The organism is Hymenobacter qilianensis (assembly GCF_014638675.1).
GTDB classification, from domain to species: Bacteria; Bacteroidota; Bacteroidia; order Cytophagales; family Hymenobacteraceae; genus Hymenobacter; species Hymenobacter qilianensis.
In genome coordinates this window covers 1267751-1383093 of the sequence record NZ_BMFN01000002.1, presented here as the reverse complement: position 1 = coordinate 1383093, position 115343 = coordinate 1267751, and the positions used below count along the sequence as shown (strand labels likewise).

Annotated in this window: 95 protein-coding genes, 1 tRNA gene and 1 pseudogene (1 of these 97 cut by a window edge); 53 read left to right on the top strand and 44 right to left on the bottom strand. The window is 55.1% G+C overall.

From position 1 onward, the window contains the following. The first annotated feature begins 16 nt into the window (after window positions 1-16). The 8 genes from IEW06_RS13560 to IEW06_RS13525 all read left to right on the top strand — a co-directional run bounded on the left by IEW06_RS13560 (window position 17) and on the right by IEW06_RS13525 (window position 5307). A complete protein-coding gene (locus IEW06_RS13560) occupies window positions 17-178 on the top strand; it encodes a hypothetical protein (protein WP_187733002.1) in 162 nt (53 codons plus the stop codon). Between the two features lie 11 nt (window positions 179-189). Continuing rightward, a complete protein-coding gene (locus tag IEW06_RS13555; protein ID WP_187733001.1) occupies window positions 190-861 on the top strand; it encodes a hypothetical protein in 672 nt (223 codons plus the stop codon). Window positions 862-967: 106 nt separating this feature from the next. Further along, window positions 968-1363 carry a hypothetical protein gene (locus IEW06_RS13550; RefSeq protein ID WP_187733000.1) on the top strand — a complete coding sequence of 132 codons (396 nt, stop codon included), beginning with the start codon at window positions 968-970 and terminating at the stop codon, window positions 1361-1363. A gap of 120 nt (window positions 1364-1483) precedes the next feature. Further along, window positions 1484-1900, top strand: coding sequence for a hypothetical protein (locus IEW06_RS13545; RefSeq protein WP_187732999.1), 417 nt, complete (start codon window positions 1484-1486; stop codon window positions 1898-1900). Beyond that, window positions 1897-2643: a (d)CMP kinase gene (gene cmk, locus IEW06_RS13540; protein WP_187732998.1), complete on the top strand. Its 747-nt coding sequence runs from the start codon at window positions 1897-1899 to the stop codon at window positions 2641-2643. The genes IEW06_RS13545 and cmk overlap by 4 nt, the downstream gene beginning before the upstream one ends. Window positions 2644-2852: 209 nt before the next feature. After that, the gene (locus IEW06_RS13535) at window positions 2853-3737 is read left to right on the top strand and encodes a 4-hydroxy-3-methylbut-2-enyl diphosphate reductase (RefSeq protein ID WP_187732997.1); all 885 of its coding nucleotides are present in this window, start codon (window positions 2853-2855) and stop codon (window positions 3735-3737) included. 83 nt (window positions 3738-3820) lie between these two features. Beyond that, window positions 3821-4369, top strand: a complete 549-nt coding sequence (locus tag IEW06_RS13530; protein WP_187732996.1) for a DUF502 domain-containing protein — start codon at window positions 3821-3823, stop codon at window positions 4367-4369. A 137-nt stretch (window positions 4370-4506) separates the two neighbouring features. Then, window positions 4507-5307: an alpha/beta fold hydrolase gene (locus IEW06_RS13525; RefSeq protein WP_187732995.1), complete on the top strand. Its 801-nt coding sequence runs from the start codon at window positions 4507-4509 to the stop codon at window positions 5305-5307. Here IEW06_RS13525 and IEW06_RS13520 read toward each other — a convergent pair. Next, window positions 5288-5875: pseudogene (locus tag IEW06_RS13520) on the bottom strand (O-acetyl-ADP-ribose deacetylase). The gene IEW06_RS13525 and the pseudogene IEW06_RS13520 overlap by 20 nt on opposite strands. A gap of 246 nt (window positions 5876-6121) precedes the next feature. Here IEW06_RS13520 and IEW06_RS13515 point away from each other — a divergent pair. The 5 genes from IEW06_RS13515 to IEW06_RS13495 all read left to right on the top strand — a co-directional run bounded on the left by IEW06_RS13515 (window position 6122) and on the right by IEW06_RS13495 (window position 10142). Further along, on the top strand, window positions 6122-6598 hold the full coding sequence (locus IEW06_RS13515) for an ATP-dependent zinc protease family protein (RefSeq protein WP_187732994.1): 477 nt from the start codon (window positions 6122-6124) through the stop codon (window positions 6596-6598). Between the two features lie 65 nt (window positions 6599-6663). After that, window positions 6664-7614, top strand: a complete 951-nt coding sequence (rimK, locus tag IEW06_RS13510; protein ID WP_188548415.1) for a 30S ribosomal protein S6--L-glutamate ligase — start codon at window positions 6664-6666, stop codon at window positions 7612-7614. 48 nt (window positions 7615-7662) lie between these two features. After that, complete coding sequence (locus tag IEW06_RS13505; RefSeq protein WP_308422019.1) at window positions 7663-8712, top strand: succinylglutamate desuccinylase/aspartoacylase family protein; 1050 nt, start codon at window positions 7663-7665, stop codon at window positions 8710-8712. 132 nt (window positions 8713-8844) lie between these two features. Continuing rightward, window positions 8845-9513, top strand: coding sequence for an OmpH/Skp family outer membrane protein (locus tag IEW06_RS13500; RefSeq protein WP_187732992.1), 669 nt, complete (start codon window positions 8845-8847; stop codon window positions 9511-9513). 293 nt (window positions 9514-9806) lie between these two features. Then, window positions 9807-10142, top strand: a complete 336-nt coding sequence (locus IEW06_RS13495) for a hypothetical protein (RefSeq protein ID WP_187732991.1) — start codon at window positions 9807-9809, stop codon at window positions 10140-10142. Between the two features lie 76 nt (window positions 10143-10218). On the opposite strand, the gene IEW06_RS13490 is transcribed toward IEW06_RS13495, so the two are convergent. From IEW06_RS13490 to IEW06_RS13475, 4 genes are all read right to left on the bottom strand, one after another. Continuing rightward, window positions 10219-10758: a hypothetical protein gene (locus IEW06_RS13490; protein WP_187732990.1), complete on the bottom strand. Its 540-nt coding sequence runs from the start codon at window positions 10756-10758 to the stop codon at window positions 10219-10221. 79 nt (window positions 10759-10837) lie between these two features. Beyond that, window positions 10838-11500 carry an NAD-dependent epimerase/dehydratase family protein gene (locus IEW06_RS13485; RefSeq protein ID WP_187732989.1) on the bottom strand — a complete coding sequence of 221 codons (663 nt, stop codon included), beginning with the start codon at window positions 11498-11500 and terminating at the stop codon, window positions 10838-10840. 164 nt (window positions 11501-11664) lie between these two features. Beyond that, entirely contained in the window at window positions 11665-12501 is an 837-nt protein-coding gene (locus IEW06_RS13480; protein WP_187732988.1) for a CvfB family protein, read from the bottom strand. A gap of 252 nt (window positions 12502-12753) precedes the next feature. Continuing rightward, the gene (locus IEW06_RS13475; RefSeq protein WP_188548414.1) at window positions 12754-14673 is read right to left on the bottom strand and encodes a BamA/TamA family outer membrane protein; all 1920 of its coding nucleotides are present in this window, start codon (window positions 14671-14673) and stop codon (window positions 12754-12756) included. Between the two features lie 306 nt (window positions 14674-14979). On the opposite strand from IEW06_RS13475, the gene IEW06_RS13470 reads away from it, so the two are divergent. The 5 genes from IEW06_RS13470 to IEW06_RS13450 all read left to right on the top strand — a co-directional run bounded on the left by IEW06_RS13470 (window position 14980) and on the right by IEW06_RS13450 (window position 19000). After that, a complete protein-coding gene (locus IEW06_RS13470) occupies window positions 14980-16245 on the top strand; it encodes a putative DNA modification/repair radical SAM protein (RefSeq protein WP_187310564.1) in 1266 nt (421 codons plus the stop codon). 237 nt (window positions 16246-16482) lie between these two features. Next, a complete protein-coding gene (locus IEW06_RS13465; RefSeq protein ID WP_187732986.1) occupies window positions 16483-16665 on the top strand; it encodes a hypothetical protein in 183 nt (60 codons plus the stop codon). Window positions 16666-16727: 62 nt separating this feature from the next. Then, on the top strand, window positions 16728-17612 hold the full coding sequence (locus IEW06_RS13460; protein ID WP_187732985.1) for an alpha/beta fold hydrolase: 885 nt from the start codon (window positions 16728-16730) through the stop codon (window positions 17610-17612). A gap of 94 nt (window positions 17613-17706) precedes the next feature. Continuing rightward, on the top strand, window positions 17707-18057 hold the full coding sequence (locus IEW06_RS13455) for a hypothetical protein (protein ID WP_187732984.1): 351 nt from the start codon (window positions 17707-17709) through the stop codon (window positions 18055-18057). 109 nt (window positions 18058-18166) lie between these two features. Further along, a complete protein-coding gene (locus IEW06_RS13450) occupies window positions 18167-19000 on the top strand; it encodes a TIGR03915 family putative DNA repair protein (protein ID WP_187732983.1) in 834 nt (277 codons plus the stop codon). A 174-nt stretch (window positions 19001-19174) separates the two neighbouring features. Here IEW06_RS13450 and IEW06_RS13445 read toward each other — a convergent pair whose 3' ends face one another. Then, window positions 19175-20098: a helix-turn-helix transcriptional regulator gene (locus IEW06_RS13445; protein WP_187732982.1), complete on the bottom strand. Its 924-nt coding sequence runs from the start codon at window positions 20096-20098 to the stop codon at window positions 19175-19177. A gap of 124 nt (window positions 20099-20222) precedes the next feature. Here IEW06_RS13445 and IEW06_RS13440 point away from each other — a divergent pair, with 124 nt between their 5' ends. Both IEW06_RS13440 and IEW06_RS13435 read left to right on the top strand, forming a co-directional pair. After that, the gene (locus IEW06_RS13440) at window positions 20223-21749 is read left to right on the top strand and encodes an aldehyde dehydrogenase family protein (RefSeq protein WP_187732981.1); all 1527 of its coding nucleotides are present in this window, start codon (window positions 20223-20225) and stop codon (window positions 21747-21749) included. Between the two features lie 122 nt (window positions 21750-21871). Continuing rightward, window positions 21872-22273, top strand: a complete 402-nt coding sequence (locus IEW06_RS13435) for a DUF779 domain-containing protein (RefSeq protein ID WP_187732980.1) — start codon at window positions 21872-21874, stop codon at window positions 22271-22273. Between the two features lie 82 nt (window positions 22274-22355). Here IEW06_RS13435 and IEW06_RS13430 read toward each other — a convergent pair whose 3' ends face one another. The 3 genes from IEW06_RS13430 to pbpC all read right to left on the bottom strand — a co-directional run bounded on the left by IEW06_RS13430 (window position 22356) and on the right by pbpC (window position 26149). Beyond that, entirely contained in the window at window positions 22356-22820 is a 465-nt protein-coding gene (locus IEW06_RS13430) for a YybH family protein (RefSeq protein WP_187732979.1), read from the bottom strand. An 89-nt stretch (window positions 22821-22909) separates the two neighbouring features. Further along, window positions 22910-23467 (bottom strand): YMGG-like glycine zipper-containing protein, encoded by a 558-nt coding sequence (locus tag IEW06_RS13425; RefSeq protein WP_187732978.1) that lies wholly within the window; start codon window positions 23465-23467, stop codon window positions 22910-22912. 255 nt (window positions 23468-23722) lie between these two features. Further along, on the bottom strand, window positions 23723-26149 hold the full coding sequence (pbpC, locus tag IEW06_RS13420) for a penicillin-binding protein 1C (RefSeq protein WP_188548413.1): 2427 nt from the start codon (window positions 26147-26149) through the stop codon (window positions 23723-23725). An 817-nt stretch (window positions 26150-26966) separates the two neighbouring features. Between pbpC and IEW06_RS13415 the strand changes: the two genes are divergently transcribed. Beyond that, complete coding sequence (locus tag IEW06_RS13415) at window positions 26967-29699, top strand: S8/S53 family peptidase (RefSeq protein ID WP_187732975.1); 2733 nt, start codon at window positions 26967-26969, stop codon at window positions 29697-29699. 101 nt (window positions 29700-29800) lie between these two features. Here IEW06_RS13415 and IEW06_RS13410 read toward each other — a convergent pair whose 3' ends face one another. The 3 genes from IEW06_RS13410 to IEW06_RS13400 all read right to left on the bottom strand — a co-directional run bounded on the left by IEW06_RS13410 (window position 29801) and on the right by IEW06_RS13400 (window position 36964). Next, entirely contained in the window at window positions 29801-30565 is a 765-nt protein-coding gene (locus tag IEW06_RS13410; protein ID WP_187732974.1) for a protease inhibitor I42 family protein, read from the bottom strand. 160 nt (window positions 30566-30725) lie between these two features. After that, window positions 30726-31022: a hypothetical protein gene (locus IEW06_RS13405; protein ID WP_187732973.1), complete on the bottom strand. Its 297-nt coding sequence runs from the start codon at window positions 31020-31022 to the stop codon at window positions 30726-30728. Window positions 31023-31387: 365 nt separating this feature from the next. Beyond that, window positions 31388-36964, bottom strand: a complete 5577-nt coding sequence (locus IEW06_RS13400) for an alpha-2-macroglobulin family protein (protein ID WP_188548412.1) — start codon at window positions 36962-36964, stop codon at window positions 31388-31390. Window positions 36965-37302: 338 nt separating this feature from the next. On the opposite strand from IEW06_RS13400, the gene blaOXA reads away from it, so the two are divergent. The 5 genes from blaOXA (at window position 37303) to IEW06_RS13375 (ending at window position 43270) form a co-directional block, all read left to right on the top strand. Continuing rightward, a complete protein-coding gene (gene blaOXA, locus IEW06_RS13395) occupies window positions 37303-38112 on the top strand; it encodes a class D beta-lactamase (RefSeq protein ID WP_188548411.1) in 810 nt (269 codons plus the stop codon). A gap of 157 nt (window positions 38113-38269) precedes the next feature. Beyond that, window positions 38270-39175, top strand: a complete 906-nt coding sequence (locus tag IEW06_RS13390; protein WP_188548410.1) for a LysR family transcriptional regulator — start codon at window positions 38270-38272, stop codon at window positions 39173-39175. Between the two features lie 72 nt (window positions 39176-39247). Further along, window positions 39248-40447, top strand: coding sequence for a threonine synthase (locus IEW06_RS13385; RefSeq protein WP_187732966.1), 1200 nt, complete (start codon window positions 39248-39250; stop codon window positions 40445-40447). 278 nt (window positions 40448-40725) lie between these two features. Then, window positions 40726-41607 carry a M28 family peptidase gene (locus tag IEW06_RS13380; RefSeq protein ID WP_229743123.1) on the top strand — a complete coding sequence of 294 codons (882 nt, stop codon included), beginning with the start codon at window positions 40726-40728 and terminating at the stop codon, window positions 41605-41607. Between the two features lie 295 nt (window positions 41608-41902). After that, on the top strand, window positions 41903-43270 hold the full coding sequence (locus tag IEW06_RS13375) for an ammonium transporter (protein ID WP_188548500.1): 1368 nt from the start codon (window positions 41903-41905) through the stop codon (window positions 43268-43270). Between the two features lie 4 nt (window positions 43271-43274). Here the strand turns inward: IEW06_RS13375 and IEW06_RS13370 are convergent, their stop codons facing one another. After that, complete coding sequence (locus tag IEW06_RS13370) at window positions 43275-44072, bottom strand: ZIP family metal transporter (protein WP_187732964.1); 798 nt, start codon at window positions 44070-44072, stop codon at window positions 43275-43277. Between the two features lie 326 nt (window positions 44073-44398). After that, complete coding sequence (locus tag IEW06_RS13365) at window positions 44399-44674, bottom strand: DUF167 domain-containing protein (RefSeq protein ID WP_187732963.1); 276 nt, start codon at window positions 44672-44674, stop codon at window positions 44399-44401. 97 nt (window positions 44675-44771) lie between these two features. Here IEW06_RS13365 and IEW06_RS13360 point away from each other — a divergent pair, with 97 nt between their 5' ends. Next, window positions 44772-46262 carry a patatin-like phospholipase family protein gene (locus tag IEW06_RS13360; RefSeq protein ID WP_188548409.1) on the top strand — a complete coding sequence of 497 codons (1491 nt, stop codon included), beginning with the start codon at window positions 44772-44774 and terminating at the stop codon, window positions 46260-46262. Between the two features lie 43 nt (window positions 46263-46305). Here IEW06_RS13360 and IEW06_RS13355 read toward each other — a convergent pair whose 3' ends face one another. From IEW06_RS13355 to IEW06_RS13335, 5 genes are all read right to left on the bottom strand, one after another. Next, window positions 46306-46506 carry a hypothetical protein gene (locus IEW06_RS13355; RefSeq protein WP_187732960.1) on the bottom strand — a complete coding sequence of 67 codons (201 nt, stop codon included), beginning with the start codon at window positions 46504-46506 and terminating at the stop codon, window positions 46306-46308. A gap of 41 nt (window positions 46507-46547) precedes the next feature. Further along, window positions 46548-47306 (bottom strand): endonuclease III domain-containing protein, encoded by a 759-nt coding sequence (locus IEW06_RS13350; protein WP_187732959.1) that lies wholly within the window; start codon window positions 47304-47306, stop codon window positions 46548-46550. Between the two features lie 43 nt (window positions 47307-47349). Beyond that, entirely contained in the window at window positions 47350-48267 is a 918-nt protein-coding gene (locus IEW06_RS13345; RefSeq protein ID WP_187732958.1) for a hypothetical protein, read from the bottom strand. 303 nt (window positions 48268-48570) lie between these two features. Next, window positions 48571-48981 (bottom strand): response regulator, encoded by a 411-nt coding sequence (locus tag IEW06_RS13340; protein WP_187732957.1) that lies wholly within the window; start codon window positions 48979-48981, stop codon window positions 48571-48573. Window positions 48982-49001: 20 nt separating this feature from the next. Next, a complete protein-coding gene (locus tag IEW06_RS13335) occupies window positions 49002-50534 on the bottom strand; it encodes a sensor histidine kinase (RefSeq protein ID WP_188548408.1) in 1533 nt (510 codons plus the stop codon). A 178-nt stretch (window positions 50535-50712) separates the two neighbouring features. Between IEW06_RS13335 and IEW06_RS13330 the strand changes: the two genes are divergently transcribed. After that, window positions 50713-51522, top strand: a complete 810-nt coding sequence (locus IEW06_RS13330; RefSeq protein WP_188548407.1) for a TrmH family RNA methyltransferase — start codon at window positions 50713-50715, stop codon at window positions 51520-51522. Between the two features lie 14 nt (window positions 51523-51536). Here the strand turns inward: IEW06_RS13330 and IEW06_RS13325 are convergent, their stop codons facing one another. Together IEW06_RS13325 and IEW06_RS13320 are read right to left on the bottom strand one after the other, a co-directional pair. Further along, the gene (locus IEW06_RS13325; RefSeq protein ID WP_187732955.1) at window positions 51537-54914 is read right to left on the bottom strand and encodes a DUF7948 domain-containing protein; all 3378 of its coding nucleotides are present in this window, start codon (window positions 54912-54914) and stop codon (window positions 51537-51539) included. A 249-nt stretch (window positions 54915-55163) separates the two neighbouring features. Further along, window positions 55164-55649 carry a hypothetical protein gene (locus tag IEW06_RS13320; RefSeq protein WP_188548406.1) on the bottom strand — a complete coding sequence of 162 codons (486 nt, stop codon included), beginning with the start codon at window positions 55647-55649 and terminating at the stop codon, window positions 55164-55166. 589 nt (window positions 55650-56238) lie between these two features. On the opposite strand from IEW06_RS13320, the gene IEW06_RS13315 reads away from it, so the two are divergent. Continuing rightward, entirely contained in the window at window positions 56239-57471 is a 1233-nt protein-coding gene (locus IEW06_RS13315) for a DUF5046 domain-containing protein (protein ID WP_187732953.1), read from the top strand. Window positions 57472-57591: 120 nt separating this feature from the next. Here IEW06_RS13315 and IEW06_RS13310 read toward each other — a convergent pair whose 3' ends face one another. Both IEW06_RS13310 and typA read right to left on the bottom strand, forming a co-directional pair. Continuing rightward, window positions 57592-58350 carry a YqjF family protein gene (locus IEW06_RS13310; RefSeq protein WP_188548405.1) on the bottom strand — a complete coding sequence of 253 codons (759 nt, stop codon included), beginning with the start codon at window positions 58348-58350 and terminating at the stop codon, window positions 57592-57594. A gap of 121 nt (window positions 58351-58471) precedes the next feature. Further along, window positions 58472-60280 carry a translational GTPase TypA gene (typA, locus tag IEW06_RS13305; protein ID WP_187732951.1) on the bottom strand — a complete coding sequence of 603 codons (1809 nt, stop codon included), beginning with the start codon at window positions 60278-60280 and terminating at the stop codon, window positions 58472-58474. Window positions 60281-60479: 199 nt separating this feature from the next. Between typA and msrB the strand changes: the two genes are divergently transcribed. Together msrB and IEW06_RS13295 are read left to right on the top strand one after the other, a co-directional pair. Continuing rightward, the gene (gene msrB, locus IEW06_RS13300) at window positions 60480-61037 is read left to right on the top strand and encodes a peptide-methionine (R)-S-oxide reductase MsrB (protein WP_187732950.1); all 558 of its coding nucleotides are present in this window, start codon (window positions 60480-60482) and stop codon (window positions 61035-61037) included. Window positions 61038-61172: 135 nt separating this feature from the next. Further along, window positions 61173-61535 carry a hypothetical protein gene (locus tag IEW06_RS13295; RefSeq protein ID WP_187732949.1) on the top strand — a complete coding sequence of 121 codons (363 nt, stop codon included), beginning with the start codon at window positions 61173-61175 and terminating at the stop codon, window positions 61533-61535. An 89-nt stretch (window positions 61536-61624) separates the two neighbouring features. Here the strand turns inward: IEW06_RS13295 and IEW06_RS13290 are convergent, their stop codons facing one another. Continuing rightward, a complete protein-coding gene (locus IEW06_RS13290) occupies window positions 61625-62260 on the bottom strand; it encodes a hypothetical protein (protein ID WP_187732948.1) in 636 nt (211 codons plus the stop codon). 219 nt (window positions 62261-62479) lie between these two features. On the opposite strand from IEW06_RS13290, the gene metG reads away from it, so the two are divergent. Then, the gene (gene metG, locus IEW06_RS13285; RefSeq protein WP_188548404.1) at window positions 62480-64522 is read left to right on the top strand and encodes a methionine--tRNA ligase; all 2043 of its coding nucleotides are present in this window, start codon (window positions 62480-62482) and stop codon (window positions 64520-64522) included. 132 nt (window positions 64523-64654) lie between these two features. Here metG and pth read toward each other — a convergent pair whose 3' ends face one another. The 4 genes from pth to IEW06_RS13265 all read right to left on the bottom strand — a co-directional run bounded on the left by pth (window position 64655) and on the right by IEW06_RS13265 (window position 67290). Further along, a complete protein-coding gene (pth, locus tag IEW06_RS13280) occupies window positions 64655-65218 on the bottom strand; it encodes an aminoacyl-tRNA hydrolase (protein ID WP_187732947.1) in 564 nt (187 codons plus the stop codon). 148 nt (window positions 65219-65366) lie between these two features. Beyond that, window positions 65367-65942 (bottom strand): 50S ribosomal protein L25/general stress protein Ctc, encoded by a 576-nt coding sequence (locus IEW06_RS13275; RefSeq protein ID WP_187732946.1) that lies wholly within the window; start codon window positions 65940-65942, stop codon window positions 65367-65369. A gap of 151 nt (window positions 65943-66093) precedes the next feature. Next, a complete protein-coding gene (locus tag IEW06_RS13270; protein ID WP_187310601.1) occupies window positions 66094-67023 on the bottom strand; it encodes a ribose-phosphate pyrophosphokinase in 930 nt (309 codons plus the stop codon). A 194-nt stretch (window positions 67024-67217) separates the two neighbouring features. Next, window positions 67218-67290 (bottom strand) — tRNA-Gln (locus IEW06_RS13265). Window positions 67291-67546: 256 nt separating this feature from the next. On the opposite strand from IEW06_RS13265, the gene atpD reads away from it, so the two are divergent. The 3 genes from atpD (at window position 67547) to IEW06_RS13250 (ending at window position 70686) form a co-directional block, all read left to right on the top strand. Next, window positions 67547-69052, top strand: a complete 1506-nt coding sequence (gene atpD / locus IEW06_RS13260) for a F0F1 ATP synthase subunit beta (RefSeq protein WP_187732945.1) — start codon at window positions 67547-67549, stop codon at window positions 69050-69052. A 91-nt stretch (window positions 69053-69143) separates the two neighbouring features. Continuing rightward, entirely contained in the window at window positions 69144-69389 is a 246-nt protein-coding gene (atpC, locus tag IEW06_RS13255; protein WP_084444313.1) for an ATP synthase F1 subunit epsilon, read from the top strand. A gap of 169 nt (window positions 69390-69558) precedes the next feature. After that, window positions 69559-70686: a trans-sulfuration enzyme family protein gene (locus IEW06_RS13250; protein ID WP_187732944.1), complete on the top strand. Its 1128-nt coding sequence runs from the start codon at window positions 69559-69561 to the stop codon at window positions 70684-70686. Window positions 70687-70965: 279 nt separating this feature from the next. Here IEW06_RS13250 and IEW06_RS13245 read toward each other — a convergent pair whose 3' ends face one another. Next, window positions 70966-72591, bottom strand: a complete 1626-nt coding sequence (locus tag IEW06_RS13245) for a transposase (RefSeq protein ID WP_188548403.1) — start codon at window positions 72589-72591, stop codon at window positions 70966-70968. A gap of 281 nt (window positions 72592-72872) precedes the next feature. Here IEW06_RS13245 and IEW06_RS13240 point away from each other — a divergent pair, with 281 nt between their 5' ends. The 3 genes from IEW06_RS13240 (at window position 72873) to IEW06_RS13230 (ending at window position 78465) form a co-directional block, all read left to right on the top strand. After that, entirely contained in the window at window positions 72873-73196 is a 324-nt protein-coding gene (locus IEW06_RS13240; RefSeq protein WP_187732941.1) for a hypothetical protein, read from the top strand. A 610-nt stretch (window positions 73197-73806) separates the two neighbouring features. Continuing rightward, complete coding sequence (locus IEW06_RS13235; RefSeq protein WP_188548402.1) at window positions 73807-76914, top strand: SusC/RagA family TonB-linked outer membrane protein; 3108 nt, start codon at window positions 73807-73809, stop codon at window positions 76912-76914. Between the two features lie 30 nt (window positions 76915-76944). Continuing rightward, window positions 76945-78465, top strand: a complete 1521-nt coding sequence (locus IEW06_RS13230) for a SusD/RagB family nutrient-binding outer membrane lipoprotein (protein WP_188548401.1) — start codon at window positions 76945-76947, stop codon at window positions 78463-78465. Window positions 78466-78469: 4 nt separating this feature from the next. Here IEW06_RS13230 and IEW06_RS13225 read toward each other — a convergent pair whose 3' ends face one another. Then, window positions 78470-78736, bottom strand: a complete 267-nt coding sequence (locus IEW06_RS13225) for a hypothetical protein (RefSeq protein WP_188548400.1) — start codon at window positions 78734-78736, stop codon at window positions 78470-78472. Window positions 78737-78837: 101 nt separating this feature from the next. Here IEW06_RS13225 and IEW06_RS13220 point away from each other — a divergent pair, with 101 nt between their 5' ends. Continuing rightward, window positions 78838-80373 (top strand): S10 family peptidase, encoded by a 1536-nt coding sequence (locus IEW06_RS13220; protein WP_187732935.1) that lies wholly within the window; start codon window positions 78838-78840, stop codon window positions 80371-80373. Between the two features lie 126 nt (window positions 80374-80499). Then, window positions 80500-82101: an amidohydrolase family protein gene (locus tag IEW06_RS13215; protein WP_187732934.1), complete on the top strand. Its 1602-nt coding sequence runs from the start codon at window positions 80500-80502 to the stop codon at window positions 82099-82101. A 284-nt stretch (window positions 82102-82385) separates the two neighbouring features. Here the strand turns inward: IEW06_RS13215 and IEW06_RS13210 are convergent, their stop codons facing one another. The 3 genes from IEW06_RS13210 to IEW06_RS13200 form a co-directional block, all read right to left on the bottom strand. Next, complete coding sequence (locus tag IEW06_RS13210; protein ID WP_188548399.1) at window positions 82386-83537, bottom strand: DegT/DnrJ/EryC1/StrS family aminotransferase; 1152 nt, start codon at window positions 83535-83537, stop codon at window positions 82386-82388. Window positions 83538-83726: 189 nt separating this feature from the next. Continuing rightward, window positions 83727-84428: an acetyltransferase gene (locus tag IEW06_RS13205; RefSeq protein WP_187732933.1), complete on the bottom strand. Its 702-nt coding sequence runs from the start codon at window positions 84426-84428 to the stop codon at window positions 83727-83729. Beyond that, the gene (locus tag IEW06_RS13200; RefSeq protein ID WP_187732932.1) at window positions 84425-85084 is read right to left on the bottom strand and encodes a sugar transferase; all 660 of its coding nucleotides are present in this window, start codon (window positions 85082-85084) and stop codon (window positions 84425-84427) included. The genes IEW06_RS13205 and IEW06_RS13200 overlap by 4 nt, the downstream gene beginning before the upstream one ends. A 174-nt stretch (window positions 85085-85258) precedes the next feature. On the opposite strand from IEW06_RS13200, the gene ispE reads away from it, so the two are divergent. Continuing rightward, the gene (gene ispE, locus IEW06_RS13195; protein ID WP_188548398.1) at window positions 85259-86071 is read left to right on the top strand and encodes a 4-(cytidine 5'-diphospho)-2-C-methyl-D-erythritol kinase; all 813 of its coding nucleotides are present in this window, start codon (window positions 85259-85261) and stop codon (window positions 86069-86071) included. Between the two features lie 10 nt (window positions 86072-86081). Here ispE and IEW06_RS13190 read toward each other — a convergent pair whose 3' ends face one another. The 3 genes from IEW06_RS13190 to tgt form a co-directional block, all read right to left on the bottom strand. Beyond that, window positions 86082-86984 (bottom strand): DMT family transporter, encoded by a 903-nt coding sequence (locus IEW06_RS13190; RefSeq protein WP_187732931.1) that lies wholly within the window; start codon window positions 86982-86984, stop codon window positions 86082-86084. 44 nt (window positions 86985-87028) lie between these two features. Next, entirely contained in the window at window positions 87029-88105 is a 1077-nt protein-coding gene (locus IEW06_RS13185) for an LptF/LptG family permease (RefSeq protein WP_187732930.1), read from the bottom strand. Between the two features lie 82 nt (window positions 88106-88187). Next, on the bottom strand, window positions 88188-89318 hold the full coding sequence (gene tgt, locus IEW06_RS13180) for a tRNA guanosine(34) transglycosylase Tgt (RefSeq protein WP_187732929.1): 1131 nt from the start codon (window positions 89316-89318) through the stop codon (window positions 88188-88190). A gap of 168 nt (window positions 89319-89486) precedes the next feature. On the opposite strand from tgt, the gene IEW06_RS13175 reads away from it, so the two are divergent. From IEW06_RS13175 to rsmG, 3 genes are all read left to right on the top strand, one after another. Next, on the top strand, window positions 89487-90608 hold the full coding sequence (locus tag IEW06_RS13175; protein WP_187732928.1) for a glycosyltransferase: 1122 nt from the start codon (window positions 89487-89489) through the stop codon (window positions 90606-90608). Continuing rightward, window positions 90599-91222, top strand: coding sequence for an RNA polymerase sigma factor (locus IEW06_RS13170; protein ID WP_084444334.1), 624 nt, complete (start codon window positions 90599-90601; stop codon window positions 91220-91222). Before IEW06_RS13175 ends, IEW06_RS13170 begins: the two co-directional genes overlap by 10 nt. Before the next feature lie 187 nt (window positions 91223-91409). Then, window positions 91410-92033 carry a 16S rRNA (guanine(527)-N(7))-methyltransferase RsmG gene (gene rsmG / locus IEW06_RS13165; protein WP_187732927.1) on the top strand — a complete coding sequence of 208 codons (624 nt, stop codon included), beginning with the start codon at window positions 91410-91412 and terminating at the stop codon, window positions 92031-92033. Window positions 92034-92054: 21 nt separating this feature from the next. Here the strand turns inward: rsmG and IEW06_RS13160 are convergent, their stop codons facing one another. Further along, entirely contained in the window at window positions 92055-93041 is a 987-nt protein-coding gene (locus IEW06_RS13160) for a YheT family hydrolase (RefSeq protein ID WP_188548397.1), read from the bottom strand. Between the two features lie 255 nt (window positions 93042-93296). On the opposite strand from IEW06_RS13160, the gene rpsT reads away from it, so the two are divergent. Further along, window positions 93297-93557, top strand: coding sequence for a 30S ribosomal protein S20 (gene rpsT / locus IEW06_RS13155; RefSeq protein ID WP_084444338.1), 261 nt, complete (start codon window positions 93297-93299; stop codon window positions 93555-93557). Window positions 93558-93693: 136 nt separating this feature from the next. Here the strand turns inward: rpsT and pyk are convergent, their stop codons facing one another. Further along, window positions 93694-95133, bottom strand: coding sequence for a pyruvate kinase (pyk, locus tag IEW06_RS13150; protein ID WP_187732926.1), 1440 nt, complete (start codon window positions 95131-95133; stop codon window positions 93694-93696). A gap of 110 nt (window positions 95134-95243) precedes the next feature. Next, a complete protein-coding gene (locus tag IEW06_RS13145) occupies window positions 95244-95672 on the bottom strand; it encodes an IPExxxVDY family protein (protein WP_187310620.1) in 429 nt (142 codons plus the stop codon). Between the two features lie 162 nt (window positions 95673-95834). Here IEW06_RS13145 and IEW06_RS13140 point away from each other — a divergent pair, with 162 nt between their 5' ends. The 5 genes from IEW06_RS13140 (at window position 95835) to lgt (ending at window position 101189) form a co-directional block, all read left to right on the top strand. Then, window positions 95835-96071 carry an acyl carrier protein gene (locus tag IEW06_RS13140; protein ID WP_073109216.1) on the top strand — a complete coding sequence of 79 codons (237 nt, stop codon included), beginning with the start codon at window positions 95835-95837 and terminating at the stop codon, window positions 96069-96071. Between the two features lie 89 nt (window positions 96072-96160). Next, on the top strand, window positions 96161-97411 hold the full coding sequence (fabF, locus tag IEW06_RS13135; RefSeq protein WP_187732925.1) for a beta-ketoacyl-ACP synthase II: 1251 nt from the start codon (window positions 96161-96163) through the stop codon (window positions 97409-97411). Next, window positions 97411-98160: a ribonuclease III gene (rnc, locus tag IEW06_RS13130; RefSeq protein ID WP_188548396.1), complete on the top strand. Its 750-nt coding sequence runs from the start codon at window positions 97411-97413 to the stop codon at window positions 98158-98160. Before fabF ends, rnc begins: the two co-directional genes overlap by 1 nt. A 91-nt stretch (window positions 98161-98251) precedes the next feature. Beyond that, entirely contained in the window at window positions 98252-100186 is a 1935-nt protein-coding gene (gene nadE / locus IEW06_RS13125) for an NAD(+) synthase (RefSeq protein WP_188548395.1), read from the top strand. Window positions 100187-100298: 112 nt separating this feature from the next. After that, complete coding sequence (gene lgt, locus IEW06_RS13120; RefSeq protein ID WP_188548394.1) at window positions 100299-101189, top strand: prolipoprotein diacylglyceryl transferase; 891 nt, start codon at window positions 100299-100301, stop codon at window positions 101187-101189. 73 nt (window positions 101190-101262) lie between these two features. Here lgt and IEW06_RS13115 read toward each other — a convergent pair whose 3' ends face one another. Next, window positions 101263-102195, bottom strand: coding sequence for a hypothetical protein (locus IEW06_RS13115; RefSeq protein ID WP_187732923.1), 933 nt, complete (start codon window positions 102193-102195; stop codon window positions 101263-101265). A gap of 85 nt (window positions 102196-102280) precedes the next feature. Next, window positions 102281-102502, bottom strand: coding sequence for a membrane protein insertion efficiency factor YidD (yidD, locus tag IEW06_RS13110; protein WP_187310626.1), 222 nt, complete (start codon window positions 102500-102502; stop codon window positions 102281-102283). A 249-nt stretch (window positions 102503-102751) separates the two neighbouring features. Between yidD and IEW06_RS13105 the strand changes: the two genes are divergently transcribed. The 3 genes from IEW06_RS13105 to IEW06_RS13095 all read left to right on the top strand — a co-directional run bounded on the left by IEW06_RS13105 (window position 102752) and on the right by IEW06_RS13095 (window position 108348). Then, window positions 102752-105076 (top strand): S46 family peptidase, encoded by a 2325-nt coding sequence (locus IEW06_RS13105; RefSeq protein WP_188548393.1) that lies wholly within the window; start codon window positions 102752-102754, stop codon window positions 105074-105076. 207 nt (window positions 105077-105283) lie between these two features. Next, window positions 105284-106138, top strand: a complete 855-nt coding sequence (locus tag IEW06_RS13100) for a PorV/PorQ family protein (RefSeq protein ID WP_188548392.1) — start codon at window positions 105284-105286, stop codon at window positions 106136-106138. Between the two features lie 131 nt (window positions 106139-106269). After that, a complete protein-coding gene (locus tag IEW06_RS13095; protein ID WP_229743122.1) occupies window positions 106270-108348 on the top strand; it encodes a ComEA family DNA-binding protein in 2079 nt (692 codons plus the stop codon). 23 nt (window positions 108349-108371) lie between these two features. Here IEW06_RS13095 and IEW06_RS13090 read toward each other — a convergent pair whose 3' ends face one another. The 3 genes from IEW06_RS13090 to IEW06_RS13080 all read right to left on the bottom strand — a co-directional run. Next, window positions 108372-111377, bottom strand: a complete 3006-nt coding sequence (locus IEW06_RS13090) for a reprolysin-like metallopeptidase (protein WP_188548390.1) — start codon at window positions 111375-111377, stop codon at window positions 108372-108374. A gap of 457 nt (window positions 111378-111834) precedes the next feature. Next, entirely contained in the window at window positions 111835-113790 is a 1956-nt protein-coding gene (locus IEW06_RS13085; protein WP_187732917.1) for a DUF3857 domain-containing protein, read from the bottom strand. Continuing rightward, window positions 113787-115343 carry the 3' portion of a DUF3858 domain-containing protein gene (locus tag IEW06_RS13080; RefSeq protein WP_187732916.1) on the bottom strand. 513 nt of this gene lie beyond the right edge of the window, so only the last 1557 of its 2070 coding nucleotides appear in the window; the start codon falls outside the window, past its right edge — the gene reads right to left on this strand; it ends in the stop codon at window positions 113787-113789. Before IEW06_RS13080 ends, IEW06_RS13085 begins: the two co-directional genes overlap by 4 nt.

Below are 115343 nucleotides of genomic sequence, written 5' to 3'. Positions count from 1 at the left end.
CTGCCAAATTCGTCTCGTGAGAAAGATATTGACCTTGCTGCTGGCCGCAGTACTGACCGGTTCTGCCGTGGCTCCCATGGCCGGTTGCGCTCAGCGCACAGCCCAGCAAAAGAAAACCAAAGCCTTCAAGCGCCAAAGCAAAGGCGGCCGCATGCCCTGCCCCACGCACGACTGCTAATGCTGATACAAATGAGCCATTTGCGCATCGCCGGCAAATTAATGCTGGTTGTTGTGCTACTTCTAGCAAGTACTGTTGCTCACAGCCAGGGGAGGCATGCCAAGTTTATGCAAGTAACGAGCATAGGTAAGTTCAAGCCTGGGTTCTACACGCTGCTAGACGGGTCTCGACACGGCGGTAAATTACGTGTATGGCAGGATTTGGAACGTAACGTTGTTCAGGTTGAGCAAGGAAAAGCCGATCCAATAAACTTGCAAACAGCTGACTTGCAAGGATTCACCATTGGAACTGATAGCTTCGCTGTGGTGCGACAGGTAGCAATGGTAGGCGCGCCAAATGAAAAACCATTCGGCGAAGCAGAATTCTTTCGAGTGATGCTTACTGGAAGAATTCAAGTCTTGCAGCATGATCAATTGATGCGGAGCCACAATACTGTTGGGCACTTGAACATCTGGCTGCTACGGATGTCACCTGAGTTGGCTATTGTAGGATTACCCTATGAACAAAGCGCCTTTGCACAACATGCATCGACGCTTTTTGTCGATAATCCCTTGCTATGCCAACGTATTCGAGCCGGATTGGTCGGACCGGATGATTTCAAGCGAATCATCTATGCGTACCTCTTTAAAAGGGAAATTGAGCAGGTCAGCTACGAGGAAGCCGCTAATATTTTCCGTCAATAGCCTTTGAGCAACAGTGTCGTACTAACTAGCAACTGGGAAAGCATGAACCATCGTCCACGAATGGGGGATGCTCGGTAGATTACTTTCTAATTAACGCCTTCCAAAAATGCCCCCCGAGCAAAACCCACTCACCGCCCTCCGCGCTGCCGCTGATGCCGTGCGCCAACAATTGCAGGTCAATGGCTTCGATGCCGCCGGTGTGCAGCGCCTCTCCGACTTCATCGAAGGGCAGCGCGCCCAATTGCCCGCCGCGAGCCGTGAAGGCGTAATAAATGCTTTGGGCTGCTTTCTGGGTGAGTGCATCGCGCAAACTTACCAGGGTGAGTGGGCTACTGGCCCAGATGGCACTACGGGCATTGGCTTGCGTAACAAGCTATTTCTGAATCCCTTTTACCGGGTAGGGCAGCAGCTAAAGCATGGCTTGGCTGATTCAGTAATGACATTCTTTGAGCAGATTCCGGACCGTTTGGAAGCGGAATTGCCTCGTAAAACTTGGATTTAATTACTATATTTTCCCTTAAATATTATTTTCTTCTCTCGTAGATTTAAAACTTGACTAATCCGGTAGTTTTCATTTTGAACCTTACTCACGTCAGTTACCGGATGCTGCGTTTTTTCTGCGATGGGAGAACTACGAAGCGCCGCCGAAGCCGTGCGGCAAAATTTAAACTTCTCTTCTTTTGACGGGGTAGCGGTGTCAAAGCTCGCTGAGTTCATTGACCGTGAGCGAGCTAGTATTAAGCAGGAAGCCTTAACCGGAGCAGTAAATGCGCTGGGGTGCTTTTTGGGGGAGTGCATAATCCGTAGCTTTGGGGGCCACTGGCACCGCGACGCCTCCGGGCTGGTCGGCATACAGATAGCTGGTTGTACCTTTATCAATCCGTTCAGCTACGTGGAGCGGCAACTGGAGCAGGGCGCGGCGGAGTGCGTAATGGTACTCTTCCAGTCTGTGCCCACCCGCTTAGCCGCGGCTGCCGTACCACGTCGTCGAACCTGGATTCCCGTCCCCTTGCCCCCGCGCCGAACGACTTCCCCATGAGAAAAATCGTCATTGCCATCGACGGCTACTCTTCGTGCGGCAAAAGCACTACCGCCAAAGCCGTAGCCGCCGAGTTAGGGTATGCCTACATTGACACAGGCGCCATGTACCGGGCCGTGACCCTGTATTTGCTCGAACATAAAATCGCTTTCGATGATTTGCCCCGTATCGAGCAGGCCCTGCACGATATGCACATCTCGTTTAAGCGCAACCGCCGCACGGGGCGAAATGAATTGTGTCTGGACGGCGAAATCCGCGAAGATGAGATTCGTCAGATGTATATCTCTAACTCTGTAAGCGAGGTGTCGGTGATTCCGGCCGTGCGCCACGCCATGGTCAGCCAGCAGCAGCGCATGGGCCGCAAGCGCGGAGTGGTGATGGACGGCCGCGACATCGGCACAACCGTGTTTCCGGATGCAGAGGTGAAAGTATTTATGACCGCCGAAACCCGCGTGCGGGCCCTGCGTCGGCAGGAGGAGCTGGCTATAAATGGCGAGCAGGTGGAAGTGGAGGAGATTATCGAAAACCTCACCAAGCGCGACCACCTCGACTCGACCCGCGCCGAAAGCCCTTTGCGCCGTGCTACCGATGCCATAATGCTCGATACCACGCATATTACTATTGATGAGCAGGTAGATTTCGTGCTGGAGCGTGTATCGGCTACGCTATTTTCGCTAGCAGCGGTTGGCGACCTAGCAGTGCCAAACGATGAAAAAAAGCCCCCCACGGCCTACCGTACCTAAAAGATATTGAGGTAGTAATGGCTCCGTGGGCCTAGAAGTTGGGTTAGGGAAAACTATATCGTTTTGGGAGGCATTTTTTTGTGCTAATCTTCGTAGTACACATGAGTTTACCCGGCTAAATGCCAAAAAGATGAACAAGGTCTGGCGCTGTCGGCGGCCAGTTAGGGCACTAAAGTTGCAGCTACAACTGCCGAAATATTTTCCCTGTCATGAACATCATTATCGATAAAAATTCCGGCTATTGCTTTGGCGTTGAGTTCGCCATTCAAATGGCTGAGGATGAGCTGGAGAACGAGTCAACTTTATACTGCCTGGGCGATATTGTGCACAACCGCATGGAAGTGGAGCGCCTGCACCAGCGCGGCCTGCGCATCATCGACCGCGAACAGCTTCAGCAGATACACGATAGCAAAGTACTGATACGCGCCCACGGCGAGCCGCCCGAGACCTACGAACTGGCTTTGCGCAACAACCTGGAGCTGATTGATGCTTCGTGCCCGGTGGTGCTTAAGCTGCAAAACCGCGTAAAGCACGCTTACGACGTCAGCCGCCGCCACGAGGGCCAGATTGTCATTTACGGGCAGCCGGGTCATGCTGAGGTTACTGGCCTAGCCGGTCAAACCGGCAACCGCGCTTTAATCGTGATGACCGAAGCCGACCTCGACCAAATCGACTTTGCCCGCCCCGTTACGCTGTTTAGCCAAACGACCAAGAGCACTGCCGGCTTCTACCGCATGAAGCAGCTGATAGAGAACCGCATTGCCGCCGCCGGGGGCAGCCTCGATAGCTTCGATGCCAACGACAGCATCTGCCGGCAGGTAAGCAACCGCGAGCCTGCGTTGGCAAAGTTCGCCGTGGAGCACGATGTAGTAGTGTTTGTGAGTGGGCGCAAAAGCTCCAACGGCAAGGCGCTGTTTTCGGTAGTCAACCAAACGAACGCGCGCAGCTACTTCGTCGAAAACGACCAGGATATCAATGATGAATGGTTTGTGGGGGCCAATTCTGTCGGGATTTGTGGCGCTACCAGCACGCCCATGTGGCTGATGCAGCGTGTGGCCGACCGCATTGCGCAGGTAGCCTTAGAGGCAGTATAGTCCCGCACGGATTTCTGTTCAACATCATCGTTATTTGCCCGGCCGGTTTCTGGTCGGGCATTTTTGTTTACTTCTGCTGCCGTATGCGCAAACTCTTCAACTACTTCCTGAACGGCTTCCTGATTGTGGCGCCGGTTGGCCTCACCATCTACATTCTGTTTGCTACTATCCGCTGGCTCGATGGCTTGTTTCGCATGGACAATGTGCCCCCCGGTATTGGCTTGCTGACGGCTATAGTGCTTCTCACGGTTGTGGGCTTCATTGCCAAGTCGTTTATGGTGCGGCCCTTCCTCATTATCGCTGAGCGAGTGCTGCACCGCACGCCTCTGGTGAGCATTATTTACTCTAGCCTCAAAGATCTGTTTGATGCATTTGTGGGCGATAATCAGAAGTTTAACTGCCCCGTCGTCATGTGCGTTAACCCGGAAGCCAAGATTTTCAAAATGGGGTTTGTGACGCAGGAGAATATGGAGCCCGCCAACCGCCCCGACTTGGTAGCCGTTTACTGCCCACACTCCTACAACTTTTCCGGCGAGCTATTCTTAGTGCCCAAGGAGAACGTCACTTTTCTGGAGCTGCCCAGCAGCGAGGTGATGAAGTTTGTGGTGTCGGGGGGCGTTTCGCGGCTGTAGAGACGCGTACTCGCGTCTTGTCGTTGAACGACCGGTACTGCGCCATCAAAACAATAACCGTAACGATCGGACGCCAGTATGCGTCTCTACAGGCCGGGCACATGATGACTTAGAACGGCCGTAGCTAGCATTCGCCATTGAAAACAACTTTACATTATCGGACCTATGGCACCGGCCCGCGAGTGGTGCTGGCTTTCCACGGCTATGGGCAAAGCGAAGGCCATTGGCGTAGCATAGCCGCCGTGCTGGGCGATAGGGCTACCATCTACTCGTTCGATCTGTTTTATCATGGCAATAGCCGGCTTGCCAAAGCTGATGCTCCGTTAACCAAAAAGCGCCTTGGCGAACTACTGGAGCAGTTTCTGGCTGAGAAAAGCATAGACCAGTTTAGTCTGCTCGCTTTCAGCATGGGGGCCAAATTTGCACTTACTGCCGTTGAGCATTTCCCTGGTCGGGTGGAGAAAATCTGGCTTATCGCGCCCGATGGCCTGCAGCGTCAGTTCTGGTACTCGCTGGCTACTTACCCGCCTTGGATGCGCGGGGTGCTGGGCCGGGCGGTGCTGCGCCCGCAGCGGCTGCTACGCTTTCTCAATGCGCTGGGGGAGCGCCGCGTAGTGGATACCAACCTGATACGCTTTGCCGAATGGCAGCTCGAAAGCCGGGAAAAGCGTCTGCGCGTGTATCGAAGCTGGGTTGGCTTTCGGCTGCTGGTATTCAGCTTGAAAGACCTGGCTCGTATTCTGAACGAGCATAACGTGGAGGTTACCTTTTTTCTGGGAAAACACGACCGCGTAATACCGCACGCTGGTTTGCAACGCTTTATCGGCTCGTTGCAGCAGGCGCGCACCGTGCTCCTCGACACGGGCCACGCGGGCCTTATCTACGACGTAGCCGCGTACCTGCGTCGTCACCCCGAACTTATTGCGCCGACGTCTTAGCCGTTAGTTCTTGCTCGTACAGGCGCTTGGTTTCCCCATCGAATACCACGAATACAACCTCAGCTGGCTGCTCATGAGTTTCCAGAAAGGCTAGTACCTCGCGCACAGCAATCGTAGTGGCTTCGGGTTTGGGATACCCATAAATTCCGGTGCTTATGCCCGGAAAAGCGATGCTCGTCAGGTTATGCTGAGCGGCAATAGTAAGGCTGTTGCGGTAGCAGTTGGCCAATAGCTCCGGCTCCTGCTAGTGCCCACCGTTCCAAACTGGCCCCACGGTATGAATAACATGCTGAGCAGGTAAGCGGCCACCCGTGGTAATCACGGCTTCCCCTGTTCGTAAGCCTTTGCCGTAGTGACCGGCTCGTAAGCGGCGGCATTCCTCCAGAATTTGAGGGCCGCCGGCACGGTGAATAGCCCCATCAACGCCGCCCCCACCGAGCAGGGAGGAGTTGGCGGCATTTACAATCGCGTCGGTATTAAGGGTAGTAATGTCACCTTGATACAGCAAGATGCGGCCGAATGATTGGGCTTGGGAGCGCCATAAGCCGCTGGAAGAGTGATTATGCATAGGAAAGTTGATAACAGATGCGGGTAAGGTGAACGCGCGTTTTGTGGGAACGGCAGGATGAGTTAAGAGTTTAAGCTAAAAAGCCCCCCAACTTCACCTGCTGGGCTGGCGCAGATAAAAAAGCCCCCAGTTCTATAATTTACTCTGAAGGGAATGAATTAAGCGCTATCCTTAGGTAAGCCATCCGGGTGCCGAATCGGGAAGCTTTGGCTTCTAACCAGTTGCTTCCCTTATATTGCCTTTACCATGATAAAAAAGCGGGTTGCAAAACGAGTAGTGGGGCGAAGAGAGCTGGTTGATTTCCCGCAATTCAAATTGCGTGGGGTAGAGGCCAAGGTAGATACGGGAGCCTATACGGGCGCCATTCACTGCTCCAATATTCACATCGAAACCCTGCCCGACGGCCGCCAACTGCTCTGCGTGCAGCTGCTCGACCCCTCACATCCAAATTTTAATGGCCGGCCGCTACAGTTCGCCGACTTCTCCCTGCGTGACATCAAAAGCTCGAATGGGGAAGTGCAGGAACGCTATGTTATTCAGACAGTTATTCAGTTATTTGGCGAAGATATTCCCGCCGAGTTTTCCCTGTCTGACCGCTCCGATATGCGCTACCCCGTACTCATCGGGCGGGTGTTATTGCGTCAAGCACAACTGGTAGTTGATGTGGCTCGCCTACATTTGTCGTATAAAAGTCAGGCCGTAGCTAAACATCCGCGGCCCTAAGTTGATTAGGCTTTTCCCTGTTTTCCTGCCGCCGCTCCCCATTTACCTCTGACCTACTCTTTCCAATGAAACTGGCCATTCTCTCGCGCGAGCCGAGGCTGTACTCCACCATGCGCCTTGTCGAAGCAGCCACGCTGCGCGGCTACGAGGCGGTGGTCGTCGACCATCTGCATTGCAACCTGGTGCTGGAGAAAGGCCAGCCGGGTATTATTTACGAAGGCAAAAAGCTGACGGATTTCGACGCCATCATCCCGCGCATCGGCGCCTCGGTTACGTTCTACGGTACGGCCGTGGTACGGCAATTTGAGATGATGAAAGTGCGAGCCGCCATTGATAGCCAGGCTATTGTACGCTCACGGGATAAGCTGCGCTCCATGCAGATTCTGTCGCGGGCCGGAGTGGGGATGCCCAAAACTGCCTTTACGAACTACTCCGACGATGTGCCCGAAATGATCAAGCAGGTGGGAGGCGCCCCGGTTATCATCAAGCTTCTGGAAGGTACGCAAGGCCTGGGCGTAGTACTGGCCGAGACTGAAAAAGCTGCCCAATCGGTAATAGAGGCCTTTCATAACCTCAAAGCCCGCATCATTGTGCAGGAGTTTATTGCCGAGAGCAAAGGCGCCGATTTGCGAGCCTTTGTGGTGAACGGCGAAGTAGTGGGTGCCATGAAGCGCCAGGGCAAGGAAGGCGAGTTTCGCTCTAACCTGCACCGGGGCGGCTCGGGCAAGCTGGTGAAGCTGAGCCGTGCCGAAAAAGCGGCTGCTTTGCTGGCTACCAAAGCGCTGGGGCTGGGCATTGCCGGCGTTGATATGCTGCAAAGCAAGCGCGGCCCGCTAGTGCTGGAGGTGAACTCATCGCCGGGGCTGGAAGGTATTGAGAAGGCCACGGGCCTGGATATTGCCGGCAAAATCATTGAGTACACGGCGGCGCTGGTGCATAGCAAGCGCAAGGATTCCGCGAAGAAAACGACCAGAAAAGCCCCCCAGCCTGATACCCAGCCTGATGTAGTTGGCTAACCGGGTTGAAATGCAGCTATTTTCCTTTCACTCTTAACACCTCAGCCTTTGCCCCACACCTACGGCCCCACCGACATGCTGATTAACGGCTTGGTTATCAGGCCGGGCGAACGGGTGCTGACGCGGTTGGTGATTTCGCGTTTGCCTTCCCGCACCGTTATTGATGTGCCTGTGTACGTGTATCGGGCGCAGGAGCCGGGACCGACGGTGCTGCTGATGGCCGGGATGCACGGCGACGAAGTGAATGGTATCGAAACGATTCGGAGGCTGGTGCGCCGCGATTTGTTGCAGCCCTTGCGCGGTACTATCATTGCCATTCCTATTCTCAACATCTACGGCTTCCTCAATTTCTCGCGGGAGGTGCCCGATGGCAAAGATGTGAACCGCAGCTTTCCGGGCAACCCGCGCGGATCGTTGGCCAGCAGAGTTGCCCACCGCTTTATGCGCGAAATCATGCCCCTGATCGACTACGGCATCGATTTTCATACGGGTGGCGCGGCTCGGGCCAATATGCCTCAGGTGCGCTGTCTGTTGGGCGAAGACGACCAGACCGATGCATTAGCTGCCGCTTTTGCGGCGCCGTTTACTTTGCACGCGTCGTTGCGACCCGGCTCACTGCGCGAGGCGGCTATGCAGCAGGGCCGCCGCATTATAGTGTACGAAACCGGCGAATCGCTGCGCCTCGATGAAGCCGGCATTGAGTTGGCTATGGCCGGCACATTTCGCGTTTTACACCAACTAGGAATGCTGGCTGAAGCTACGGCAGCCGCCCAGCCGAGCATTGTGTGTCGGCGGCATACGTGGCTGCGGGCGAAGTTCGCGGGCCTTTTTCGCAGTCATGTGCAAAATGGGCAGTTTTTGGAAAAAGGGCAGGTATACGGCAGCGTGGCCGACCCGTATGGCGAAGGCACCGTGCGGCTCGAAACGCCCACGGCCGGCTACGTTATTGGCTTAAATCATATGCCGGTCGTGAATCAGGGCGACGCGCTGGTGCACATTGCCTGGCCCGATAATTTGCCCCCCGGCCGCACGGAGCACTGGCCTCATCTGTTAGAAATGCCCCCCAGAGCGAAGGAGGAGGACGACGATCAGATATAGGATTATTTACGGGGCAGAATGCAGCGTCAACCAAGCGCTGTAAAGCCGGCCGTTGGCCTCAATTTCTGATCCTGCCGGTTTCTGCGTTTCTTTGGGGACCCGGCGAGGTGTCGGCCGCTACTATTTTTTTGAATGAAGACGAATTCCTTGCTTTTAGCCATCAATGCGGTTCTGGTTGTTGCCGTGGCCGTATTATTTTACCTGCACTTTGCCCAGAAGCCAGCCAGCGTGCCCGCCGTGGCCAAAACTGCGGCCATCACTACTGCCGCTGACAGCGCTGGCACCGCCCCTGAGGACACAACAGATGCCGCAGGGCCCGCATCAGTAGCTGCGGCTCTTGAGCCCGTCAAAATCGGTTATGTAGAGTCAAGCAAATTGCTGGATGGCTACAAAGGGATGCAGGTCGCGCGCCGCAACTTCGAGGCGAAGGCCAAAGGTTGGGAGCAGCAGAACAAAACGCTGATAACCAACTTCCAGTCGGCCGTGCAGAAATATCAGACCCAAGCTGCCAGCCTCACGCCTGAGCAACGGGCCGCTACCGAGCAGCAATTGCAGCAGCAGGAGCAGAAGGTGGGCCAAGAGCAGCAAAAGCTACAGCGCCAGGCGGCTGAGGAAGAAGCCAAAATGAGCCAGCAGGTACTAACCCGCGTAAATAAGCTGATTGAGCAGTATGGCAAAGAGAACGGCTACCAGTTTATTCTCATTGCACAGCCTGGCGGCTCTATTGCCTACAGCCGCAAAGACCTCGACGTAACGGCTCCGGTATTAAAGCGCCTGAACACCGAATACGGAAAAAAGTAGTCGAGTTTTTGACGTTTGAGAAGTAATGCAAGCGCCCGCTGCTCCAAGGAGCAGCGGGCGCTTTTTATTGCCATGTACTGAGTTTTAGCAGGAGTTGGTACGTTGTAAAAAGCCCCCCAGCTCAGGTTTTAGAAAGTAGATCTGATATGTGCGCTACGCTCATAATAGCACTTACTGGCAGGCTGTTGTGATGAAATTGGATCTGAAATTTTAGGGTCGTTTCATTAAACCCAGCGCAAAAATCTGTGTCTAATTACAAGTGGAAGCCGAACAAAGGCGCCATTGTATAGACTATGAAAAAGCTCATCAAATCTTCTCTGGTACTAGTGGCGCTGGTTTTCTCGGCAGCCCTGCTGACGGGTTGCGTGGCCTCCGCCCAGCCCGGCGTTGTGGTAGCAAGCGGACCAGCCTATTATCCGCCGCCTCGCCCTTATTACGGTTATCGACCACGGCCTTACTACCATCGTCCAGCGCGAGTGGTTGTGGTAGAGCGCCAGCCTGTTATCATACGGCCGTACCGGCAGCGCACCGTAGTCGTGCGGCCCCGGCCGGGCTATTATCGCCAGGATGCTCGCCAGCCCGGCCGCGACGGCCACCACTATGGTCGTGACCGTGGCCGGATTCGCTAGTAACAGGTATACCAACGCAAAAAAGCCCCCCAGACATTGTCTGGGGGCTTTTTTGGGTTTGATCGAATTCGCTGGCTTAGAAAACGAAGCGCAAGCTAAAGGCTGCATCCGAGTACAGACCAGTATAACCGTCAAATACTTCGAAGAATGGCTTGTAGTCCACGCCTACCACGAAGGGCAGATCCGGCAATTTGTACTCCAGACCCAGAATCAAGTCAGCACCAAAGGCGACATAATTCCGGTCTTCTTCGTAATAAACTTCATAGTAATCCTTGCCTTTACGGCCATAATAGCGTCTATCAGTGAAGTAGTAGCGCCCGTTGTATGAACCAACGTGGCCACCAGCACCATAGTAAAATTGTAGGCCCTTGATATCACTTACGGGCATGTGCTTTTCCAGCAGCAGGGTTAGCCGGCCGCCGCGGGCAGCGTACTCTCTGGTCAGCAAGCCTTCAAAGGCCACGTTGTTCTTGCCGCTCAAAAAGTGCTTTACGGTGAGTCCCGAAGAATATCCGCCGGCCCGCAGACCGATACCAGTGGTGTAGCCGCCTTTCTGGGCGTAGGCAGCCGGGGCCGTTAAAAGGAGTAATAAAACAAGGCGGTACAAAAACTTCATTACTGAGATGTTAGGGTTAAAATTCAACTGGCACCCTAAAGCACAAACTCCGTGCTGAACTCATCTCCATTCATTGGTTTTAGCGCGCCTCGGCAATTTCATCCGACAAATGCACGCGTATTCCGCCGCCGTCTTCCTCAGCGGCACGCAACATAGCCCGCGCTACCGTCACTGCCTCAACAGGCTGATACTTACGCAGTGGCCCCACCATCAAGGGCCGCAGCGCTTTCAACAAAACGGCTCCAATCTGCTCGCCTAAGCGCTTTTCTGTGCGGTTGCCCAGCAATAAAGAAGGCCGAAAAAAGTGGATGGCCCGAAAAGGCGTCTGCCGCACCGCCTGCTCCATCTCACCCTTCACCCGATTATAGTAAATGCGCGAATTTGCATCGGCCCCCATCGCTGATACAACTAAAAACTGCGCCGCAAAGTTACCGGCCGTAAGCGCTGCCAGCTTTACCACGTAAAGGTAGTCGACTTTATAAAAAGCCTCTTTTGAGCCCGCCTGCCGCATGGTGGTGCCCAGGCAGCAGTACACATCATCGGCAATCAGACCCAGCCGGTGCTGATCCAAGTCATCAAGTCCGAATATGCGCTGCTCTAATTTGGGGTGCACCTGGGGCAAGGGACGCCGACCTATCACAATGACTTTGGCGTAGCGCTCGGAGGCTAGCAGCAACGTAAGGAGTTGGCTGCCAACCAAGCCGCTGGCGCCGGCAATGAGAGCAGTTTTTTGAGGTGTCATAAGGTGATTGCAAGCACGAGAGCAGACGGAAGGGCAGCAGAGGTCCTTCTACGATAAATACCAATTAAGGGCAATGAAGCCAACGAACATCGCAGCAAAAATGACGCGTCGTGCGTCCTTTCTGTTGAGAGTCAAGTTATTAGATGAAGGCTTGCTTTGGCTATTTATTCCTGCCCTAGTAGTCGGGTTTCGTCGGGTGCTAGTTGCACCAGGCCGCGCTTATAAAGTGTGCCGAGCGCTTTCTTGAATACTTTCTTGCTCATGCCCAGGCGGCGGTAAATGTCGTCGGGCTCACTTTTGTCGGACAAGGGCAGGGCGCCGCCGCTGGCACGTAGGGCCGTGAGAATGGTTTCGGTGGCGTCCAAAGCTTCATCGTAGCCTACTTTCTGCAGACTTATATCCAGCTTGCCGTCGGGCCTGATCTGGCGCACGTAACCAGTAGGCTTGTCGCCTAAGCGCAGAGGGCGAAATACTTCATTGTGATACACCAGCCCGAGGTAAGCGCCATTCACGATAACCGTGTAGCCTAAGTCCGTATCCTGGGCGACGAATAGCTCTACCTGGTCGCCAGCTTTGCCCGGAAAGTCAGCCTGCGGCAGGTATTTCTCCCATTTAGATGAGGCCACAATACGGTCGGAGTTCTCGTCGAGGTAAACATATACGGTAGCGCGCTGTCCCACGCGCAAGGCCTGGCGCTGGTTGCGGTAGGGGAGAAACAGGTCCTTTTCGAGGCCCCACTCCAGGAAAGCGCCGTTGGACGAAACGTCGCGAACGGTGAGGGCCGCAAACTCACCCACCCGTGCCAGTGGCTCTAAAGTGGTGGCAATGAGGCGGTCTTCGGAGTCACGGTACACAAACACGCGCAGCCGGTCACCGATTTGAGTGCCTTCAGGCACGTACTTAATGGGCAACAGCAAGTCGCCGTCGTCGGAGGTCAGATACAGGCCGAAATCCACGGCGCGGGCTACTTCAAGTTCGTTATAGTCGCCGAGGGCAAGCATGGGATGGGCTTTTGGGGTGAGTTATGGTAGGAAGCCAAAGGTACAGAAGCCTGGGGGGCAAATTTCGCTCGGGTGTATCTGCCTCTTACGTAGAGTCCCTGCGGTAGATTGGCATTACTATAAAAAGGAGTAATAACGGCGTAGAGACGCGTATTCGCGTCTCAATCGTTGCTGACGTTATTTTAGGATAACTAGTAGCATGGCGTGGGGCCGGTCATTCAACGGTGAGACGCGAATACGCGTCTCTGCAAACTATTGATACGGTGCGACACCAGGACGGGTAAAGTTGAAATCACTGAAGTCATAATAGGCCCCCGAATTCTCGAAGATCCGGTAGCCATTATTGGTCAGCTGGCCCCGCGGATAGAAGCCAAACAAAATCTGGATGGTGCGCAGCGCTGTGTACTCGTTGCGGAAGCGCAAACCCAGGCCGAAGCCAGTGAATGGCTTGTCGAGAAATGGAGAGTCGCGGCCGGGAGTAGTGGCCAACCAGGCAGCATCGGCGAAAGCTACGCCGGCCAGGCGGAAGCCCAGAAACGATACGGGCGTGTACATGGTAGCCTCGTAGTTGAGCACAAAGCGACTGGTGCCGCGCAGAGTGCCATCGGAGCGGAAGCCGCGCAGGCCCCGTTCGCCCTCAATGGACAAAAGCTGCTCGCCTGGGCGTCGGTCGAAGCCCAGATCCATGCGGTTCCACAGAAAATGGCGCCACTGATAGTTGCCCGTATTGTAGAGGCGCGTAAAATACAGGGCCTGCGTGCTCAGGAGTCCTTGCTGCCAGTCTCGTTCGCGCTGGCGCACAAAGGTCCCGAACTCCCCACTCAGATATAAATAGCCCCGCCGCACACTATAGAGGCCACTGGCAGCACGCACGCCATAGTAGCGCCGATTGCCCAGCTCGTTCAATTCGTAGCCAGCGGTAAGGCTGAGTAAGGTGCCCGTCGGTACGTCCTCGGTACGGCCGAAACCGAAGAGATATTTGTCCTTATAGTAGCGCCGAACGCTATAGCCGATAGTGCCCAGAAAAAGGCTCGCGTCTGCGTAGTCCTCAATGGGCCGCTCGCCGTAGGTGGTATTCAGAAAGCGCCCGGAAACGACAAAGCGGGCCGGATTCTCATAGCCCAGATCGTAGCTTTTCAGGCGTAAGGCGCGTCCCAGCCATATATCGCGGGTGCTATAGCGCAGCCGCTCCAGGCGATCCGAAGGGATGGGGGGCAATTGTGGCAGCTGAATAAGCCGATCATAGAAATCGAGCGCCACTGCGCCGGCATACTGGGTGTTAATAGAAACAAAGTCGCGGGCCACGTAGGCGCCTATTTCCTTGTTTTCGTACTCGTTGCGATAGCGCACCTGCGCATTGACGAAGTTGCGGAAAGGTACCAGATAGCTGCCCCGGTAGCGCCAGGGCTGGGGGCTGGCGCGGCCATACTCGTAGCGGTTCCGGAACTGGTGGCCCAGCCCCATAAAGTTCACATCGTTCAGCCCAATGACGGCCGCATCCACATCGCGAATCTGAAGCGAGCCGCTCAGGCTAAACACATCCTTGGTAATAATCTGCACGTCTACGCTGTCGGGCGTAGTAGTGGCCTCATTCACAAATACGCGCGCGTCGAGTAGCTCTCCCGTCTGGCGCAGCAAACGCTCAGTTTCACTAAGCTCCTGGGGCTCCAGCTCTTCGCCCACCCGAAACAGCAGAAGCTGCCGCACCCGCGAAGGAGCCGTGCGAATGTGAAAAATATTGCCCCCTTTTTCCAGAAAGTTGCGCGGCTTGCGGTCGGGGTTGTTGATGCTATAACCGAAGGCGTCGAGGGTGGTAATGTTGATGCTACGCACAATCTTAAAGTTGTGCTGGCTGTATTGGCGGTCGAGCAGGGTAGCATCGAGGCCGGCCCGCTCCTCAGCGCGGGCCGTAAAGTTGAACAGCGCCGCCACCGCCTTGCCGGCAATGGTCTTGCGCTTGGCATACGCTTGCAGGCCAGTGAGAATACGCTCCTCATCGAAGCGCCGCCGCAGGGAATCGGGGCGGGTTTCGAGCGGGGTTAGCACTGTATCGGGCACGGATGGCTGCGGGTCTTGGGCCTGCGCCACCCCTGCCAAGAATACCAACGGCAGTACCAGCCGCCACCGAAAACGGCGCCGCAACTGGAAAGCAGACACGAGGTAAGCAAGCATAAAGCGGAACAATACAAAAGCCAAGTGGCAACCTGCAAGATACAAACGTCGGCCGCCACTCGGTAAGTACGAAGCTCAAGCCTACCTGAAATTCTCAACCAAGTTAGGAGGGGATAATATCCCAAATCAAGCCCAAAAAAGCACCAGGCGCAATAGGTTGATGATTGCTAGTCTGGGGGGCAAAATTCTAGTACAAACCAGCCATTTTGAGCAGTGCTTTTGAAACCTTTCCTAAAAAAATTAGCTTAAGGTAGTATTGTGTATATGAAGTCTAGTTGCTATTTTTAAGCCATCAAAAGCCCTCGGATGAACGAACGAATTCAGGAAAAGCTAAGTATTTTGGCAGACGCCGCGAAGTACGATGTGTCGTGCTCCAGCAGTGGCGGAAAGCGCAAAAACGAGAACAAAGGCTTGGGTAATGCCGAGGGTATGGGCATCTGCCACAGTTACACCGAAGACGGCCGTTGCGTGTCGCTGCTTAAAATTCTGCTGACCAACTACTGCATCTTCGACTGCGCTTACTGCGTATCGCGGCGTAGCAATGATGTGAAGCGCGCGGCCTTCACCGTGGACGAAGTAGTCGACCTGACGATGAACTTCTATCGTCGCAATTATATCGAAGGCCTTTTTTTAAGCTCCGGCATTTTTAAGGATTCGGACTACACGATGGAGCGCTTGGTGCGCATCGTGAAAAAGCTGCGCACGGAGCACAAGTTCAACGGCTACATCCATGTTAAAACTATTCCGGGCGCTTCGCCTGAACTGATTGCGGAAGCCGGCCTGTACGCCGACCGGTTGAGCGTGAACATTGAGTTGCCTTCGGAGCTGAGTTTGCAGAATTTGGCCCCCGAGAAAAACTATAAGGAAATTCTGACCCCGATGAAGCAGATTCATCAGGGTATCGTGCAGAACAAAGAGGAGAAGGCGCTATTCAAGAAGGTGCCGGCTTTCGCGGCGGCGGGGCAAAGCACCCAGCTCATAGTAGGCGCCTCCGATGAAAATGACCATCAGATTCTGCAGCTATCCGATTCGCTATACAAAGGCTACGGCCTGAAGCGGGTGTATTATTCGGGCTACGTGCCTGTGACGGATGATGCGCGCCTGCCGCAGCTCACGCGCCCGCCTGTTATTCGGGAGCACCGCCTGTATCAGTCCGATTGGTTGATTCGCTTCTACGGCTTTCAGGCCGACGAAATTCTGGACCCTCAGCATCCGCACCTCGATCTGGAAATTGACCCCAAGCTGGCTTGGGCACTGCGCAACCGCCACGTTTTTCCGGTGGATGTGCAGACCGCTGACTACGAGATGATTCTGCGAGTGCCCGGTGTGGGCGCGCGCTCGGCCAAGCGCATTGTGGCGGCCCGCCGTTTTGCCCCGCTCACTTTAGATCATTTGCACAAGTTTGGCGTGGTGCTCAAGCGCGCTAAGTTCTTTCTGACTTGCCGCGGGCAGGCGCTGGATAGCCGCGAATATGATGAGCAGAGCCTGCGTCGGCAGATTCTGTTCGGGTCGGGTGCGGTGCGCTCTGCCCTTGTTACCCAGCAGCTCGATCTTTTTGCTCAGGCTTCCTAGCGCGTGAAAATCACTTCTCATTAAAACTTATAAATAAAAGTATAGGCATAGTCCGGTATCATTTTGGTATTCGAAAAAGCCCCCCAGAAAGCATTAAGCCGCGCCGCAGTGACCAACATACTCCAGCACAACTTCAGTCATTGCGGTGCGGCTCATAGTTTCTCTTCCATTCTGCCACCTCAACGCCGCCCGGCGGCTCTTTATACAACCAACCATTAGCGACCAACTACTACTACCATGACTGTTTCTCACCGCGGCGCCGACGCGTCGGCCGCTCCTTCCGAAGCCTCCAAAACCTCCAAAGTAGCCCGCCTAGCCTGCTGCTGTAAGCTCAGCGACCTATTGCCGCTTGTTCGGCAGCTGCACGAGTCGGTGCGTAATAACACTGCTCGCGACGAGTCGCACCCGGAGGCTGCCTGAGGCTGTGAGACTGGTTTGTAGCTGAGGGGCAACTTCTTACCGCGCCCGTAGTAAGACGGGTTGTGCGCTACGAACTCGAACATCACGACGTCCCTACCAATGGCATTACGCTGCACGTGGTGCAGTGTGGCCCGCTGGATGGCCCGCTGATTATACTGCTACACGGTTTTCCTGAGTTCTGGTACAGCTGGCGACGTCAAATTCCGGCTTTGGCAGAAGCGGGCTACCGAGTGTGGGCACCGGATCAGCGCGGCTACAACCTCAGCGACAAACCTGCCCAGGTTGCGGCGTATAAGATGCCCGCTTTGGCGGCCGATATTATTGGGCTGATTGACGCAGCCGGGCACGAGCGCGCCTTCCTGGTCGGCCACGACTGGGGCGCGCTCGTAGCCTGGAACCTGGCGGCCTATTTCCCTTCCCGGGTGGCGCGGGTGGCTATTCTGAATGTGCCGCACCCGCGGGTGATGACCCAGGAGCTACGGCACAGCATCCGGCAGCTAAGCAAGAGCTGGTATATTTTCTTTTTTCAGCTCTCCTGGCTGCCTGAGAAGGCCTTCAGCTTCAACAACTACCAGCTCGGCGAACAAACTCTGCGCGGCACCAGCCGCCGGGGGGCTTTTAGTACCGAAGATTTAAAGCTTTATAGGGCAGCCTGGGCGCAGCCGGGCGCCATTACCAGTATGCTCAATTGGTATCGGGCAGCGGCGCGCTACATGCGGCAGCTGAATCCGCCGGGGCGCGTGCGGGTGCCGGTACACATCGTGTGGGGCAAGCGCGATGCTTTTCTTAATCCCAACATGGCGCAGGAAAGCCTGGCGTGGTGTGAGGCCGGTCGCCTCACCTATTTTGAACGATCAACGCACTGGGTGCAGCACGAAGATGCCGAAGCCGTCAACGAATTGTTGCTGCGGTTCTTCGGTCATCCGCACGAAAATGGCGGGCAATAACAGGAAGCGAAACACGATAACCTTCTTCCTTACTTAACCTCAGAGCACCGGATGCAGTAAGAAAGGCTAGTGTTCACTTAAACCCAACCGATATATGAGCATTTCCCAATCTGCCGCCGCCACTCACCTAAACGCTTCTCTCGAGATTCTTAAGGGGAATATTACCAACGGTAAAACCCCTGCGCTTGGCAACATCAACGGCTGGAGCGAACTCCTGGAAACAGGCGGCGACCCGGCTTACAAGACAATCGCCGACGATTTGAGAGAGCTGGAAGGTGTTATCAATACCGGTGATGCAAATCAAGTCAGCAGCCAGCTTCTCACTTTGGCCGAACACATCAACAGCGTAGTAGATGGCGCTACGCCCAACTTTATCGATCAGCTGCACGAACTGGCCCAGGCCCTCAGCGACGCAGCCCGCCAGCTGCAACCCGTACAAGGCTAAGCAACTGCCGAAACTGGCCCGTCATGCTGAATCTGGCTTTTGCCTGTTGAAGCATGGCGGGCTGTTGGTTGACTAGCCGGCTAGTGTCGCTATCCATTTATTCCGCTTTATGCACGATTACACCTACGATGGCTCTTTCGATGGCCTGCTGACGGTATTGCTGGAGATGTATGAGCGCAAAACGCCCCCCAACAGCATTCAGCCCGCCGACGCGGCCCAGGGGGGGCTTTTTACAGCCACGGTGCCCATTGCTACCAGCGAGGAAAAAGCCGCGCGCGTGTGGCAAGGCTTGCTGAAATACATGGACAAAGAGGCCCGTACGCGCCTCTACCACGTTTTTCTATCGGAGCGCGCCGACCGCGAAATCATCATTTGCCGCTATGTGCAGTTGGCGGTGGAAGCGAAGGGCCGGGTGGATATTTCAGAAAACTACACCAACGACAGCGTGCGCCTGGTAGCCGACATCGACAAGCAGATGTTCCGCGAAAAGCACCGCATGGAGGCCTTTGTGCGCTTCGAGAAAACGCAGGACGAGCTGTTTCACGCCACTATCGAACCTGACTTTGATGTGCTGCCGCTCATCGCACCCCACTTTACCAAGCGCTACGCCGACCAGCGCTGGCTGATCTTTGACCGCCGCCGTGGCTACGGTCTCTACTACGATCTGCACCGCACCGACATCGTGCAGTTTGAGGAAAAAGCCCCCCAGCGCTCCACCGACATGTCAGCCACAGTGCTGGATGAACGGGAACCGCTGTTTCGCCTGCTCTGGCAAACCTATTTCGACCACGCTAACATTCCGGAGCGCCGCAACATGAAGCTGCACCGGCGCCACATTCCGCTGCGCTACTGGCGTTATTTAAGCGAAAAGCAGCCCCGCGAAACCAGGTTTCAGCCCATTAAGAACAAGACATTAACGAAGGATTCCAGCCAATTGCAGTAATATCAAGGCGCTTACCCAAAGCGTATGTCATGCAGAGCGGAGCGAAGCATCTCGCGTGCTGATGTGAGGTTACTAATCTTAATAAACACGCGAGATGCTTCGGCTTCGCCTCTGCATGACGGCTTTGTGAGTAGGCTTAACTCATTTCATGTTAAAAAGCCCCCCAGCGTGCTTCTATCGGCACCGCTTCTTGTACAAGCCGGGCGTTATCCCTTCGTACTTTTTGAAAAGCGACTGAAAGTAATTTGTGTTGTTAAAACCCGCCCGGAAGCACACGTCGGCCACGGTGGTGAGCGGGTTGCGCAACAGGCGTTTGGCTTCGGCCAGGCGCTCATGAATAATATACTCTACCGGCGTCAGGCCGAACTCGCGCTTGAAGAGGCGGAAGAAGGTGGCTTTGCTCATGCAAGCCAGCTCGCTGAGCTTTTCCACGGTAATTTGCTCCGTGAGGTGGCGCTTGATGTACTGCACCACATGGGCAAAGCGGTGGGAGGTGAGGTGCTGGGCGTAGTTATGAAAAATAAGCTGGCGGGCCTGGGTTTGCATCAGCCGAATAAGCAGCTCCTGAAGCGTGAAAGACGCCAGCACGTCTTTGCTGGCGTGCGTTTCCTGCGAAAGATGAATCAGGCGCTCCAGCGTGCCCGTTAGCTCGGGCGTGTTGGTCAGATGCGCATTTTCGGTCATGGCCAGGCTCCAAGGGGCTTTTTCCTCGGCCAGCGGCAGCCGCTCATTCAGTAAATCTACGGTTTGGCGAATGGTGTCGGCGGGGATGGCCAGGGCCAGGCACTGGGTAGGATTGGTGGCGCTGGCTTCGGGAAAATCGATTTCCATAAGCTGCTGCTCGCCCACAATTACCGATTCGCCGGGCAGGTAATCGAAGGCCGGCCGGCCAGCCAGGTGCATCACTTTCTTGCCGCGCAGCATAGTCGTCAGCACCAGGTTGCCCATGCTGAGCGGCACCTTGCTGGCCGTTTGGCGCGTCTCAAAAATGTTCAGCTCAAAAGCATCCAGCGAGTACACCGTGCGGTTTTCAACCAAAGCGTGGAGCTGATCGGGATGGCGTAGCGCTACGGGCGAAGGCAGAAATACTTGGGACATGGCGGGCGGACTAGAGAGCAGAAAAACTTGCGACTATAGGCGGGAAGACTGAGAGAATACTACACACTTTTCAGCAATAACGAAAGCTAACTTGGGCTAAGTGTTCATTCATAACTCCCACAGCATGGAAACGTTAGAAAATCCCACCACTCTCATCGCGCGCCCCCAGTTCAAATCTCACTACGACAACTTTATTGGCGGCAAGTGGGTAGCCCCCGTTAAAGGCCAGTATTTTGAGAACCCATCACCCATCGATGGCAAGGCCTTTTGTAAGGTAGCCCGCTCCACCAAAGAGGATATTGAGCTGGCCCTGGATGCGGCCCATGAGGCGTTCAAAAGCTGGAGCAAAGCTTCGGCCACCACGCGCAGCAACGTGCTGCTCAAGATTGCCGACATCATGGAAGCCAATCTGGAGCACCTGGCGGCCGTCGAAACTGTGGAGAACGGCAAAGCCATCCGCGAAACCATGGCCGCCGACCTGCCCCTGGCCATCGACCACTTCCGCTATTTCGCGGGCGTTATTCGGGCTGAAGAAGGCTCGGCGACGGAGCTGAATGAAAACACGCTTTCCCTCGTCATTCAGGAGCCGCTGGGTGTGGTGGGCCAGATTATTCCCTGGAACTTCCCGCTGCTGATGGCCACCTGGAAAATTGCCCCCGCCCTGGCCGCCGGCTGCTGCGTGGTAGTAAAGCCCGCCGAGCAGACGCCCGCCAGCATTATGGTGCTCATGGAGCTGATTCAGGACGTGCTGCCTGCCGGGGTAATCAACGTAGTGAATGGCTTTGGGCTGGAAGCCGGCAAGCCGCTGGCCAGCAACAAGCGTGTGCAGAAAGTTGCCTTCACGGGCGAAACCACCACGGGCCGCCTCATTCTGCAATACGCCGCTGAGAACATTATTCCGGTCACGATGGAGCTGGGGGGCAAATCGCCGAATATCTTCTGCAAATCGGTGATGGACCACGACGACGATTTCCTCGACAAATGCCTGGAAGGGGCGGCCATGTTTGCGCTGAACCAGGGCGAAATCTGCACCTGCCCGTCGCGCCTGCTCATCCACGAAGACATTTACGACGCGTTCATGCCCCGCCTGATTGAGCGCGTAAAAGCTATCAAGCTCGGCCACCCCCTCGACCCCGACACCATGATGGGCGCTCAGGCCTCGAACGATCAGTACGAGAAGATTCTGAGCTACCTCGAAATTGGCAAGGCCGAAGGCGCGGAAGTGCTGGTTGGCGGTGAAGCCCACGCTCATGATCATGAAGAGTTGACCGAAGGCTATTACATCAAGCCCACCATCTTCCGCGGCCACAACAAAATGCGCATCTTCCAGGAGGAAATCTTCGGCCCTGTGCTGTCGGTTACCACCTTCAAGGACAACGACGAAGCCATTGCCCTGGCCAACGACACGCTCTACGGCCTGGGCGCCGGCCTCTGGAGCCGCGACGCCCACGAGCTCTACCAGATGCCCCGCGCCATTCAGGCCGGCCGCGTGTGGGTAAACTGCTACCACGACTATCCCGCCGGCGCGCCCTTCGGTGGCTACAAAGCATCAGGTTTTGGCCGCGAAAACCACAAGATGATGCTGGCCCACTACCGCCAGACCAAGAACATGCTAATATCCTATAGCCAGCAGAAACTAGGCTTCTTTTAATAAGGTGAAATTGTGAAGTGGTGAAATGGTGAGTTTGACGTTCTGAAGGAGCAAAACGCGCAGATAGAACGTCAAACTCACCATTTCACCACTTCACAATTTCACCACTCACCATATCACTGATGCCAACTCCCCGCGTCCTCGTAACTCCTGCTGCCGAAGCTACCATTGATTTGCTCCGCGATGAGCACGGCCCGCTGATGTTTCACCAGAGCGGCGGCTGCTGCGACGGCTCTTCGCCCATGTGCTTTGCGGCGGGCGAGTTCCGCGTGGGCGGCTCCGACGTGTGGCTGGGCACCATCCACGGCTGCGACTTCTTCATGAGCGCCAGTCAGTTTGAGTACTGGCAGCACACCCAACTCACGGTAGACGTCACGAAGGGCCGCGGGGCCAGCTTCTCGCTGGAAATTCCGCTGGGCGTGCGCTTCCTGATTCGCTCGCGGCTATTTACTGAGGAAGAGTCAAAGCACATGGAACCGGTGCTGGATGGGGAAGAATATCTGGCCCGCACAACGGAGTCGTAGTAAAAACGAATGCCAAAAAAAGCCCCCCAGATCAGGTCTGGGGGGCTTTTTTTATGTATGATGCAGCAAGAAACAATCTACATTATTTCACGCGCACCGGCAAGCCTTCGAGTTGGGCGTAGCTGAGTTTCCAGCTGCCTTTCGGGTTCTTTTTCCAGAGCAGGATGAAGTTGCCTTCGCCCTCACCCATGGGGGCGCCCGGCGTTGTTGGCTCCACATCTACGGAGTACGTGCCGGCTTCGTAAGCTGTTTGCGCGTCGGTGCCGGAGCTTACTACGTTGGTGCGCAGGTTAGAAATGGTGCCCATGGTTTCGCGCACCCAACGGTTAGAAACTTCTGATTTACCCTGAAAGTGGGCTTCTCCTTGCAGAAAATGCACATCATCGGCGAAGAGCGTATCTAGCTGAATGGCATTTTTGCTGTTCCAGGCACTGATAAACTGCTGATTCAGCGTCTGCGCATTTACGGCCGAGTCTTTCTCGTCGGTTTTGGTGCAAGAAGCCGTCAGAAGTACGGTAGCGGACAAAATCCAAAGCAAGGATTTCATAAAAAGGGGAGTGTTAGTGTGAGGACTGTACAAAAATTCGCCGGCTCCGGCACAAGGCAAGAGTCGGCGAAAGTAGAAAAATTCGGTGGTTACCAGCTCTTTCTGCGCACTTCCGAAGAAGGATACGGCGTGTTACGCTCGCCATACGACTCGTTGGGCAGGTAAGCAGCGTTGGAAGCAGTAGGAGCACCGTCGGTGCCAACAAGCATCATCGGAGCGGTAGCGGCAAAGCCATTGGCCATCATTGGGTATTGCTGGGCCTGAGGCTTGGGAGCAGTAGCTACAGCAGCTTTCTTTTCAGCAGCATCTACGCGGCGGGCCAGGGCAGCACGCTCGGCGCGTTCGGCCGCAGCCCGGTTGGCGGCAGCACGGTTAGCAGCGGCTACGCGGGCGGCTTCTTTGCGTTTGTTGTCGGTGCGCTTACCAATGGCATAGCCCACGCCAGCGCCGGCCACTCCACCTACCACACCACCCACGGGGCGGTTGCGCTTATGAATAATAGCGCCAGCAGCGGCACCACCTACACCACCAATTACGGCACCCTTGGCCTGCGGGCTCCAGGGCTTTTTCTCCTGAGCCTGAACCGTGCTACCGAAGGTCACCGTGATCAGCAGAATCAGCGTCGATATATAACTGAGCTTTTTCATGACGAATGTTTTAAGTTGGGAATCTTATACAAATTCTTAGCAGGTAAATACAAGCACCGTGCCACAACAACTCAACCGTTGATGATGCTCTTAACGGAGTAGAGTGCAATAAGGATTATCCGATTTAAGACGAAAGTCAGATAAAGTGGGGCAATTCGCTCTAAATCAGGGAATAATTCCTCTCTTTTATGCCCTTCCAAAGTGCTGTTTTTGTGAGCAATAGACGGCGCAGAAAACAGCACAAATACCGTTGCTCTACAGCTCCGTTACCGTGATTTGAATATCCGTATTGCGGCCGTGGTCGTCGGCGCAGGATATTTTTAGCGGCCCGGCCGACGGGCGAAAAAAGACACGCTCCGTAGCTGGCGCGGCTCGCAAAAACTCGTCATTCACGTACCAATACACCTGCCGAACTTCGCTGTCGGTCGTGCAGCTCAGTAATAGCTGCTGCCCTTCTCCCCGGTTGAGCACATAGTCAGTGCCCGCCAAGGGTGAAATGATGCTGGGGGCCATTTCGGGCCCGCCGCGCACAAGCTGGCAAGCGGGGTTGTGTGGCGGCAGTCGTCGGTAGGGCAAGCCTTGAGTTTCGCGGAAAGCAGCCACGCCGGGGGGCAAATTTGGGTACAGCTCGCGCCGAAAACCGGCTGCCGGGGCACAGGCCCGGCAATACACACTCGCGCCATCGGCCGCCAGCAGCACCTCGCGCTGGTGCTGGCAGCGCTGCCCCGACGACACGCCCGGCAGGAAATAATCGATGAGCTGATTGGGGCAATGCTCACCCGGCGGGCGGCCGCTCTCAGCGCACACCAACCGGAAATCCAAGCTGCTGGGGGGCAAAAACCAGTTGTTAGGTGAGTTGTAGGCCAGCGCATTAAACAAGTCGAATAGGAGGGGAGTGGCCACCTCCGAGCCCGTCAGGGCCGGTGCCCCGTGCCCGCTGAAGTTGCCCACCCACACCCCAGTGGTGTATTCCCGGTTGTAGCCGATGCTCCAGGCGTCGCGGCGGCCGTAGCTGGTGCCCGTCTTCCAGGCAATCTTGGGCAGGCGCCGGCTGGTTTCGTAGCCCACCGGCAAATCAGGGCGCGTAAGCTGAGCGAGAATGTCGGTGGTGAGATAGGCCGCCGACTCGGAAAACAAAGAAATTTGCCCCCCAGGTGTGACCTCACTCCCTAGCCCCCTCGCCGAAGGGAGAGGGTGAACTAGTTCTAGCTTTTTAGATCTGACTACATTTTCTAGAATTCTAGTTTTTAAAGCTGGTTCCCCCTCTCCCTTCGGCGAGGGGGCTAGGGGGTAAGGCCAATTGTTGAGGTCGTGTGAAGTAGTCCACGCCAGCGCCTGATACCGGCCGCCGTTTGCCAGCGTCACATACAGATTCGTCAGTTCCTCGAGCGTTGCCCCGCAGCCGCCCAGAATCGTGCTCAGGCCCAAATGCGGCGCATCGCGGGCCACGCGGCGAAAGCCAGCCTGGGTAAGCTTATCCGTGAAGGCAGGCACGCCTAGCTCAGCCAGTACGCTTACCGCCGGAATATTAAGCGAAAAAGCCAAGGCTCGCTCCACGGTTACCTCCCCGTGGCAGCGCTTATCGAAGTTCTCGGGGCGGTAGCCGCGGAAGTTGGTGGGTACATCAGGTAACAACTGTTTGGGCGTAAGCAGCCCTTGGTCCATGGCCAGCGCATACAAAAAAGGCTTAAGCGTGCTACCCGGCGAGCGAACGGCCAGCACCCCATCGTTCTGTCCTTGATTGTTGATGTCGCCGAAGTCAGCCGAGCCCACGTAGGCTTCCACGGCGCGGGTGCGGTTATTCACGACCAGCACTGCCGCATTCGTAATGCCCAAGGCGTGTAAGCGGCGCACATAATTGCGCGTCAAATCTTCGGCTTTGGCTTGCTTGCTGCGCTGCAACGTGGAACTGATGCTGGCTTGACCCGCAAACTGCCGCACCAGTCGTCGCGCCAGGTGGGGCGCCAAAGCAGGCGCCGCGTGACGCTGCACATCCAGCGGCTCCAGTAATGCGTCGGCAATAGCTTGTTTGGAAAACAGATTTTGCCCCCCAAAGCGCCGCAGCCACCTATTTCGCTCCTTCAGAATAGCGGCGTTGTGCTTGCCCAAAACCAAACCCGTAGGCCGGTTTGGGATGATTGCCAACGTCACCGTCTGGGCCAGCGACAGGTAATCCGGGGGCTGCTGAAAGTACAGGAGCGCCGCCGATTTCACGCCCTCTACGTTGCCACCGTAGGGTATCAGGTTCAGGTATAGCTGCAGGATTTCATCCTTACTGTAATGTGCCTCCAGCTGCACCGCACGCATTATTTCCAGCAGTTTGTTCGCTACCGTGCGCTCCTTGGGCTCCAGCAGGCGCGCCACCTGCATCGTGATGGTGCTGGCTCCCGTCGTGCGGCCTTGCGTGAAAGCATTACGCGTTGCGGCTTTGACAATGGCCAGCGGATTGACGCCAAAGTGGTAATAGAAGTAACGGTCTTCCTTTTCAATAATGGCGGTGCGCAACACGGGGGTTATCTCTCGCAATTCGGTCTTCATCCGCCACTTCTGCGTGGGGTTGAGGTAGGCGTGCAGCACCGAGCCATCAGCCGCCAGCACGATAGGCGAGTATTGGGGGGCAAAAGGTAGCGGAAACAGACGGTCGAGGCCCAGTAATATCAATGACCCGACCAGCAATGTCATTCCCAATCGTGCTTTGTGCTGCCGAGTCATAATCAAATATAACCGTGCACAGGCTTCTAAACCAGCGTGCAGAGTTCACTGGTGGAAGAAGAATGATGGCCGCGCTGGCGACACTTTTTGCTTCTGATATAAGCTCAGGCTATTATATATTAATAAAATCATATGTCACAAATTAGCCTAATCTTTTCCGAAAAGAGCGCAAAAAAGTTGCATTTCTTCAAATCCAATCCATGGGTATGCATCGTAGGTAAAAGCTCGGAAGAATTTAGAAAAGCTTACCAATTCATTTTCTGAGGGTATTTCAGTTTGGTAATTAAACTGCAGAGTAAAAATGCTTTTAATGATGTGTGTCACAAAAGGACTTTAGTCTTCCTTTTTACACCAGTGTCCGGTAAATAATATTGTAACGATTACAAAAGGTAGTACAAGCGATAGTGCGTTTAAATGCTTGTTCAACAATTAATTGCAGCGTTTAATAGTCGAGCTTAGCTGTGTAATAGCTAATAATTAATTCAAAAGTGCCTCGATAATGCATGCGATTTTGATGTAAAAGGGCGGCTTTTACGCTGAACTCTTGTAAAGGTTTTGCAAAGAGAAAAAAGATTTAAAATAATATAAATCGTTCTCCACGCGAATAAATTAAATGCAGGAAATCCATTTAAGAATCGCTGCACGTATATATAGATGATCAAGTGTTGCTGATTACTTTAAAGGGTTTTGTAATTGTTTTAATGGTTTTTCTAGCAGGCGTTTATCCTGCATAGTTGCTCAGTTTTCTTTCTTCTTTCCCACTCTCCATCTATTCCAAAACCTCTACATGAAAGGCAAGTTTCTCACAACCCTTCTGCTGGTTGGCCTGTCGGTCACCACGTCTTTTGGGCAGGCCACCGTTGATCCGGAGCTACGGGCCGCCCTCAAGACCAACCCTCTTGCACAAGTAATAGTCACCTTCAAGGGCGACGGAGCCCCGCAGCCTACGCAGCTGAGCTTACTCCAGCAATTAGGCATTACCAAGGGCATTTCCTTCCGGGCCTTGCCAATAGCTGGTGTATTGGCAACTGCCTCTCAAGTAGATGCGTTGGCAAGCAACCCCCAAGTGCGGTCGCTCTACATCAACAAGAAGCTCGACTACTACAATTTTGACGACACCAACCTGACTGGCGTAAAGCGCCTGCGCACGGACAAGGAGACAACTGCCCGCAACGGTGGCCTGCCCGTATCCGGAAAAGGTGTTGGTGTTCTCATTAACGATAGTGGTGTTGATGGTACTCATGACGACATCAAGCTAGGTACGCACCTAGTACAGAACGTCTTAGGTTCTACCAACCTGAACGCTCAGGATGCGATGCTGCCCGTTACTTATTTGGAAAACGTGCCGAACACTGATACCAACTCTGGTCACGGCACGCACTGCGCCGGTACTGTGGGGGGCAATGGTGCCAAGTCGGGGGGCAAATATGAGGGTGTAGCGCCCGGCGCTAACTTATTGGGCTACGGCTCGGGTGGTGCGCTGCTCGTGCTGGACGCCATTGGTGGTTTCGACTACGCTCTTACCCACCAGGCCCAATACAACATCCGCGTTATCAGCAACTCTTTCGGTACCAGTGGCGACTTCAATCCTGATCAGCCGATAAACGTGGTTACCAAGAAGTGCTACGACCGCGGCATGGTAGTGGTATTTGCCGCCGGTAACGAAGGCCCTAGCGCCGATACGCACAACCCCTACGCCATTGCTCCCTGGACTATCTCGGTAGGCGCCGGTGACCGCAACGGCCTGATAGCTGACTTTTCGTCCCGTGGTGTACGCGGTGAGCAAGGTACTTTCACTGTTGATGGTGAAACCTGGACTTTTAAGAATGAGCCTTCTATTGTAGCTCCTGGTGTAGATGTGGTTTCTACTCGTGCTGTTGCTCCGGTATCTTCCTTAGGTACACAGCAGGACATTGAAGTACTGCCTGCCGGTCAGGTTCCTTTCTACACCCACATGAGTGGTACGTCGATGGCAACGCCTCACGTAGCAGGTATTGTGGCTCTTTTGCTCGAAGCTAAGCCTTCTCTCTCGCCAGCTCAGGTAAAGGAAATATTGATGAAAACTGCTACCAACATGCCCGGCCATGAGTCGTGGGAAGTGGGTGCTGGCTACGTAAATGCCTTTGCCGCCGTCGATCAGGCTTTACGTTCTTCCAACTTTGGCTCGACGGTGAATGCTACTCGTCGCTTCAACAGCAGCGTAAACGCACAAACCACTACGGTGCCGTTTACCATCAACTTCAACCCTATTCTGACCACGGGTAATTCGCTTACTTTCCCCGTAAACCCTGGTACTAACAGCGTAGAGGTAAAGATTTCTTCCAGAGGTATTCTCGGTGAGACTGGTAACCTGACAAACCTAGTGTTGATTGATCCGAACGGCGTACGCTATACCTCTGGCACGCCTGTTACGTTCACGCTTACTACCGACCGGGGCGTAGCTGTAGCTTCTCCCATCGCCGGCACTTGGACTGTGGCCGTTGAAGGTTTGCGCGGTATAGCTTTTCCCGAAACCGTTACAGGCAATATCTCGCTGCTAACGCCAAGCGGCACCACAAACCTTGCTGACATCGTTGGTCACCCAGCCGAAGCTGCTATCAAAATGGCTGTGACCAGTCGCCTCGTAGATGGTTTGGCCACTGGTTTCCAGCCCAATGCTAATCTAACCCGCATTCAGCTAGCCGACTATCTGTTGATGGGCCAAGGCATTCGTCAGTATTTGCCCACCAGCGGTGCCCGTACTTTCTCTGATGTAACAACTGCCAACGACATTCTGCTGACCGAAGCTGTAGCTGCCAAGGGCGCCGCCCAGCGCGACCGTTTCCACCAGTTTAACGGCGTAATGCGGCCTACCGCAGCGGGTACTTTCTCGCCTGCTGGCACCGTTAGCCGTGCCGAGCTAGCTTATTCGCTCGTGCAGGGCCTAGGCTTCCAGCAGTTTGCGCTGGAGCGCAACGGTAAGCCAGTAACAGTGCAGGTAAATGGTAAGACCGTTGCCATCGACGACGCTTCCAAGATTCCAGCCGGCCTGGAGGGCTACGTAAGCGTTGCCCTGGAGCTGAACCTGATCAACGCTTACTACACAGTAAAGCAGGGTCCATTCGACTTGCAGCCCACTATTCAGGCTACGTTCAAGCCCGCCCAAACCGTAACCCGCGCTGATTTCGCTGTAATTGTGAGCCGTACGTTCCCACAATACAACGCTCAGACGCAGCCAACCGCTGCGGCTAGCACTAGCGCTGCCACTGCAACCAAGGGCGCAGTAGCCCAGGAAACGGTAGCTTATCCGAACCCTTTCTCTGGTACTACTACTATCAACTACTACGTGGCCGAAGAAGGCCCTGTAAGTGTAGAAGTGTTCAGCTCGATGGGTCACAAAGTGCAGACGCTGGTTTCGGGCTCGGAAGCAGCTGGCAACCACCAGGTGAAATTCGACGCTGGGAACCTGTCGCGCGGTACTTACCTCTACAAGGTGAAAACTGGTGCAAACGTTACGACCAAGCGCTTGGTAGTGCAGTAAGACTGCTTCATTGAACTACATTAAAAAAGGAAGCCTGCTCCACGGAGCAGGCTTCCTTTTTTTGCTTTTGGCGAATGAGGTGCTGAATTCAGAATGCGCACTTATCGAGGTGGCTCGGGCACTTCTACCTCTAGTTCAAAATCGCGCTTGGGCGGGGCTTGGTTGTCGGTGGCGTTGCGGTACAAAAAACGCAGCGTGGTTTTGCCAGGGTTCAGCGCTTGAAACTGAAACGTTATGTCTTCCGGATTATCGGCTTTGCGCTTTCTTGATTTCTTCTGCGGCTGTTCGGGCTGGGCTGTTACAAGCTGAATGACGTTGTCGGCGATGGGCATTACTTCCCACTTGTATTGGGCGCCGGCGGTGTTATCTAGCCTGATCTGGAGCTGGTCGCCTTTGTTCACTTTCACCCGGCTGTGGTTACCATATTCGCTGATGTTCACGTTTTTGGCCACTCCCGGCTGGTCGATGGTGACATAAGCGTGAAAAAAGCCTCCCAGCGGCGAATATCCAGTGCCGGGCAGCGCCGACACCAAAGCCAAATCGAGGCCACCCGCCCCAACGGCTTGAAAGTGAATCTCAAAAGTAGCAGGTGCTCCCGGCACGCCGCTACTCACCCCAGGCAGATTGTGTGTAGTCGTAACGGATAATTGGCCGGGATAATTCTGGACCAGCCGCCACCCGAAGCGCGGTGAAACCGTGGGCAAGCGCACTATCAACTGGTCGCCGACAGTGAGTTGCACTTGCTTGCCGTTGTCGGCCGCCGTGAGCGTGACGATATCAGCGCGCGAAGGAGTGGAGGACAGGAAAATGGTAAGTATGAAGAGCGCTAGCAGCGCGTAGCGCGGAAAGGAAGGATGCGGTTTCATAAGCGGTGTATAACATAAGGTTATATGTAACAACACAGCCGGCGCTTAGAAAGTCGCCGGCTGTGCCTGGGTGATGGTGTATATGTTTTGAGGGTTGGAAAGGCTTCGAAGGAGCTTGAGAGAGGCAAGTGTGTAGACTACAGAAGTCAGAATCTTTTATCTATATAGAGTTTTCTTCCTTCAATTGCTCTTGCTCCCAGCGACTAGGATTAGTGGCAATGTAATGACGAATCTTTTCGAGCTCGTTTTCATTGCGAATTACTCGATCGTGAAACCCAGCTTGCCACTTAAAGTCAAGATTCTTACTTCGAGCCCATGAACTCACGCCTGCTTTGAAGCCGCGCAATACGGCTGCCAAGTTCTCTCGTTGTGGGCCAAACTTGTTCTGATACGATAAACCAGAAGTAGCTTCGGAGAGCTTATCAAAGATCAATATCCCATGTATGTGATCAGGCATAAGGATGAACGCGTCGAGCTGAGCAAAAGCAAAGCGTAGCGGAATAGCCTGCCAACAATTCAAAACAACATTAGCGAGATCAGTGAACCGCAAATAAGCTTAGTCCCACTTATTGTCTGGCACTACAATGTCCCCAAAAGATCGGGCCCGATTGTGCGTGCAAATCGTAAAGAAGTAAGCCCCGTTTTGCCCATAATCATATCCTGCCCAACGGGCTGACTGCACCCGGTATTTATCTTTAAATAAGCCCGGCTCCATGAGGTGTAGAGACACATATTTGTGTCTCCTGATTGCTGATGTTGTTTATAAATTGTGTGGTGCCGCTCGTTCAATCGGGAGACACAAATATGTGTCTCTACACGCAATTACCGCACCTTTACCACACCGGCGCCGTGGTAGCTGTGATACTCCGCATTGTACATCGCGTCGGCGCTTACGGGGCCTAGGCGGAACGTGCCTTTGGAGACAGCGCGGGCTACGTAGTAGAAGGACTTGGGCTTGTCGGTGGCGGTGGTGAAGAGGTTGATGCGGTCGTCGCGGAGGTCGAGGTAGTCGGGTTGGGCGGCGTCGGTGGCCCAGGTGATGTCGCGGATGGCGCCAATGCGCGGGTTCTCGATTTCCAGGCCGGCGGGCAGCAGGTCGGTGATGGCTACGTTGGGGATGTCGCCGGCGGCTTCGGGTGCTTGCAGGGTTATCTTGACGATTACCAGATCATTTTGGCGGAAGGTGTTGCCAATGGGTTGGCCGGCGCGGTTCAGGTACTGGCGGCGCACGCGCAGGTAGGCGTCCTCCTCCTGAATTTGCCCCCCAGGACTGATGCCTTCCGTTTCCCAGAAGTAATAGAGGCTGCCGGTGCCGCTGGTGCGCAGGCTGAGCGCGCGGTTGGCTACGTTGTTTACGGTGAGGTCTTTGGCTAAGAATTCGCCGAGCTTTTTGCCTTCGGCTAGCAACGTAGCCGTGGCGGTACTGCGGGCGTTTTGGCGAGCTATTTTGCCTAAAGCCAACAAACCAAAAGCTCGTTCTTGGGTGCTGAGCCAGCCGGCTTGTTTCATCTGGCGGCTGAGCTGGCGAGCCTGGGGGGCAATTTGGGGGTTGTTGGGGTCGGCGGCGAGCAGGGCGTTGAGGGTGAGGGCCTGGTCGCGGAGAGGGGAGGAGAAGCTGCCGTCGAAGTAGCGGCGGGCGGCGGTTTCAGTGCCGAGGCGGGTGGGCAGCACGGCCTGGAAGCTGCGCTGGTCGCCGTTTAGGGCGTAGGTGGCGGCTAGGAGCACGCGCGAATCTTGGGAGAGGAGCTGGCGGTTGGCTTTGTAGTAATTCAGGGCTACGGCATCTTGGCGGCCGGCCAGGGCCAGCACGTAGAGCGAGTAGGTGATTTCCTTTTTGGCGATGGTTTTGAGGTGAATCGCGTTTTTGGCGTCGAGGTAGTTGTAGGGCTCGGTTTCGCGCTTGCGGAGGCGGAATTGCAGGTAGGCGAGGGTTTTGTCGAGTACGGCTTTATTTACCTGGAAGCCGGCTTGCTGGGCTTCGAGCAGGAAATGAGCGGCGTAGGCGGTGGCCCACCAGTTGTCGTAGTCGCCGCCGGGCCAGTAGCTGAGCGAGCCGTTGTAGAGCTGCTGGGCCTCCACCTTGCGGATGGCTTCCTGCACGTGGTAGTTCGGATTGTAGCCCGCGGCTTTGGCTTGCTGACCTTTTTGCTGGCTTAAAGTAGCGGCCAAATCGCCGTAGTAGAGCTGCGGAAACGCCGCCGACACGATTTGCTCCAGGCAGCCGTAGGGGTATTGCAGCAGGTAGCGCAGGTCCTTGGCAAACTCCGTCATCGGCGAGCGACTGACCACCAACTGGCTCCGCATGGAAGCCGTCAGGAAGTCGGTTTTCAGGTTCAGATTCTGAATTTGCCCCCCAGCCACTACCCCGGAACCCGTGCGCTTCTGCAGCGGCGACGCGGAGCGAATGAGGAGTTCTGTATACTCACTGTATATTTTGTGATGATACCCGGGTGGAAGCTTCTCCGATTGCACTTCAAATGCTACTCCTACTTTACTATTCCCAATTTCTGGTTTCGCTATAAGACGAAAGACAACTCTTCTTTCACTATTAACCGGAAGGGTAATGATTGCATCAGTATAGAAAACATTGCCGGGACCAACACCTTTTTCAATCCCTGTGCTTTTTGTAACCGCTATTGGACCTTCACAGCGAATTAGCATTTGTCCAGTTATAGTTTTCTCCGTCGTATTCGTCAGCGTCACCGGCACGTCAATCGTGTCGCCGGGGCTTAAGAAACGGGGGAGGCTGGTGCTGATGACCACCGGGTCGGCGACGCGCATGGTGTGCTCGGCGGCCCCGAACGCTTCGCCTTTGTAGGCCACGGCCATCACGCGCAGGGCGCCCGAGAATTGCGGCACGCGCACCCGGTAGCGCACTTTGCCCTGGGCGTCGGCGCGGAGAATGCCGCTCCATTTGGCTACCAGCTGCACCCGGCGCGAGGGCACGGGCGTGGTGCGGCGGCCGAGGTCGTAGCCGTCGCCGCCTGTGCTGGAATTGCCCCCCAGCTCGGGCAGCAGGAAGGGGTACACGTCGTAGGCCTGCACTTCCAGGGCGCGCTTCTGGTAGAAGTGGCCGTAGGGGTCGGGCGTGCGATAGTCTTTCATCTGCAAAATGCCCTCATCCACTACGGCCAGGGTCACGGCGGCGCGGGGCGCGGTGGTCACCTCAATGGTTTGGAAGGTTTGCGAACGACTCTGCTGTGGGGCTTTTATGGCCACGGCGAGCTTGGTGCCGGGCTTTTCGACGGACAGCGGCACGAAGCCCCGCGCCACCGTGAGCGGCAACCGATTATCGGTGATGGCCCGAATGGCAGTGGCCGTCACGTACACGTTGGGCACGTGGCCGGCGCTAATCGGAATGCGCACGCGGGCCGATTTCTGGTCGGTGTTGACGTAGAAATGGTTCAGCACCTTGTCGCGCTCCACGGTCACGAGCACGCGGCCGGGGAAGGGCGTTTTGAGCAGTAGGCTGGCCGTTTCGCCGGGCTGGTACTTGGCTTTATCGGCCTCAATCGTGACTTCGCCCTCGTTGTTTACCTCGAAGGAATTGCTTTGGGTGTCGCCGAAACCGTAAGCGTAAAAGCGTTGAGACACGTAAGTAACTGCACCAGGACGTGACACGCGTACTTCGTATTCACCAGAATAAACTGGCGTGAAGTCTAAGCGTGTACCGGCTTCGCCACGACCTGTAGCCGAATTGGTTATTTGCTTGATTGAGCTAGACATTAGCTGCTCTTTTTTCTGAGAAACATATGTATAGCGGCCTCCCTGCCTTTCTATAACTGTTTCCCAAAGCAGCCGGACAATCTTGACCTCTGCTTGTGCCGGAGCAAGCTCAAGTACATCCTGCGCTTTAACAGACAACACATGTATAGCAACGGGTTGGCGTGTACTCACCAGTTCCGGCAGCTTCTTAATACCAAATAAGACTGCTTGGGTTCTTACCTCAAAGGTGGCTAAGCGATTAACCGGTCGGCCACTCTCATCAAATACGGTAGCAAAAGCGGTACCTTCCAGATTACCTAAATCGGTGTAATCAGATACATTGTAAGTAGCGATTCCTTTACCGTTACTATCAGTTGTGCCCTCGCGTACAGTTTTTTCAAACCGATCTGATAGACTCGAATCATCTTCACTCGAAGCGTTACGCTGCGTGTTCTTGCCTGAATTAACAGCAAAGGAAAAATCAGGAAATCTGCCGCTTGAATAAACTTTTTGTTTCAGCGAAAACTCCACCTCGAACTTACGATCAGCGGCCGGCGGGCCGAACAAGTTGAGCGCCGTAATCTGGGCCTCCACCGACTGGCCGGGCTTGGCCACGGCGGGCGTGGCCTGCACGGTTACTTTCAGGCGGTCGGGAATAAACTCCTCCACGCTGATCTGGCGGGAGGTGAGCAGTACGTCGTTGCCGGTGAGCACTTCCAGCGTGTACAGGCCCGTCATGATGGCGGGGGGCAAAATGAAGCGCGACTCAAACGCCCCATCGGCCGACAGCTTCTGGCGCAAGCTCGCGTACTCCTTGCCCGTGGGCAGCAGCAGGCGCAGCTTCACCGGCAGATTCGCGGGCGGTGCCTGCCAGGCTTCGGTGCGCACAATGGTGTTGGTGCGCACCGTGTCGCCGGGACGGTAAAGGTCCCGGTCGCCATAGAGGAAGGCCTGGTAGCGGGCGGCGTTGCTTTGCAGGCCGCCCACGTCAAAGCGTGAAGTCTCAACCCGACTTTGGGGCAAGTTCAGAAAGGTAAAATCGGCGTCTTTCTGGGCCGTAATCAAGCTCAATCGAAACCGCGACGTAGCCGCCGTGCTGTCAAACACTGCCACGCCGTCGCCGTTGGTCGTGCTGGAGGTAATTACCTGATTATTGCTGCTCACAAAGCGCACCGAAACGCCCCCCAGCGGCCCCGCCGACCGGATGGAATTGGCGAAAACCAGCGTGCGCCCCTTCAAACCCTGCTTCACAATCAGCCCAATATCCGACACGGCCACCAGCTTGCTCACTTGTAGCCATTGCCGCTCGGTATCCTGCACCCGCACCACGTACAGCCCCTTCAGCGGCCCCGAAAACTCTAGGTCTTTGAGGCTCAGGTTCAACAGTCGCAAACCACCCTCCTTAGGCAAACCAGCCACTGTATAAGTGCGCTCAGTAAGCACATTGCCGAGCGTTTCGGTGTCGTAATAGCGGTAGGAGCGGTCTAAGTACTCGCCTTCCTCACCTTCGCCGCCCTCGCTGTAATCTTCTTCCCCGCCGCCGTAGCCGTACTGCCTGCCGCTGCGCAAAAGCTGCTGGATATTGTTGGCGTAAACCTTGGCAATACTCACCTTCACTTTCTCCACCTCCGACACCCGCAACCCCAGATTGCGCGCCCCCAAGGCATTGAGGTACATAGCCTTGTCGCCGTGGGCAAACGCCAGACTGGGCCGCTCATCCACAAACGAAACCGACTGCGAAAACGCCTCCTCCAACTGTCCGCCCAGAGACCCCCGAATACCGGTACCAAGCCCCAGGTGGTAGGTTTTATCCACGTCAAAGTTGCCTTTCAGCTTAAACCCACTTTCCAGCGCCTCCACCGAGTAGGTCGCCGCTGGCTGCACCGTCAGCAGGCGCTCCACCTCGCTCGCCACCACCGGCTGACTGGTCAGCACCGTAATCACCGGCTCGCCCTCCACCAGCGCGCCCGTCGCTTCGTGCACCAGCAGTGTCTCTTGGCTAGGCACGGCGGCCTGCGCTATCAGCGGTTTTTGGGTGGGTTGGTCGCTGCCCACGGCCCGCAAGCCCGGCGCTACTTCCAGCTGGAGCGGGTTGCCCGGTCGCAGGCTCTGCGTCAGGGTCACACTCACGGTGCTGTCGGGCTCGGTGGCAGCGATGTCAAAGGCCACCTGCTGCCCATCCTGGCTCACTTTCAGTAAGCTCTGAACTTCGCTGGGCCGCACCAAGTAGTTGAAGCGGAGCGTCGTACGCACTTCCGCCGTGCCCGCAGCCCGCCGACTTTGGCCCCAATACGCTTGCGCCTCCCGCAGTTGCAGGTAGGGCGTATGAAACCGCGTCCTGTCGAGGGCTGGGGGGCTTTTTTGCTGACTGGGGGGTAAATACTGCGGTTGCAGCGTGGCCGTAAACGCCGTAGTCGGCCGAAACGGCTCCAGGGGCGAAAACGTTAGTTCCCGCTCGCCGGTCCACTTGAACTTGCCCCGCACGGCCGGCTCGAAGCGCACATACTGAGTCGTGTCCCAACGGTTGAGCTGGTCTTCCGCCGCCACCGCCGCATCCAGCTGAAACACTAGGTTTTGGTAGGGGCTAATTTCTTCACCGTCAGCTGTATCGTTGTCCGCAGCCGGCTTAGAACAAGCACACAGCAAAGCCAGCAGCACCAGCAGCGGCAGGCGAGAAATGGTTAGGGACAACATGGCTAGGGAGGCGCTTGAAAGGACCCGGGAAGGTATAGAGAAAACGCGATTCTTAGAACGAGATTTAGGGACTGATATTAACTGATATCAATAGTGTTAGCTACATGAGCCTGTCTTTCTTCTCGCTTGTCATCCTGAGGCACGAAGGACCTTCTCCCCGCAGCACGAGCCGTTGTTGCACTTGTCGTTCATAAGTGAGAAGGTCCTTCGTGCCTCAGGATGACAGAGGGGGAGAGGGGGAATGTGAGAGGCGAATTGAAATCCTGAAATGCCTTGTAACTAGGCTCTATTGCGGGCGAAACATTAAACTTGCCTGCTCCATACTTCCCTTGCTCCTCATGCGTCTGCCGCTTCTCTCGCTGCTTCTAGTTTTAAGTTCTTTCGTCGCGTCGGCCCAGCGCATCACGGAGCGCAACTTTCAGAAGTATTTCGATGAATACGGATTGCAAGGCTCATTTCTGCTGCTCGATGCCGAGGCCAAGCAATACACGGCCTACAACCTGAAGCGCTGCCGCCAAGGCTTTCTGCCCGCTTCTACCTTTAAAATTCCCAACACGCTTATCGGTCTGGAAACCGGCGCCGTGCGCGATACCAGCGAAATATTCCGCTGGGATGGCGTGACCAGAACCATTTCAGCAGCCTGGAACCAAGATATGACCTTGGCCACGGCCCTGCGTGTGTCGTGCGTGCCGTGCTATCAGCAGCTGGCCCGCCGCATCGGGGCGGAGCGCTACAACCAATGGCTGCCGAAGCTGCAGTACGGGCGCATGGTAGTGACACCGGCCACGGTGGACATGTTCTGGCTGGAAGGCCCCTCGCGCATCACGCAGTTTGAGGAAATCGATTTTCTACAACGCTTGGAGCGCAACCAGTTACCAGTGGCACGGCAGCATCAGGAAACGGTGAAGGCACTGCTGGTGCTGAGCCGGGGCAAAGGTTGGACATTGCGCGGCAAAACCGGCTGGACTTCCACCAAAGACTACAACAACGGCTGGTTTGTGGGTTGGCTGGAACAAAACGGCAAGCCGTACTTTTTTGCTTTAAATGTGGAGCCCAAAAACAACGGTCCAGCGATGGAAACATTCATCAAAGGCCGCCGCGCGCTCACGGAAAAGCTGTTGCACCAAGAGTTTAAGCTGATGCAGTAAATCGTAATGGGCAGTAGAGAGGCAAGATTTTGCGTCTCGTCGTTGAACGGTTAGAATCGTGGCACCGGCATAGCATTAGCAACTACAAGACGCAAAATCCTGCCTCTCTACGGCGAACAAACACCAAAATTTGCCCCTAGATACTCGTTATACTCTTATGCTTTCCCACAAGCACGAAATCTTTCTGGAAGTGGCCCGACTGCTGAGCTTCACCAAAGCCAGCCAGACCTTGTTCATCAGCCAGTCGGCCATCAGCAAGCAGATAAAGGCGCTGGAAGAATACTACAAAACCGGCCTCTTCGAGCGCCTCGGCAATAGCGTGGTACTGACGCCGGGGGGTAAATTGCTGTATAAAAAGCTGCTCGTAGCCAAGCAACTGCAACATGAGCTGCACCAGGAGTTTGTAAAAATCAGCGAGGACTTTTCGCCCCGCATTCAGATGATGATTGGGGCCAGCACCACCATTTCGCTTTACGTTTTGCCCCCCGTTCTCTCAGCATATCTAGAGCAGAACCCAAATACCCAGCTCACGCTCAAAAACCGCAACAGCGAGAATATTCTGAAGGCGCTGCTGGAGCACGAAATCGATTTGGGCGTTATTGAGGGAATTAATAAAGTCAGCAACGTCACTTACACTCCCTTTCTCACCGATGAGGTAATTGCAGTGTGCTCGGCTAAGAACCCGCTGAAGCAACAGCAGCTGAGCGCCCAGGATTTGTACAGCATTCCATTGGCTTTGCGCGAGTCGGGTTCGGGTACGCTGGCGGTGCTGGAGGAAGCGCTGGCACAAAAGCATGTGAAGCTAAGCGAGCTACCAGTGAAAGTGCGGTTGGGTGGTACAGAAGCACTTAAGAACTTTGTACGAGTGGATACCTGCCTAGCTTTTTTACCCCGGCAGGCAGTTGGAAAGGAGTTGATCTCGGGAGAACTAGTGCAGGTTCAAATCCCGGATTTGCCTATGGTACGCCACTTCAATTTCATTCAGCGCAAGGGCACCGAAAATAATCTACCTTACAAAAACTTCGTTCAGTTCACAAAACGCTATTATTCCAAAACGGAATAGGCTATTCCTAAACTGTATTTTGTTATCGCATGGCAACTGGCATACTTGCCGGGGTATTTCACCCACCCCACCATGTCAGTTAGCACTGAATCCACCACCCACCTCCAAGCGCTGGAATGCTCGGCCTGCGGCCTGCAGCACTCCGCTTTTAAGCTCCAGAAAGTATCGACGTGCTGCGCCATGCCCTTGGTCGCCACCTACGATCTGCACCAGCCAATCCCCAAAAGCAGCATCAACCAGATAGACGGTAGCATGTGGCGCTACCAAGCTCTACTGCCGCTGCTCGATGAGGCCAATAAAGTAACGCTGGGTGAAGGTTTTACGCTCATGCTCAACCTGTCTAGCCTAGCCAATCGGTACGGGCTGCGGTCATTGGTGCTCAAGGATGAAGGGCAAAACCCCACTGGCTCCTTCAAAGCGCGCGGCCTGAGCATGGCCATTTCCAAAGCCTTAGAACTTGGTGTGAGCGGCTGCATCATCCCAACTGCTGGTAATGCTGGCGTAGCCATGGCTGCCTATTGCGCCAAGGCTGGATTAAAAGCCGTAGTCGCTATGCCCCGCCACACCCCAAACGCTTTTAAAGAAGAGTGTTATTGGTACGGCGCCGAAGTACAGCTAATCGATGGCCTTATCAACGACTGCGCCGCCTGGGTACGCGAGAAAAACGCCAACGGCGAGCTGCTGGACGTGTCCACCCTCAAGGAGCCCTACCGCTTAGAAGGCAAGAAAACCATGGGCTACGAAATTGCTGAGCAGCTTAACTGGCAGCTGCCCGACGTGATTCTGTATCCTGCTGGCGGCGGCACTGGCCTCATCGGCATATGGAAAGCACTACGCGAAATGCAAGCCATCGGTTGGTTGCCGCTGGGGGTCAAATTGCCACGCATGATAGCCGTGCAGGCCGAAAACTGCTGCCCGCTGCTGGAAACGTACTTGGGTCGGCAGGCCAACTCCCATAGCTATAATGGAAAGCCCACCATTGCCAACGGCCTTGCCGTGCCGCGCCCTCTGGGTGAGCAGCTTATGCTGCGTGTGCTGCAAGAGTCAGGTGGTACGGTAGTCAGTATCTCTGATGAAGAGATGATAGAAGGTATGCGTGAGCTAAGCCGCCACGAAGGCTTATTTGTAGCGCCCGAAGGTGGAGCTATATGGATGGCGGCTCGTCGGCTGCTTCAAGAAGGCTCCATTAGCCCCAACGAACAGATTTTGCTCCTGAATACTGGCTCCGGCCAGAAGTACATGGATAATGTAGCCGGCCGGTTCAACAATTAGAAACCAGTCATAGAGCGAGTATGAGCTTCATCTCACGTACGAATGTTGCCCATATAAGCATTTAGGTTTCCTAAAACCTTTGTCATCCGGAGGCACGAAGGACCTTCTCCCGTTAGCATAAGTCATTGCTGCGTGAGAAGGTCCTTTGTGCCTCCGGATGACAAATAGAGTAGAAGGGCTATGCTGTTGGTTTAGGCTCAGCATAGCCGTCTGTATGCAATCGGGGCAAAACCGCTTACGGCTGACCTTCATATGGTGGCAGTTAATCGTACAAAACGATGAGCCATACAGCCACCGCTATGCCAGCCAACCCAACCCGCCTCTACGCCGACGTCGAGTTCCTGACGTCCATTCAGCCGGCTCGCAACTACCTCAATATCGCGTCGTTGAACAAAGCGGCCGATTATATCAAAGCTGAGTTTGAAAAGCTGGGTATTCGGGTAGAAGAGCAGCCGTTTCGCGCCGACGGCCGCGACTATCGCAACATCATCGCCTCATTTGGGCCTCCCGATGCCGAACGTATTATTCTGGGGGCTCATTACGATGTGTGCGGCGAGCAGCCCGGCGCCGACGACAATGCCAGCGCGGTAGCCGGCCTACTCGAAACGGCCCGCTTGCTGCACGAGCAACAGCCCGTGCTGAAGCGCCGCCTCGATCTGGTGGCCTATCCGAACGAGGAGCCGCCCTATTTCGCTACCGACTTCATGGGAAGTGCCATTCACGCTTACTTGCTTCATCGGCAAAAAGTGCGCGTGCACGCCATGATTTGCTACGAGATGATTGGCTACTTCAGTGATGAGCCGGGTTCGCAGCACTTCCCCGATGACAGCTTAGCCAAACTTTATCCCAATACGGGCAATTTCATCACAGTAGTGGGCAAAACAGGGCAGGAAGAGCTAACCCAACGCATGCAAACCCTTATGCGCAAGCACACTGATCTGGATGTGCAGCGCATCAATTTGCCCCCCAGCCTAGGTCTGGCCGGCCTTTCGGACCACCGCAACTACTGGGCGTACGACTATCAGGCAGTGATGATCAATGATACCTCCTTCCTGCGCAATCCCCACTACCATCAGCCCACCGATACTATTGATACGCTCGACTTTCAGCGAATGGCGGAGGTGGTAAACGGCGTCTGGGGAGCAATTTTGGAGTTGTAACGGATCAGGCTACTTCTTAAGAAGTAACAGCGGCGTATCTACCTATTGGGGTGGGTACGCCGCTTTATTTTCTAATTACTTATAAATGGAGAATTTCGAATTCATGCCTATTATTTTAAGGTGTATGGATCAAAATTTATCATCTTATCCTCTAAATGGCATTCAATTTTAGGGTGGTTTTTCGGAAAATATAATATTTGAATTTATATTGCCATTGAAAGTGATAGTGTACTAGTTCTGTAGTTGTTTTATGGCTTCATCTTCTCTCCCTCGTTCAACCTACAGTGTGGTTGCTATGCTCGGGCTATTGCTCTTGAGCGGAATAGCAGCTTTTGTTCCGACCACTCACCCTAGCGCTGCGCCTGGCAGTCTGCAAGCAGCTGATGTGGCTTGGATGCTCACGGCTACCGCCTTTGTGCTCATCATGACGCCCGGCTTGTCCTTTTTCTATGGCGGCATGGTGCGGCCCAAAAACGTAATTTCCACCATGCTGCAAAGCTTTGTGGCCTTGGGCGTGATTTCACTGTTGTGGTATTTTGTGGGCTTCTCGCTGGCTTATGGCACTAGCTGGCACGGCTTCATTGGCAATCCTCTGACCTATGCGTTACTAAATAATGTGGGTACGGCGCCGCATCCGGTGTTGTCGCCGGGCATCCCATTTGTGTTGTTTTTCGCCTTCCAGCTCAAGTTCGCCATTATCACTCCGGCCCTGATTACCGGATCCTTCGCTGAACGCGTGCGCTTTAAAGGCTATCTGGCGTTCATGGTGCTGTTTTGCTTGTTCATTTATTGCCCCCTGGCCCACTGGACGTGGCACCCTGAGGGGTTTTTGCGCCAATGGGGCGTGCTGGACTTTGCAGGCGGAACGGTAGTGCACATCTCGGCTGGCATCGCGGCGTTGGCCGGAGCTATGGTGCTGGGTCGCCGGACCGGCCACGTGCGCAACACGTCCTTCTCAACGCCTAATGTGCCTTACGTGCTGCTCGGCACGGGCTTATTGTGGTTTGGCTGGTTCGGTTTCAACGCGGGCTCAGCGCTTGGTGCCAATGAGTTGGCCGCAGTGGCTTTTGTAAACACCAATCTCGCTTCTGCTGCTGCGCTCGTTGCCTGGCTGCTGATCGAGGTGGTGCGTGGTACCAAGCCGACGGCCGTAGGTGCCTGCATAGGTGCGGTAGTGGGCCTCGTCGCCATTACGCCCGCCGCGGGCTATGTGCAGTACGGACAGAGCATCCTGATCGGGGTGGTAGCGGCGCTGGTAAGCCATGCCGCCGTGCACTGGCAAAACAGCCGCACCACCATCGATGACACGCTCGATGTGTTTCCGTGCCACGGTCTGGGGGGCATTGTGGGCATGCTGCTCACTGGCGTATTCGCCGATAAGGTGGGCCTGATTCATGGTACCGCCACTGTATTTGGCTACCACGTGCTGGGCCTGCTGATTGTGGTAGTATATTCCTTCGTTGGCTCCTGGCTGCTACTCAAGCTGACAGCCAAGCTCTTCGGCTTGCGCGTGAAGCCTGCCGAAGAACAGCTCGGCCTCGACCTGAGCCAGCATGAAGAGTCGACTTACCATGTGGATGAAGAGTTTGAGCAGACCTATCAGAGCCAGCGACCTGATAACGGTAAACTCTCCCACCGTATGTCTGATAGCTTGGTTAGCTAGAAAGCTATTCGACCATTTTGCTGAGAAAGAAGGAAGCCAGAAAGCCGAGCACCGTAATCAGGCCCGTAAAATTGTGCGCCACCGCGAAGGCTTCCGGAATCATGGTATCGGCGAGCATAGCCAAAATGGCCCCCGCCGCTATAGCTGTAGTGGCCGATACTACCTGGGGTGAGAAATTGCTGAACACCGTGTAGCCGAGCAGTGAAGCCACGCCCGAAACGAGAGCAATGCTGCCCCAGAGCAGCAACACATAGCGCGCCGAGCGCCCGGCCTTTTTCATGCCCGCAGCACTCGACAAGCCCTCGGGTAGATTGGACATGAAAATAGCTACTACTGCTACCGTACTCACGGCCCCACCAGCTAAGAGGCTCAACCCTATAACAATACTCTCGGGGATACCGTCGAGTAAGGCGCCTATGGCCATGGCCATGCTGTTATCATCGCCGGGCTCGCTGTTTTCTGTTTTCCCGGCTTTCACAGCCTTGCGTTCGACGTGCTGGTGATGACCGGAGCGTTTTCGGTGCTTTGCACCATGGCGGGCAAGCAGCCAGTTTGCCAGGGTAAAAATGAGTGCTCCGCTAACAAAACCAATAGCAGTAGCATTGAAACCGCCTTTTTCGAAGGCTTCTTCCATCAGCTCCAGCGAAAGCGTTGATATGAGCACCCCACTGCCGAAGGCCATAATTGCCGCAATGAGGCGCTGGGGTACATGCGCGTAGTAGCCGATAGCTGCCCCGAGCAGTAGCGCCGACCCCGACACTAAGCCCCAGAAGCCAGCCATTGCCCAAGTAGGGAAGGTCATAGAAATGGAAAGTAGAATTGTTCGGAAAGCCTTGGTTTGAAAGCGGGTAAAACTGCTGGAACTGTACGGAAGTCGACAGCTATACGATGTGAAGCCGAGTTTTATGTCTAAAATTATTATAAATTTATATTAACATAATTACAGGTAAGCAGTAGACTTGCTTTAAGATTTATAAAACCTAAGAGTGGTTTTTGCTGCATAGCTAAATGCAGCCTTTTCGAATCTGACGCTCACGGTCCTCGATTGTTCGAGGGGAACACTACGCGAAGAAGAAAAGTACTCTTCATTCCATTAGAAACTGCAGTAAAGTCTTCTGGGGGGCTTTTTTAGGCCCGATACCGCGCCAGCACCTGCTGGCATTCCTGCTCGCTCAGGCCGTCTAGCCTGACCTTTTTGAACGGCGCCGTATGGCCCGTTATGATGGTGACGCTGGATTTTGATACCCCAAACACTTCCGCCAGAAACGCAACCAACTCAGCATTTGCCTGGCCAGCATGAGCCGGCGCTTTGAGCCGCACCATGAGGCCGCCATCGGCCGCTACCTGCACCTGATTGAGGCGACCGTTGGGCTTGGCTTTGAGATGAAGAATAGCGAACGACATAGCTGCAAAAGGCCGACAAATGGTGCGTGAAGATACGGGCTGCACCACCCATCCCAGCGCTGCTACCTGCCCCCATCCTATACCTATTGCTAGTGCTATGCCCCGGCTTCTGGGGGGCTTTTTTGAGTTATCCACCACGTCTCCTTATTCCATCGTCGCCATGAAAGCGCCCCAACCTTCATCGCGAGGCTTGAGCCCCGCCTACTTTACCGCCGACCGAGAAGTAGCTACTGCCATACTGGAGCTAGAAACCTTTATTCAAGACAATCCCGGCTGGTCTATTTCCGATATCACGGACCAGCAGGGCCATCAATACGTGGACTTAGTGATGGAGGGCGGCGGCATGCTGGGCATTGCGCTGGTCGGCTATGTGTACGCGCTGGAAAAGGCAGGAATTCGGTTTTTGCGGCTGGGAGGTACCTCGGCGGGCTCCATCAATGCCTTGCTCATGGCGGCGGCCGGGCCACGCGACGAAGCCAGCACCGATTGGATTATCCGGCAGCTGGCCAACAAGAACTTTTATGACTTCGTGGATGGTGATATCGACGCCAAACGCTTCATTGCCGACCTGTTTGCCCGTGCCAAAACCCGCCTTGGCAACGGCCCCGGCGCGTGGCTGCGCAACCGCGTCGATCTGGCGAAGCTGGGGGCCAGCGGCTTGCAAGTAATCGACAATCTGCGCGACCACAAAGGCCTGAACCCCGGCGACCATTTTCTGGATTGGATAGCTGAGCTGCTGGATGAGAAGCAAGTGTCCAGCATTGCAGCTCTCAAAGCGTTGCGCCGAAAATTGCCCCCCGGTGGCTTGTGGCGTCGGCCCGAAAATGGCGGTCCCAGTAGCGAGTACAATCCGCCGTCGTTGGAGCGCGTAGCCATTGTGGCCGCCGATATCAGCACGCAAACCAAGGCGATATTTCCGGAGATGGCTGAGCTGTATTGGCATCATCCGGATCAGACGCACCCCGCCAATCTGGTGCGGGCGTCCATGTCGATTCCATTTTTCTTCGAGCCGTTTGAGGTCAAAAATATTCCCGGCTCCAAGCCAACTCAAACATCAGCGGCCGAACTCGACCGATACCAGCAAGCATGGCGGAATCATGGCTACATGGGCCCCATTCCGAAGCAGGTGCTGTTCATTGATGGAGGCATTATGTCCAACTTCCCGATTAACCTCTTCCATAATACCCACAGTATGCCCGAAGCCCCTACTTTCGGGGTGAAGCTAGGGCTGGACCGCAATGATGTGCAGCCTACCAAGTCGTTTTTGCAGCTGCTGGGGGCCATTTTTGATACCGCCCGCACCCAATACGACTTCGACTTCATTCACCTGAACGCCGACTATCGACACTTGGTGTACTGTCTCGACGTGAAGGGCTACAACTGGCTCGACTTCGATATGAAACCCGAAGAAATGCGGGCTCTCTTTCGGATAGGCGTGCGCGGAGCCGTAGCTTTTTTGCAGGATTTTCAGTGGGATGACTACAAAGAGCTGCGGCGCAAAAAGCAGGAAGTGGTGGAGCAATCGGAGAAAATGGAAAGCAAGCATCACCACACTCCGCCTTCTCTTGCGGTGCCCGTAGCTATTTAAAGCTTCGCCTGCTTATACGTTGCAAACCTAGGATTTGCGTGTCTTATGCGGGCGCATTATAGGCGTCATACACGTTCCAGGCCCAGATCAGGAACGGTACAATCAGCGTCCAGGCCAGTAAAAAGCCAATTACACCGCCAAGAGCCCAGATCAAAAATGCCTTCAGAATCTGGCCTTTGATGAGTTGACCCAAGCCGGGGATGAAGAAGGAGAAGATTGCGGGTACGCCGTAAGTCGGTTTCATTGTAGGAAAGGAGAGAGTGAAAGACGAAAGATAAACAGCGCTTACTTACCAGCGGCAGCGGGCTCACTAGCACGCGCGCCACTCCTGCGTGCCTGCCCAAACGGGCACTGATCTAGCACCACGCAGCGCTGGCAAGCCGGCGCGTTAAAGTAACAGCATTTCTGCCCATGAAACATCAGGGCTTCGTGGTGGTCGTACACCTCCTGCGCCGACCAGTCGGGGGGCAAAAGCTCAGCTAACAGGGCATGGGCCGCCTCGGTGCCTACTTTGGTGCCAATAAGCGCCAGCCGCTGGGCTACGCGGTGATGGTGGCTATCGACGGGCATGGCTGGTAAGCGCAAGGTGCTGAAGAGCAGCGTGGCGGCGCTGGTTTTGGGGCCCACCCCCGGAATGGATTCCAGCCACGCCCGCGCCTCCGTAACCGGCACCTCGGCTAAGAATTCCAGGTCGCAGGGGCCGTCGCAGCGCGTACTGACTTCGCGCAGGACCGCCTGAATCCGGGGGGCTTTTTGCTCGGGCCAGGTGCACGGGCTGATGGCGGCCTGCACCTCCTCCGTGGGGGCGTCGCGCACTTCTTCCCAGGTCGGAAACCGGGCCACCAGCTGCTGGTAAGCCTTATGCGACTCCTGGTTGCGGGTGCGATGCGAAAGCAAGGCGCTGATGAGCTCGCTGAGTGGGTCTTTGGAGCTGAAAAAGCGAAATGGCGCCCCGTACTCGGCGCACAGGCGCTCGTGCACCAGTAAGGCTTTCGCCTGGCGGGCGGCAAAGTCGGGGGGAAAATTGGGGGCGAGGGTTTCCACAAGTACAGCCTACGCAAGCCAGCCCCGCCGAGGTTGCCACCACTTAGTTATTCCCCCGGTTATAGAGCGAAATGGCCTGGCGAATATGGCGCTGCTGCTTGCTCTGCATAATAAGCGGCACAATGAGCAGCGGCATGCCCGCGTACACCAGCGGCGACACGCTGGGCCGCCCACTCGAGGCGCTGGTAAACGAAGCAAACAAGCCGGCCGCTACCAGCCCGCCCGCAGCCACGTAGCTCAGCGTGCTGTAGGTCTGGTACTTGCGTGCCTGCTCCAGCAAGCCCCGACTGGCGGCAAAGTCAGAAGTGGCAATGCTGAGGTTGCGCAGGTTCAGGTCTTCAATCGGGCCGTTGTCTTTGCTGAAATACTCGGTTTTGGTGGTGCGGTACATCGGGCCGCCAAAGCCGCCCATACCGCCGTAGCCGTAGCGCCCAAAGCCGTAGGGACTATAGCCGTAAGGCGAGTTGCCGGCGTATTGGGTATTGGTGATGGAATACAGACTAATGCGGCCTACCCGGTCGCGGCGCAGGGTGGCCTCGCGGGTAGAGCGGCCCGGCAGCACCGTGCGCACGTAGTGGCCGGTTTCGTCGTCGTAGTAGCTGACGGTGTTCAGGTCGAGGCGCTGCTCCCCATCCAACAGCAGAAAAGGCTTGCCGAAGATGGGTTGCTTGGTTTCGACATCGTAGGCCTGAAATACGCGGCCATCTTTGAGGCCCACCGCAAAGCGAGTGGTTTCGACGGGCGGCGCAACCTCTCGCCGGCGCTGTTGCTCGGCCCGCACCGAGTCGGGGAGTACCGGGGGCCTGTTGACCGTAGAAGGAGGGGTGGTGCGAGCGGGTGCGGTGGTTGGCGCCGTGGGCTGAGGAAGCGTGTTCAGCTCGCGCGGGGCATCCTGGGCCAGCACAGGCGCCGAGCTCAGCGCTAACAAGGGAAAAGCCAGAAGAAAAAAGCGGCTGGACATGCAGGCAAAAGGCGGTAAGGTGAACAGCAAGATAGGCTCACAAAACTATAGAACAAGTCGGTTTAGTATGCCGAAAAGCCCCCCACCAAGCCAATTAATTCACCGGCCAGCAAGGCCGGAGTTATCTGCTAAAATGCGCGTTGAATGAACGCCGGGGAGGCTTTTATACACAAGAGCCACACAAGCCCCCCGGCGTTGCGTTGTGGTGCCGCAAATCCCCATTTAATTTGAGCCGACGCTGCTGCATATCTCGCTGCTGTGTTACGAGCACAGGCTCCCATCCAGCGTCCTGCGCCGTCAGGTCTACTTGAGCAGCTTTTCCAGCAAGCTCAGGCTGTCAACCATATCGGTAGACGTTTCGAAGTCGATGGGCTTCAAGATATAGCCGGCTACGCCCAGGTTCTGGGCATTTAGCCGGTCCACGTCCATAGCGGAAGTGGTGGTGATGAATACGGGAATATCGCGCAGCTTGGGCTGACTGCGCAGCTCCTCCAGAAACTCGTGCCCGTTCATTTTGGGCATGTTCAAATCCAGCAGAATCACTTCCGGCAACGGGTTCATTGCCTCCTGACCATTGCGTCCGAGCAGCATATCCAGCGCTTCAATGCCGTTGAAGGCGGTATAGAGCTTGTGTTGCACACTGAATTTGGCGAAGGACTTCTCCACAATCATTGTATCAAAGAAATCGTCTTCGACAAGAAGAATAGAACGCATAAATGCTTGCTGAACAGATACTAAAAGAGAACAGTAGCTGGTGTGATTACCTGAGAAACAGGTGCCAGCGTTTTGGGCCACGTAAATACAAAGGTAGCACCCTGACCCGGTACCGATTGTACACGAATACTGCCTTTATGTTCTTCAATGATCTTGCGCACAATACTGAGCCCGATTCCGGTGCTCTCCGCCGTATTCCGGTCGCGCAGGGTCTGGAAAATCTGGAAGATTTTTTCGTGGTACTCCGGCGCGATTCCGGGGCCATCGTCGGTCACGCTGAACTCGTATTCCTTCTTCAGCTCCTGTACCCCGATACTCAGATGGCCCTGGCCGCTGTGGTGGTGCTTAACGGCGTTGCTGAGCAGGTTGGTAAATACCTGTTGCAGACTAAGCCGGTCGGTGAGGAAGGGAGGGAGGCTGGGGGGCAAATCAACGGTAAAGCCGTGCGGCACAACCATTTCGGCAACTTCCGCTACCAGCCCGCGCACGTCCACTTCCTCTGGGAGTGGCTGCGTCCGGCCGGCGCGTGCATACGCCAGCAGGCCGTTGATGAGGTCATCGAGGCGGGTGAGGCGGCCCTTCAGCATAGCCAGATACTCGCGCATCTGCACCGACAGCTCGTGCGACAATTCCTCTTCCATCCATTTTACCAGAGCCCCAATACCGCGCAGCGGCGCTTTCAGGTCGTGGGAAGCTACATAAGCAAACTGGTCCAGCTCCAGATTACGCTTGTTTAAGGCCTCAAAGGTATAGTCGAGGGTTTGGGTCATGCGGTTGAGGGAGCCGGCCAGCTTGCCGAGGCTATCCTGCTCCTTATCACGAATCTTGACCTTGTAATCACCGAGCACTACCTGTTCAGCCAGGTTTTCAATAAGCCGGATACGTTGGGTGGTATTGAAGTTCACGGCGGCCAGCTCGGTCTGTAGGCTTTCCTTCTCCTTAAGCTCCTGCACGATGCGGCTAAACAGCCAGAGTACCAGCAGAATAGTCAGCACCGCTGACCCGATAATGGCTAGCGGAGCCGTACGCTCCCAAATGTCGCGGTTGCGCGTACGCTCACGCAGCAGCAGGTCTTCCGAGTTCTTGATTTGTGCAATAACCGCCCGAATCTGCTCCAACTGGCGGCGGTCGCCACGCACTAGGTCGCGGGCCGCGTAGAGGGTGGGTGGGCGTTGCCGCCAAGCATCCAGCAACAGAACTTCCTGGGCCATAAGAGTCCCAAGCGTATCTAAGCGGCGCTGATGGTCGGGGTTGTCGAAGGTAAGATGCCGCAGGCTTTCATAATTCCTGTGGATGTCGCTCACCAGGTTGTCATAATTCCCGAGATACGCTTTGTCGCCCATCAGCAGATAGCTGCGAATTGCCCCCTGCGCATCGCGCACCTGGGTTCGCAGATCGGTGGTGTGCTGCAACACCTTATAAGTGTGCTCCACCCGATTGGTGTAATAAGCCACTTGCTGTATGCTCATATAAGCGAACAGGGAAGTAAGCAGCAGCACAACCAGCGCAATGCCAAAGCCCAGCCTGATTTTCGTATTAAGATTCAGCCGCACTTGAGTTTAGGTAGAAGTAAGAAACTAGATCCGATGGAGAGTGTAAAAAGTAAAGTTCGCACTTTTATAGGCGCAGTGGTCAAGCCAAGTGCTGATGGATGGCCGGCTTTGCTTCTACCTTTGTGTGCCGGCCAGCTTATCTGCACGGCCACGCAGCCTTCTTTTATTCCTCGGAAAAATGCCCCCCGAACCGATTACCAGCCCCCAGAATCCGCGCATCAAGAACCTGCTGCGCTTGCAGCAGAAGCCCGCTGAGCGTCGGCAGCAAAACCTGACCATCATTGAGGGCTACCGCGAGCTGACTATTGCCCAGCAAGCCGGCGTGGAGGTTACCACGTTGTTTGTGTGCCCGGAGCTAGCTGAGCCGGCGCGGCAGCGGGAGTTGGAAACGTTATTTGCCCCCCGCCCGGAGTATTTTACGGTTTCGAAAACGGTGTTTGAGAAAGTGGCTTACCGCGAAGGCTCCGATGGCATATTGGCCCTGGCCCGCCCACCGCGCCGCGCCCTCACCGACCTGAAATTGCCCCCCAGCCCGCTCCTGATTATTCTGGAGGCAGTGGAAAAGCCCGGTAACTTGGGCGCCGTGCTCCGCACCGCCGACGCGGCCCGCGTAGACGCCGTGATCGTGTGCGACCCGCGCACCGACCTCTACAATCCCAATGTCATTCGGGCCAGCATTGGCTGCGTGTTTACCAATCAGGTGGTGGCCGCCCCCACCGCCGAGGTAGTCGCCTGGCTGCGCCAACACGGTATTCGCAGCTACGCCACCACTCCCGCCGCCACCGGGTTGTATACCAACATGAATTTCAGCGGCCCCAGCGCCATTGTGATGGGCACCGAGGCCACCGGCCTCAGCGACGAATGGCTCGCGGCGGCCGATGCGCAAATCAAGATTCCGATGGCCGGCTATATCGACTCGCTCAACGTGAGCACCTGCACGGCTATCATGACGTTTGAGGCCGTACGCCAGCGTGGGGGGCAAATCTGAGGCCTACGTAGCCGTTAGCGAATAACCTCAACCCAACCTTTGAGCGTGAGCGCACACTGAGGCTGGCGCACTTGGTAGTAATAGACGCCCGCCGGTTGGCCTTCGGCTTGCCACTCGTTGCGGTAAGCTGCGCTCTGGTACACCTCTTGGCCCCAACGGTTGAAAATGCGCAGCTCCGGTACACCAAGCTCCGAGGGAAGCACGAACGTGTCGTTGCGCCGGTCGCCGTTGGGCGTAATGATGTTGAATATATTCCGCTCCCCGGCGGGCTGAATGGTGAAGGCAACTGTAGTAGGGCAGGGGGCATTTGTTGTCACATTCACCCGATACGTACCGGCCTTCTTCACAATGATAGAGCGCGTCGTTTCCCCCGTCGACCACTCATACTTGTTGCTCGTAATACCAGCATCCAGCGTGAGTTGGGCACGGCAGTCCAGCGAGTCGATGCGCTCCACCAGCGTCGGCGGATCCTGCACCACAATGCTGCGTCGGATGGTTTCCTGCTTGTTGCCGCACACGTTTGTAAGGCTCACCGTGAGCTGCACCTGGTAGGTGCCCGCGCGCGGAAAGCGGTGCAGCGGCTTTTCCGATGTTTCGAGTGGAGTGCCATCCCCAAAGTTCCACTGGTAGCGCATTGCCCCCACGCCGGTACTCACAAACTCTACGGGAGTAGTCACGCAGACTGCAGTAGGTGCCTGAAAGTTAGCCACGAGCGCCGGCGCCGGCGGATCGACGACAACAACGGTTTCACTAACGCTGCGTTGCGTGCCGCAAGGGCTGGCTTGCTCAGCCGTCAGCCGTACTACATAGCGGCCGGGCACGGTAAATCGATGCTGGGGGGCAATTCCGATCTCCATGCTGCCGTCGCCAAAATTCCACTCGTAGCGAACCGGGCCGGTGCTGGTGCTGGTATTCTGAAATTGAACCGTGTACGGGGCGCAACCCGCCGGCACGGCCGCCACCGCGGATACCAGTGGCGCTGCCTGATTGGTAACTCCGACGGTCGTCGTGGTTGTCAGGCGCTGCGGTCCACAGCCCCCGGTGCGCGTCACGGTCAGCCGAACCTGATACGTGCCAGGGCGCTCGAAACGGTGGGCTGGCGTGGCCGAGGTTTCCAGCGGACTACCGTCGCCAAAGTCCCACTCGTAGGTTTCGGCTCCGCTGCCGGCATTGCTGAACTGAACCGTGTAGGGCGCGCAGCCCACTGGTACCGGCGGCAGCGCGGCCGTCAGCGTGGGCAGCGAAGCACCCGCAGGCAGCATGTTGAACTTGAATGCTGCTCCGCTATTGGTGCCTACCGTTTTGGTGGGAGCATAGGTGCCCGGCGTCGTGGTGAAGCTCGTGGTAGTGGTGCACTCGATGTGATACAGCACGCCCTGCTTTGTGATTTCGTTGGATGCCGCCGCGTGTAAGTGCGTTCCTCCATTCGCAGGTCCGCCGAAATAGGTGCCATACTCCAGGCGGCGGGCACCCGGACTTAAAACGGCTAAATAGATGCTGCGCTGAGCGGTGGAAAAAGCATCGGAGGTGACGGGGGAGCTATTGGTGCTGCCGTAAGCACAGAAGTAGATACGGTTGCAGGCGTCGAGGTTGAAGGCCGTAATCAGCGTAGACGAAACTATGGACCCGCTGATGGCAGCGGTAATCTGCGTGGAGAAAATGGTACTGGTCAGGGCCGGATTAAAGCAATGAATAAACACCTTCTCGGTATTCGGCGTCTGCAGGGTGAATGCGCCATCCGTAACGGGGTAGCTGCCCGCAGTACCTCCGGCAACCAATACCTGCCCATCCGAGTCGAAGTCGATGAAGCGGGCCAGATCGGTGCCCGTAGTACCCAGAAAAGTGCCCCCCAACAGGTTGTTGCCCGCCGCACTCAAGTGCAGCAGAAACCCATCCAGCTGCCCGCCCCGAAAGGTGCGGTTCAGCCCGGTGCTGCCCACCGGGAAATCGGCGCTGGCCGTCTGGCCGCAAACGTAGATGCTGCCATCGGGAGCTACTTTGATGTCGTGCACCTGATCTTCGGCCGTGCCACCCAGGTAAGTCGACCATTGCAGCGTCGATAAAGCTTCGTTTAAGCTCGTCACAAAGCCGTCATTGCCAGACTGAAAACCAGATGTGCCGATGCTTCGGAGGGTAGACTGCACCGCGTTCCGCACCGGAAAATTAGTGGAGTTCGTGTTCCCGCCAATCAGCACGCCGCCTGTAGGAGTGCTGGTAACGGTGGCGGGCCTCGAAGAAAGAGAGCCCGCCTCAAAGCCTGAGCCGCCTAAGTACGTAGAGGCCAAAAGGGAAGCGCCATCGGCACTCAGCCGGGAAATAACGTAATCCTGGCCGCCATTGAATGTGTTGTCATACGTGGTGGCAGTCACCGGGTAATTGGTGGAGCCCGAAAGCGCCAGCACGATCAGCTCATTTTTGGCCGTGATAGTCATGTCCAGCGGATACTCGGCGCTGTTGCCTCCTAAGTAGGTAGCAAACAGCACGGTTCGGCCCGTCGGGTCGAGCTTTGAAATGCCCAGGTTCTGGCCCCGCTGGTGGCTTTGGTAAGCACCTATGGTTACCGGGTACGTCGAATCCTGCGTGTAGCCGGCCGTGTACATATTGCCGTACTCATCACCCGCCGCCGAGTTGGCCGACAAAAACGTGGAGTTGGTGGTGTAAGTGCTGAATACGAGGGCCGGATCAATAATCAGCGGCAATTTGGTGTCGTACTTTCCGGTCAGCTCAAAGCGCACTTCGTTGTCGTAGAGGCGGAACCGACAGGCTACGGGGCGCCGCTGCCCATTGGCCAGCACCTGATACGCGATTGGCGCCTGCTCCGCTTGCACTCCCAATTGGGTATGAAGCCGAAGCTGCCCATCGTGCAGTTCCATTTTGTCGAGCCCTTCGTAGCGCATCCGAATCTGGCCGGGGTCGGCGCCAGCGGCCACTTCGTAATCGTATTTCAAATGCCCATCCACGGAGTGCCACACCATGTCTACGCCGGCGTACACCTGCTCGTACCGCACCACGGCAAATAGCGGCACCTTACTGGCCCATTTCTTCGGATCGGAGCCCAGGAAGTAATTGTGATAGGTCGACTGTCGCTCTTGGCCCAGCGTCCTGGGCTTCAGTTGAGCACCTACCAGCTGCATTCGAAAGGCGTGGCCTTGTATTGCTTTGGCCGCGCTACTAGCTGAGTGATTGTACTCGGCTGGCAGAGCCTGCAGGTTGTAAGTAAACTGGTTGTTTTCTAAAAATAAATGCCCCCCAGGCACTGCCGTAGCAAATTGTACCTGAGAAGGCCATTGACCGGCGTTGGCAACAAATTGAAAGGTCGATGTTGCGGGAGCGTTGGCAAAGCTGGTCAGAAAGGTAAAAACGCTCAGTAAAGCTGTAAAAGTCAGCCGCATAAACTAGAATAAACAACAGGTAGAGAATAGGCTTCCAGCCACGTCAGTAAGCCGACGTCAGACCTGGGAAATCTAGTGCTAAATAAGGCTATAATTTAGACAGTTAGCGCCGCAAGCGAAGCAAATATGTCACTTTTATATACTAGGTATTAACGTGCCCCATCCGGGTATAAGCCGCGTAGCGGAAGGCTGCCATAATGGTAGATAAATAAACGCTTGGCTACACCACAAAAAAGCCCCCCAGCTTCGCTAAGGATGGTCCTCGATGCTGAATTCCGTTAGCCGAAGCGTATGGTCGAGGGTATAGCGGATGGTGCGTTGACCGCCGGTAGGTAGCGTTGGTGAATCGGTGGGTAGGAAAACGGGAAAGGTGCGCATCAAATAATTATCAGCTATCCTAAACAGATCAAAGCCTTGATAGCCGCTTGCCGCTTCGGGAGGCAAAGTAGGTAACTGAAAGCGCTCCCACTCCTGTTCCGCAAACTCAAATCCGTATACTTGTCCGAGAGGATTGGCACCAACGCCGCGCACGAATATCAGGATTTCGGGTAGCTCATTCAGATTCAAATCGGTAATGACAGCCTCGGTAATTACGCCCGCCACCGAATCATGAATTGCGGCTATTTGCCTCTCTGCACGACGAGCGGTGAGGTTCAGAATGCTTGGGGTGGATGACGTGATGTCAGCCGTAAAATTATTCTTACTCAGCGTCTTATTGAAGGTAGGTTGTGCCACCGGGCTCGATATCGGAGGAGTCATCGCGGTTTCGCTCTGGCGAGGTTCTCCCCGTTGCTCCTGCACTGCGGAGCTACAACCCGACACAATAAGTAAAAATAGGCTAGCAGCAAAAGGTATATGGTTCATACTGCAAGCTACTGTTGGATGGTTATATATTATTCGGCTTAACTTAAAAGTTTGTTCCCTGCCACTTCACTGCAGTGCGAATAGCCCATCGGGGTAAAACTGCTGCTTGTACCCTGTACTGATTTTACCTAGTCACACATCTGATAAGGCTTCAGCAGTTATTCTGCTACAAGCAGGGTAGTAAGGCGCCAAGTTATGGCTGTCATTAGCTTGTGTAAGAAGAATAATGGTGAGGGATTAGCCTAGTAATTTCTTAGCTGTCCTACTGGTATTTATCTTCTTAATCGTCATTGTTCACTGTAAGAATAGCGTTTGTGGTCAAATAGATGATAAGCGGGGGTAATGGAATTCTCAGAATATTTTATGCAACAATGTTGCAATTATATTTAGTTTGCCTCATCTTGCAGCATTGTTGCATAAAAGCCATTCAATTTTATTAAGCCACTTTTATCTAATACCAATGCGCCACTTTCTCTCTGCCAAAATTGCTTTAGCCATTTTGGCGGCAACAGTATTTACTTCCTGCGATGATGATCAAGAACTGAGCACCAGGCCCAGCACGGATCCTGGTAAGGAATATCGTTTTGTGCGCGTCCTGATAGCCGATGAACAGGCGGCTACTCTCACTCAGCTTACGCCCGCCACGGCCGCCATTGAGTCATTCAACGCGAAGTTTCCGCTAGCCACCCTCTACCCCACCGCCTCAGGGCGCTTTGCGGCGGTGATGTACGCCAATCAGAACCTAGTAGAGATGTTCGATACGGGTCTGGAGTCGCACGACGACCATATAGATGTGAAAGGAACTCCTAAATGGGGTGCCATTTCGTCCACGGGCGCGAGACCTTCCCACTTTAAGAGCAAAGGCACGGAGTCGCTGATTTTCAACGACGGCGACGGAACCCTGAGCGTAGGCAATGACGTCGAATTTCATGTGGCGGGGGCCAAATTCAAGGCAATAAACGTGGGCTTGCTGCCACACCACGGCGCCATGGCCCAGTTCGACAATGGCAACTACGCCGTTACGATGGCCAAGGCTAGTGGCGCAAGCCCCACCAGCGTCAAAATCATTAACAAAGCCGGGGCTGAGGTACAGGCCGCCAAGCTGGAAACAGGTAATATCCACGGCAATGCCACCGATGGTAGCAACGCTGTATTTGGTTGCTGGACCACCACGGCTAACACCAGCGGCAGCGTATTGGTCGTAAAGGCCTCGGGTGAGCAGCGCCTGATTTTGAACCCGGCCGATTTCGGAGCTTTCCGCCTGGGAACTATCTATTACGCCAAAGGAGCCAAGAAATACATCGGCTACGTGGCCACGAAAGGCGCTTACCTGATTGATATCACAACTGACAAAATCACGCCTATCTACGCCGGCGCGGATGCCTTCCAGTGCAAGCCCGACTACGCCGGCAACAACCTGCACGTGCTTACCCTGGACGGCAAGCTGCGCGTGTACGATCTGGCTACGGGCGCCCTCAAAAGAGAGAACTCGGTGATTCCAGCCACCCCAGCCGCAGACGCCTATAAGCCCATGCTGGAAGCCACGGAGAAATTTGCTTACATCGCCGTGCCTTCCCTGGGCGAAGTACACCAGATCAAGGTCAGCGACCTGAGCACCGCAGCCAAGCACAAAGTAACTTCGCGCCCGGTGCGCCTGACGGTGCTGGGTCATGAGTCGGATCAGGGCCACTAATTTCTCCTGACCGTACGATATACACAAAGGGCTTACTTGCTTGTATAAGCAAGTAAGCCCTTTGTGTATATCGTATCAGCGGCTTGTTACTTCACAACTGGGGGGCAAATCAGCCGGAAATTACACCCGTTTGAACTCCTGCACCCACACGTCCAAGGGGTCGGCGGCATGAAGGAGCGGCTCACCACTAGGTGTCGGCAAGCCATGACTTTCTACTAAGTTAGATTCCCATTCGCACAGGCTGGCCTCGCGCAGCATCCACGGTTCATGATAGAGTTTGCCTCGCCAAAGGTTGTTGTTGTGCACCTCTTCCTTCAAGTCTGGTCCGGCGGTGTACAGGTAGTAGCGCTCGGTGAGAAAATACTGCAACGTGCCGGGCCGCGACGCGGGCAAAGCTTCGCCCAGCGTCCATGTAGCCGCGAATGTTGCGGGGGCAATGTCCCGGTGCGTGCGCTCAGCGGTGGCGCGCAGGGTGGGGCCGGTCTGCGTCAGGCTCATGCGGGCGTGCAGGTAAGGTAGATGGAAAAACGTGCGCGCCGCCCACACGCCCAGCGCCAACGAGGCATCCAGCGAGAGAAACCAGACACCCGGCACACCATCGAGGCGCGCATAGGTGCGCACATTCAGCTCATGCAAATGATGCAGTCCCGGCACAGCCGGCAAGCCCAGCGGCCGAATGTGGCTCATGGTAAATGGCACCACGCCCAGCCACGCTTGCCCGTCAAACAAGTCCAGCTCCAGCCGTGCCGGCAGATACGGCCGCAACAAGTCAGGCTCCACGGGCCAGTGTGCAAAGAGCAACTGGCTCCACCGCTGCCGCATCAGGGGCAGGCTTGGGGGGCTTTTTGGCGCTGATTTCAACAAAATAGGAGAGGACATAATAACGCGTACTGCTTCATAACAGCCGGACTAAGCGAAATGTCTGCCGCTGGCCTTGAAACAACAGAAGGGCGCAACCACTGGCTGCGCCCTTCTGAGGGAGAGATAATGTTGGCAGAAACTAGTCTACCTTCTTGGCTGAGCGCAAACGCTCGTTTTCGTCCAGCAGAATCTTACGCATCCGCACCGACTTAGGCGTTACTTCCAGATACTCGTCTTTCTGAATGTATTCCATGGCCTCTTCCAGCGAAAACTGACGCTTCGGGATAATCTTGGCGTTGTCGTCGGAGCCGGAAGCACGCATGTTGGTGAGCTTCTTGCCTTTCTGGATGTTGATGGTCAAATCGTTAGGACGAGTGTGCTCACCGATAACCTGGCCAGCGTACACTTCCTCGCCCGGATCAACGAAAAACTCGCCGCGGTCCTGCATCTTATCGATGGTATACGCGGTGCCGGCACCCGTATCCATCGAAATCAGCGAACCAGCAATACGACCCGGAATTACGCCTTTATAGGGCTCGTAGCTCAGGAAGCGGTGGTTCATGATGGCCTCACCAGCCGTAGCCGTCAGCACGTTGTTACGCAAGCCAATCAGGCCACGGGCCGGAATGTTGAACTCCAAATGCTGCAAGTCGCCTTTCGGCTCCATGATGGTCAGGTCGCCCTTACGCATCGTCACCAGCTCGATAACCTTACCAGCAGTTTCCTCTGGCACATCAACTACCAAGTGCTCGATTGGCTCCAGGCGGTTGCCATTGTCATCTTCTTTGAACAGCACCTGGGGCTGACCCACCTGCAATTCAAAGCCTTCACGACGCATCGTCTCGATCAGTACCGACAAGTGAAGAATACCGCGGCCGTACACCAAAAATGTATCTTCCTTATCGGTTTCCTTTACGCGCAGCGCAAGGTTTTTCTCGGTTTCTTTGAACAGACGGTCACGCAAATGGCGCGAGGTCACGAACTTGCCTTCCTTACCGAAGAAGGGCGAGTTGTTGATGGTGAACAACATGTTCATCGTCGGCTCGTCGATGCTGATAACGGTCAGGCCTTCGGGGTTGTCGGCATCCGCCAGCGTATCACCGATGTCGAAACCTTCAATGCCCGTTACGGCGCAGATTTCGCCCGAGCTAACTTCCGCAACCTTGTTCCGGCCCAAGCCTTCGAACACATGTAGCTCCTTGATTTTTACTTTCTTGATAGTGCCGTCACGCTTCACCAGGCTCATGTTGGCGCCTTCTTTCAGCGTGCCGCGGTGTACGCGACCAATGGCGATGCGGCCCACGAACGACGAATAGTCGAGCGAAGTCACCTGCATCTGGGGCGTGCCGTCCAAAGTAGGCGCGGGAGGAATAGAAGCAACCACCGCGTCGAGCAGCGGAATGATGTTGTCGGTCTTTACTTTCCAGTCGGTGCTCATCCAGCCTTGCTTCGATGAACCATAAAGGGTCACGAAGTCAAGCTGATCTTCCGAAGCGCCGAGGTTGAACATGAGGTCGAAAACCTGCTCGTGCACCTCATCGGGGCGGCAGTTTTCCTTGTCCACTTTGTTTACTACCACGATAGGCTTCAGGCCCAAATCAATGGCTTTGCCCAGTACGAAGCGGGTCTGGGGCATGGCGCCTTCGAAGGCATCCACGAGCAGTAACACGCCGTCGGCCATCTTCAGTACGCGCTCTACCTCACCACCAAAGTCGGCGTGACCAGGCGTATCGATGATGTTGATCTTGACGTCCTTATAACGAACCGATACGTTCTTGGAGACGATGGTAATGCCCCGCTCGCGCTCCAGATCGTTGTTGTCCAGGATCAGGTCGTCGAAGTGCTGGTGCTCATCGAATAGCTTAGAGGCGTGAATGATTTTGTCCACGAGCGTCGTCTTGCCGTGGTCAACGTGCGCAATAATTGCGATATTCCGAATGTTCTGCATACAAAGGTTTTTGCGGGCGCAAAGGTACGCAATTGTCAGCGGATAAATGAGTGTGACGAAAATGTTAACTGTTTGAAACTGAAATAGCACCCGCTCCCACGAACCGAACCCAAGCCCGGTAGCGTATGTTATGCCAGTGGCTGCCGCAATGGCGCGCCACTCATCTGTTTCAGTTTTACACTTCCCTCACTTTCCCCTGATGCGTAACTCCGCCCTTATTCTGGCTTTTTCTTTTTTGACGTTGGGCACTGCTTGCTCGCAGAAAAAAGACGGGCTGGCAACCGCTAAGGCTCAGGCAGCTACCGATCCCGGCGCTGCTGCCAAAGCATATCCAACGGCCCAGCCCATGACCAACAAAGCCGATGAATTTGCAGTTCGCAAAACGGAGGCGGAATGGAGAAAACTGCTTAGTCCTGAGCAATTTAAGGTGTTGCGCGAGCAAGGTACGGAGCGGCCTTTTGCTAATAAGTACAACGACAACCACGAAAAAGGTGTGTATCACTGCGCCGGCTGCAACAACTTATTATTCAACTCAGCCACCAAATTTGAGTCGGGCACGGGTTGGCCCAGCTTCTTTGCTCCGGCCACCGCGGCCAGCGTGAAAGTGCAGAAGGATAATAGCTACGGCATGTCGCGCGACGAGATTGTGTGCGCCAAGTGCGGTGGCCACATTGGTCACGTCTTCGACGACGGCCCCAACCCTACGGGGCTTCGGTACTGCATGAACTCGGCGGCGATGAATTTTAAGAAGCAGTAAGTCCTTTCAAAAAAGCCCCCCAGCGCGCCCCGCATTACTCTTCTGAAGCGGGCGCTGGCTAAGTCCAACTTAATGCTGTTGGGTTGCGTTGTAAGAATGCAGGCTCGCCGCCGAACCAGCATTCAGTCAAAATCTATGTTTACGTATCGTTTAGGCTTGCCTTACCGCGCCTTTTGGCTGGGTAGCTTGCTGTTTCTGGGCGTCGCTTGCACTGCCACCCAGGAGCAGGCAGCCGAAGTTGACCGCGCCCCGCTGCCCACTGAAATTCGGACGGATGCCGACCGGCAGGCGGCTTACAATAGCGGAATCGGCACTCGTGCTGCCGTGCCCGACGCAACGCCCGGCCGGGTGGAGCTGGGTGAGCAGGCGGCCGGAACCAACTCCCGGCAGCGGATCGAAAACGTGAACACCAACAACCCTAACACCAGCACGCCCGAAACGCGACTGCGCCGCTTGCGCGGTGCCCCCGCCGATACCATTCGTCGGCCGGGTTTCTAAAATAATGGTAAAGCGTAAAAAAAGCCCCCCAGCTAAGCGAAATACTTGCTGGGGGGCTTTTCTACGTCCTGTTAATTGGGGTAGTAAAATTAGCTGGCACCGTTGGTGTCGGCGCCCGGAGCCGGCGTTTCGGCGGCCGGCTTGCGGCTTGTTTTAGCGGTTGTGGCTACTGGTTTGCGCGCGCTGGCGCTGGGTCGGCGTGAGCTGCCATTAGACGAAGCCGCTGTGCTTGCTGTGGCTTGCAAAGTGGCGCGGCTTTTACGAGGACTGCCATCCTTGTTCGTTGTTACGGACGGCTTCGGTGCTGGCTTGCGGTTACGTACGTCCGTCGTACGAGTAGGCGCAGCAGCAACTGGGGTGTCAGTTGTCGTGTCGGCTGAGTCGTAATGACGTACTATCGTGTGCAGGGCTTCCTCAAACATGCGCTCCGTGTCCTGATCCAGCCGTCGCGTAGCTTCCTTCACTACTTCTTTCAGCTTAGCTTTCGTTTCTTTGCGAATGCGTTTCACTACATCGCTTACCCGCGTATCCAGTTCTTTCTGAAGTTGCTTGGCCGCCGATTTGAGTGCCTTTTTCTGACTGGCTTTCTCCACGGTGCGGTCGTCGTTCAGCGACTTGGTCGCTTGCATCGTTGATTTTGCCGCTTTGCGCTCCGCCTTCGATGCTTTTGGAGCTGACTCTTTTTTAGCCTTTTTAGCGGATTTCTCCTGTTCTGATTTTTTCATGGTGGAAGCAGGTGAGGGTTAGATAGATTGCCTGTAATTTCCTTGAAATCATTCGACCTATTCAATCAAATATAGCCGTATTTACTATGTCCAATTCGTTATTGTTTTATTAAGCTGATTTATCCTTGTATTTAAACTTTTCTTTGTACCCAAATGCTACCTGAGTACAGCCATTTCACTTCTTTCTTTCGAATCCCTTTTTGGGTTTAGCTTCTTCTTATGTCTTCTGACTTTCAACGTTATACCGTTACTGCTGCTTTGCCTTATGCCAATGGTCCGGTGCATATTGGTCACTTGGCAGGTGTTTATTTGCCAGCCGATATTTATGTGCGCTACCTGCGCAGTGCCGGCCGCGATGTAAAGTTTATTTGCGGCTCCGATGAACACGGTGTGCCTATTACTATTCGGGCGCAAAAAGAGGGTGTTACGCCGCAGCAGGTGGTGGATAAATATCACGCGCTGATTCGAGATTCTTTCCTCGATTTTGGTGTGTCGTTCGATATCTATTCGCGCACTTCCTCGGCTACGCACCGCGAAGTTTCGAGCGGTTTTTTTCGCAAGCTTTACGAGGAAGGAAAATTCATCGAGCAAACGTCGCAGCAGTATTATGATGAGCAGGCCAACCAATTTTTGGCCGACCGTTATATCGTGGGTACGTGCCCCAACTGCGGCAACGAAAACGCCTACGGCGACCAGTGCGAGCGGTGCGGCACTTCGCTCAGCCCCACTGAACTAATCAATCCGCGCAGCATGCTAAGTGGCAACAACCCGGTGCTGCGCGAAACCAAGCACTGGTACTTGCCTCTCGATCAATATGAGCCCTGGCTGCGTGAATGGATTGTGGAAGGCCATAAAAACGACTGGAAAGCCAACGTGTACGGCCAATGCAAGTCTTGGATCGACCAGGGCCTGCACCCGCGCGCCGTTACCCGCGACCTCGATTGGGGCGTGCCCGTGCCGGTAGAAGGCGCGGAAGGCAAGGTGCTGTACGTGTGGTTTGATGCACCCATCGGCTACATTTCCGCTACTAAAGACCTGCTGCCCGACACCTGGGAAACTTACTGGAAAGACAGCGGCTCGAAGCTGGTGCACTTTATCGGCAAGGATAATATCGTGTTTCACTGCATTATATTTCCGGCCATGCTCAAAGCGCACGGCGACTATATTTTGCCCGATAACGTGCCCGCCAATGAGTTCCTGAATCTTGAAGGCGACAAAATTTCTACCTCACGCAACTGGGCCGTGTGGCTGCACGAATATTTGCAGGATTTCCCCGGTCGTGCTGATGTTTTGCGCTACGTATTGTGCGCGAATGCTCCCGAAAATAAAGACAACGATTTCACCTGGAAAGATTTTCAGGCGCGCAATAATAACGAGCTGTTAGCCACGCTCGGCAACTTCGTAAATCGTGCCGTTGTGCTCACGCATAAGTACTTTGGGGGACAAATTCCGGCGCGAAATGAGCTTACTGAATTTGACCAGGAAGTGCTCCAGCAATTAGCCGATTTTCCGGCGCGTATTGGTCAGCTAATTGAAAATTACCGCTTCCGTGATGCGCTGAATGAGCTGATGAATTTGGCGCGTTTGGGCAATAAATATCTGGCAGATACGGAGCCGTGGAAACTCATCAAAACGGATGAGGCGCGGGTAGGAACTATCCTAAATATTGGGCTGCAAATTACAGCTAGCCTGACAACATTAATGGAGCCTTTTCTGCCCAGCACAGCGGCACGTTTGGGGAGTATGTTGAACACCGAAAAAGCCCCCTGGACCGCTGCTGGCAACGCCGATGCTCTGCCTGTCGGACATCAACTGAACGAGGCATTTCTGCTGTTTGAAAAGATTGAAGATGCTACGGTAGAGGCGCAAGTACAAAAGCTGCTCGATACCAAAAAAGCCAACGAATTAGCAAACGCTGTAACGGCTCCCGCCAAGGATAACGTGTCGTTTGATGAGTTCAGCCGCATGGATTTGCGCGTAGGCACCATCACGGCCGCTGAGAAAGTTGCCAAGACCAAAAAGCTCCTCAAACTCACGGTGGATACCGGGCTGGAGCAGCGCACCATTGTGAGCGGCATTGCCGAGTCGTTTATTCCGGAAGCACTGGTCGGACAACAGGTGTTGGTGTTGCTAAATTTGGCTCCCAGAGAGATAAAAGGTATTCAGTCGCAGGGCATGCTGCTGCTGGCCGAAAACGCCGACGGCTCATTGGCCCTCATGCAGCCCGGCCAGCAAGTGCGGCCCGGTAGCGGCGTAATGTAGACACGCTGTTCTCAGCAAGCTTTTCAGCTTAAACCCAAAAAAGCCCCCCAGCACTAGCGCTGGGGGGCTTTTTTGGGTTTAAATGCTTAAAGTCAACCGCCTTATAGGGTTTCAGTCGCGTCTGCGAAGGTGTTATTTCACATTGACCACGTTCATAGCGCGCTCAATGCCTAGCGTGCCGAACGCCAGCACAGCCTCAGCGGCTTTTTCAATGCGCAGCGGCAAGTCGATTTGCTCATCGGCCGAAAATGGATTGAGTACATAATCCACCTGCCGACCTTTGGGAAAGTTAGCATCAACCCCAAAACGCAGGCGGGCGTATTCGTCCGTGCCCAGCGTTTCCTGAATGGATTTCAAGCCATTATGCCCCCCAGCCGAGCCTTTTCCTTTCAGGCGCAGCTTGCCATACGGTAGCGCCAAATCGTCCGTCACAACCAGCATCTGCTCCTTCTCAAGCTTCAAGCTGGTCAGATAATGCGCCGCCGCTTTACCACTCAGATTCATGTACGTTGTGGGCTTTACCAGCACGAAGGTTTTGCCTTTATGCTTGATTTCCGTCACAAACGCGTACCGATTTATTTCAAACCGCGCCTCGTGTTTTTGTGCCAGATAATCGGCCACCATAAATCCGATATTATGACGCGTGTCGGCGTATTCCGGACCAATATTGCCGAGGCATAAAACCAGGTATTTCATTGAATCATGAATTAAATCGGTAACACAAGATTGACGAATATTCAGTCTTGTTTTAGGGCTTAAATCATTTAAAGAAAAGCCCCCCAGAATATTTCTGGGGGGCTTTTCTTTAGATAATCGAACGGATTATAAAATCTGTGGCGGGGGCTTACTTGTCGCCGCCGGCCATTGCACCTTTCAGCGCACGTGGGATAGCCACGGTAGCGATAGGAGCAAGGGGGTTAGTAAGAATAGTGTAGTTGGTAGGCTGCACCTTGCTTACTTTGATAGACTTACCTAGCTCGAGGTCCGAGATGTTCACCTCTACATAGTCGGGCAGGTTTTCGGGCAGCGCCTTCACCTTTACCTTACGCAGCTTCGAGATCAGCTTACCACCTTGCTGTACGCCGGGCGAAGTGCCGATGTACTTAACAGGGATGTCCATTTTTACCTCTTTGCCATCCTGCAATTGCAGGAAGTCAACGTGCAGCAGCATCTCGTTCACGGGGTGAAACTGAGCGTCCTGCACGATAGCACGGTAGATGGTACCTTCTACGTTCAAATCAACGATGTGTACTTCAGGCGTGTACAGCAATTCGCGGAAGAGAATGGCAGGAGCCGAGAAGTGTACCTGCTCTCCTGCACCGTACATTACGCACGGAACATAAGAATCAAGACGCAGCTGCTTTGCCTCTTTCTTGCCGAGATTCGCTCTTTTAAACCCTACAATCTCTAAGCTTTTCATAAAAAGAGTGTTTTTGGAAAAAGTATTTTTTGCTCCCATCAATTAATGGGGCCGCAAAGATACGGTTTAAGTCCGTTAACTAAAAAGGACTTGATATATAGTGTGTAAAAGGCCGCGCCGCTAATAGAAACAAAGCACCACGGCCCAACTATCAGGTAAAGAGCGAGCTGATCGACTCGTGCGTCACGACGTTGCGAATAGCGTGGGCAAACAAATCAGCCAACGATATCACCCGGATTTTTGGGTTCTCCTGCCGCAACGGAATCGTGTCGGATACCACCAGTTCTTCCAGCACGGAGTTGCGAATGCGGTCGTGGGCCGGGCCGCTGAGCACAGGGTGTGTAATAACAGCGCGCACTGAGCGCGCACCACGCTCTAGCAGCAATTCAGCCGCTTTGCAGATGGTGCCAGCCGTATCTACAATATCATCGACCAGAACGACATCTTGCCCGGTCACGTCGCCAATCACCTGCATCGAGGCAATTTCATTGGCCCGCAAACGCGTTTTGTCGCACACCACTATTTCGGCCCCGAAGCGCTTGGCAAAAGCGCGGGTACGCACCACACCACCCACGTCAGGGGAGGCGAAAATGAGGTTTTCTAAGTTCAGCGACTTGATATAAGGCACAAACATGGCCGAACCATCAAGGTGGTCAACGGGAATATCGAAAAAGCCTTGAATCTGGCCGGCGTGCAGGTCACACGTCATCAGGCGGTCGGTGCCTACGCTTTGGATGAAGTCGGCTACCACTTTAGCCCCGATACTCACGCGCGGCTTATCCTTACGATCTTGGCGGGCGTAGCCATAGTAGGGCATCACGATGGTAACGGAGGCGGCAGAGGCACGTTTGGCGGCGTCTACCATCAGCATGAGTTCCATCAGGTTCTCAGCCGGCGGAAACGTGCTTTGAATCAGGAACACGGCACATCCCCGGACGCTTTCGTTGAAGCTTGGTCCCAGTTCAGTGTCGGCGAAGCGCTGAAGGCTCAGATCACCGAGTTGGGTGCCATAAGCGGCGGCAATTTTCTCACCGAGTTCGTGCGAGGCGTTGCCTGCGAAAAGTTTAACCTGCTGGGACATGAGTTTAATTCAGTTGGGAATCAGCGGAGTGTGCAAAGGTAAACAGGAGACGCTATATGGCTGAGCTAAGCAGAAGGGAGCGATAAGTAAAAATAGCCGATTATAAAGCGAAAAGGCCGAAAAGGCTAAACTAAAAAGCGAAAGGCGCTGATTCCTCCCGGGGGAAGTATCAGCGCCTTTCGCGTTACAAGTAGTTGTCCGACCAGGGCTCGAACCTGGACTTTCTTGAATCAAAATCAAGCGTGTTGCCAGTTACACCATCGGACAAAGTCCCCAGTGGCAATGCCGTTTGGGTGTGCAAATGTACGAGGCGAATAATTCGGGGCAAATTCTAATCGAATATTTTTTAAAATATTTTCTGGGGCTGGGGGGCAAATATTGGGTTTAAAGCGTCTTGAGTGCCTGATTGTCAATACTCCAGCACTGCACAAACTTTCCGCTCACGCGAGCTTTGGCAAAGCGGGGATTAAGCCGTAGTTTTGCGGCCTGAAAACGTTGCCACCCATCTATATAAAGACCTCCAATGGCGAATAACGGCAAAATCACCCAAGTAATTGGTCCCGTAGTGGACGTAAGCTTCGCCGGTGATGACACGCGCCTCCCCAACATTCTCGACGCGCTCGAAGTCATAAAAGACAACGGCCAGGTCGTTATCCTCGAATGCCAGCAGCACTTAGGCGAAGACCGGGTGCGCACCATCGCCATGGACTCGACTGAGGGTCTGACCCGCGGTGCCATTGTGCGCGACTTGGGTTCGCCCATCTCGATGCCGACTGGTGAAGGCGTAAAAGGCCGCTTGTTCAATGTAATTGGCCAAGCCATTGACGGCATTCGTCAGCCTGATAGCAACGGACCGATGTCAATTCACCGCTCGGCTCCTCCGTTTGAGGATCTGGCTACGACGTCGGAAGTATTCTTCACCGGTATCAAGGTAATCGACCTGTTGGCTCCTTATGTAAAAGGTGGCAAAATTGGTTTGTTCGGTGGTGCTGGCGTAGGCAAAACCGTACTGATTCAGGAGCTGATCAACAACATCGCGAAGGCTTATTCCGGTCTGTCGGTGTTTGCTGGTGTAGGCGAGCGTACTCGTGAGGGAAATGACTTGCTGCGCGAATTCATTGAGTCGGACATCATCCGTTACGGCGCCGAGTTCAAGCACTCCATGGAAGAAGGTGGCTGGGACTTGTCGAAAGTAGACGAGACGGAGCTGGCTAAGTCGCAGGCTACCCTCGTATTCGGTCAGATGAACGAGCCGCCCGGAGCCCGTGCTCGCGTGGCCCTGTCAGGTCTTACCATTGCTGAAAGCTTCCGCGATGGCGACGGTACTGGTTCAGGCCGCGATATCCTGTTCTTTATTGACAACATCTTCCGCTTTACCCAGGCTGGTTCGGAAGTTTCGGCTTTGTTGGGTCGTATGCCTTCGGCCGTAGGTTACCAGCCCACGCTGGCCACCGAAATGGGTGCCATGCAGGAGCGCATTACTTCTACCAAGCGTGGTTCTATCACGTCGGTACAGGCCGTATATGTGCCTGCCGATGACTTGACTGACCCAGCGCCGGCTAATACCTTCGCTCACTTGGATGCCACGACGGTATTGTCGCGTAAGATTGCTGAGCTTGGCATTTATCCTGCCGTTGACCCACTTGACTCTACCTCGCGCATTCTGTCCGTTGAAGTTCTGGGTGAGGAGCACTACAACACCGCCCAGCGCGTGAAAGAGATTCTGCAGCGCTACAAAGAACTGCAGGACATCATCGCCATCCTTGGTATGGATGAGCTGTCGGAGGAAGATAAGCAGGTCGTAAACCGCGCTCGTCGTGTGCAGCGCTTCCTGTCGCAGCCTTTCTTCGTAGCTGAACAGTTCACTGGTTTGAAGGGTGTGTTGGTTGATATCAAAGACACTATCCGCGGCTTCAACGAAATCATCGACGGCAAGCACGACCACCTACCTGAAGCAGCTTTCAACCTCGTTGGTACTATCGAGGATGCCGTTGTAAAAGGTGAGCGTCTAATTGCTGAAGCGAAATAACTGTTTTAAAGAGATGAATGGCTAAATGGTTGATTGCTCGGTACTACTCGTCGAACGATTAACCATTCAGCTATTCAACAATTCAACTGACATGCATTTAGAAATCATCACGCCAGACCGGAAAATATTTGCGGGTGAGGTCACTTCGGCTCAGTTTCCAGGGGCGGATGGACTTTTTGAAGTGCTTAACAACCACGCTCCCCTTATCAGTGCCTTACAGGCGGGTAGCATCAACGTGAACAGCGCTACGGGCCGCGAATCCTTCCGCATCGAAGGTGGCGTGGTAGAAGTGCTGCGCAACAATGTTATCGTGCTGGCTGAAGGCGTAGTTGCCTAAGCTGGTTTATGTAGTAGTAAAAAGCCTTTCCTTTGCCAGGAAAGGCTTTTTTGTTTTTGGTTGATCCTGCTTCCTTTAACCATTCTTGAGGAAGAGCTACTAGCTCAAGACCGGTCTAATTTTGCCCCCCACAGTCCCTGTATCCCGAGATTCGGCAACATCATTCTGTATGCATATCCATCCCAAAATCACCCCCATCTATCAAACGTCGGTTTTCAAATTTGAGGATCTGGATGGCATAGCACAGTATTTCGATGAGCCCGGCAGCCGCTACATGTATTCACGGAATGGTAACCCTAACTCCGATGAACTGGCCGAGGCAGTGAACCGGCTGGAAGGTGGGCAGGGGGCAATTGCAACGGGCTCCGGCATGGCGGCTATCCTGGCAGCCATTTTAGCTTACTGCGAAGCCGGCGACCATGTGCTTTGCGCGGCTGATATCTATGGTGGATCAGCGGCCCTGCTGAATCTGGAACTAAGTCGCCTGGGAATTTCGGTGAGCTATGTGCCTTTCGAGGAGCTTTACGATCTAAAGCCGCATCTGCAACCCCGCACCCGCCTGTTGCTGGCCGAAACTATGAGTAACCCGTTGTTGCGCGTGGTAAATCTGAAGGCTCTGGCCGAAGAGTGCCATCAGCATAGCGTAAAGCTGGTTATTGACAATACGTTTGCTACGCCTCTACTCACTCGCCCTATCGAGTATGGTGCTGATATTACGTTGCACAGCGTAACTAAATACCTGGCTGGCCATTCCGACGTAACGGCTGGGGTAGTAGTTGCCGCCACCACCGAAACAGCTGCTCGCCTCCGCCAGATTGGAATGACTCTGGGTTTAACTCTAAGTCCGATGGAGAGCTGGCTGGCAGTGCGAGGGCTCAAAACGCTGCGCCTGCGTGTGAAGGAGCACAGCTCTAATGCGCAAGCTATAGCTGAGATGCTTGACCGCCATCCAGTCGTACAAGAAGTCAATTATCCGGGTTTACCAAGCCATGCAGAGCACCAACTTGCCGCTCGTCAAGGCGGGACTCAGTTCGGAGGTATGCTTTCCTTCCGTTTGCCTGATGATGAGAAGTTGGTGAATCAATTTATGCGTCGCTCACTGCGCTTTCCGTTTGCACCATCGCTGGCAGGAGTTGATTCGTCACTCTCACATCCACTCAGTACCTCGCACCGGTCCCTCCGCCCTGAGCAGCAGCAGCGACTAGGTATCACTGTGGGCTTGGTGCGCTTATCAGTGGGCATTGAGGTGAAAGAAGAGTTATTAGCTGATTTGGAGCAGGCATTGGAGCAAGGGTAAAGTATCTACACGTTTTCAAGCGTCAAAACTGTCTCTGAGCTGCCGGATACTAATTACGAACTAGGTGGCTAAACCTGGGGAGTTTGGAATGCACGTCAGCAGCTCTTTAACGAATATTTAGATGGAGGCCTTAGCGGATAAGAATAAATAATAAAGGTTTATATAGCTGCTGTGGCTGTTGCAAAATGCTCAGCGGGGAACCTACTAAGTTGTAGTGACAAGGATGAGCGTTCAACAGGCAAATGGCCGGCCCCTCGTTGGCCACGGATGGAAGCTTAACTAACCCGCTCTCAGCATACTGCCAACGTTTGGCACCAAGTACCCAACCTTATCGGACCTCACCAAGCTTTTACAAGTGGTGGAAGGTCGTGGCTGTTGCAGAACTCTGCTTTTTCCGTTGTCCTCGTGTTTAGCTGGCTGGCATTTACGGTAATACCTACGTGTTCGCCGCTGCAACGGGAGGGCACCCGGTGGGGGAGGCGGTTTGGGCAGGGCTACTGCCAGGCTCAGGCACTGGGTAGGCCGGTGCTTGAGCAGCTTCTTCAGGTTGTAGGCGATAGCACTCAGCAACATAGTCTTATGCGCCGCTGCCCGGCTCTTGGTGCCGACCCGTCGCAGCCCGTAGTGCTGCAGCAGGCTCCCAAAAACGGGTTCGACCGTGCGCTGCCGGACCCGACGCATCCGTTGAACTGCCCGACTCTGCTGCCGATGCCAGGCGCGACGATAAGCCGCGTCAAAGGCCGAGCGCACAAACTTCTGTTGGGGCGCTGCCGGCGTACAACGCATCTTTAAGGGGCACTGCTGGCAGTCCTGATAAGCCGCCCGGTAATTCTTGACCCAGTTTCCATCTTGGCTAGTCGCGTAGTTGCGAAAAGGGAGTGACTTGCCCGCTGGACAGCGAAAGGCATCTACTGCCGCCTCATAGCTAAAGCCTTCTGGGGCTGGCTTATAGTGACCAAAAACCGGAATCCAGGGCGTAATAGCCCGCTGTTCGAGGAAGGCATAGTTAAAGCCGTTGGAGTAGCCCGTATCGGCTACGAAGTCGCGCAGCGTTAACTCGTTGGCCACTAGCCGGGTTTGCAGCCGTGGCACCAACTCAGGCAAGTGCGTGCTGTCGCGACGGTCGCCAAAGTCCGCTTGGATGTGGCTAATGCTGCCCCTGGCCGTATCCACGGCCACACTACAGAGGTAATTCAGGGCGCGCGCTTTGCCCGGCTTGACCGAAATACGCGCTTCAGGGTCGGTGGGACTGTAGTGGGTTTTATTGCTCAGCAACTGGGCTTTGGGGTGGCGGGCCCCGAGCCCACCTGGTGCGGCTTGCCGCTTCGCCCGCCGGGTCACCTCGCGGCGCAGCTGGTGAGCGGGGGCCGAGCGCACGGCAACTGCTGGCGCCGGATCCACTTGCTCATCCGCTACCCTCAACGGAGGGACGGCGCTTGCGGGCTTCTCGCGCAGGCTATCGAGGGAAGCGGCAGCTTTGACCGGGGCCGAGTCCACGACCTGCGTATCGGCGGCCACGCACTGGGCAAATACGTGGTCAAAGAGGTGCTCGAATACGGCCGCGGGGTACAGCTGACGGGTGCGGCTAATCGTCGAGTGCCAGGGTAATTCTTCGTCGACTTCGTAGCCCAGAAAGTAGAGAATATCCAGGCGCGGCGCGCACTGCTCGATTAAGCGTCGGTCGCTAAGGATATTTTCCAGGCGTCCGACCAGCACGAGCTTGAAGAACACGACCGGGTCGAGCGAGGGCTGGCCCGTGTGGCTGTAGACGGGCCGGATCTGCAGGCGCAGAAAATCCCAGTTTACCCTGTCGCGTAAGCGACGATATAAATTCTGCGTCGGCACCCGTTCCGAAAGGCGAAAGTGCGTGCTGACTTTATCGTGGAACTGTTTCTGGCCCTGCATCCACTGTATACGAGCACCCTATTCCTCAGATACTTCTGCAACAGCCACGGTCGTTTACAACACGTAAAAGGAGTAATAGCTCCGCTACCAATCTTATAAACTCCGTTTATTCCATTTACCGATAGCCTTCGCTTATTGGGCCCTATCGCCTAGTGAGGAGCTGAGGGAATAGGATAATGCCTCGGCCACTCAGACCAACAGACATAGAACCGTCGTTGACGGGCTTATACCCGGAGCCAAGTACCCACACGGCTGTCTATCTTGTCGACTGAGAAACCCTAATGAAACAACCAGAAAAAGTGCTCATGCGCAACGCCCTTCCCCGACTCGTGCTGCTAACTTTGCTGGCCGCTAGCTGCCACCGACAAGAACAGCCCGAGGAGGCATGTGAAAACTTTCAGGTGGGGGGTGTCTTCTTCCAAGGCGAACGGGTCCGGGTAGCGTTTAACTCGACGATCATTTATACTGACTCCTTTCCGGAAAAGCCGCGGCTCTTACTGGAGCGATTCTGTCTAGCGTATACGGATACCTTTACCGTGCAGGTGCGTATTACCAAAGCCGATGAAGTGGTGCTCGACACGGCCCTGGTGGGATATGCCCAGTAGGGGAATCATATCTTGTTTGTGCCCAGAGCCACCCCTCGAGAGCTGATGGCGTATCAAGGCTTAAACAGGGAGCAGCAAGAGGCTCTCTATAATAAAACGCCGAAGGATTCCCTGCGCTGAACGGCCACTCTACAGCCAGGGCTCATTCTGACGGACTAGGGAAGGACGACTGTTGACTACTTCGCGCGAGCGGATGAGGTGTAAAATTACCTTTTGCGGTAGGGTCCGATAAGCTTCTGTGGTTGTTGCAGAACTCCCTGCAGGGAACCTACTAGATCACCTCGACGACAAGGAGCATGTAAATAGGCTGAGCTGCCGGAATGGCCTCAAATGCCGGCCCACTTCAGATCGAACTAGGGATAGCGCATCAAAAAGCATGAACCAGTGGGGCTCAGTATGCCCCCGAACGCCTATCCGGCGCTACCCCTCACTAGTCGCTTCACCTGACTGCCCCACGCTCTCTTAGAATCGCTCACGCCTCAGCCCGGAGGGCAAACAGCTAGAGGTTCAGGGCAGCAGGCTGGAAGCATAGATCTTATTTATATAGCGTATTTTCTCATTTATATCCCTTAATCCTATATCTTCCCTCCAAGAACCTAACCTGAATTTTATGATGAGAAGACATCTACTCTTGGTTTTTCTGTTCTTCAGCGTTTGCCGTCTGGCACTAGCCCAAGACAAAGAAATTACCGGCACCGTTGTTTCCAAGGAAGACAACTCCCCCATGCCGGGTGTCACGCTGGTGATCGAAGGCACCACGAGAGGCACTCAAACCGACGTGGGGGGCAAATTCAGCTTGCAGGCCCCCGAGGGCGCCACGCTGGTTGTGTCCTTTATTGGCTTTTTGACGCAGAAAATACCCGTCACGCAGCAGAGCATGTACAATATCGCCATTGCCCAGGATTCGAAGCTGCTCTCGGAAGTGGTGGTTACTTCCTTCGGCATTGAACGGGACAAGAAATCGCTGGGGTACGGGGTGAGTGGGGTCAGCGCCGAGCAGATCACCAAGGCCCCCGTAGCCGATGTGACCAATGCGCTGGCGGGCAAAGTGGCCGGGGTGCAGATCTCCGGTACCGGGGGGGGGCTGGCCAGCTCCAACATCACCATTCGGGGCTTTTCCAGTATTACGGGCAGCAATCAGCCCTTGTTCGTGATCGATGGCGTGCCCATTGATAACAGCGGGGGCGCCAACAGTGTGAACTCCGGGGTAGCGACCTCCAACCGGGCGGCGGATATCAACCCGGACGATATCGAAAGCATCAGCGTGCTGAAAGGCGCCGCAGCCACCGTGCTCTACGGGTCGCGGGCGGCGTCCGGTGTTATCCTTATTACCACCAAAAAAGGGAAGGCGGGTACCAAGAACCTGATTACCTTTTCCTCCAACTACGGCGCCGGGCGGATAAACCGGTTTCCTGACTTTCAGAATGAGTACGCCCAGGGCAACAACGGCACCTACGCTAACAATGTCCCCGGCTCGTGGGGGCCGCGCATCACCGGGCAGACCGTCACCAACTGGTTTGGGGAGGAAGAGGTGCTGCAAGCCTACCCGAATAATGTGCGCGACATTCTGCAGACCTCGGCCTTTCTGCAGAATAACCTGAGCTTCTCCGGGGCGAGCGACAAAAGCAACTACCGCATCTCCTACGGCAACACCTATGAAACGGGGCTGGTCCCGGGCAATGAGCTGAAGCGAAACTCCTTCAACATCAACCTGGGCACGAGCTTAACGGACAAGCTGACAGTCAACACCTCCATCAACTACATCAACAACCGCTCGGAGCGCACCCAGGCCGGCAACCAAGGCTCCAATCCCCTCTGGCGCGGCATCTATACGCCCCGCAGCTATAACCTGTCGGGTTTGCCCTACCAGGATGAGCTGGGCAACCAACGCTGGTTTGCTGCCGAGGATCAACCCTACTGGGCCATCGAGCACGTGACCTACTCGGACGAGACGAACAGGGTATTCGGTAACGTGAACCTGGCTTATGACTTTACGGACTGGCTGCGGGCCGACTTCCGCATTGGAGGCGACGTGTTTTCTACGCGTAGCAAAGGCTTTGACGACAAAGGCATCCGAAGCAACGGCAACACCAACTCGGCCGGCGCCGGAGGCATACGGGACGCCGAACTCTTTTCCCGCGACATTAACTCCTACCTCACGGTAACGGGCAACCGCAACCTCGGGGAAAACTTCCGCCTCACAGCCACCTTGGGCAACGAGGTGATATCCAACTACAGCAGCACGATAAACGCCGTTGGTCTGGGTATCGTGGTGCCGGGGTTTGATAACCTAAAGAACTTCCTGTCTTATAACCCTTCCGGCAGCATCACGGAACGGAGGCTGATGGGTTTCTTCGGTGACTTTATTCTGGATTACAAAAACTTCCTCACCCTGAACATCAAAGGCAGAAACGACTTTTCCTCGACCCTAACCAAGGACAACCGCTCTATCTTCTATCCGGCGGTAGCGGTGAGCTTTGTGCCGACCGATGCCTTTCCCCAGTTGAAAGGAAACATCCTGTCCTCCGCGAAGATTCGGGCCAACGTGGGCGAAGTGGGCAAGGGGGCCGCCGTGTACAGCACCAGCACCTACTGGGGCCAGGCCAGCGCCGCCGATGGCTGGGGCTCCACCACGGTTAACTTTCCTTTTAATGGCTTAGCTGGTTATACCTACAACAATTCCGCCGGCAATCCGAACATTAAGCCGGAGTTTACGCGGGAGATTGAACTCGGCACGGAGTTGAGCTTCTTCAAGGAGCGCTTGTACCTCGATGCCTCGGTGTACCAGAGAGACACCCGCAACCTAATCTTCGCCGTGCCCGTGCCGGCGACCTCTGGCTTTACCAGCTCCATCACCAACGCCGGCAAGCTGTCGACCAAAGGGCTGGAGGTGCTGCTGTCGGGCAGCCCGATTAAAATGGCGAATTTCCAGTGGGAGTCTATTCTCAACTTCACCACCTTCCGCACCGTGGTCGAGGAGCTGGCCCCGGGCGTGGAAAGACTGACCATTGGGGGCTTTACGTCCCCGAACACCCAGGCCGTGGCCGGCCAGCAGTACGGCCTGATCTACTCGACCGACTACCTTAAGGACGAGCAGGGAAGACTCCGGATTGGGGCCAATGGGCTGCCGCTGACGGCGCCCGGCGTATCGGCAATTGGTAACCCGAATCCGCGGTTTACCATGGGCCTGACCAATACCTTCAGCTACAAAGGCTTGAGCCTGTCCTTCCTGCTCGACTGGAAATACAAAGGCGATATCCTGTCCCGCACGGTGGGTGATTTACGGATTCAGGGGGTGGCGGCGGAAACGGCCGAGTCCCCCCGCTTTAACGCCGATGGCACCCCGAACAAGCCCTATCTGTTCGAAGGGGTGTTGGCTGATGGCCGCCCCAACGATGTGTACGTGACGGCTCAGGACTACTGGGGCCTGCGCGGCAAGTATGTCGCCTGGGCCGGCTACGTACACGATGCCTCGTTTGTGAAGCTGCGCGAGGCGAACCTGAGCTATAGCCTGCCCCAGCCGCTGCTGTCCAAAGTAGGCTTTATCGATGCGCTTCAGGTATCGCTGTACGGCCGCAACCTGTTTGTGCATGCGCCGAACTATCCGCACCTCGATCCGGAGCAGAACTTGCAAGGAGTGAGCAACTCCCGCGGGCTGGAGTTTGGTATTCAGCCAGTAGCCCGGACAGTCGGGGCCAGCTTACGGGCTACCTTCTAACTTTTCCTTTCCTGCAGTTACCGCACACTCATGAAATACCCTAAAATCCTATCCATCGCGCTGGTGTCGGCCGGGTTGATTTTCCCCTCGTGTGACAGCTTTTTCGACGTAAACGATGACCCGAACAACATCACAGTAGCCCGTGCTACCGAGATACTTCCGGCCGCCACTACCAATATTGGCTTCATGGGGGTAAGCGATTTGATGCGCTACAGCAACCTGATCATGCAGCAGTTTTCTGCGCAGGGGCCGGTATTGAATAACACCTTCACCAACTACGAGCGCTACTCCATCAGCGACTCAGATGTAAACAATACATGGAACTCTATTTTTGCGGGTATTCTCGCCGATCTGGAGCAGCTGATTAAAGTATCCACGGAGAATGGCAGCCCCCACTACACCGGGGTCGCTAAAATCCTGAAAGCCTATACCTACCAGGTAACGGTGGATGCTTGGGGCGATGTGCCGTACACCGAAGGGCTTAAATTTGGGGAGGTCCAATACCCGAAGTACGATGACGACGCCGTCATTTACCCCCAGCTGATTGCTCTCCTCGATGAAGGCATCGCGGATCTGAATGCGCCGACCTCGCTGCTGGAGCCCAACAGCTTTACTACCATCTATGCCGCCCCAACTTGGGCGGCCTCCAAAGTAAAATGGGAGCGGCTGGCCAATACGCTGAAGCTGCGGATGTTTTTGCACTACAGTGAGTCTGATCCGGCCTTTGCCTCCCAGCAGATCAGGGCTCTCATCAGCAGTGGCGCAGAGTTTATGAAGGCCAATGACGACAACTTCCAGATGATGTTCCTGAACCAGGCGCAGCGGCAAAACCCACTGGCGAGCATAGAGGGGGGACAGTTCAGGGATCAGTTTTTCCCCAACCGCTTTCTGGTGGACCTGATGAATACCAAGGAAGACCCCCGGCGGACGGCCTATTTCATCCCCTTCCCGTTCAACTCCACCTCGTATAAGGGCTCTTCCATTCTGGACGCCACGCCGTCAGCGCTATATTCGCGGCTGCACAGCTACCTCAAGGGCACTGCCTCGGCCGTCAACCCCGCGGGCGTGCTCGCGAACGGAAGCATACAGGGCACGGCCATCACCTACGGCGGCGACGCGCCCTCCCGGCTGCTGCTCTACTCCGAGTACAACTTTATCAGAGCCGAAGCCGCGTTACGCTTCGGGGCTCCCGGCGACGCCGAAACATTCTTCCGCGAAGGAATCCGGGCTTCCATGAGTAGTGCCGGAACAACACCGGCCGCCATTACGGCTTATCTGGCTGCGAATGGCACCCTGGCCGGCACGCAGGCGGCGAGGCTGGAGCAGATCATCAACCAGAAATACATTGCCAATTTCGGCGTGGTGATGGAAAACTGGACCGACTGGAGAAGAACAGGTTACCCCAATATTAAACCCATCCCGACACCCGTGGCCGTTTGGAATGGCGTACCCAGGTCGCTGTTCTATCCGTTCAACGAGGTAAGCAGCAATCCCAATATCAAGCAAAAAGCAACCTTGCTGGAAAGAGTATTCTGGGACACGCGGCCATAGAAATTCAGGAGCGCATCACGCTGCAAGCGGTTATGCGCTTCTGATGACCGCCCACCGCAAACGCACCGCTTTCTAGTTCTTCACAGTAAGTATCTGCCGATATTTCCTCAAGCCATTGGCTAGGGTATGTGGCCACACGCGGCAGCTCCTTGCTGATGTGGCAGAATTTGCCCCCCAGCCAGTATAATTTAACCCAGGGGTAGAATTTGCCCCCCAGTCGGTTGTTCAACGAGCCGCCGTGGCGCGGCGCTACCCGAGTCAGGAATTGCAATAGGGTGGAAGTTCGCGCTGGAAACTAACATGCTGACGTTGTAAACGAAAACAGAAAGCTAACCTGAACATAATAACTAGTTCTGGCTCAAAGACTAAAAAATGAAACGACTCTTATCCTTATTCCTTCTACTATCAGTTGCTTTGACCCCCGTAGCGGCACAGAAGCTGGCCCTGAAACTGGACTCGACTGTAGTCACCAAACACGAGGTGACGGTAAAAGGCAAACGTATTCCGTACACCACCACCGCCGGCACCCAACCCGTTTGGGATGAGAAGGGCAAGCCGGTAGCTGGGCTATTCTACACCTACTACGAGCGCTCTGATGTGAAGGACAAGGCGAACCGGCCACTGGTTATTTCCTTCAACGGCGGCCCTGGTTCCGCCTCGGTGTGGATGCACATTGCCTATACCGGGCCCCGGCTGCTTAACATTGATAAGGAAGGATACCCCTTGCAGCCGTACGGGATAAAGGAGAACCCACACTCCATTCTGGATGTAGCCGACATCGTGTATGTAAACCCGGTAAACACCGGGCTCTCCCGAGCGGTCGATACGCTGAAGGCAGAGGCGGTTGCCAAGCGGTTTTTTGGCGTCAATGCCGACATTAAGTACCTGGCCGGCTGGATCAACACCTTTGTTAGCCGCAAAAAACGGTGGGCTTCGCCAAAGTATCTGATTGGCGAGAGCTATGGTACCACCCGGGTCTCGGGGCTGGCCCTGGAACTGCAGAATGCCCACTGGATGTATCTGAACGGGGTGATTCTGGTGTCGCCCACCGAGTTGGGCATCAAGCGCGAAGGCCCGGTAGCCGCCGCCAACATGTTGCCGTATTATGCCGCAACTGCCTGGCATCATAAGGTACTGGCGTCCGATCTGCAACAGAAAGATTTGACGGCTATGCTGCCTGAAGTAGAGGAATTCACGATTAACGAGCTGATTCCGGCTATTACCAGAGGATGGAGCCTCGGAGACCAGAAGAAAAAAGAAATTGCCGGCAAAATGGCCCACTACTCCGGCTTATCAGCAGAGGTAATTCTACAGCAAAATCTGAACGTGCCGCCAGCTTTTTTCTGGAAAGAGCTGCTGCGTAAGGAAGGCTACACCATTGGCCGACTCGACTCCCGCTACATCGGAATTGATAAGCAGGAGATAGGCTTGCAGCCGGATTATGCGCCGGAGCTTACTTCGTGGCTGCACTCCTTTACCCCAGCCATCAACATGTACATAAGCGAGGAGTTGAAATACAAGACCGACATAAAATACAATATGTTCGGGCCGGTGCGCCCCTGGGACAACAGCGACGATAACACCGGTGACAACCTGCGGCAGGCCATGGCTCAGAATCCGAACCTGCATCTGATGGTACAGTCGGGCTACTACGATGGAGCCTGCGACTACTTCAATGCCAAATACAACATGTGGCAACTGGACCCCAGCGGTAAAATGAAGGACCGCATGAGCTTCAAAGGCTACCGCAGCGGGCACATGATGTACCTGCGCAGCGAAGATCTGGCCACCTCCAACGAGGATATCCGGGAGTTTATCCGGGCTTCTTTACCGAAGCCCGGCCAGCCGGCCCAGTATACCCGCAAGAAAGTGGAGGGAGGAAAGCCAACAGGGCAAACAAACAGATAACCGGCTGCACATTGCGCTACCTATCCGTTTTGATTTACGCTAGCCAGAACCTTAGCCGCATTATCGCCCCATTCAAAGCTCTGTTTCCGCTAGGAGGCAGAGCTTTGTATTAAAAGCAACATCCGCATGAAGTCGCACAAAACACTTTTTCTGCTGCTGTGCCTGCTGGCTCAATTACGCCTAGCCGCGCAGCCGCAGCCCGCAGCGGTGCCCAACCGGCAGGAGGGGGAAGGTCCGTGGCCGCAGCTTATCATCAGGGGTGTTATTCTGATTAACAGCACGGGTTCGCCGCCCCTGGGCCCGGTAGATATTGTGGTGGAAAACAACCGCATTACTGATGTCCGGGTGGTGGGCACCACGGCCCTGCCCATAGATGCCACAAAACGCCCCCCACTGAAGCTAGGCGGCAAGGAACTGGACGCATCGGGTATGTACCTGATGCCGGGCTTCGTGGATACCCATGCCCATATTGGCAACAACAATGGCTCCGATGCCAGCTATGTCTATAAGCTTTGGATGGCGCACGGCGTAACTACCATTCGGGAGCCATCGGCGGGTAATGGCCTGGCTTGGACGCTGGAGCAGAAAAAGAAAAGCGCCCAGAACGCGATTACTGCCCCGCGCATACGGGCCTATACCCGGTTTGGCATGGGCAGCAAACAACCCATTGCCACGCCCCAGCAGGCCCGCGAATGGGTAAGGCAGAACGCCAAAGCCGGCGCAGATGGGATTAAGTTCTTTGGGGCCGCCCCGGAAATCATGCAGGCTGCCGCCGAGGAAAACAAGAAGCTGGGCCTGAAATCGGCTATCCACCATTCGCAGACGGATGTAGGTCGCTGGAATGCGATGCACAGTGCCAAAGCTGGCATCAGCTCGTTGGAGCACTGGTATGGCCTGCCCGAAGCCATGTTCACGGACCGTACGGTGCAGCATTACTCCCTGGACTACAACTATACCAACGAGCAGAACCGTTTCGAGGAAGCCGGCACCTTGTGGAAACAAACTGCCGCGCCTTTCTCCGCGAAATGGAATAAGGTGATGAATGAGCTGATTGCGTTGAACTTTACCCTTTGCCCAACCTTTAATATTTATGAGGCCAACCGAGACCTGATGAGGGCCCGCACCGCCGAGTGGCACCAGGACTACACCATGCCCGAACTCTGGAAGTTTTACACCCCCAGCTGGAATGCGCACGGCTCTTACTGGCACTCTTGGGGCACGGAGCAGGAGGTGCAGTGGAGAGAAAACTTCAGGTTGTGGATGGCTTTTATCAATGAGTATAAAAACCGTGGTGGCAGGGTTACAGTAGGTACCGATTCGGGTTTTATTTATGAGCTGTTTGGGTTTGCATATCCTCGCGAGATGGAGCTGCTACGTGAGGCAGGATTTCACCCGCTGGAGGTTATAAAAGCTGCCACCCTGAACGGAGCGGAGCTGTTAGGCATGGAAAAGGAAATTGGGAGTGTAGAGATCGGGAAGCTGGCTGATTTTGTAATTGTGGAGGAGAATCCGCTCAAGGACTTCAAAGTTTTATATGGTACCGGGACCATCAGACTGGCAGAAAACAACCAGGTGAGTAGGGTAGGGGGAGTAAAGTACACCATCAAGGATGGCATTATCTACGATGCAAAAGATCTGCTTGCCCAGGTGAAAAAAATGGTTGAAGAAGAGAAAGCTAAAACAGGCTTTCAGATTACTCAACCCGGTGTAGCGCCTCACAAACATTAACCTGAATCAAGCCTTATCGGGGTATGGCCCTGCTAAATGTCGCACGTTACCCGCCAGCAGCTACTTCCATTCGCTCGCACTCTTTGCCCGAGCCAGGCGGTCGGGTGGAAAGTAGGTAAAAGCTAGGGGCGGCGGCTACTCATACGCTAGGCGCTCTCCCCGGAAAAATTGCTTAACGTAATCGAATCTATAGCTGCTAACTATAAAAGATAAATGATTTTCCCTCTGTAATTGCCCCTGCTTTTTATAACTCTATTAGGTTGGTTACCAATCATTAAGATAGGCTAATCAATACCAACCGCCTCCCGCACGGCTCCTGCTACACGCCGCAAATCCTCGTCCGTCATGGCGGAGCCGGAGGGTAGGCATAGGCCGCGGTCAAACAGATCCTCGCAGACACTGCCGCCGTATTGGGGGGCATTTTGGAAGAGGGGCTGCAGATGCAGGGGTTTCCAGAGGGGGCGGGCTTCGATGTTGCGCGTTTCGAGGTGTAGGCGGACCTGCTCGGGCGTAACGCTGGTGTGAGTGGGATTGAGGAGGACGGTAGTGAGCCAGCGGTTGGAGCGGCTGCCGGCGGGCTCCTGGGGGGCAAATTGCAGGGCCGGCAAGTCGGCGAGGTGGCGCTGATACCAAGCGTAAATCTCGCGCCGCTTTTTCACGCGGTCGTCCAGCAGCTCCATCTGGCCCCGCCCGATGCCCGCCAGAATATTACTCAGGCGGTAGTTGTAGCCAGTGGCGGAATGTTGGTAGTGGGGAGCCGGATCTTTGGCTTGGGTAGCCAAAAACCGGGCTTGCTGGGCTAAGTCGGCGTTATTGGTAACAAGCGCGCCGCCGCCGCTGGTAGTCAGAATCTTGTTTCCGTTAAACGAGAAAACACCCACTGCCCCAAACGTACCCAGCGGCCGCTTGTCGTAGCAGGAACCCAATGCTTCGGCAGCGTCTTCGAGTACCGGGATGTTGAACTCGTCGGCTATGGCCAGAATCTCACGCAGCTGGGCCGGCATGCCGTATAAGTGAACCAGCAGCAGCGCTTTGGGGGGCTTTTTGCCTAGTCGCAGGCGGTCTTCAATAGCTTCGCGCAAGTGCACCGGGCACATATTCCAGGTTTGCGGCTCACTGTCAATGAATATTGGAGTGGCCCCCGAGTATACAATGGGGTTGGCGGTGGCTACGAAGGTGAAAGAGGAGCAAAGCACTTCGTCGCCGGTGCCTACACCCAACAATATCAGGCCGAGGTGAATTGCGGCCGTGCCTGAGTTGAGCGCTACGCAATGCGATGCGCCGGTATGCTGGCAGATATCAGCCTCAAAACCAGTGATATTGGGCCCCGTTGGGGCTACCCAGTTATCCTCAATAGCCTTGTGCACATAGTTCAGCTCGTGACGACCAAGGTGGGGCGGGGAAAGAAAAATACGGTCGTGATCTTGGCTGCGCATAGGGTGACAACGGCGGAAATTAATGTAATGATAGAGCTCAGCTGAAGTTCAAACGACAGTCATGCCGAGCACCGCGAAGCATGTCGCGTACTGACCCAGGATTTGCAACCTAGTAAACACGCGAGATGCTTCGCTGCCGCTCTGCATGACGTTCGTTTCTGTATGCGGGCCGAGTTATTTAGTAAGCACTCAAACAGAGTGCCTCTTAATCACGGAGGCCGGAACACCAACGGCAGTGCAGCTGGGGGGCAAATCGCGGACAGCTACTGCTCCAGCCCCGATTATGGCGTGGGCACCCACACGCACCCGGTCGATAACGGTGGCATTGGTACCCAAATAAACGCCCGTTTCCAGGTAAGTTGCCCCGCCAATGTTAGCGTGCGGCATGAGCGAACAAAAATCGCCTAATACGGCATCGTGGCCAATGGTGCAGCCGAGATTGAGAAGCACGTGCTTGCCCAACACAATATCACAAGTGAGAATGCAGCCCTGGCTGATAATGCAGCCTACGCCTACCTCAACCTGTTGGTAAGGCTCACGGGCGACCGCCGGGTGAACGAGCGTAGCGAAGGAGAGTTGTGACGATGTAAGCCTTTCTACCACGTTGGCCCGGCTCCGGCTGTTTCCAACAGCTATCGTCACGTGCAGCGGCTCGGTTACGGCATTCAGGTCGGTGGCGGTACCTAAGTACGGTACTCCATGAATGGAATTTGCCGGAGGGCGCACGTCGTCGTAGAACCCGGTAATGTGCCAGGTGGGCTCGTATGCGTTGATCTGATGAATCAGCATCAGCACTTCGCGGCCTAGCCCACCGGCACCGAAAATAGCCAAAGGACGCGTAATGGGATGCTGGTCAGTTTCTTCGTATTCAGAGAAAAAAAGCTTGGTCATGAGGCTGAATTGTCGGCAACGGTGGGAGCGGGGGAGCCACGGAAGGCTTCGGTGGTGGCTTGACCGGGAGCATTAATGCCTTGAGCACCAAGCACCCGACGCACAGTGCGCGCTAAAATAAGCAGGTCCAAGCGCCAAGATACGCGTTCAACGTACCATACGTCGTAAACGAATTTCTGCTCCCAGCTGATCGTGTTGCGCCCGTTTACTTGGGCCCAGCCCGTCAGGCCGGGGCGCACGCTGTGGCGCCGGGCCTGCTCGGGTGAGTACAACGGCAGATAATCCGGCAGCAGCGGCCGCGGGCCAACCAGGCTCAGGTCGCCGCGCAGCACATTCCAAAGCTGGGGCAGCTCATCCATGGAAGTAGCGCGCAGCCAGCGGCCTAGGCGCGGCAGCCGAGCGGCATCGGGCAGAAGCTGGCCGTGAGCGTCGCGCTGGCTGGTCATGGTCTGGAGTTTATACAGCCAAAAAAGCCCCCCACCCAAGCCGGGGCGCTGCTGCCGGAAGAGAAATGGCCCCCCGTTCTGCACGGCCAAAAAGCCCCCCGCCAGCAGCAGCAGCGGCAGCGCGGTCAGCAGCAGCGGCGCGGCCAGCACCACATCGAGCAGGCGCTTGCCCCAGGCTTGGTACCAATCGGTGGGCGGCGGGTGAGGCATAGAAGAAGGAGTTGAGCTAAGGCAAATTTATTGTTTTCTGGGGCGTTCGTAGCGTAAGCTTTCGTGGTTTAAAGTAGGTTTGGGCCTTGGCTTATTTCCTGCCAACGATTCGAAAGCGCTAAAGCTTTTCCAACAAACTGATGAACCCGGCAGTCAACGCCAACGCTACTCTCTATGCTCGTTTTTCCGAATGCTAAGCTCAACCTTGGCCTATACATCACTGGCCTGCGCCCCGACGGCTTTCGCGACCTCGAATCGGTATTCGTGCCGCTGCCATGGAGCGACGCGTTGGAAGTGCTGCCTGCCGAATCGGATTCGCTGGCGCTGACTGGCATTCCCATTCCGGGCGAGCCTCACACCAACCTGTGCTGGCGGGCTTACGAGTTGCTGCGGGCCGATTTCAATTTGTCCCCCGTGCAGATGCATTTGCATAAAATAGTGCCCATTGGCGCTGGTTTAGGTGGCGGCTCGGCCGATGCAGCCTTCGCGCTGCGGGCGCTGAACGAGTTGTTTGAGTTGAAAATGCCCCCCGCAAAGCTGGAAGATTACGCCCGGCGCCTCGGCAGCGACTGTGCTTTCTTCATTCAAAACAAACCCGTATTTGCCCACGAAAAAGGCGACGTATTCGCGCCGATAAGTCTAAGCTTGGCGGGTGTGGCCTGCAAGGTTATCTACCCAAATCTGCACATCAGCACGGCCGAAGCTTACGCCCGTGTAACCCCCCGAACGCCGCGCCACGATTTGCGCACGAGTCTGGCGCGGCCCATGGAAACGTGGCGCGATACCGTTAGCAACGATTTTGAGGATGCCCTAACCCCGCATTATCCGGTATTGGGCGAGCTGAAGGCGGCATTGTACGAGGCCGGTGCTGCTTACGCTAGCCTGTCAGGCTCGGGCTCGGCGGTGTATGGGCTGTTTCCGGGTAAAGAAATGCCCCCCAGCATGCCCGTTGCGTCCGATTATCTGGTGTGGAGCGGGGTGTTGTAAAAACCTGGATCTACACGACGGTAACTGGTCGCTGGCGCCGCTGATTCCACTGGTCGAGCACGGGATGAATCAGGACGCTGAACAGAATGACGAGCGTACCCAGATAAAAGCCCCCCGACATCCTTTCTTCCGACCCAAAAATGATAACGGCCAGCACGATGCCGTACACGGGCTCCAGGTTGGTAGTCAGGTTGATAACGAAAGCCGATAGGCGCTTCATCAGCTCAATTGAAGCCGAGAAAGCATACACGGTGCATACGCCAGCCAGCACCAGCAGCCACAGCCAATCCCAGGAAACCAGGGCCAGCTGCAAGCCAGCGCCTTCGGTAAAGTACAAACTGTAAATCGGGAAGAACAGCACGATGGATAAGCAGGCGCCCATCATCTCATAAAACGTCAGGCGCAGGGGCGAGTGCTGCTTTACCAGCTTGACATTAAGCACACTAAACAACGCCGACAAGCCCGCCGAGAGAATAGCAACAGCCAACCCCAGAAGCTGATCGAACTCGGCCTGCGACACCAGATACAGGCCCACCATCGTCAGCAAACCCAGAAAAACCTCGTAGCCACGTATGCGGCGCCACAGCAATAGGGGCTCCAGCAGCGAGGTCCAGAGCGCCAGCGTAGCCATGCCCGCCAGGCACACGCTCACAGACGAAAGGCGGGCGGCGAGGAAAAAGGTAATCCAGTGCACGGCCACCAACGAGCCCACACTAAGCAGCCGTACGACCTGACCGAGTGGTATGCGCACGCTTTGCTTTTTAAGGGTAAGCAACAGCCCTAAGCCCGTGGTAGCCAGCAGCGTACGCCAGAAAACCAACTCCACCGGCGGCACTGATATAAGCTTCCCCAGAATAGCCGTGAAGCCCCACAGCAAAACAATAAAGTGTAGGCGCAGGTAATCTTTGAGCATAGGTTGGGGGGCTTTTTTATCGGGAGGCGGTAATAAACGCCTGTTTATTTGGGCACCAATCGATACAAAACAAAGCCGATTACGGTGAACACCATGCTGGGAATCCAGGCGGCCAGTAACGGCGATAACGAGCCTACCGCCGCCAGATTGCGGCTCAGAATCACGAAGATGATAAAGATGAAAGCCAGCACAAAGCCCAGCGCAATTTTGCCCCCCACGCCGCTGCGCGACTTGCCCGCGCTCAGAATAACGCCGATAACGGTAAGTATGAGAATGGCAAAAGGATACGCGTAACGCTCGTATTTCTCGCTCAGATAGGTCTGGGTGTCGCTGGCGCCGCGGTCTATTTTCTGCTGAATAAAGCGATTCAACTCGGGCAGCGTAAGCGTTTCGGCCAGACGGTAGGTGCTGGCAAAATCCTTGGGATACAGGTTGAGCGTGGTGTCGCGGGCGGGATAAGACTTGAGACTTTCATTCTGCCCGCTGAAGGTGCGCACCAATTGGGGCGAGAGGCGCCAGGCGCGTTTCACCGAGTCCCAGGTAATGGCGTCGGCGGTGAGGCGGCGCTTGAGCGTGGTGCCCTCAATATCCTCCAAGGCGAAGCGGTAGCCGATATTATTGGTGTTGTCGTAGCTTTCCATGTAGGCGTAGCTGCGCGGCCCTACTTTGATATGCACGTTGCGCTGGTCGAAGCGAAATTGCCGCTTCGTGTACTTGCGCTCAAATTCTACCCGCGTCTTGCTGGTAATCGGAATCACCCAGCCGATCAGCCCAAACGTGGCCACGCCGATAATAATGCCCCCCATCACGTAGGGCACCAGCAGGCGAGGAAAACTGATACCACTGGCCAGAATCGCCACAATCTCGGTGCGCGACGCGAGCTGCGCCGTCACAAAAACGACGGCAATAAAGACCGTAATGGGCGAAAGAAGATTGGCGAAATAAGGAAACAGATTGACGTAGTAATCCAGGATAATCGTCTTGGCCGGCAGATTATGCTTGATAAAATCGTCGTTCTTCTCGGTGAAGTCAATCACACAAATTACAGCCACCAACATCACCACCGTGAACAGAAACGCGGTCAGGAATTTTTTGAGGATGTACTTATCGAGGAGTTTCACGGATCAATCAATTAACATTTAGCAATGAACAGGAACAGTGATGAATTAGAACGGTATTGCTCACTGTTAAATGCTAATTGAATTAGAGGCGGGTCATTACTTGTTTCACCATCTTCTCTTTCCACTCCCGGAAGGTGCCGGCGATGATATGGGCTCGCGCCTGCTTCACCAGCCAGAGGTAGAACGTAAGGTTGTGAATAGACGCAATCTGCGGACCCAGCATTTCCTGGCTTTGGAATAAATGCCGAACGTAAGCGCGCGTATAAAACGTACTTACGTAGCCCCCAAGTTCGGCATCAATCGGCTCAAAGTCGGTGGCCCACTTCTTATTGGTGATGTTGATGATGCCCTGCGTGGTAAACAGCATGCCGTTGCGGGCGTTGCGCGTAGGCATCACACAGTCAAACATATCCACGCCCAGCGCAATGTTCTCCAGAATATTGGCCGGCGTACCTACGCCCATCAGGTAGCGCGGCTTGTCGGGGGGCAAAATATCGCAGACCAGCTCGGTCATCTCATACATCAGCTCGGCCGGCTCGCCCACGCTCAGGCCGCCGATGGCGTTGCCTTCGCGCTGCTGCTCAGCTATAAACTCCGCTGACTTGATGCGCAAATCTTTGAAGGTGCTGCCCTGCACAATGGGAAAAAGCGTCTGCTCGTAGCCGTAGTGGCCCTCGGTGCTGTCGAAGCGCTGAATGCAGCGCGTGAGCCAGCGGTGCGTCATATCCAGGGAGCGGCGAGCGTAGTCGTACTCGCAGGGCCACGGCGTGCACTCGTCGAAGGCCATGATAATATCGGCCCCAATCGTACGCTGAATGTCCATCACGCCCTCTGGCGAAAACAAATGCTGGGAGCCATCAATATGGGAGCGAAACTTGACGCCCTCTTCCTTGATCTTGCGTGTGTTGCTCAGGGAATACACTTGGTAGCCGCCGCTATCGGTGAGGATGGGCCGGTCCCAGCCGTTGAACTTGTGCAGGCCACCAGCTTGGCGCAGGATGTCGAGGCCGGGTCGCAGGTACAGATGGTAGGTATTGCCGAGGATAATCTGGGCTTGCACGTCGTTGGTGAGGTCACGCTGCTGCACGGCTTTCACGGTGCCAGCCGTGCCAACGGGCATAAAGATGGGCGTCTCGATGGCGCCGTGGGCAGTATGTACCACGCCGGCGCGGGCTTTGGTCTGCGGATCGTGGGCTACTAAATCGAAGGTCATTTAGAAAGGAGCTAGAAGCGAGGAGTTAGGAGGTAGAAGCCGGAGATTGGTCGCCAGTATTCTTTCTGGCTCCTAACTCCTCGCTTCCAGCTCCTAACTCCTGACTACAAAGGTAGCCCGCTGCCCGTGATTAATACCTAATTTTGCCCCCCACTGACCCCCCGCGCCTTGTCACTGCCTTTTTCGCCCGCGGTTTGGCTGCTGCTGGCATGCGCGCTGGTTCAGCTCTATTACGCCGGCTATTATTTTCTGCCTTTCACCCGCCGCCCTATTGCAAGTGGACCGGCCGAGGATGCCGAGCCGGTTTCGGTGGTGGTATGTGCTCACAATGAGCTGAAAAACCTACGCCATCTGCTGCCGCTTTTAGTACAGCAAGAATATCCGGCAGGCTTCGAGATAATCGTAGTTGACGACCGCTCCAACGACGGTACCGCCGGCTTAATTCAGCAATTCACCCAGCTTTATCCGCACATACGACTCGTGTCGGTACTGACCACGCCTGCCGACCTGTCGCCGAAGAAATATGCTCTTACACTGGGTATTAAAGTTGCCCGCTACGAACACCTGCTTTTTACCGACGCTGACTGCTGGCCGGCTACAAATCATTGGATTAGCGCTATGCAACAAGGCTTTGCTGAGCCCGCCGACCTAGTACTCGGCTATTCAGCGTATGCGCCGGCGCCGGGCTTTCTGAATAAGCTGATTCGGTTTGAAACCTTGCTGACCGGCGCACAGTATCTGTCGTTCGCGTGGCGAGGGAATCCCTATATGGGAGTAGGGCGAAATCTGGCTTACACCAAAAGCTGTTTTCAGGCTACCAAAGGATTTGCGTCGCACTTGCGGCGCCTGGGCGGTGACGACGACTTGCTGGTGCAGGACGCCGTGGCTCAAGGGCAGCGAGTGGCCGTGCAGACGCGGCCAGAAGCCCAAACCGTGAGTTGGCCGGCCCAGACATGGGCGGCGTGGTGGCGGCAAAAGCGGCGTCATTTGTCGGCCGGGCCACGCTACTCATGGAAAGATAAGGTCCGAATTGGAACGTTTATTGGTACTAATCTACTTTTTTATTTCACAGCAACTTTGCTCGTATTTTCCCGGCCCGATTGGATACCTTTGGCCGTCATATGGGCAGTGCGCACGGGGGCGATGAGCGCAACCTACGCTCAGCTCGGCCGTCATTTAGCCGACCGTCTGCCTTTTTGGCTGTTACCAGTTCTGGACGCAGTTTATTTTTTAAATTATCTCGCTCTGGGAATTTCACTGTTCCTCTACCGCACCCTCCGATGGAAGTAAACAACCAGGAAATACAGAAACAATTCTCCGCCAAAGCCAAGCATGACTTCAAGCTAATTCGAGCCGCCGTTGAGCAGGGCGACGAAAAAGCCTACGCCGAGCTGATGCAGATTTACAAGAAGCCTGTGTACCACGTAGTGCTAAAGATGGTACGCAACCCCGACGACGCCGAGGACTTAACCATCGAGGCATTCGCCAAAGCATTCCGCAACCTGCACAAGTTTAACCCGGAGTACGCCTTCAGTACCTGGCTGTTCCGCATAGCCACCAACAACTGCATCGACTTTATTCGCAAGAATAAGATCAAGACGATGTCCATCGACTCGGCCATCAAGATTGACAACGGCGACGAAATCACCATCGACTTCCGCGACCAGAACCTGAACCCGCAGGAGTCGGCCATTAAGAACCAGAAAATCGAAATCATGCAGCACGTGGTGTCACGGCTGCCCGATAAATATCAGCGCCTCGTAACGTTGCGCTACTTCGATGAGCTGAGCTACGAAGAAATTGCCACCGAGCTAAAAGCCCCGCTCGGCACCGTGAAAGCCCAGCTACACCGCGCCCGCGAGCTGCTGTATGACATGGTGAAGAACAAGAAGCACATCATTTAGTAAAAAAAAGCCCCCCAGAGTAATTCTGGGGGGCTTTTTTATTGTATCCGGGTGATCCTACGACTCTAAAGTTGTAATACCACTATCGTTGTTGCTGTTTGCTTAAGTGTGCGTCGTTTAACAATAGTGGTACTACGACCAAAAAAGTCGTAGTACCACACGTGCCATCATTGTAGTTTTGCCCCCTATGGACCTGATTAACCATTATTTTCCGCACCTTACCGACCAGCAGCGGCAGCGTTTTCAGCAACTCGAAGTCGAGTTCAGGAGCTGGAATGAGCGCCTGAATCTGGTAGCGCGCACGGATGTAGCGAACTTAGAAGAGCGACACTTGCTGCACTCCTTGGGTATTGCGAAAGTGGTAGAGTTTGCGCCTGGTAGCTCAGTTCTGGACGTGGGCACTGGTGGTGGTCTGCCGGGCTTGCCGCTAGCCATCTTATTTCCTGAAGTGAAATTTCACCTCGTTGATAGCATTGGCAAGAAGATTCACGCCGTGCAGGAAATGGCGCTGGCTTTGCATCTGAACAACGTCACAGCAGAGCAAACCCGCGCTGAACAGGTACGCCATAAATTTGACCACGTGGTGAGCCGGGCCGTAGCTCGCCTCTCCACCTTTCACACCTGGATTGCGCAGCGCTACAAGCGCACCGGCGACGCTACCAGTGGCCTGTACTATCTAAAAGGCGGCGATTTGACAGAAGAAATAGCCGAAGCAGGCCTGCCTGCCACATTATTTGATCTGAGCGACTATTTCGCGGAAGAGTTTTTCGAGACGAAGAAAGTTGTTTTCGTGCCCGCAACTACTGTATAGGTGTATGGCACTTCATCTTGCTTAAGCTGGCACTTCCGCAGTCAAAAATTCAATAGCGCGTCGCTCCGAATAGTAGTTGCCATCCGGAGTACCCTCGGGGAACCCTACGTGGCCACCCTCGCGGGGCGTTTCCAAAAACACGAATTGACTATTTGCGGCCGCGTCGCGGGGGAAGCAGGCGGGGGGCAAAAATGGGTCGTTTTCGGCGTTCACAATAAGGGTAGGCACTCGAATATGCTCGATATAGCGGCCTGAACTGGAGTGCTCATAGTAATCGTCGGCCGATTTGAATCCATGCATAGGAGCCGTGAAGCGGTCATCAAACTGCACAAAGTCGCGTAACTCCTCCAAGTTTTCAATATCCACTTGTCCCGGCAGTAATTCAGCCTTTTGGCGCATCTTAGCTCGCAACGTTTTTAAAAATCGGTTTAGATACACTCGGTTTTCGGGGCGGGCGATATGCTGAGAGCTAGACTTTAGATCAGTTGGCACCGAAAACACAGCAGCGCGCTGTACCTGAGCAGGTACACGATCAGCCTTTTCTCCAAGATATTTTAGGGTTACATTGCCGCCAGCAGAGAAGCCCGTGAGATACACCCGGCTGTAATGGCCAACGCCCAAGGCATAGCGCACCACAAAATCAAGATCGTCGGTGTCGCCGAGGTGGTAGGAGCGGAGCAGTCGGTTCATCTCGCCGCTACAGCTACGGTAATTCCACGCTAAGGCATCGAAACCAGCACGGTTGAGAGCACGCACCATTCCACGCACATAAGGCCGGCCAGCGTCGCCCTCGAGCCCATGCGAGACGATAGTCAACGTGTCAGCCGCTTTCCCTTCCGCTACTCTCGACCAGTCAAGGTCCAAGAAGTCACCATCGTCGGTTTCCACCCGTTCGCGCTGATAGCGTACATCGGGCACCGTGCGCCACAGACTGGGCACAATGGTCTGCAAATGGCCGTTAAACATGTAAAACGGCGGCTGATAGCGCGAGTGTTGAATAAGCGGCATGACCAAAAAGTTATAGAATGGCGTTTGCCCGGCGGTGTTACTCTAAAATAGACAAAATCCACTTCTTAAAATATAATTGAAAGAAAAAGTTCGTCATGCATACCATTATGATCCGGCAGGGCACGTTTTGTGTATTGCGGATACTCCAATACACAGAGAAAGTGAGAGGGGGGTATTTGGTATTTATATCAAAAGCCTTACCTTTGCCACCCGAACTGAAATTTAAATCGAGCAGAACGTCACTATTTCCATACCATGGCGAATCATAAATCGGCCCTCAAGCGCATCCGTTCCAACGAAGCCAAGCGCGTGTTGAACCGTTACCAGGCCAAATCTACCCGCACCGCTATCAAGAAGCTGCGCGCTGCCACCGATGCTACCGAAGCACAAGAGCTGCTGAAGAAAGTATCGTCGATGCTGGATCGTCTGGCCAAGAAGAACATCATTCACAAGAACAAGGCGGCTAACAACAAGTCGAGCCTGACCAAGTTCGTGAACTCGCTGGCTGCCGCTTAATTTAGTTAAGAGGCTTTCTGCTCTTTTATAGAAAAGGCCCTGCGCGCAAGTGCAGGGCCTTTTCATGTTTCTATTAAGCTAAGCTATAAACGGAAGCTGAGATGGTGCGCTCAGCTTCCGTTTTTGCTTTCCTAGTTTAGGCCACGCTCACCTTCACCATGTTTGTTTTGCCTTTCTCGTTGATAGGCATAGAAGCAGTATTAATAAATACATCCCCTGGCTTAAGGTTACCAGTAGTGGTGAGGACGTACTTAATGTCAGAAACGGTATTATCGGTGCTCACCATACGGTCGTAGTAGAAAGCGCGTACGCCCCACACCAGACTTAAGACCGTCAGCAGGTCGCGTGTGTCGGTGAAGACGAAAATATCGGCTTTAGGACGGTATTTGGCGATTTGGAAAGCCGTGTAGCCGCGGTGGGTCAGACCGGTGATGGCACTGGCTTTCGTATTGCGGGCCAGGTGAACAGCCGCTGACAGGACGCTGTCAACCATAAAGGACGGTGCGGCTGGGTCGATAGGATGGAAGCGGTGGAAAATATTGTGAGCATGAGTTTCAACACTCCGAACGGTATTCACCATCGATCGGATAACCTCCACCGGATATTCACCAACAGCTGTTTCAGCGGATAGCATAAGGGCATCAGCTCCATCGAGCACAGCGTTGGCCACGTCATTGGTTTCCGCACGCGTTGGGCGAGGGTTAGTAATCATACTCTCCATCATCTGAGTAGCTACGATGACTGGCTTACCGAGCTTATTGCACTTCTCAATAATCATCTTCTGCGCCAGCGGCACCTCGCCACCATTGATTTCCACACCAAGGTCACCACGGGCTACCATAACAGCATCTGTCAGCGCAATGATCTCGTCGATGTTGCGTAGGGCCTCCGGTGTTTCGATTTTCGCAACCACGCGCGTCTGCTTACCACTTTCTGCAATCAACGACTTAATAAAGCGGATATCCTCGGCCCGACGTGCGAATGAAAGGGCAACCCAATCCACATCGTGCTCCAGCCCGAATTTCAAGTCCTCGATGTCCTTCTCAGTCATCGAAGGCGCTGATACGTCCGAGTCAGGCAGGTTAATCCCTTTGCGCGGCTTCACAAGGCCTCCGTATACTACTTCCACATCTACCTCCTGCTCACGGTCGGTAGCTAGCACGCGCAGTTCAATTTTGCCGTCGTCAATCAGAATCATATCGCCAGGCTTCACATCGCGAGCCAGACCCATATAAATAGTGCTTAAGCGCGTAGCTGTGCTGATTTCTTTTTCTCCGCACACCAGCTTAATCTTATCGCCAGGCTTTATCTCAACACCGCCACCTTCTACGTCGCCAAGACGAATTTTGGGGCCCTGTAAGTCTTGCAGTAAGCCCACATTTGTGCGTATATCCTTGTTCAGGCGACGCACATTGTTGATTACCGCCAGATGATCCTCGTAAGCGCCGTGCGAGAAGTTGAGGCGAAACACGTCCACACCCTCACGGATGAGCGTACCCAAGCGTTCGTAAGAGCTAGAGGCGGGGCCAACAGTGGCCACAATTTTGGTTTTATTGAAATGCGGACGAGGTTCCATAAGCAGGTAGCACCAAGCTCCAGCTTGGTGAATCGTTAAACAGTAAGTTGGGGGGCAATTTGAATGATGTTTGTGAGCAAGACACCAAGCTGGAGCTTGGTGTTACTTATTCAAAACAGCAGGTTTTCTTTAAACTTCAATTCATTAGGATCGAACTGACATACGTACTGAACAGCAGGTAAGGCCGTAAGCTGCTCTATCAATTCGCTGGCTGCCAAGGCGCCCGAACCATTGCTAACCTGCAGCAGATAATCGTACTCCTTAATATCGGGAGCAAGAAAAGGCTTTTTCAATGGCGATGGGTCCACGGAGCGGTTGCGCAGCAGGCGCAAAGTAAGCGTTTCAGTGGCGTACAAATAATTGCTGATAACTAAACGGCCCTTTGTTAGCAGGTCATATATCAGGTCTTGCTGCTTCACCAAGCGCAACCGTAGGGCCTGATTCAGCGTCCAGGCCAAGGTATGTTCCCGGCTCGATGAAACGAGGCCAAACAGTTCAAAATCACAGTCATACTCAACGTCCAGCGTTAGCATTTTCATAGGGTGCTTGCGGGCTTAAGCAGAACAAAACAACGGACTGCAGAGGCCAATGGGAACTGGCTCGGCCGTAATCTTGTACCTGCAAGATTAGGGGTGGTTGGTTTGACAATGTTAGGGAAGTTAGTGTTATTTGTGCCGAGTTTTCTCTAAACCCCCACGGAAATGTCTGAAATTGCAGAAAAAGTAAAAGCCATTATCATTGACAAGCTTGGCGTTGAAGCCTCGGAAGTAACTCCAGAAGCTAGCTTCACCAACGATCTGGGCGCTGATTCGCTCGATACTGTCGAATTGATTATGGAGTTCGAAAAAGAATTCAACGTGTCTATCCCCGACGATCAGGCCGAGAACATCGCCACCGTGGGTCAAGCTATCAGCTACCTCGAGGAGCACGCCAAATAACCTGACGGCTTTGTAGCTGTTACCCGTTCTATTGCTTACCGGCCGGCCCGCCGCCGGCCGTTTTGCTTTTTAATTTCTCCCGTTAGCCTATGTCTCTTCGGAGAGTTGTTGTGACCGGCCTTGGTGCCCTTACGCCTCTTGGCAAAACCGTCACCGAGTATTGGGATGGTTTGTCGAGGGGCGTAAGTGGTGCCGCGCCCATCACCCGCTTTGACGCCAGCAAGTTCAAAACCCATTTCGCCTGCGAAATCAAGGGATATAATCCGGACGATTATTTCGAGCGTAAGGAAGGCCGCAAAATGGACTTCTTCACGCAGTTCGCCATCATTGCCAGCGACGAAGCTATCAAGGATGCCGGCTTGCTGGACGGTGTTGACCGCGACCGGGTAGGTGTGATTTGGGGTTCCGGTATTGGTGGCCTCAAGACATTCCAAGAGGAGTGTTTCAGCTTCGCTAAGGGCGACGGCACACCCCGTTACAATCCCTTCTTCATTCCGAAGATGATTGCCGACAGCTCGTCGGGCAATATTTCCATTCGCCACAAGTTCCGGGGGCCAAATTTCGTAACGACTTCCGCTTGCGCGTCGTCGTCCGATTCTATTGTCGCTGCTTACAACTACATCCGCCTCAATCTGGCCGATGTAATGGTAACAGGTGGCTCGGAAGCAGCTATTACGGAAGCTGGCGTAGGTGGATTTAACGCTCTAAAGGCTATGAGTGAGCGCAACGACGCGCCCGAGCAGGCTTCTCGCCCCTACGATAAGGAGCGCGACGGCTTTGTGCTGGGCGAAGGTGGTGGCGCTATCATTCTGGAAGCGTATGAGCACGCAGTAGCTCGGGGGGCAAAAATCTATGCTGAGATTATCGGCGGCGGTATGTCTTCGGATGCTTACCACATCACGGCTCCCGACCCTGAAGGCAACGGCGTAGTGTTGGTAATGCAAAATGCCCTGCGTGACGCTGGCATTGGCCCGGAGGATGTAGATTACATCAATACCCATGGTACCAGCACGCCTCTAGGCGATGGTGCCGAGGTGAAAGCCATTGAAAAGGTATTCGGTGAGCATGCTTACAACCTGAATATTAGCTCTACCAAAAGCATGACCGGCCACTTACTGGGCGGCGCTGGTGGTATTGAAGCAATTGCGTGTATTCTGGCTTTGCAGCATGGTGTGATTCCGCCCACCATCAACCATTTTACTGCCGATCCAGAATTAGATCCGCGCTTGAATTTTACTTTTAATGAAGCTCAAAAGCGGGATATAAACGTGACACTAAGCAATACCTTTGGCTTTGGTGGACACAATACCTCGGTTCTGTTTCGCAAATTTCAAGGCTAATGACGCGGCCGGGGCAGCCACTTCCACTGTTCGGATTTTTCCGGCGGTTGCTGGGGCAGGATAGGGCTTTTCGCCAGGCCATTGCCACGGTAACAGGCCGAGCGCCGGATAATATTCGGCTGTATCAGCTGGCGTTCACGCACTCTTCATTGGTGCGCCAGCAGAATGATAAGAGCCGTACTCAAAGCAATGAGCGTCTGGAGTTTCTGGGCGATGCCGTGCTGGGTACCGTTGTGGCTGAGTACCTGTTTCGCAAGTATCCTTACGAGCAGGAGGGCTTTCTCACGGAAATGCGCTCCCGTATTGTAAATCGTGAAAGCCTGAATGTGCTGGCTCTGAAGATAGGGTTGGATAAGCTAGTCCAACTCGACCCAACGCAGGGCCGGGCTGCGCGCTCCCGCTCCGTAAACGGTAATGCCCTGGAGGCTTTAGTGGGGGCCGTTTATCTGGATCAGGGCTATAAGGCAGCTCGCAAATTCGTGCTGGCGCGCTTGATTAAGCCTTTTGTAGATGTAAAGTCGCTCACCACAACGACCGCTAACTTCAAGAGTAAGCTAATTGAGTGGGCGCAGCGTCAGGGGAAGCATCTTCGCTACGAGCTAGCCGGCGAACCCCAAACGGGGGGTGTAATGGAGTTTTCAGCTACCGTATTTGTGGACGACGAAGCCGTAGCAACTGGCATGGGCCTCTCAAAGAAGCAGGCCGAGCAAACAGCTGCTGAGCGCGCGCTTACAGCCCTGGGCGTGTAGCTTCTATAGCTGTCAACATCAGCGCTTTTAGGCAGCTAAGACAACTCTGGGGGGCAAAAAGTAGTTGTTGGCTAAACTATTCTCTCTTTCCATGCGATTAGCTGGCGCTGCCCTCAACCAGATTCCATTTGACTGGCACCATAACCTGCGTACCATTCGCGAAGCTATTGAGCAAGCGAAGGCAGCCGGTGTCGATTTACTATGCCTGCCGGAGCTAAGCCTGACGGGCTACGGGTGCGAAGACTTGTTTCTGAGCGACTGGCTTTCGGCCTCGGCACTAGAATATCTACAGCAAATCCGGCCTTGGACGACGGGCATTTTGGTTTGTGTAGGCTTGCCCGTGCGCATTGATGGGCGCACATATAACACCGCCGCCGTGCTGCGCGACGGCGAAATTCTGGGTTTTGCAGCCAAGCAGTTTCTGGCCAACGACGGCGTGCATTATGAGCCGCGCTTTTTCAACTCCTGGCGAGCCGGCGAAACCACCACCATTGAGTGGCAAGGCGAGCAATGGCCTTTGGGAGATTTGGTTTTCGAGCACCAAGGCGTACGTTTTGGCTTCGAGATATGCGAGGATGCGTGGCGCCCGGCTGCTGATCGGCCCGCTGGCCGGTTGATGGAGCGAGGCGTGCAGCTCATTGTGAATCCATCGGCCAGCCATTTTGCGATGAGTAAGACCGATGTACGCTACCAGCTCGTACTACAGGCTTCGCGCAAGTATAATTGCACGTACCTCTACGCTAATCTGCTCGGTAATGAAGCCGGTCGTATCATTTACGATGGCGAAATACTGGTGGCGCGCAATGGGCATTTGCTGCTCCGTAACCAGCTGCTGAGTTTCAAAGAAGTAGATCTGGAGTGCACAGATGTTGATTTTGGTGCTGATTTGCCCCCCACGGATGTTGTGCCCCTGCCGGCGCCCGATGAGTACCGCGAGCTGAATCAGGCTCTGAGCTTAGCCCTGTTTGATTATATGCGGAAGGCGCGCAGCCGTGGGTTTGTGCTTTCCCTCAGTGGCGGCGCCGACTCCTGTATGTGCGCTGTAGCCGTGGCCGAAATGGTGCGTTTGGGTACCGCGGAGCTGGGCACGGCCGAGTTTATGCGCCGCGCTGGTTGTTTTACTGCTGAAGAAATAGCGACACTAGCTGGCCCTGTTGCGCCTGTACCCGACCAGAATGCACCCGGTCCAAAAGATGCCTCCCTTAGCCTCCTGAATCAGGAGCAAAAATCAATCAATCAAAAGCTGACAGGCCGCTTACTTACTACCGCTTATCAAGGTACGGTCAACTCCTCCGATGATACATTTCAGTCGGCGAAGGAGCTGGCCGACGAGCTGGGGGGCATTTTCTTTGATTGGACTATCGATGGGGAAGTAGAAGGCTATGTGGCCAAAATTGAGCATGCTCTGAAGCGGCCGCTGACGTGGCAAACCGACGATTTGGCTTTGCAGAACATTCAGGCGCGGGTACGGGCGCCCGGCATCTGGCTATTGGCTAACGTGCAAAACTGCCTGCTGCTCACCACGTCCAACCGCTCCGAAGCTTCCGTGGGCTATTGCACCATGGATGGCGACACGGCCGGCAGCATTTCGCCCATTGCCGGCGTCGACAAAGATTTTGTGAAGAAATGGCTGCGCTGGGCTGAAAAAGAACTCGGCTACCAGGCTTTACGCCACGTGAATGCTTTGCAGCCCACGGCTGAGCTGCGGCCCTTGGAAGACAAGCAAACCGACGAGCGCGACCTCATGCCGTACGTGTTGCTCAACCGCATCGAGCGGCTGGCTTTTTACGACCGCCTCAGTCCGCGTCAGGTGTTGGCAACCTTGGTGCACGAAGAAACCACAACTGATCCTGAGCAGCTGAAAACCTACGTTAAGCGCTTCTACTCGCTGTGGGCGCGCAACCAATGGAAGCGCGAACGCTACGCGCCCGCTTTTCACCTCGACGACTATAATGTCGATCCGCGTTCCTGGCTGCGCTTTCCTATTCTGAGCGGTGGCTTCACGCAGGAATTGGCTTCGCTATAATTTCTAAGTGGCGCTACCGTTTGTTTTGCTCCGAATGAAGCGCAATTTCGAGTTGCTTTCTTGCCAACGCTGAATTCCTACCTTTGCCTGTGTACCTCTCTTCCGCCTTCGCATGACCTCGCTGCTCGCTTACATTACCTGGGACGTTGCGCCCGAAATTGTTAAGATCGGACCGCTCACGTTGCGCTGGTACGGCCTGCTGTTTATGTCTGGCTTCGTGCTGGGCACCTTCGTGCTGTCGCATATCTACCGCTCCGAGCGCGTATCGCCGCAGTGGGTCGACGTAATCACGATTTATATGCTGGTAGGCACCATCGTGGGCGCCCGCCTCGGACATTGCTTGTTTTATGATCCGGGCTATTACCTGGCGCACCCGCTCGATATTCTCAAGATATGGGAAGGCGGACTGGCCAGCCACGGCGCTACGCTCGGTATCTTATTGGCGGTGTGGCTGTTTAGTCGCAATAATAAGTTCGACTACCTCTGGACCCTCGACCGGATTGTGATTGTGGTGGCGCTGGGCGGGGCGCTCATCCGTTTAGGCAACCTGTTCAACTCCGAAATTTTCGGCCACGAAACCACGGTGCCTTGGGCCTTTAAGTTCGTGCGCGACACGGAGCACCTGGTGAACGGCGTAGCCGTTCCGCGCCATCCAACCCAGATTTATGAGTCGCTGTTCTGCGTGTTTCTGCTGGTGCTGCTGTACCTGATGTGGAACCGCACGAAGGAAAAGACCCCCAGGGGGCAATTGTTCGGCTTATTTGTGGTGCTGCTGTTCACCTTCCGCTTTCTGGTGGAGTTTCTCAAGGAAGACCAGTCTGACTTTGAAAGCGGAATGGTGCTGAACATGGGCCAGATCCTCAGTATTCCGCTGATTTTTATGGGCTTATGGGTTTTGCTGCGCGCCGGCAAATGGCCTAATAACCCCTTCGGATTTGCCCCCCGAGATCTGGAAGCAAGAGCTGCCGCCGAGCAAGCCCAAAAAATGGTCAAATCAAAGTAACCCGTTCTTACACCCATAAAAAAGCCCCCCAGAGTTGCTCTGGGGGGCTTTTTTATGAGCTTAGGTATGCAGATTACTGGGCTCCGACATTTGCTCCAGAGTTCGACTGACCTTGCAGCGAGTACTGGTAGATAGAGCCTTCTTCTGTGCTGATAACCAAGGTTTGGTTGTCGGTGAAAACCACGCCTTCCGTTTGGCCCGCGCCCGTCAATGCGATGCGCCGGGGCGTTGATTTAAGCAAAGACTCAAACGAGTTGCCTTCATACAAAAACAACTCCTCCTTGCCCATTAACACCAGACGCTTGCCATCAGGGCTCAGGTCAGCATCAGTTACTTCACCACTGACAGACAGGCTGGTAAGGAGGCGGGCGGTCTGCTGACCGGGCTTATCCGGTACAGCATAAACCTTGCTTGTTGTTTGGTTGGCGCGGTCGCGGGTGAAGAGGTAAACCGTGCCGTTGTGCCATAGCGCGGCCTCGCAGTCGAAGTTACGCGCATCTTTAGCAGGTGGAAATTCGCGCTGATCCGCATAAGTGAAGCGGATGGCGCCTATTTGCTTGGGGCTGGCCGGGTTGAGGCGGTAAATAGCCAGGTCCTGGCGGCTGTTGTTGTTGTTGCCCGCATCTATCACGAATATGTTGCCGCGGTTATCCTGCGCCAGGCTTTCCCAGTCTTGGTTCGGTACTGTAAGCCGCATTTCGGTCAGGAGCTTGCCCGTCTCGTCAATCTTGTAAATGATAGGGGAGTTGCCGGCGTCGCCATGCGTGTAGAAGGTGCCAGATTTGTCGGCGCGGGCCAGGCCTGAGCTTTCGGGCACTGCTTTGTTGAGCGAGCCCATGCGGCGCAAGCCAGGCACTGAGCTCTCAATAAGACGATTCTCCAGGCTTTCTTTCTTGTTATTCTTTTTGCCCTTTTTGCCCCCCGACGCTTCATCGGACTGCGCCTGCGAACAGCCACAGCTGAGCAAAGCGCTGATTGACAGTGTGATTATGGGAATTAAACGCATGGTCGGGAGTATAAAAAACTGAAAAGCGCTGCCTGACCCAGTGGGCACAAGCAACGATTGTGGTCAGCTATACGCAAGATGCGGCTCAGGGTACGGGGTCGTAGCCATGTCCGCCCCACGGATGGCAGCGCCCAATACGGCGCAGCGCCAGCCAGCCACCTCGCCAAGGGCCAAATTTGCCGATAGCTTCGGCGGCATAGGCCGAGCAGGTAGGCTGATATCGGCAACTGGCTGGGGTGAGTGGCGAGATAAAGTGCCGATACACCCAAATTAGAGCAAGAAAAAAGCGCCGAAACAGGTAGGCCATGGCTGAGGTTAAGCAAAAAGCAACGGCAAGTTACTTTTTGTGTTTATTCTCTTGAGCAACAAACCAAAAGGAAGAATTGGTTTAGTGCGTAGAGAAGCCGGATGTAGTTTACCGATTGAGAATTATAGGGCAATGCTTTCATAAAAACTGCCCACTACTCGCCTCGCCTGAGTAAGTTTAACCTTTGCTTTACACAAGCACTTTTCTTACACGCTCATTCCTCTTTTTCATTCCCATTACCCACCCCTTATGCTGAAAAAAATATGGGCAAATGCGCTGCTTCTGGCGCTCTTGCTACCAATAGCCGCTCGTGCCGATGAAGGAATGTGGCTGCCGATGTATGTGAAGCGCCTCAACTACGCAGACATGCAGAAGAAAGGCCTGCAACTGACGGCCGAAGAAATATATGATATCAATAATGCCAGCCTCAAAGATGCCGTGGTGCAGCTGGGGGGCTTTTGTACGGGCGAATTTGTGAGCAGCCAAGGTTTGCTGCTCACCAACCATCACTGCGGCTATGATGCCATTCAGAGCCACAGTACGCCCGAAAAAAATCTGCTTGCCGACGGCTTTTTTGCTGCTAATAAAAGCGAGGAAAAGCCCAATCCGGGTTTGTTCGTGGATATTCTGGTGCGGATGGAAGACGTAACGGGCAAGGTGCTGGAAGGAATTACGCCCCAAACCCCGGAGCAGGAGCGCACCGCGCTGGTACAGCAGCGGCAGAAGCAGCTGGCCGACGCAGCCAAAGAGAATGGCCAATACGTAGCCTACGTGCGCGATTTCTTTGCCGGCAATGAGTACTATATGTTCGTGTATCAGCGCTTTGGCGATGTGCGGTTGGTAGGCGCTCCGCCTGAGTCGGTGGGTAAGTTTGGCGGCGACACCGATAACTGGATGTGGCCCCGCCACACCGGCGACTTCTCCATGTTTCGGGTGTACGCCAGCAAAGACAACAAGCCCACCACCGGCTACGTGGCCGACAATGTGCCGTACGTGCCCAAAAAGCACCTGCCCGTGAGCCTGCAAGGCGTGAGTGAAGGCGACTTCGCCATGGTGTTCGGCTTTCCGGGCCGCACACAGCGCTTTTTGCCCGCCGCCGGCCTTCAGCTAACCCTCGACCAAAGCAACCCAGCCCGCATCAAGCTGCGCGATACCCGCCTGAAACTGTGGAAAGAAGACATGGATGCTGACCCGGCCCTGCGCCTGAAATACGCCTCCAAATATGCCAGCATTGCCAACTATTGGAAGTACTTCATCGGGCAGAATGAGGGCATGAAGCGCCTGAAAACGGTGGACAAGAAGAAGGCTGAAGAGGTGCAGTTTGCTCAGTGGATTGCGGCCGATCCGGCCCGCCAGCAGCTCTACGGCAGTGCGTTGCAGGATATCAATCAGAACTATACGGCTCTGCGGGAGTTCAACCTCAGTAATGTGTACCTGAATGAAGCCGCGTTTGGCACTGAAATCATGACGTTTGCGGCTCGGATGCTGCCTTTGTATTCGTTGCTGAAAGATCCCAACGCCGACAAAGCTGCCATTCAGAAAGCTACAGCCGATTTGAAGGAGCCGGCCGCCGAGTTCTTTAAAGATTACAGTGCCACCACGGATAAGAAGGTGTTTGCCGCCTTAATGGGCCTTTATTACACCGACGTGCCCAAAGCCCAGCATCCGGAGGTGTTTCAGACGGTGGCCAAACAGTATGGCGGCTCCATGAAAAAGTACGCTGACTACGTGTTTGGCAACACCTTCCTGACTTCTCCCACGAAGCTGAACGCTTTTCTGGCGGCGCCTACCTTGGCTAAGCTGGAAGCAGATCCGGCGTTCAAGACGATGAACTCGGTGTACACGAACTATGTGCAGAAAATTGCCCCCCAGCTTCAGGCCAGCCAGGCCACTATGAGCCGGGCTAATCGCCAGTACGTGGCCGGTCTGCGGGCCAAGAACACCGATAAAGTGTACTCGCCCGATGCGAACTCCACGCTGCGCCTGAGCTACGGCACCGTGCGCTCCTACGAGGGCCGCGACGCGGTGAGCTATGACTATCAGACTACGGGAAAGGGGATTTTGGAGAAAGAAGATCCAACAAACCCGGAATTTGTGGTGCCGGCCAAGCAGGTAGCGCTCCTGAAATCCAAAGACTTCGGGCCTTATGCCAATAAGGACGGACAGCTGCCCGTAGCCTTTATCACGGATAACGACATTACGGGGGGCAATTCCGGCTCGCCCGTCATCAACGGCCGTGGTGAACTGATCGGGCTGGCCTTTGATGGCAACTGGGAAGCCATGACCGGCGACCTGGCCTACGACCCCGATCTGAAGCGCTGCATCAACGTGGACATCCGCTATGTGCTGTTCTGCGTGGATAAGCTCGGCGGCGCCAAGCACCTCGTTGATGAAATGACGGTGGTCAATAAAGGCCCTAATCCGGGCGTAGGCGCTACGGCTGCCGCCACGTCCAGCCAGGTAGATGGTGCTGGTGAAGCCGGAAAAATGAAAACGAAGTCGCCTGCGGCTGGTAAGGTTAAAATCAAGAAGAAAAAGAACAAAGAGAAAGCCGAGGCCACCGCAGAGATGTAGGTCCAGGATTTTGGTTTAATGTAAAAAGCCCCCCAGATTCGTCTGGGGGGCTTTTTTATGGGTAAATAGTATCCAGCGGAATGACCGTAATGAGGCCGTGATGAACTGGCTTTACATTCGGCTTGCAATAAACAGACGTAGCCACAGATTTGCCGCGAAATTTGCTTTGGGCGTGCGAGGCATGAATTAGCCTCTTATCCCCTTATTATGCTAAACGGGTACTTAGCGTTAGTAGCCTTATTTCTTTCCGTTACTATTGCGACTGTAAGTGCTGGAAACGGCCCCGGAGTGCGTGGGGCGCGGGCAGCGGCGCTGGGCAACGCGTCTGTCACAACTGCTGATGTTTGGGCGGTTGGCAACAACGTGGCCGGACTCGGTCAGGTAAGTCAAACCAATGTCGGCTTTTATGCTGAAAACCGCTATTTAAGCTCCGCATTCAATACGGTGGCGCTTGTGGCGGCTATGCCGATCGGTTCTGTAAGCTCAGAAAAGCCCCCCAGTCGTGGTGTAATAGGCTTTGAAGCGCAGCGTTTTGGCAATAATCTGTACGCTGAACAGCGTCTGGGCTTGGGCTACGGATACCGAGGCGGACAGATCAGCGTGGGTGGGCGCGTGGATATGCTGCAGGTCAGTATTCAGGGTTTAGGTAGTAAAAGAGTGGTGGCGGCTTCACTAGGAGGACAAGCTGAACTGATCCCAGACCGGCTGGTTTTCGGGGGATATTTATATAACCTGAACCAGGCGCGCTTAGCTGCCTATGAAAATGAGCGTGTGCCCACCGTGCTCAAAGCCGGCCTCTCATACCGCCCCACCAGTAAGCTGATGCTGAACGTGGAAACGGAGAAAGATGTGGAGCAGGATGCTGATTTTAAGGCCGGTATCGAGTATCAGCTGCTGGAGGCGCTGGCGCTTCGGGCAGGGTTTGCCTCGCTCGTGGAGCAGACTACCGCCGGAGTAGGCTTTAAAGCCGGCCGCTTTCAGATTGACTACGCGGCGGCCTGGCAATCAGCGCTGGGCTTGAGTCAGCATGTAGGAGTGAGCTTGCAGTGGGCGAAAAAGTGAGAATAGCTTACAAAAAAGCCCCCCGGTATATCCCAATGCTGCATGGCGCACACCCCCAAACCTTTACGCACACAACAGCCAGCAAGCAGAGCTGGTGGCGCGCGATAGTGCTCACCTGCGGGCTCCTGTGCTTGCTTTTACCTCTCAACCTCCAGGCGCAGGACTACGTGCGCCCCACCGCCGATCTGGACCGGCTGGTGCAGGAGCTGTTTGCCGAAATACAGAGCGATGAGGTAGCTTTTGAAGATGTATATGAAACGCTGCTGCTTTATTATCAGACGCCACTAAACCTGAATACAGCCAGCCGCGAGGAGCTGCGGGGCTTGCTGTTGCTCTCAGAAACGCAGATTTCGGCCTTGCTGGATCATCGGCAGCAACTCGGGCCCCTGCTGAGCTTGTATGAGCTGCAAAGTATTGCTGGCTTTGAGCAAGCGCGTAGTATTTATCGGGTGGCGCCCTTCGTAACGGTACAGCCTGGAAACCAGAATGCTGCTCGGGGCCCGCTCTGGCAGCGCATACTGCACGAAGACAATAATGCTTTGTTTCTACGCTACGAGCGCGGTTTGCAGGCTCGGCGTGGCTATGCCTCTGCCGATACCACCAGCACCGGCCGGCCGCTCAGCCGCTACCTCGGCTCGCCCGATAAGCTCTTGTTGCGCTACCGCGTCAGCCACACGCGCGACTTCAGCCTGGGTTTCACTGCTGAGAAAGATGCAGGCGAGCCCCTGGTTTGGCAACCTGACAAGGGACGGCTAGGGGCCGATTTTTACTCCGCGCACTTTGTGGTGCAGGAGCGAGGCCGGCTCAAAACATTGGCCTTAGGCGATTATCAGCTGCAATTCGGCCAGGGCTTATTGCTCTCATCGGGCTTGCAGGTGGGCAAGGGCGCTGAAACCATAACTACCCTGCGGCGCAGCAGCTTAGGCGTCAGGCCCTATTCCTCGGTGCTGGAAACGTCCTTTTTTCGCGGAGCAGCGGCAACGGTGAGCTTACACAAGACCGTGCGCGCGACGGCTTTTTTCTCGGCCAAAAAAGTGGACGCAAATCAACAGTTTGCCACCGATTCTCTGGCCCGGTTTGATACGTTTTCATCTGGTATCAGCACCAGCGGCTTGCACCGTACCGCTACCGAACTGACTAACCGCAAGCGTCTGCACGAAGCTATAGCTGGCGGCAACGTGACATATACGAGTCTGGGGGGCAATTTTGCGGCCGGCGCCACGGTGGTGGACACCCGCTACGACATGGCCTTGCAGCGCCGGCCCGAGCCATATAATCAGTTTGAGTTTCGGGGTAAAGCCAATGTGGCTCTGGGAGTTCACTATAGCTATGTGCTTGGCAATGCGCTCTTTTTCGGTGAAACAGCGCGCTCCAGCAGCGGTGGCTTGGGCACTGTAAACGGCCTGCTGGCCAGCTTGGCTACCAATGTGGAGGCTTCCATCCTGTACCGTCGTTACGACCGAAACTTTCACACCTTTTACGGGCAGGCCTTCGGCGAAAACACACGCAACATCAACGAAAGCGGCGTGTATATCGGCCTGAAAGTGCGACCGGCGGCGCGCTGGGAAATCACGGGCTATTACGATCAATTCTGGTTTCCATGGTTGAAATACCGCGTTGATGCGCCCTCACGCGGCCACGATTACTTGCTGCGCTTGTCATTCGCGCCCAACAAAACCAGCCAGCTCTACGTGCAGGTTCGCTCTCGCACCAAAGACCAGAACGCCGACCTTGCGCCCTCACGTCCGGTGCCCCAGCCAGTACCCACCGAGCGCCGAAGTTTGCTGCTTTTTTACGATGCCGCGCCCTCATCCATCATCAGCTTGCGCACGCGCCTGCAAGGCACGCATTACCGCGAAGACGGCGCCACTCCGCACACGGGTTTTTTACTGGTCCAGGATGCTACCGTGCGCCTCAACCGCTACCTGCGCCTGAGTGCCCGCTACGCCCTCTTCGATACCGACGACTACGATACCCGCCAGTATGCCTTTGAGCAGGATGTGCTTTACGCGTTTTCGGTGCCCGCGCTCTTTGGCCGCGGCACCCGCACCTATGCTTTGGCGGAGGTCAAATGTACCCGTCATCTTACCTTCTGGCTACGCTATGCTGCCACCCAATACCGCCACCAGCGAGTAATCAGCTCCGGTTTGGAAGAAATCGAAGGCTCGCTCCGATCTGATATAAAAGCGCAGGCCCGATACACTTTTTAGCCGCGCCAATCTGCCTCAATACGCTATTTCCTCACCAACCTTCTCATGCTGGTACCTTGGGCACTGGTAAGGCGTAGGTGGTAAATGCCCCGGCTAACAGTGCTCAAATCGAGACGGTAGGAGAGCTGGTCAGCCATTTTGAGGAGCGTCTCGGAGCGAATGGTGCGGCCAATGGCATCCGTGACAAGCATCATGACCGGGCCTCTCTGATCATTGTTCAGATTTACCTCAAAAACGCCCTCGCTGGGATTCGGAAATACTTCAAGATTAGCAAAAGCGGTGCTGACTACTGTGCTGCTTAGCACGGTAGGAATGGTGCAAAGCTCTAGCGTCCAGCCTGTCAGAGTTGCCTGGCCGGTGCTTTGATTGCGAATGGCGAGAGTCCAGTCGCCGGCGGCCGGGTCGTTTATCAGGTTTGCCAACGGCGACACTGGCCGGACTGTTGAGCCTGACGCTGGGGGGCAAATCAGCGCGGCAGCTTGGTCGTCGAAGCTGATATTCAGGTTGGAAGTACCAGCGCAGGCCCGCGCCAATAACGTCGCCTCCCGACCACTTGGGCTGGTTAAAGTGAGTATCAAACCGTCTGCATTAGGAGCGGTAACAGCCACGTTGCGAACCCGAACATTACTTACCCGCTCCGTGCTGGCCACCGTAATAACGGCCGTCGCTTCCGCATTTGGGCCAGCCGCAATAGAAACCGGTATTCGGGTAGCCACAATGCTTTGGCACACGCTAGGGCTGGTCTGAAACAGAATCGGTGTGGAATAAGGGCCCGCGCCACAGACGCTGCGGCCCCGCACCCGCCAAAAATACCGGGCCCCGGCCGCTAGCTCCTGCGTTGGCGTGAAAGCAAGCTCAGACAGGCTGGTTTGAGAAGCTACGATATTCAGGAAGCTAACATCAGTGGCGACTTGCACCTCGTAGGCTATAGCACCAGGCAAACTATTCCACCCAAAGCGAGGCCGCTGGCTGGTTTGAAGCGTAGCATCCGGACTTGTAGGCTGGGGCGCCTGGGTTACGACCTGCTCTATCACCAGACTCACCCGCTGCTCCTGAACCAGACTGCCGCTTGTGCCTTTTAGCAACAGCGAATAAGTACCTGGCAGTGCCGCTGTGCCCACTGCTATTCTCACCGCCGCAGTGCCACCGACCGCCACTGGGCTAGGCGCAAAATCGACTGTAACACCTGCTGGCACATCAGCAGCGCTTAGCGCAACGTCACCCGCAAATCCGCCTGTCTGACCCACATTGAGGCTCAGCGTGGTGGAGGTGCCTGGGCAGAGCGCCAAAAAGCCCCCCGGTAAGCAAGCAGGCGTTAAATAAAAGGTTGGTGCGCTAAGGGCTTGAATGGAGAAATTCTGTGGAGAAATCGCAAAAAATATGTTTTCCGTGGCCTGTATTTTAATGCGGGCCGTGGTGGTATTCAGGCCGGCCGGAATCCTTACAATCTGGCACCCATCGTTAGGAGTGGCGGCGGCAAGAGTAGTGGGAAATGTAAGGCCGCCGTCTGTGGAAAGCAGAATATCTACCTGGGTAGCATTGATAGGAGCCTGATCGGTAGCGGCCACAGCCCAGCTGACTTGCTGGTCGTTGCCAGGTTGCCAACCAGTGCCCTCGGGGGCGACCGTGAATGGACCAGCGGTGCTTACCACAGCTACGCTGGTCGTATCGTAATCGGTGCCCCCGGCCGGCCGGCGCTGGTCGCGGGCCACCAGGCGAAAGTGCAGACGTCGGGCGTAGGCAGGCAGCAACTCGCCGGGCGGAAGTGCGTTACCCGAAAGCAAACCAGCGAGGTCCGGGAAAGTGCGGCTGGCAGAGGCACTGGGAGGCAAAAAGCGGAACAACGGCGCATCGCCGACCGGAGCAGCTGGGTTGCCGGCGGGGCCGAGGTCGTTCTGCTCCCAGGTATAGGACACCGCGTCACCGTCGGGGTCAGAGCTTTTGCCAGAAAGAGTAAAAGGTGTGCGGGCTGGAATGCGAAAATTGCCCCCCGCATCTACTACCGGTGGCTGATTGCCGCTGCCCGTTGCTTGGGCGCAGGTACCGAACGCCGTAACATAATCGAGAATCTGATCACGGCTGCGGGAGTGAAAATAAGGAAAGCTGCTCGGCTGGATATTCTGGGGCGCGCAAAGGCCCGCATAACTCATAATTGAGCCCCCGCTGCCCGGCTCATACGCCCAGCTGGCCGCGCGGCTGCTGGTGCAAAACCCGGTCGTGCCGTTGAAAGTGTGGTCAGCCCCAAACTGGTGGCCTAGCTCATGCGCCACAAAGTCTACAGCAAAAGCATCGCCGCTGGGGTCGGCCTGACCCGTGGTGCCGCCCGCTTTAAAGGAGGCATCGCATACCGTCCCTACGTAAGCCAAACCGCCAACTCGCGTACCAAATACATGCCCCAGGTCGTAGTTAGCTGAGCCAATCAACGCATCCGTAGTGCGCTGGTTCTCGGTGAGCAAATCCGATGCGTTGGTGTTCGTATAAGGGTCGGTGGCCGGATCGAGGAAAATCAGGGCATCGTTGGTCGGCACCAGTTGCAGCTGAATGGCCAGCTCCTGCTCATAAATTCCGTTCACCCGGTTTATAGTCGTTACAATGCCGGCCAGAGCATCAGCCTTCGTTCCGCCCTTGGTAATCGCATATTCGCCCGTACAAGCCACGGCCAGGCGGTAGGTTCGAAGCTGTGCGCCATTGGCCCGAAGCTGATTTGTGGGGGGCAATTTTCGCTTCACATCGGTGGTAAGACAGGCCTCCCCGCCACGGCGCATAGCCGACCGATAAAACACCCGATGGTTTACGGTGTCACCCGGCGCAGCAGGGTCAATGTAAACAGTAGTCGCACCCATCAGTATCTGTGCGTGAAATCCAGCCGGAGTAAGGTCGAGTTGGGCCGTAGTCTTCGGGTCGTCCAGGCTTTGGGCGGAGTACGTTTTGATGCGCGGATAAAGAGCGGCCAGCCGAGGGGGCAGCACAGCAGTTTCTGTTACTTGAAAGCGCTGGCTGGAGCCATCTGGTAGAGGAAGTGAAAGCACTATGCCTTGACTGGCCTTCGCGCCTTTACGAGGAACCGAAGCAGCTTGCAGCGCCGCGCGCATGGCCAACGTTTGGAAGCGAACGGCTCGAAATTGCGTTAGCCCGGAAACCGAAACCCGAGTAGCGCCAGAGGTTGGTGCAGCATCTACCCATGTAGTTTTAGGCGCCTGCGCAACTGCCGCAACCGTACATAACAGCAAAAATAAAAGCAGCCAGCGCCCCGCAGGGCGGCCAGCCCAGGGAAATGTTGAGGGCATATCGTATCCGGAAGCAATTATCGGCAAACAAGTTACGCTGTCATTTACGAAAGATATTCCATGAGTAGCGGGCGTACTTTAAGTGCCGCTTTACGGAACGCGAATCATAGGCTTCTGGCCATAGTATCTAGCGCATAATTTGCCCCCCAGGCATAAAAAAAGCCGGCTTGAGGCCGGCTTTTCTCTAATACAAAGTCTTTTACGCGTCATTCTTCAACAACACCAGCTGCGCCTTATCAGCGGCGTTGATTTTGCGACGAAACTCGACGTAGGCCGGATAGTCGGTGTGGGGAAAGCGAGTGCGCGGCATGTGCAAACGCCGCACGTATTGCAGGGTGCCGTCGGGTAAGGTTTGAATTTGGCTGGAATATGTTCCGAAGGCGGTTGTAAGCTGCACCGGAGTTGGCAAAGTTTCTGCCTGGAAGCCGGCTGGCACGTGAATGCGCACTGTATCGGCGTGCGAAAAGGCGTGATCGAGCCAGATATCGGCACGGCGCTCACCCACGGGCGCTGCCAGGGCCGGTAGGCGGCTGAGTAGGTTGGGCGTCAGAAAGGCACGCTTACCGCTCGGGGGGGCAAAATTGGGTAAAGTAAGACCGAGCGTTTCTACTACAGCCGGCAATGCTGTGCGTCGGTCAGTGACGAGGTTAAACTTCGTGATGCTGAAGTTGGGCAAAGGCAACGACTCAGCAACTCGCTTTTTCTGATCGGCAGGGGAGAAGCCGTGAAGCAGCTGGCTCTGGGCATCTTGTTCCTGCCCCGTGCGCACCGTCCGAACGCTGACCGTGGCCGTACCTTGGGCATCCAGGTAGAGGTCAGCACGCCGCTCGCGTCGGTTTTCAATGGCGCCATAACGAGGCGTGCGCACAATTTTGCCCCCCGTGGGCGTCAGCAGCAATGCATGACGGTTGCCGGTAAAGCTGCCCATATATCCGAATGCTTCGTTCTGGCTCGTGCATTCCAGCCACACTGTATCTGCCTTAGCCGCTTTGAGCGGTACGCACAGCACAACGTGGTTGAACTGATTGCTCGGAAACTCCGTCCGAATATCCGCTTCATCGGCGCGGACTAGGGCGCAGTAGGCCGTTATGTCGGCGGCCTTGAGCAGAGCCATACAATAGTTCGTCAGGGCCTTGCAGTCGCCGTAGCCGGTTGCACTCACGGCGCTGGCCGGAAACGTCTGCCAACCCCCTAATCCTAGTTGAATAGAAATATAGCGCGTATTGGCCTGCAAATACTCATACACCTTCCGGATACGCGCCCGCTCGTCGGGGATATCCTTCACCAGCGCCGCGATGCGCGCTTTAACATCGGCGGGCAGCATATCGCGGCCCGCGTTCAGATCGTAATTCCACTGGCCCAGCGTCTGCCAGGAAGTGAGTGCGCCCCGATGACCCTGCACCTCAAAGGCGGTGGGGGCCGTCAGGACGGCGGGCATCAGTTCTTCGAGGGGCGGACCAGCTGGCTCCTGTTCCAGCGCCACCAAATTGGCTATTTGCCACTGGTATACATCCAGCGCACCCTGCTTGCTGCGGGCAACAGCCGAGTTGCCGGGCAAGTGGCGCTCCTGATAGCGTAAGGGCAAATCAGCCGGCGTTATTACCCGAAATGAAGCGTGCTCCACCGCTACGTGCTCACCGGCCTGCGGGTGCCAGGAAGAATAAAACAGCGGATTGTCCGAAGTAACTTCGTATTCAAACTCAACCGTGTACGGATAACTGGCTTGGCGCAAATCCGCTAGTCGGCCACGAGTATCAGTAGCCAAGCTAAAGCCATCGGCGAGGCTGTAATCTTTTACATCCGAAGCTTTCAGTTGCCGAATGAGGCGGCCGTTTGCATCATACACCGCGCCCCGCAGGTAATTCACCGTGTTTAGCTGATCATATGATACCAGCTCGCCAGCCCAATGCTTACCGTTGTCGTCGAGGATGGTAGCCGCCCGGCGCACCGTCTGCACCGTGCGCCCTACCGACTTTACCAGCAGGGTTTCCTCATACTCGCGTACCACGGCGTGAGCATTTTCGAGCAAGTTGGGGGGCAAATCTGACAGCGCATATTTCGGGGGCTGCCCTCCGGCCATAGCCGAAGAGGCAACCAAACCGCTCAACGCAAAACCGAGGCCTGCCCGGCGCAGGATGTGTAGAAAGTAGCTCATGATTTCTTCTTCAACACAATCTGCTCGGCGTGCTTGGCTAGCATGCGGCTATAAAATTCGCGCAGATAAGAGTATTCCTCTGCCGAGTACACAGCCCGCCGCAGCGTCATGCGGCTCATAATCTGGATAGTGCCCGGAGAGGCAGCCACCTGATAGGTGAATACGCCGCCATCTTCGGGGAGCTTTACAGCCGCTGGCTTGGGCATTTCCTCTGGCTCATAGCCGGCTGGTAGGCTGATGTTTAGCTGTACTGTTTCGTCAAAAGGAGCCGCGAAATCGACCGGGAAGCGACGCTCTTCGTGCACGAAAGGATTGCGCTTCGCACTGAAATGCCGAAGCAGGTTCAGATAAAGGGTAGGAGCAGGGGCATCAGCGCCGGGGGCGGCAAACTCGTAATCAAGTATTAGAGGCTTGTGCAAAGTCTCGCGCTCTTTAAAGGCATAAGTAGGAATGCTCCAGCCTTCGTGCGTTTTGGCCATGTCTTCAATAAACTTCTTCTCGCCCTTTTTTACCAGGTTTTCGCGTTGGTCCAAAGCCGCATAGCCACCATTTTCCTGGTGTACTTTGCCCTTCATGCCTCCACGGTCATCCATCGTGAGATGCACCTGATGATAGTTTACGTAGCGTTGCGTGGGCGTCAGACTGACCCAGCGCGACTTGCCAGCGCCGGGCATCAGTAGGCGACCTGTACCGCTTAGGCAGCGCGTCGGGAGCATTCCAAAAGGGAGTAAGGCATCCGTCGCGTCGGCCAGCAGCTCCTGGTTGCCGGGCAAGGCTACATGGGCTACCACGTAGTTGAAGCTCGACATCAAAGGCAGCGTTTCCGTCAGGCGGCCGTGGCTACGGGTGCTGAGCACAACGGGGTTTGCCTCCAGGCCAGCATCGCGCAAAGCCGCAATGAGCAGCAGATTCACGTCGGCCGAATTGCCTGTGTGCTGGTCGTAGGTGTGCTTGAGTGAGCCAGTGCTGAGCACCCAGTCGGTGCCGTTGTGCTTCACGGCTTTGCGCACCATTGCGTGTACCGCCGCCGCACGGGCCGCCGGGTCGGGGTGCTGGGCCGTGATGGCCGCCAACTCCGCTTTCAGAAACCCGCCGCGCTTGAGTTGAGACCCCAGGCTTTCGTGATTAAGCAGTTCATCGTCAATTTTTTGCCAGGAACCGGCCACACTTTCGTAGGCTTGCCCTGGCCATTGTACCCCAGCCAACTCAAAATTTACGCGGGCAACGTAGTCCTTGGAAGTGGTCATAAAAGGCTCATCGCGAAAGCCGGGAACCTGCTTCATTGCCCAACGGTAATTGGTAACCCGAGGCGTAACAGTGGTGGAGCTAGGGCCAGTACGTCCGCTACCTGCCCGCATACCACTTCCTCCGTCATTATTGAAAGAGCCACCCTGACTAAAGGTGAACTGCGTTATGCCCTCGTTGCGCTCCTGCACAGCCAAAGGCTCATAGCCCTGAAATAGCTGCTTATAATCGAAATATTCCGGAATAGCAGCCCGGTACTCGCTCCAGCGTACGGGGATGTAATACTGAAACTGCCAGTCCTGGAAGTT

Excerpts from the sequence above, each read along its gene's own strand:
- IEW06_RS13380 (WP_229743123.1), top strand. The coding sequence starts at position 40,726 with ATGAGCCATACAGCCACCGCTATGCCAGCCAACCCAACCCGCCTCTAC.
- IEW06_RS13425 (WP_187732978.1), bottom strand. The coding sequence starts at position 23,467 with ATGAAAAAGCTCAGTTATATATCGACGCTGATTCTGCTGATCACGGTG.
- rsmG (WP_187732927.1), top strand. The coding sequence starts at position 91,410 with ATGGACCTGATTAACCATTATTTTCCGCACCTTACCGACCAGCAGCGG.
- IEW06_RS13270 (WP_187310601.1), bottom strand. The coding sequence starts at position 67,023 with ATGTCCCAGCAGGTTAAACTTTTCGCAGGCAACGCCTCGCACGAACTC.
- IEW06_RS13295 (WP_187732949.1), top strand. The coding sequence starts at position 61,173 with ATGTTTACGTATCGTTTAGGCTTGCCTTACCGCGCCTTTTGGCTGGGT.
- rimK (WP_188548415.1), top strand. The coding sequence starts at position 6,664 with ATGAAACTGGCCATTCTCTCGCGCGAGCCGAGGCTGTACTCCACCATG.
- IEW06_RS13445 (WP_187732982.1), bottom strand. The coding sequence starts at position 20,098 with ATGTCCCAAGTATTTCTGCCTTCGCCCGTAGCGCTACGCCATCCCGAT.
- IEW06_RS13230 (WP_188548401.1), top strand. The coding sequence starts at position 76,945 with ATGAAATACCCTAAAATCCTATCCATCGCGCTGGTGTCGGCCGGGTTG.
- IEW06_RS13490 (WP_187732990.1), bottom strand. The coding sequence starts at position 10,758 with ATGAAGTTTTTGTACCGCCTTGTTTTATTACTCCTTTTAACGGCCCCG.
- IEW06_RS13495 (WP_187732991.1), top strand. The coding sequence starts at position 9,807 with ATGAAAAAGCTCATCAAATCTTCTCTGGTACTAGTGGCGCTGGTTTTC.
- IEW06_RS13470 (WP_187310564.1), top strand. The coding sequence starts at position 14,980 with ATGAACGAACGAATTCAGGAAAAGCTAAGTATTTTGGCAGACGCCGCG.
- IEW06_RS13325 (WP_187732955.1), bottom strand. The coding sequence starts at position 54,914 with ATGCGGCTGACTTTTACAGCTTTACTGAGCGTTTTTACCTTTCTGACC.
- nadE (WP_188548395.1), top strand. The coding sequence starts at position 98,252 with ATGCGATTAGCTGGCGCTGCCCTCAACCAGATTCCATTTGACTGGCAC.
- IEW06_RS13315 (WP_187732953.1), top strand. The coding sequence starts at position 56,239 with ATGCGCCACTTTCTCTCTGCCAAAATTGCTTTAGCCATTTTGGCGGCA.
- IEW06_RS13440 (WP_187732981.1), top strand. The coding sequence starts at position 20,223 with ATGGAAACGTTAGAAAATCCCACCACTCTCATCGCGCGCCCCCAGTTC.
- IEW06_RS13360 (WP_188548409.1), top strand. The coding sequence starts at position 44,772 with ATGCCCCGGCTTCTGGGGGGCTTTTTTGAGTTATCCACCACGTCTCCT.
- IEW06_RS13105 (WP_188548393.1), top strand. The coding sequence starts at position 102,752 with ATGCTGAAAAAAATATGGGCAAATGCGCTGCTTCTGGCGCTCTTGCTA.
- IEW06_RS13390 (WP_188548410.1), top strand. The coding sequence starts at position 38,270 with ATGCTTTCCCACAAGCACGAAATCTTTCTGGAAGTGGCCCGACTGCTG.
- atpC (WP_084444313.1), top strand. The coding sequence starts at position 69,144 with ATGCATTTAGAAATCATCACGCCAGACCGGAAAATATTTGCGGGTGAG.
- IEW06_RS13465 (WP_187732986.1), top strand. The coding sequence starts at position 16,483 with ATGACTGTTTCTCACCGCGGCGCCGACGCGTCGGCCGCTCCTTCCGAA.
- IEW06_RS13370 (WP_187732964.1), bottom strand. The coding sequence starts at position 44,072 with ATGACCTTCCCTACTTGGGCAATGGCTGGCTTCTGGGGCTTAGTGTCG.
- rpsT (WP_084444338.1), top strand. The coding sequence starts at position 93,297 with ATGGCGAATCATAAATCGGCCCTCAAGCGCATCCGTTCCAACGAAGCC.
- IEW06_RS13400 (WP_188548412.1), bottom strand. The coding sequence starts at position 36,964 with ATGTTGTCCCTAACCATTTCTCGCCTGCCGCTGCTGGTGCTGCTGGCT.
- IEW06_RS13220 (WP_187732935.1), top strand. The coding sequence starts at position 78,838 with ATGAAACGACTCTTATCCTTATTCCTTCTACTATCAGTTGCTTTGACC.
- IEW06_RS13375 (WP_188548500.1), top strand. The coding sequence starts at position 41,903 with ATGCTCGGGCTATTGCTCTTGAGCGGAATAGCAGCTTTTGTTCCGACC.
- IEW06_RS13405 (WP_187732973.1), bottom strand. The coding sequence starts at position 31,022 with ATGCCTGATCACATACATGGGATATTGATCTTTGATAAGCTCTCCGAA.
- pbpC (WP_188548413.1), bottom strand. The coding sequence starts at position 26,149 with ATGACATTGCTGGTCGGGTCATTGATATTACTGGGCCTCGACCGTCTG.
- blaOXA (WP_188548411.1), top strand. The coding sequence starts at position 37,303 with ATGCGTCTGCCGCTTCTCTCGCTGCTTCTAGTTTTAAGTTCTTTCGTC.
- IEW06_RS13550 (WP_187733000.1), top strand. The coding sequence starts at position 968 with ATGCCCCCCGAGCAAAACCCACTCACCGCCCTCCGCGCTGCCGCTGAT.
- IEW06_RS13545 (WP_187732999.1), top strand. The coding sequence starts at position 1,484 with ATGGGAGAACTACGAAGCGCCGCCGAAGCCGTGCGGCAAAATTTAAAC.
- IEW06_RS13555 (WP_187733001.1), top strand. The coding sequence starts at position 190 with ATGAGCCATTTGCGCATCGCCGGCAAATTAATGCTGGTTGTTGTGCTA.
- IEW06_RS13330 (WP_188548407.1), top strand. The coding sequence starts at position 50,713 with ATGCCCCCCGAACCGATTACCAGCCCCCAGAATCCGCGCATCAAGAAC.
- IEW06_RS13455 (WP_187732984.1), top strand. The coding sequence starts at position 17,707 with ATGAGCATTTCCCAATCTGCCGCCGCCACTCACCTAAACGCTTCTCTC.
- msrB (WP_187732950.1), top strand. The coding sequence starts at position 60,480 with ATGCGTAACTCCGCCCTTATTCTGGCTTTTTCTTTTTTGACGTTGGGC.
- typA (WP_187732951.1), bottom strand. The coding sequence starts at position 60,280 with ATGCAGAACATTCGGAATATCGCAATTATTGCGCACGTTGACCACGGC.
- IEW06_RS13515 (WP_187732994.1), top strand. The coding sequence starts at position 6,122 with ATGATAAAAAAGCGGGTTGCAAAACGAGTAGTGGGGCGAAGAGAGCTG.
- IEW06_RS13385 (WP_187732966.1), top strand. The coding sequence starts at position 39,248 with ATGTCAGTTAGCACTGAATCCACCACCCACCTCCAAGCGCTGGAATGC.
- IEW06_RS13145 (WP_187310620.1), bottom strand. The coding sequence starts at position 95,672 with ATGAAAATGCTAACGCTGGACGTTGAGTATGACTGTGATTTTGAACTG.
- IEW06_RS13415 (WP_187732975.1), top strand. The coding sequence starts at position 26,967 with ATGAAAGGCAAGTTTCTCACAACCCTTCTGCTGGTTGGCCTGTCGGTC.
- pyk (WP_187732926.1), bottom strand. The coding sequence starts at position 95,133 with ATGGAACCTCGTCCGCATTTCAATAAAACCAAAATTGTGGCCACTGTT.
- IEW06_RS13500 (WP_187732992.1), top strand. The coding sequence starts at position 8,845 with ATGAAGACGAATTCCTTGCTTTTAGCCATCAATGCGGTTCTGGTTGTT.
- IEW06_RS13530 (WP_187732996.1), top strand. The coding sequence starts at position 3,821 with ATGCGCAAACTCTTCAACTACTTCCTGAACGGCTTCCTGATTGTGGCG.
- IEW06_RS13365 (WP_187732963.1), bottom strand. The coding sequence starts at position 44,674 with ATGTCGTTCGCTATTCTTCATCTCAAAGCCAAGCCCAACGGTCGCCTC.
- IEW06_RS13140 (WP_073109216.1), top strand. The coding sequence starts at position 95,835 with ATGTCTGAAATTGCAGAAAAAGTAAAAGCCATTATCATTGACAAGCTT.
- IEW06_RS13310 (WP_188548405.1), bottom strand. The coding sequence starts at position 58,350 with ATGTCCTCTCCTATTTTGTTGAAATCAGCGCCAAAAAGCCCCCCAAGC.
- atpD (WP_187732945.1), top strand. The coding sequence starts at position 67,547 with ATGGCGAATAACGGCAAAATCACCCAAGTAATTGGTCCCGTAGTGGAC.
- lgt (WP_188548394.1), top strand. The coding sequence starts at position 100,299 with ATGACCTCGCTGCTCGCTTACATTACCTGGGACGTTGCGCCCGAAATT.
- IEW06_RS13345 (WP_187732958.1), bottom strand. The coding sequence starts at position 48,267 with ATGTCCAGCCGCTTTTTTCTTCTGGCTTTTCCCTTGTTAGCGCTGAGC.
- IEW06_RS13250 (WP_187732944.1), top strand. The coding sequence starts at position 69,559 with ATGCATATCCATCCCAAAATCACCCCCATCTATCAAACGTCGGTTTTC.
- yidD (WP_187310626.1), bottom strand. The coding sequence starts at position 102,502 with ATGGCCTACCTGTTTCGGCGCTTTTTTCTTGCTCTAATTTGGGTGTAT.
- IEW06_RS13210 (WP_188548399.1), bottom strand. The coding sequence starts at position 83,537 with ATGCGCAGCCAAGATCACGACCGTATTTTTCTTTCCCCGCCCCACCTT.
- metG (WP_188548404.1), top strand. The coding sequence starts at position 62,480 with ATGTCTTCTGACTTTCAACGTTATACCGTTACTGCTGCTTTGCCTTAT.
- IEW06_RS13535 (WP_187732997.1), top strand. The coding sequence starts at position 2,853 with ATGAACATCATTATCGATAAAAATTCCGGCTATTGCTTTGGCGTTGAG.
- IEW06_RS13215 (WP_187732934.1), top strand. The coding sequence starts at position 80,500 with ATGAAGTCGCACAAAACACTTTTTCTGCTGCTGTGCCTGCTGGCTCAA.
- IEW06_RS13410 (WP_187732974.1), bottom strand. The coding sequence starts at position 30,565 with ATGAAACCGCATCCTTCCTTTCCGCGCTACGCGCTGCTAGCGCTCTTC.
- IEW06_RS13240 (WP_187732941.1), top strand. The coding sequence starts at position 72,873 with ATGAAACAACCAGAAAAAGTGCTCATGCGCAACGCCCTTCCCCGACTC.
- IEW06_RS13115 (WP_187732923.1), bottom strand. The coding sequence starts at position 102,195 with ATGCGTTTAATTCCCATAATCACACTGTCAATCAGCGCTTTGCTCAGC.
- fabF (WP_187732925.1), top strand. The coding sequence starts at position 96,161 with ATGTCTCTTCGGAGAGTTGTTGTGACCGGCCTTGGTGCCCTTACGCCT.
- IEW06_RS13480 (WP_187732988.1), bottom strand. The coding sequence starts at position 12,501 with ATGCTTGCCCTCGGCGACTATAACGAACTTGAAGTAGCCCGCGCCGTG.
- IEW06_RS13245 (WP_188548403.1), bottom strand. The coding sequence starts at position 72,591 with ATGCAGGGCCAGAAACAGTTCCACGATAAAGTCAGCACGCACTTTCGC.
- tgt (WP_187732929.1), bottom strand. The coding sequence starts at position 89,318 with ATGACCTTCGATTTAGTAGCCCACGATCCGCAGACCAAAGCCCGCGCC.
- IEW06_RS13205 (WP_187732933.1), bottom strand. The coding sequence starts at position 84,428 with ATGACCAAGCTTTTTTTCTCTGAATACGAAGAAACTGACCAGCATCCC.
- ispE (WP_188548398.1), top strand. The coding sequence starts at position 85,259 with ATGCTCGTTTTTCCGAATGCTAAGCTCAACCTTGGCCTATACATCACT.
- cmk (WP_187732998.1), top strand. The coding sequence starts at position 1,897 with ATGAGAAAAATCGTCATTGCCATCGACGGCTACTCTTCGTGCGGCAAA.
- pth (WP_187732947.1), bottom strand. The coding sequence starts at position 65,218 with ATGAAATACCTGGTTTTATGCCTCGGCAATATTGGTCCGGAATACGCC.
- IEW06_RS13275 (WP_187732946.1), bottom strand. The coding sequence starts at position 65,942 with ATGAAAAGCTTAGAGATTGTAGGGTTTAAAAGAGCGAATCTCGGCAAG.
- IEW06_RS13430 (WP_187732979.1), bottom strand. The coding sequence starts at position 22,820 with ATGAAATCCTTGCTTTGGATTTTGTCCGCTACCGTACTTCTGACGGCT.
- IEW06_RS13190 (WP_187732931.1), bottom strand. The coding sequence starts at position 86,984 with ATGCTCAAAGATTACCTGCGCCTACACTTTATTGTTTTGCTGTGGGGC.
- IEW06_RS13485 (WP_187732989.1), bottom strand. The coding sequence starts at position 11,500 with ATGACACCTCAAAAAACTGCTCTCATTGCCGGCGCCAGCGGCTTGGTT.
- IEW06_RS13100 (WP_188548392.1), top strand. The coding sequence starts at position 105,284 with ATGCTAAACGGGTACTTAGCGTTAGTAGCCTTATTTCTTTCCGTTACT.
- rnc (WP_188548396.1), top strand. The coding sequence starts at position 97,411 with ATGACGCGGCCGGGGCAGCCACTTCCACTGTTCGGATTTTTCCGGCGG.
- IEW06_RS13200 (WP_187732932.1), bottom strand. The coding sequence starts at position 85,084 with ATGCCTCACCCGCCGCCCACCGATTGGTACCAAGCCTGGGGCAAGCGC.
- IEW06_RS13475 (WP_188548414.1), bottom strand. The coding sequence starts at position 14,673 with ATGCTTGCTTACCTCGTGTCTGCTTTCCAGTTGCGGCGCCGTTTTCGG.
- IEW06_RS13435 (WP_187732980.1), top strand. The coding sequence starts at position 21,872 with ATGCCAACTCCCCGCGTCCTCGTAACTCCTGCTGCCGAAGCTACCATT.
- IEW06_RS13170 (WP_084444334.1), top strand. The coding sequence starts at position 90,599 with ATGGAAGTAAACAACCAGGAAATACAGAAACAATTCTCCGCCAAAGCC.
- IEW06_RS13290 (WP_187732948.1), bottom strand. The coding sequence starts at position 62,260 with ATGAAAAAATCAGAACAGGAGAAATCCGCTAAAAAGGCTAAAAAAGAG.
- IEW06_RS13085 (WP_187732917.1), bottom strand. The coding sequence starts at position 113,790 with ATGAGCTACTTTCTACACATCCTGCGCCGGGCAGGCCTCGGTTTTGCG.
- IEW06_RS13160 (WP_188548397.1), bottom strand. The coding sequence starts at position 93,041 with ATGCCGCTTATTCAACACTCGCGCTATCAGCCGCCGTTTTACATGTTT.
- IEW06_RS13340 (WP_187732957.1), bottom strand. The coding sequence starts at position 48,981 with ATGCGTTCTATTCTTCTTGTCGAAGACGATTTCTTTGATACAATGATT.
- IEW06_RS13355 (WP_187732960.1), bottom strand. The coding sequence starts at position 46,506 with ATGAAACCGACTTACGGCGTACCCGCAATCTTCTCCTTCTTCATCCCC.
- IEW06_RS13450 (WP_187732983.1), top strand. The coding sequence starts at position 18,167 with ATGCACGATTACACCTACGATGGCTCTTTCGATGGCCTGCTGACGGTA.
- IEW06_RS13235 (WP_188548402.1), top strand. The coding sequence starts at position 73,807 with ATGATGAGAAGACATCTACTCTTGGTTTTTCTGTTCTTCAGCGTTTGC.